90 protein-coding genes (2 of these 90 only partly in view) are annotated in these 115343 nt (G+C 62.7%); 49 read left to right on the top strand and 41 right to left on the bottom strand.

What is annotated here, in order from left to right; translation table 11 throughout:
* The 5 genes in view from KIO74_RS23335 to hutC are tightly spaced (at most 24 nt apart) and all read right to left on the bottom strand, a layout consistent with a single transcriptional unit that may run on beyond the window.
* Nucleotides 1-997, bottom strand: the 5' portion of a protein-coding gene (locus KIO74_RS23335; RefSeq protein ID WP_213337229.1) for an NAD(P)/FAD-dependent oxidoreductase. Its footprint begins 119 nt before the window's first position; the window shows 997 of its 1116 coding nt (coding positions 1-997); its start codon is at nucleotides 995-997; its stop codon lies beyond the left edge, outside the window.
* Nucleotides 997-1743 (bottom strand): aspartate/glutamate racemase family protein, encoded by a 747-nt coding sequence (locus tag KIO74_RS23330; RefSeq protein ID WP_213337227.1) that lies wholly within the window; start codon nucleotides 1741-1743, stop codon nucleotides 997-999. The genes KIO74_RS23335 and KIO74_RS23330 overlap by 1 nt, the downstream gene beginning before the upstream one ends.
* A gap of 24 nt (nucleotides 1744-1767) precedes the next feature.
* A complete protein-coding gene (locus KIO74_RS23325; RefSeq protein ID WP_213337225.1) occupies nucleotides 1768-2376 on the bottom strand; it encodes a UbiX family flavin prenyltransferase in 609 nt (202 codons plus the stop codon).
* 11 nt (nucleotides 2377-2387) lie between these two features.
* Complete coding sequence (locus KIO74_RS23320; RefSeq protein WP_213337223.1) at nucleotides 2388-3713, bottom strand: UbiD family decarboxylase; 1326 nt, start codon at nucleotides 3711-3713, stop codon at nucleotides 2388-2390.
* Complete coding sequence (gene hutC, locus KIO74_RS23315) at nucleotides 3710-4498, bottom strand: histidine utilization transcriptional repressor HutC (RefSeq protein ID WP_213337221.1); 789 nt, start codon at nucleotides 4496-4498, stop codon at nucleotides 3710-3712. Before hutC ends, KIO74_RS23320 begins: the two co-directional genes overlap by 4 nt.
* A 251-nt stretch (nucleotides 4499-4749) precedes the next feature.
* Here hutC and KIO74_RS23310 point away from each other — a divergent pair, with 251 nt between their 5' ends.
* The 7 genes from KIO74_RS23310 to KIO74_RS23280 all read left to right on the top strand — a co-directional run bounded on the left by KIO74_RS23310 (nucleotide 4750) and on the right by KIO74_RS23280 (nucleotide 13538).
* Entirely contained in the window at nucleotides 4750-6246 is a 1497-nt protein-coding gene (locus tag KIO74_RS23310) for an aldehyde dehydrogenase (protein WP_249731451.1), read from the top strand.
* 52 nt (nucleotides 6247-6298) lie between these two features.
* The gene (locus KIO74_RS23305) at nucleotides 6299-8011 is read left to right on the top strand and encodes a thiamine pyrophosphate-binding protein (RefSeq protein WP_291978674.1); all 1713 of its coding nucleotides are present in this window, start codon (nucleotides 6299-6301) and stop codon (nucleotides 8009-8011) included.
* 130 nt (nucleotides 8012-8141) lie between these two features.
* Entirely contained in the window at nucleotides 8142-9167 is a 1026-nt protein-coding gene (locus KIO74_RS23300) for an ABC transporter substrate-binding protein (protein ID WP_249731450.1), read from the top strand.
* 153 nt (nucleotides 9168-9320) lie between these two features.
* Nucleotides 9321-10421 carry an ABC transporter ATP-binding protein gene (locus KIO74_RS23295; RefSeq protein ID WP_213337219.1) on the top strand — a complete coding sequence of 367 codons (1101 nt, stop codon included), beginning with the start codon at nucleotides 9321-9323 and terminating at the stop codon, nucleotides 10419-10421.
* On the top strand, nucleotides 10418-11281 hold the full coding sequence (locus KIO74_RS23290) for an ABC transporter permease (protein WP_213326585.1): 864 nt from the start codon (nucleotides 10418-10420) through the stop codon (nucleotides 11279-11281). The genes KIO74_RS23295 and KIO74_RS23290 overlap by 4 nt, the downstream gene beginning before the upstream one ends.
* A gap of 11 nt (nucleotides 11282-11292) precedes the next feature.
* Complete coding sequence (locus tag KIO74_RS23285; protein WP_213337218.1) at nucleotides 11293-12087, top strand: ABC transporter permease; 795 nt, start codon at nucleotides 11293-11295, stop codon at nucleotides 12085-12087.
* A gap of 332 nt (nucleotides 12088-12419) precedes the next feature.
* Nucleotides 12420-13538, top strand: a complete 1119-nt coding sequence (locus KIO74_RS23280) for an RHE_PE00001 family protein (RefSeq protein WP_249731449.1) — start codon at nucleotides 12420-12422, stop codon at nucleotides 13536-13538.
* Here KIO74_RS23280 and KIO74_RS23275 read toward each other — a convergent pair.
* From KIO74_RS23275 to KIO74_RS23265, 3 genes are read right to left on the bottom strand one after another with little or no spacing between them, the layout of a single operon-like run.
* The gene (locus KIO74_RS23275; RefSeq protein WP_213337215.1) at nucleotides 13514-15652 is read right to left on the bottom strand and encodes a SpoIIE family protein phosphatase; all 2139 of its coding nucleotides are present in this window, start codon (nucleotides 15650-15652) and stop codon (nucleotides 13514-13516) included. The two genes, KIO74_RS23280 and KIO74_RS23275, sit on opposite strands and share 25 nt — an antisense overlap.
* A gap of 10 nt (nucleotides 15653-15662) precedes the next feature.
* A complete protein-coding gene (locus tag KIO74_RS23270; RefSeq protein WP_213337213.1) occupies nucleotides 15663-17525 on the bottom strand; it encodes an MFS transporter in 1863 nt (620 codons plus the stop codon).
* Nucleotides 17512-18312 carry a hypothetical protein gene (locus KIO74_RS23265; RefSeq protein WP_213337211.1) on the bottom strand — a complete coding sequence of 267 codons (801 nt, stop codon included), beginning with the start codon at nucleotides 18310-18312 and terminating at the stop codon, nucleotides 17512-17514. The genes KIO74_RS23270 and KIO74_RS23265 overlap by 14 nt, the downstream gene beginning before the upstream one ends.
* A 196-nt stretch (nucleotides 18313-18508) precedes the next feature.
* Between KIO74_RS23265 and KIO74_RS23260 the strand changes: the two genes are divergently transcribed.
* The 5 genes from KIO74_RS23260 to KIO74_RS23240 are packed head-to-tail and all read left to right on the top strand — an operon-like array spanning nucleotide 18509 to nucleotide 24116.
* Nucleotides 18509-19168, top strand: coding sequence for a hypothetical protein (locus tag KIO74_RS23260; RefSeq protein WP_213337209.1), 660 nt, complete (start codon nucleotides 18509-18511; stop codon nucleotides 19166-19168).
* Complete coding sequence (locus KIO74_RS32535) at nucleotides 19165-21183, top strand: MFS transporter (protein ID WP_213337207.1); 2019 nt, start codon at nucleotides 19165-19167, stop codon at nucleotides 21181-21183. The genes KIO74_RS23260 and KIO74_RS32535 overlap by 4 nt, the downstream gene beginning before the upstream one ends.
* A gap of 22 nt (nucleotides 21184-21205) precedes the next feature.
* Complete coding sequence (locus KIO74_RS23250) at nucleotides 21206-22216, top strand: ABC transporter substrate-binding protein (RefSeq protein ID WP_213337205.1); 1011 nt, start codon at nucleotides 21206-21208, stop codon at nucleotides 22214-22216.
* A complete protein-coding gene (locus tag KIO74_RS23245) occupies nucleotides 22216-22953 on the top strand; it encodes a GNAT family N-acetyltransferase (RefSeq protein ID WP_213337203.1) in 738 nt (245 codons plus the stop codon). The genes KIO74_RS23250 and KIO74_RS23245 overlap by 1 nt, the downstream gene beginning before the upstream one ends.
* Nucleotides 22950-24116 (top strand): alanine racemase, encoded by a 1167-nt coding sequence (locus KIO74_RS23240; protein WP_213337200.1) that lies wholly within the window; start codon nucleotides 22950-22952, stop codon nucleotides 24114-24116. Before KIO74_RS23245 ends, KIO74_RS23240 begins: the two co-directional genes overlap by 4 nt.
* Before the next feature lie 190 nt (nucleotides 24117-24306).
* Here the strand turns inward: KIO74_RS23240 and KIO74_RS23235 are convergent, their stop codons facing one another.
* From KIO74_RS23235 to KIO74_RS23215, 5 genes are read right to left on the bottom strand one after another with little or no spacing between them, the layout of a single operon-like run.
* The gene (locus KIO74_RS23235) at nucleotides 24307-24645 is read right to left on the bottom strand and encodes an STAS domain-containing protein (protein WP_249731448.1); all 339 of its coding nucleotides are present in this window, start codon (nucleotides 24643-24645) and stop codon (nucleotides 24307-24309) included.
* A 10-nt stretch (nucleotides 24646-24655) separates the two neighbouring features.
* Nucleotides 24656-26353 (bottom strand): ATP-binding protein, encoded by a 1698-nt coding sequence (locus tag KIO74_RS23230; RefSeq protein ID WP_213337195.1) that lies wholly within the window; start codon nucleotides 26351-26353, stop codon nucleotides 24656-24658.
* A 22-nt stretch (nucleotides 26354-26375) separates the two neighbouring features.
* A complete protein-coding gene (locus KIO74_RS23225; RefSeq protein WP_213337192.1) occupies nucleotides 26376-27929 on the bottom strand; it encodes a SpoVR family protein in 1554 nt (517 codons plus the stop codon).
* Nucleotides 27926-29236 (bottom strand): YeaH/YhbH family protein, encoded by a 1311-nt coding sequence (locus tag KIO74_RS23220; RefSeq protein WP_213337189.1) that lies wholly within the window; start codon nucleotides 29234-29236, stop codon nucleotides 27926-27928. The genes KIO74_RS23225 and KIO74_RS23220 overlap by 4 nt, the downstream gene beginning before the upstream one ends.
* Before the next feature lie 20 nt (nucleotides 29237-29256).
* On the bottom strand, nucleotides 29257-31200 hold the full coding sequence (locus KIO74_RS23215) for a PrkA family serine protein kinase (RefSeq protein WP_213337187.1): 1944 nt from the start codon (nucleotides 31198-31200) through the stop codon (nucleotides 29257-29259).
* A gap of 751 nt (nucleotides 31201-31951) precedes the next feature.
* On the opposite strand from KIO74_RS23215, the gene KIO74_RS23210 reads away from it, so the two are divergent.
* From KIO74_RS23210 to KIO74_RS23200, 3 genes are read left to right on the top strand one after another with little or no spacing between them, the layout of a single operon-like run.
* Nucleotides 31952-33463: an ABC transporter substrate-binding protein gene (locus tag KIO74_RS23210; protein ID WP_213339174.1), complete on the top strand. Its 1512-nt coding sequence runs from the start codon at nucleotides 31952-31954 to the stop codon at nucleotides 33461-33463.
* A 10-nt stretch (nucleotides 33464-33473) separates the two neighbouring features.
* The gene (locus KIO74_RS23205) at nucleotides 33474-34421 is read left to right on the top strand and encodes an ABC transporter permease (RefSeq protein ID WP_213337185.1); all 948 of its coding nucleotides are present in this window, start codon (nucleotides 33474-33476) and stop codon (nucleotides 34419-34421) included.
* Nucleotides 34421-35251: an ABC transporter permease gene (locus tag KIO74_RS23200; protein WP_213337183.1), complete on the top strand. Its 831-nt coding sequence runs from the start codon at nucleotides 34421-34423 to the stop codon at nucleotides 35249-35251. The genes KIO74_RS23205 and KIO74_RS23200 overlap by 1 nt, the downstream gene beginning before the upstream one ends.
* 6 nt (nucleotides 35252-35257) lie before the next feature.
* On the opposite strand, the gene KIO74_RS23195 is transcribed toward KIO74_RS23200, so the two are convergent.
* Entirely contained in the window at nucleotides 35258-36367 is a 1110-nt protein-coding gene (locus KIO74_RS23195) for an NAD(P)/FAD-dependent oxidoreductase (protein WP_213337181.1), read from the bottom strand.
* Between the two features lie 327 nt (nucleotides 36368-36694).
* On the opposite strand from KIO74_RS23195, the gene KIO74_RS23190 reads away from it, so the two are divergent.
* On the top strand, nucleotides 36695-38197 hold the full coding sequence (locus KIO74_RS23190) for a sensor domain-containing diguanylate cyclase (protein ID WP_213337179.1): 1503 nt from the start codon (nucleotides 36695-36697) through the stop codon (nucleotides 38195-38197).
* A gap of 47 nt (nucleotides 38198-38244) precedes the next feature.
* On the opposite strand, the gene KIO74_RS23185 is transcribed toward KIO74_RS23190, so the two are convergent.
* The 6 genes from KIO74_RS23185 to KIO74_RS23160 form a co-directional block, all read right to left on the bottom strand.
* On the bottom strand, nucleotides 38245-39006 hold the full coding sequence (locus KIO74_RS23185; protein ID WP_213337176.1) for an ABC transporter permease: 762 nt from the start codon (nucleotides 39004-39006) through the stop codon (nucleotides 38245-38247).
* Nucleotides 39003-39929: an ABC transporter ATP-binding protein gene (locus tag KIO74_RS23180; RefSeq protein ID WP_213337173.1), complete on the bottom strand. Its 927-nt coding sequence runs from the start codon at nucleotides 39927-39929 to the stop codon at nucleotides 39003-39005. Before KIO74_RS23180 ends, KIO74_RS23185 begins: the two co-directional genes overlap by 4 nt.
* 301 nt (nucleotides 39930-40230) lie before the next feature.
* The gene (gene lon, locus KIO74_RS23175) at nucleotides 40231-42654 is read right to left on the bottom strand and encodes an endopeptidase La (RefSeq protein WP_249731446.1); all 2424 of its coding nucleotides are present in this window, start codon (nucleotides 42652-42654) and stop codon (nucleotides 40231-40233) included.
* A 12-nt stretch (nucleotides 42655-42666) separates the two neighbouring features.
* Entirely contained in the window at nucleotides 42667-43080 is a 414-nt protein-coding gene (locus KIO74_RS23170; RefSeq protein ID WP_213337169.1) for an Hsp20/alpha crystallin family protein, read from the bottom strand.
* Between the two features lie 330 nt (nucleotides 43081-43410).
* Nucleotides 43411-44298, bottom strand: coding sequence for an aldose 1-epimerase family protein (locus KIO74_RS23165; RefSeq protein WP_213337166.1), 888 nt, complete (start codon nucleotides 44296-44298; stop codon nucleotides 43411-43413).
* Nucleotides 44299-44432: 134 nt separating this feature from the next.
* Nucleotides 44433-45470, bottom strand: a complete 1038-nt coding sequence (locus KIO74_RS23160) for a LacI family DNA-binding transcriptional regulator (protein ID WP_249731553.1) — start codon at nucleotides 45468-45470, stop codon at nucleotides 44433-44435.
* A gap of 237 nt (nucleotides 45471-45707) precedes the next feature.
* On the opposite strand from KIO74_RS23160, the gene KIO74_RS23155 reads away from it, so the two are divergent.
* From KIO74_RS23155 to KIO74_RS23140, 4 genes are read left to right on the top strand one after another with little or no spacing between them, the layout of a single operon-like run.
* A complete protein-coding gene (locus KIO74_RS23155) occupies nucleotides 45708-46841 on the top strand; it encodes a mandelate racemase/muconate lactonizing enzyme family protein (RefSeq protein ID WP_213337160.1) in 1134 nt (377 codons plus the stop codon).
* Nucleotides 46842-46868: 27 nt separating this feature from the next.
* Nucleotides 46869-48152 (top strand): ABC transporter substrate-binding protein, encoded by a 1284-nt coding sequence (locus KIO74_RS23150; protein WP_213337157.1) that lies wholly within the window; start codon nucleotides 46869-46871, stop codon nucleotides 48150-48152.
* Nucleotides 48149-49099, top strand: coding sequence for a carbohydrate ABC transporter permease (locus tag KIO74_RS23145; protein WP_213337154.1), 951 nt, complete (start codon nucleotides 48149-48151; stop codon nucleotides 49097-49099). Before KIO74_RS23150 ends, KIO74_RS23145 begins: the two co-directional genes overlap by 4 nt.
* A complete protein-coding gene (locus KIO74_RS23140; protein ID WP_213337151.1) occupies nucleotides 49096-49932 on the top strand; it encodes a carbohydrate ABC transporter permease in 837 nt (278 codons plus the stop codon). Before KIO74_RS23145 ends, KIO74_RS23140 begins: the two co-directional genes overlap by 4 nt.
* Before the next feature lie 24 nt (nucleotides 49933-49956).
* On the opposite strand, the gene KIO74_RS23135 is transcribed toward KIO74_RS23140, so the two are convergent.
* Nucleotides 49957-50823: a GntR family transcriptional regulator gene (locus KIO74_RS23135; RefSeq protein WP_213337148.1), complete on the bottom strand. Its 867-nt coding sequence runs from the start codon at nucleotides 50821-50823 to the stop codon at nucleotides 49957-49959.
* Nucleotides 50824-51017: 194 nt separating this feature from the next.
* Here KIO74_RS23135 and KIO74_RS23130 point away from each other — a divergent pair, with 194 nt between their 5' ends.
* From KIO74_RS23130 to KIO74_RS23105, 6 genes are all read left to right on the top strand, one after another.
* Nucleotides 51018-52574: an ABC transporter substrate-binding protein gene (locus KIO74_RS23130; protein WP_213337146.1), complete on the top strand. Its 1557-nt coding sequence runs from the start codon at nucleotides 51018-51020 to the stop codon at nucleotides 52572-52574.
* Nucleotides 52571-53488, top strand: coding sequence for an ABC transporter permease (locus KIO74_RS23125; protein ID WP_213337143.1), 918 nt, complete (start codon nucleotides 52571-52573; stop codon nucleotides 53486-53488). The genes KIO74_RS23130 and KIO74_RS23125 overlap by 4 nt, the downstream gene beginning before the upstream one ends.
* Nucleotides 53481-54386, top strand: a complete 906-nt coding sequence (locus tag KIO74_RS23120; protein WP_213337140.1) for an ABC transporter permease — start codon at nucleotides 53481-53483, stop codon at nucleotides 54384-54386. The genes KIO74_RS23125 and KIO74_RS23120 overlap by 8 nt, the downstream gene beginning before the upstream one ends.
* 9 nt (nucleotides 54387-54395) lie before the next feature.
* Complete coding sequence (locus tag KIO74_RS23115) at nucleotides 54396-56240, top strand: hydantoinase B/oxoprolinase family protein (RefSeq protein ID WP_213337137.1); 1845 nt, start codon at nucleotides 54396-54398, stop codon at nucleotides 56238-56240.
* On the top strand, nucleotides 56240-57046 hold the full coding sequence (locus tag KIO74_RS23110) for an alpha/beta fold hydrolase (RefSeq protein ID WP_213337135.1): 807 nt from the start codon (nucleotides 56240-56242) through the stop codon (nucleotides 57044-57046). Before KIO74_RS23115 ends, KIO74_RS23110 begins: the two co-directional genes overlap by 1 nt.
* A 361-nt stretch (nucleotides 57047-57407) precedes the next feature.
* Nucleotides 57408-59486 carry a hydantoinase/oxoprolinase family protein gene (locus KIO74_RS23105; protein WP_213337133.1) on the top strand — a complete coding sequence of 693 codons (2079 nt, stop codon included), beginning with the start codon at nucleotides 57408-57410 and terminating at the stop codon, nucleotides 59484-59486.
* A gap of 52 nt (nucleotides 59487-59538) precedes the next feature.
* Here KIO74_RS23105 and KIO74_RS23100 read toward each other — a convergent pair whose 3' ends face one another.
* The 4 genes from KIO74_RS23100 to KIO74_RS23085 form a co-directional block, all read right to left on the bottom strand.
* The gene (locus KIO74_RS23100; RefSeq protein WP_213337131.1) at nucleotides 59539-62880 is read right to left on the bottom strand and encodes a glycosyl hydrolase; all 3342 of its coding nucleotides are present in this window, start codon (nucleotides 62878-62880) and stop codon (nucleotides 59539-59541) included.
* A gap of 303 nt (nucleotides 62881-63183) precedes the next feature.
* Nucleotides 63184-64014 (bottom strand): carbohydrate ABC transporter permease, encoded by an 831-nt coding sequence (locus tag KIO74_RS23095; protein WP_213337129.1) that lies wholly within the window; start codon nucleotides 64012-64014, stop codon nucleotides 63184-63186.
* Nucleotides 64007-64954, bottom strand: a complete 948-nt coding sequence (locus tag KIO74_RS23090) for a carbohydrate ABC transporter permease (protein WP_213337127.1) — start codon at nucleotides 64952-64954, stop codon at nucleotides 64007-64009. Before KIO74_RS23090 ends, KIO74_RS23095 begins: the two co-directional genes overlap by 8 nt.
* A gap of 70 nt (nucleotides 64955-65024) precedes the next feature.
* Nucleotides 65025-66296 (bottom strand): ABC transporter substrate-binding protein, encoded by a 1272-nt coding sequence (locus tag KIO74_RS23085; protein WP_213337125.1) that lies wholly within the window; start codon nucleotides 66294-66296, stop codon nucleotides 65025-65027.
* A 333-nt stretch (nucleotides 66297-66629) separates the two neighbouring features.
* Here KIO74_RS23085 and KIO74_RS23080 point away from each other — a divergent pair, with 333 nt between their 5' ends.
* Nucleotides 66630-69278, top strand: coding sequence for a glycosyl hydrolase (locus KIO74_RS23080; protein WP_213337123.1), 2649 nt, complete (start codon nucleotides 66630-66632; stop codon nucleotides 69276-69278).
* 103 nt (nucleotides 69279-69381) lie between these two features.
* Here the strand turns inward: KIO74_RS23080 and KIO74_RS23075 are convergent, their stop codons facing one another.
* Together KIO74_RS23075 and KIO74_RS23070 are read right to left on the bottom strand one after the other, a co-directional pair.
* Nucleotides 69382-70833, bottom strand: a complete 1452-nt coding sequence (locus KIO74_RS23075; RefSeq protein ID WP_291978689.1) for an FGGY-family carbohydrate kinase — start codon at nucleotides 70831-70833, stop codon at nucleotides 69382-69384.
* Between the two features lie 123 nt (nucleotides 70834-70956).
* Nucleotides 70957-71775 (bottom strand): DeoR/GlpR family DNA-binding transcription regulator, encoded by an 819-nt coding sequence (locus KIO74_RS23070; RefSeq protein WP_213337119.1) that lies wholly within the window; start codon nucleotides 71773-71775, stop codon nucleotides 70957-70959.
* Between the two features lie 206 nt (nucleotides 71776-71981).
* On the opposite strand from KIO74_RS23070, the gene KIO74_RS23065 reads away from it, so the two are divergent.
* On the top strand, nucleotides 71982-74108 hold the full coding sequence (locus KIO74_RS23065; RefSeq protein WP_213337116.1) for a bifunctional rhamnulose-1-phosphate aldolase/short-chain dehydrogenase: 2127 nt from the start codon (nucleotides 71982-71984) through the stop codon (nucleotides 74106-74108).
* A 94-nt stretch (nucleotides 74109-74202) separates the two neighbouring features.
* Nucleotides 74203-75504: an L-rhamnose catabolism isomerase gene (rhaI, locus tag KIO74_RS23060; RefSeq protein ID WP_213337113.1), complete on the top strand. Its 1302-nt coding sequence runs from the start codon at nucleotides 74203-74205 to the stop codon at nucleotides 75502-75504.
* 27 nt (nucleotides 75505-75531) lie between these two features.
* Here the strand turns inward: rhaI and KIO74_RS23055 are convergent, their stop codons facing one another.
* Entirely contained in the window at nucleotides 75532-76212 is a 681-nt protein-coding gene (locus KIO74_RS23055; RefSeq protein ID WP_213337110.1) for a response regulator transcription factor, read from the bottom strand.
* 471 nt (nucleotides 76213-76683) lie between these two features.
* On the opposite strand from KIO74_RS23055, the gene KIO74_RS23050 reads away from it, so the two are divergent.
* A complete protein-coding gene (locus tag KIO74_RS23050) occupies nucleotides 76684-79830 on the top strand; it encodes an ATP-binding protein (protein WP_213337107.1) in 3147 nt (1048 codons plus the stop codon).
* Between the two features lie 14 nt (nucleotides 79831-79844).
* Nucleotides 79845-80564 carry a response regulator gene (locus KIO74_RS23045; protein ID WP_213337104.1) on the top strand — a complete coding sequence of 240 codons (720 nt, stop codon included), beginning with the start codon at nucleotides 79845-79847 and terminating at the stop codon, nucleotides 80562-80564.
* A gap of 53 nt (nucleotides 80565-80617) precedes the next feature.
* On the opposite strand, the gene KIO74_RS23040 is transcribed toward KIO74_RS23045, so the two are convergent.
* The 5 genes from KIO74_RS23040 to KIO74_RS23015 form a co-directional block, all read right to left on the bottom strand.
* A complete protein-coding gene (locus tag KIO74_RS23040; RefSeq protein ID WP_213337102.1) occupies nucleotides 80618-81127 on the bottom strand; it encodes a MarR family winged helix-turn-helix transcriptional regulator in 510 nt (169 codons plus the stop codon).
* Nucleotides 81128-81342: 215 nt separating this feature from the next.
* Nucleotides 81343-82134, bottom strand: coding sequence for a cyclase family protein (locus tag KIO74_RS23035; RefSeq protein ID WP_213337099.1), 792 nt, complete (start codon nucleotides 82132-82134; stop codon nucleotides 81343-81345).
* Nucleotides 82135-82676: 542 nt separating this feature from the next.
* Entirely contained in the window at nucleotides 82677-82883 is a 207-nt protein-coding gene (locus KIO74_RS23025; protein ID WP_213337096.1) for a hypothetical protein, read from the bottom strand.
* Complete coding sequence (locus KIO74_RS23020) at nucleotides 82856-83236, bottom strand: RidA family protein (protein WP_213337093.1); 381 nt, start codon at nucleotides 83234-83236, stop codon at nucleotides 82856-82858. Before KIO74_RS23020 ends, KIO74_RS23025 begins: the two co-directional genes overlap by 28 nt.
* Nucleotides 83233-84732 (bottom strand): M81 family metallopeptidase, encoded by a 1500-nt coding sequence (locus tag KIO74_RS23015; protein ID WP_213337090.1) that lies wholly within the window; start codon nucleotides 84730-84732, stop codon nucleotides 83233-83235. The genes KIO74_RS23020 and KIO74_RS23015 overlap by 4 nt, the downstream gene beginning before the upstream one ends.
* Nucleotides 84733-85068: 336 nt before the next feature.
* On the opposite strand from KIO74_RS23015, the gene KIO74_RS23010 reads away from it, so the two are divergent.
* The 15 genes from KIO74_RS23010 (at nucleotide 85069) to KIO74_RS22940 (ending at nucleotide 102812) form a co-directional block, all read left to right on the top strand.
* Entirely contained in the window at nucleotides 85069-86532 is a 1464-nt protein-coding gene (locus tag KIO74_RS23010) for a M81 family metallopeptidase (protein ID WP_213337088.1), read from the top strand.
* A 32-nt stretch (nucleotides 86533-86564) separates the two neighbouring features.
* Nucleotides 86565-87881 carry a type III PLP-dependent enzyme domain-containing protein gene (locus KIO74_RS23005; protein WP_249731445.1) on the top strand — a complete coding sequence of 439 codons (1317 nt, stop codon included), beginning with the start codon at nucleotides 86565-86567 and terminating at the stop codon, nucleotides 87879-87881.
* A gap of 455 nt (nucleotides 87882-88336) precedes the next feature.
* Nucleotides 88337-89824, top strand: a complete 1488-nt coding sequence (locus KIO74_RS32530) for a M81 family metallopeptidase (RefSeq protein WP_213337086.1) — start codon at nucleotides 88337-88339, stop codon at nucleotides 89822-89824.
* A gap of 55 nt (nucleotides 89825-89879) precedes the next feature.
* Entirely contained in the window at nucleotides 89880-91439 is a 1560-nt protein-coding gene (locus tag KIO74_RS22995; protein ID WP_213337084.1) for an ABC transporter substrate-binding protein, read from the top strand.
* Nucleotides 91440-91599: 160 nt separating this feature from the next.
* Nucleotides 91600-92481, top strand: coding sequence for an ABC transporter permease (locus KIO74_RS22990; RefSeq protein WP_213337082.1), 882 nt, complete (start codon nucleotides 91600-91602; stop codon nucleotides 92479-92481).
* Nucleotides 92478-93425: an ABC transporter permease gene (locus KIO74_RS22985; RefSeq protein WP_213337080.1), complete on the top strand. Its 948-nt coding sequence runs from the start codon at nucleotides 92478-92480 to the stop codon at nucleotides 93423-93425. Before KIO74_RS22990 ends, KIO74_RS22985 begins: the two co-directional genes overlap by 4 nt.
* Nucleotides 93426-93537: 112 nt before the next feature.
* The gene (locus tag KIO74_RS22980) at nucleotides 93538-94626 is read left to right on the top strand and encodes an ABC transporter ATP-binding protein (RefSeq protein ID WP_249731444.1); all 1089 of its coding nucleotides are present in this window, start codon (nucleotides 93538-93540) and stop codon (nucleotides 94624-94626) included.
* The gene (locus tag KIO74_RS22975; protein ID WP_213337078.1) at nucleotides 94623-95609 is read left to right on the top strand and encodes an ABC transporter ATP-binding protein; all 987 of its coding nucleotides are present in this window, start codon (nucleotides 94623-94625) and stop codon (nucleotides 95607-95609) included. Before KIO74_RS22980 ends, KIO74_RS22975 begins: the two co-directional genes overlap by 4 nt.
* Before the next feature lie 50 nt (nucleotides 95610-95659).
* The gene (locus KIO74_RS22970; protein ID WP_213337076.1) at nucleotides 95660-97132 is read left to right on the top strand and encodes an alkaline phosphatase family protein; all 1473 of its coding nucleotides are present in this window, start codon (nucleotides 95660-95662) and stop codon (nucleotides 97130-97132) included.
* Between the two features lie 108 nt (nucleotides 97133-97240).
* Complete coding sequence (locus KIO74_RS22965) at nucleotides 97241-97684, top strand: VirK family protein (protein ID WP_213337075.1); 444 nt, start codon at nucleotides 97241-97243, stop codon at nucleotides 97682-97684.
* A gap of 544 nt (nucleotides 97685-98228) precedes the next feature.
* Nucleotides 98229-99461 carry an ABC transporter substrate-binding protein gene (locus KIO74_RS22960; protein ID WP_213337073.1) on the top strand — a complete coding sequence of 411 codons (1233 nt, stop codon included), beginning with the start codon at nucleotides 98229-98231 and terminating at the stop codon, nucleotides 99459-99461.
* 79 nt (nucleotides 99462-99540) lie between these two features.
* Nucleotides 99541-100296, top strand: coding sequence for an ABC transporter ATP-binding protein (locus tag KIO74_RS22955; protein WP_213337071.1), 756 nt, complete (start codon nucleotides 99541-99543; stop codon nucleotides 100294-100296).
* A gap of 1 nt (nucleotide 100297) precedes the next feature.
* A complete protein-coding gene (locus tag KIO74_RS22950) occupies nucleotides 100298-101002 on the top strand; it encodes an ABC transporter ATP-binding protein (protein ID WP_213337069.1) in 705 nt (234 codons plus the stop codon).
* Between the two features lie 3 nt (nucleotides 101003-101005).
* Nucleotides 101006-101878 carry a branched-chain amino acid ABC transporter permease gene (locus tag KIO74_RS22945; protein WP_291957827.1) on the top strand — a complete coding sequence of 291 codons (873 nt, stop codon included), beginning with the start codon at nucleotides 101006-101008 and terminating at the stop codon, nucleotides 101876-101878.
* Between the two features lie 4 nt (nucleotides 101879-101882).
* On the top strand, nucleotides 101883-102812 hold the full coding sequence (locus tag KIO74_RS22940) for a branched-chain amino acid ABC transporter permease (RefSeq protein ID WP_213337067.1): 930 nt from the start codon (nucleotides 101883-101885) through the stop codon (nucleotides 102810-102812).
* 83 nt (nucleotides 102813-102895) lie between these two features.
* Here the strand turns inward: KIO74_RS22940 and KIO74_RS22935 are convergent, their stop codons facing one another.
* The 8 genes from KIO74_RS22935 to KIO74_RS22900 all read right to left on the bottom strand — a co-directional run bounded on the left by KIO74_RS22935 (nucleotide 102896) and on the right by KIO74_RS22900 (nucleotide 111628).
* The gene (locus KIO74_RS22935) at nucleotides 102896-104458 is read right to left on the bottom strand and encodes an ABC transporter substrate-binding protein (RefSeq protein ID WP_213337065.1); all 1563 of its coding nucleotides are present in this window, start codon (nucleotides 104456-104458) and stop codon (nucleotides 102896-102898) included.
* 89 nt (nucleotides 104459-104547) lie between these two features.
* The gene (locus tag KIO74_RS22930; protein WP_213337062.1) at nucleotides 104548-105297 is read right to left on the bottom strand and encodes a glycerophosphodiester phosphodiesterase; all 750 of its coding nucleotides are present in this window, start codon (nucleotides 105295-105297) and stop codon (nucleotides 104548-104550) included.
* A 6-nt stretch (nucleotides 105298-105303) separates the two neighbouring features.
* Nucleotides 105304-106179, bottom strand: coding sequence for an ABC transporter permease (locus KIO74_RS22925; RefSeq protein WP_213337060.1), 876 nt, complete (start codon nucleotides 106177-106179; stop codon nucleotides 105304-105306).
* Entirely contained in the window at nucleotides 106179-107120 is a 942-nt protein-coding gene (locus KIO74_RS22920; RefSeq protein WP_213337058.1) for an ABC transporter permease, read from the bottom strand. The genes KIO74_RS22925 and KIO74_RS22920 overlap by 1 nt, the downstream gene beginning before the upstream one ends.
* A gap of 196 nt (nucleotides 107121-107316) precedes the next feature.
* Nucleotides 107317-108618, bottom strand: coding sequence for an ABC transporter permease (locus KIO74_RS22915; protein WP_213337056.1), 1302 nt, complete (start codon nucleotides 108616-108618; stop codon nucleotides 107317-107319).
* Between the two features lie 13 nt (nucleotides 108619-108631).
* Nucleotides 108632-109315 (bottom strand): ABC transporter ATP-binding protein, encoded by a 684-nt coding sequence (locus KIO74_RS22910; RefSeq protein WP_213337054.1) that lies wholly within the window; start codon nucleotides 109313-109315, stop codon nucleotides 108632-108634.
* Entirely contained in the window at nucleotides 109315-109785 is a 471-nt protein-coding gene (locus KIO74_RS22905; RefSeq protein WP_213337051.1) for a hypothetical protein, read from the bottom strand. Before KIO74_RS22905 ends, KIO74_RS22910 begins: the two co-directional genes overlap by 1 nt.
* Nucleotides 109786-109870: 85 nt before the next feature.
* Nucleotides 109871-111628, bottom strand: coding sequence for an alkaline phosphatase (locus tag KIO74_RS22900; protein WP_213337048.1), 1758 nt, complete (start codon nucleotides 111626-111628; stop codon nucleotides 109871-109873).
* A 428-nt stretch (nucleotides 111629-112056) separates the two neighbouring features.
* On the opposite strand from KIO74_RS22900, the gene KIO74_RS22895 reads away from it, so the two are divergent.
* The 3 genes in view from KIO74_RS22895 to KIO74_RS22885 are tightly spaced (at most 19 nt apart) and all read left to right on the top strand, a layout consistent with a single transcriptional unit that may run on beyond the window.
* Nucleotides 112057-113856: a PHA/PHB synthase family protein gene (locus tag KIO74_RS22895; RefSeq protein ID WP_283772198.1), complete on the top strand. Its 1800-nt coding sequence runs from the start codon at nucleotides 112057-112059 to the stop codon at nucleotides 113854-113856.
* A 19-nt stretch (nucleotides 113857-113875) separates the two neighbouring features.
* Entirely contained in the window at nucleotides 113876-115270 is a 1395-nt protein-coding gene (locus tag KIO74_RS22890) for a bifunctional enoyl-CoA hydratase/phosphate acetyltransferase (protein WP_213337046.1), read from the top strand.
* Nucleotides 115267-115343, top strand: partial view of an acetate/propionate family kinase gene (locus KIO74_RS22885; protein ID WP_213337043.1) — the start only. The gene runs 1114 nt beyond the window's last position; the window shows 77 of its 1191 coding nt (coding positions 1-77); the start codon lies at nucleotides 115267-115269; the stop codon falls past the right edge of the window. The genes KIO74_RS22890 and KIO74_RS22885 overlap by 4 nt, the downstream gene beginning before the upstream one ends.

Raw genomic sequence — 115343 nt, 5'->3', positions numbered from 1 at the left:
TGTGGCAGGTGGCGCTGTATGCCCCCGGGCAGCGCTCTGATTCTTCATAGATCGGCATGCCGTCGGGCGTCATCACCCTGAGCGACCCCCAAGTGCGCACCACGCCAACCTCCGCGAGCTGGGGAAAAGCGCGGATGGCGGACGCGCAGAGCGACGCTGCCGTGCTGACGTCCGTCCCCTCGCTGAAGCCGGCCTCCTCGTGGCTGCTGCCGATGAGGAAGGAGCCTTCCACGGTTTGCCGCACGCCGGAGCCGACATAGGAAAAGAATGGCTTCACCCGTTCGGTCACGACGATCTGCCCCCGCTCGGGGCGCACCGGCATGGACAGGCCGACCTGGGGCGCGAGCACGGTCGCGCCAAGCCCCGCCGCGATGACGATGCGCTTGCCCGTGACCTGTCCACGGGGTGTATCGACCCTGAAAGCGCCCTGGTCGTGGCGGATCGCGGTGGCTGCGGCCGCCGACCAGTAGTGGCCACCGCGGGAAAGCAAGCCCTGTTGCAGGGCGCGCAGCAGATAGAGTGGGCTCACATGCGAGTCGAGCGTCGAATAGGAGCCGCCGACGACATCCGGGCCTATGGCAGGAACGAGCGCTTTGACGGCGGCACGGTCCAGCACCGTGATGGTGATATCGCCACCGTCCGCCCTCGTCTGGGCTTCCACGCGGCGGCATTTCTCGAGATCGGCCTCGGAGAAGCAGAATTGCAGGCCGCCCGGCTGGCTCCAGCCGATATCGATCCCCGTTTCCTCAACGAGCAGGCTCGCGAATTCACGCCAGAGATGGCCCGCCTGGAGTGACCAGCGCATATAGGGCGGCTTGCCTACCCCCTTGCCCTGCAACCAGACCAGGCCGAAATTGCCCCGCGCCGCACGGAAGGCGACGTCGCCCTCATCTAGAAGGATGACATCCGCCCCGGATCGGCTGGCGCCCCAGGCAATGGCGGAGCCGATCAGCCCGCCCCCGACGACGACGAGGTCGTGGGTTGACGTCGCTGGCATCAGCGGGCTCGCGCGGCATCGTCGAAGTGGCGCGGCCTGAGGCCGGCATACATCCATTCGACCAGCGAGACGATGTCATAAACCGGCAGGCCGAAGATGCGCCGAATGGCGGCGGAAAACGGGGGCAGGTTGGCGCATTCGGAAACGATCGCGCCGATCGTCGGCGTTTCCGTCAGCATCCGGTCCACGACCTCCAGCACCTCGCGCTCCTGGGCGGTGTGGTCGGCGCGCGGCGCGTTGTTGCGCATGTGAGACCGGATCGGGCCATCGAAGGGCAACTCGCCCATCGGGAGGCCGAGCGGCGCGCCGATATTGAGAAAATGCGCATCCTTGAGCGCGGCCTTGTCCGACACGATGACGCCGATGGTCTGCCCCTCGGGCAGGAGGCTCAAGGCGAGCGGGATCTGCATCAGGCTCGATGTGGCGATCGGCACCGGGCTGTGCCGGCGCAGCTCCGGATGCACGGCAGCCAGGAAACCGCAACTCGTCGTGATGCCGTCCACGCCCGTGGCGACGAGGTCATCGATCGCCTCGTAAAAACGGGCCAACGCGTCGGCCGGGTTCCCCTCGATGACGTCTTGCGGACGCACACCCCGGACGACACGAAACTGGACGGGAAACGGCCAAGTCTCGGCGTTCGCTATGTCACCGGGCAGGCGGTGGAAGCGTGTATCCAGCACCATGATGCCGACCGTCGTGCCGTGCACGGGCCGTGGACGCGGAATGCGGGTGGATGGCGAGGTCATGACGCGGGTTCTCCACACAAGCTTTCAAGGCGAGCCGGAATCGCCCCTGCGGGCGGCCGCCATGCCCGCCCAGCGCCGGACCGATCCCGTCTCGATGTCGAAGAGATCAAGGGCACGCCCGACAGAATGGTCAACCATGTCCATCAAGGATGCGGGCAGGGCGTAGAAGGCCGGCACCGGCGGCACGATAATCGCGCCCATCTCGCTGAGCGCCGTCATGGTGCGCAGATGCCCGAGATGGAGCGGCGTCTCGCGTACCATCAGCACGAGTTTGCGCCGCTCCTTCAAGACAACGTCCGCGGCACGGCTCATGAGGCTCGACGTGACACCTGTCGCGATCTCGGACATTGTGCGCACCGAACAGGGCGCTATCAGCATCCCGAGGGTGCGGAAAGAACCGCTGGAAATCGACGCGCCGACATCGGCCACGTTGTGCACGACTGTCGCCTTCTCGGCGAGCGCGGCTTGCGTCAAACCGAGCTCCTGCGACAGTGTGAGATGAGCCGAGCGCGTGACGACAAGATGCGTTTCCACCCCGGCCGCCCTCAACAGGTCAAGGGCGCGGACGCCATAGATGGCCCCGGACGCGCCGCTGATCCCGACGATGATGCGTTGTGGTTTTGCCCCTGTCATCTCATGTCCCATCAGGCGTTCGGGAACCAGTCCGCCAGATCGACCGCGTCGGCAAGTCTTATCTTCTTGCGCTCGAATTCCTCACGCCGGTGGAAGGGCTTGGTGGCGTCGATCAGGAGGCGGCCCCAATGGTCTTTGGCTTCATCCCGATAGAAGGACGGTGTCTCCGGGATGATGATCATGTCCTTGTCCGGGCGACAGCGGGTGAGGATCGCCCACATGACGTCGTCCATGTCGTAGATGTTCACGTCCTCATCGACGACAGTGATCACCTTGGCCCAGATCGGCTCGGCGCCGATGGTCGCCAACATGACCTGACGGGCATGTCCCTCGAACTGCGGATCGATCTTGATAATGGCATGCGTCACGAAGGGCTGGCAGGTGACATCGAGGATCCCGGGCAACGCGGCACTCAGGCGCTGGTAGATATTCGCCGAGACTGACAGTTCGAGCGTCAGCACCTCCTCCGCGGATCCGCACAGGATGCTGTGGAAAACGGCATCGCGGCGTACGGTGACGCCGAGCACTTCGAAGACGGCGTTGGGGCCTTCGGGCACGTAATAGCCCATGAACTCGCCGAAAGGGCCCTCGGCGCGGCGCTCGTTCGGCAGGAAGCGGCCTTCGATGACGATCTCGGTATCCGCGGGGACCTCGAGATCGATGTGCTTGCACTTGCGCATGGGGATCGGCGCGCCCTTGAGGCGCGCTGCGACCTCGAGCTCGTCGACGTCATAGGGCAGGGGGGCGGCGGCCGTCAGGAAGGACGTCGCCGGCGCGCCGATGAGCATCGCCGCTTCCAGCGGCTTGCCCATCTTCTCCGCCTTCTCGTGATAGATGGTGAGGTGATGGCGCGGAGCGAGGCGGCAGCGCAGCTCGTTGTCGCTGACATACATCGAGCGGTGGTAGGAGAGATTGCCGACGCCGGTCTCGGGATCCTTGGCGATGAACATCGCCGAGGTGAAATAGGGCGCCGCGTCCCTGTCCGAATAGGTGATCAGGGGAAGATCGGAGAGCTTGCATTCGATGAGGTCGTTGTCTTCAACGGCAACGAATGGCTCGGCGCCGTTGGTGCCTTTGCCGAGATTTGCCAGATTGCTCCACTGGCGGCAAAAGTCCTTGGCATCGATGCCGATGACCTCGGCGAGCCGCTCGCGCGAGCCGTAGATGTTCGTGACGACGGGAAAGCGTGTTCCCTTGACCTTGTTGAACAGGATAGGCTTGCCCCAGCGCTTCTGCGCCGCATGCGTCACGGCCGCGAGCTCGTGAAACGGGTCGATTTCCTTGTCGACGACAAGTAATTCGCCGCGCTCGCGCAGACGCGCTATGTAATCCCTCATCGAATTCTCCGGGGCGATAGATTTGATGTTGTGGACGATGTGGCTTGGGGCCGCGCGCTGCTTGAGGTTGCCTCGTGGGCGCTGCGCAGGCGGTAGCGATCTCCGGGATAGAGAAAGCGGCTGCGTGTGACGGGGATGTCGCCGCGCCAGGTGCGACGATCGAGAAGCAGGCAGGGCTGGCTTCCCTCGATATGCAACGCGATGCGGCTTTCCTCGTCCGGACGGATGGCGCGGATCGTGTTGTCCACGTAGGTGACCTCGGTCTCGCGCAGAAGATAGGCGTGCGGCGTGATACGCGTGAAATCCTGGTCGAGATATCCAGGGGCTTCCTCCGCGTTGACGAAGCGATCCTCCAACTGGATCGGCGTTCCGTCCTCCTTGTGCAGGATGCGGGAATGGAACACGACGCCGTCGTGCGGCAGGGCGAGGAGATTGGCGAGCGCGCTGTCAGGTGGGAGAGCGCATAATGATATCACTTCGCTTTGATGGATCCCGCCGCCATCCTCGATCTCTTCCGAGACGTCGGGGAGTTCGAAGATCGCGCATTGCATATGCGGTCCGATGACGAACGTCCCACGGCCCTGCACGCGAACCAGCAAGCCCTCCATCTGCAACTCACGCAAGGCCCGGCGGACGGTCAGCCGCGACGCTCCGAACTCTTCGGCAAGATCCTCCTCACGCGGAACCTGAAAATCCGCGGGCCACTCGGCCGCACGGATGCGCCTGGCGATCGCGGTTTTGATCTGGCCGTAGAGAGGCTGCGTAAGGGGAGGCTGCTCGCTCATGCGCCCTCCAGCGCGCTTGAAATGTATATCATTATTTGCACGATAAACCGCTGAATCACAAAATGTCCACCCTGATCCGGGCCATACTTGCGTGAAAATCGGGTTGACAGGGTGTTTCTAATGATATCACTATTCTCGAAATAGATATCAAAATGATCTCAAAAAGCGAATTTTGGCGCGCCTGCGGTGTTTTGGCGAGCGAACAACGGCGGCTGTGTCGCCTGCTGTAGAGGGTAATGGGAGACTTCAGGATGACATCGCAGACCGGTGAGCTGCCGAAGTTGAAGATGTATATTGGCGGCGAATGGGTGGAGCCGGCGTCGGGAGAGTATTTTGAGACAGTGGATCCCTTCACGGCGCGCCCGTGGGCGATGGTCGCCCGTGGTGGCGCGGCCGATGCCGACAGGGCCATCCAGGCCGCCCACCAGGCTTTCAAGAAAGGCCCCTGGGGGCGGATGCATCCATCCGAGCGCGGGAAACTGATCTATCGTCTCGGCCAACTCATCGAGGAGCACGCGGATGCACTCGCGGAAATCGAGGTGCGCGACAACGGCCGTCTGCTCGCCGAGATGCAGCATCAGATACGCTACATTCCGAAGTGGTTTTACTATTACGCGGGCCTCGCCGATAAAATCGAAGGCGTGGTCCATCCCTGCGACAAGCCGGCGCTGAGCTTTTCTCGCCCCGAGCCGCTCGGCGTCTGTGTCGGCATCGTCCCCTGGAACGCGCCGCTGCTTCTGCTTTCGCTCAAGGCCGCACCAGCTTTGGCGGCGGGCAACACCATTGTCATGAAGCCCGCCGAATACACCTCTGCCACGGCGCTCAAGCTGATGGAGCTCGTGGAGATGGCGGGCTTCCCGCCGGGTGTCATCAATGTGGTGACAGGTTATGGCAAGGAAGCCGGCGAGCCGCTCGTCACGCATCCGCTGACACGGCATCTGGGCTTCACAGGATCGACGGCGACGGGGGCCTATCTCTATTCGCTGGCGGCGAAGGATGTGAAGCGCGCAAGCCTCGAGCTCGGCGGCAAGTCGCCCAACATCGTTTTCAACGACGCCGACATCGACAACGCTGTGCGCGGCGTGGTCGGCGGCATTTTCGGCGCCGTCGGCCAGACCTGCATCGCGGGCTCCAGGCTCCTCATCCAGCGCGCCATCCACGATCAGTTCGTGGACAAGCTCGCCGCGTTCTCGAAGTCCGCCCGCATCGGCAATCCGCGCGATATCGCCACGCAGATCGGGCCGATCGCCAATCGCATGCAGTATGACAAGGTGCTCGGCTATATCGATATCGCCCGGCAGGAAGGCGCTGAACTGGTACTGGGCGGCAAGCGCCCGGACGTTGCCGAATGCGCCGAAGGCTTCTTCATCGAGCCGACGATCTTTACGGGCGTCAACAACCAGATGCGCATCGCGCGTGAGGAGGTTTTCGGCCCCGTTCTCTCCACAATCATTTTCGATGAGATGGAAGAGGCCGTCGACATTGCCAATGACAGCGAGTTCGGCCTCGCCGCTGGCGTCTGGACGGCGAACATGCGCCAGGCTCTGCGCATGTCCGAGATGCTTGAAGCGGGAAGCGTGTGGGTGAACACCTATCGCGACATCTCCTACACCACCCCCTTCGGTGGCTATAAGAAGAGCGGCATCGGCCGAGAGAATGGCATCGAAGGCATCAAGGAATATCTGCAAACCAAGGCGGTTTGGCTATCAACCGCCGAGGAAATCGAGAACCCCTTTGTCATCGGCTGATGAAATAACCCGGTGAGCGCCCTTAGCGCTCACCTCTTTCCCGAGAAGTCAGGTGCAGGGACGCGTAGTGATGGTCGAGAAGCGCAAAGGCAGTGAAATCCTCGCCGATGAGCTCAAGTTGAACGGGGCGGATCTCGTCTACCACGTCCCGGGCGAGAGCTTCCTCTGCGCGCTCGATGCGCTCGGCGTCCGTCACCCCGACATCCGGGCCATCAGTTGTCGTCATGAAAACGGCGCGGCGCAGATGGCGGAAGCCTATGGCAAGCTGACTGGCCGGCCCGGGATCGCCTTCGTCACGCGCAGTCCCGGCGCGACCAATGCGGTGAATGCCGTCCACACGGCTTACCAGGATTCCTCCCCGATGATCCTCATCGTGGGGCAGGTCAAGCGCGGGCTGATGGAGCGCGAGGCGTTCATGGCCTACGATTTCCGCACGATGTTTGCGCCCATGACCAAATGGGTTGCCCAGATCGACGATGCCGCGCGTATCCCCGAGTTCATCCAGCGCGCCTACCAGACCGCGATGACGGGCCGGATGGGGCCGGTGGTCTTGGTCATTCCCGAGGACGTCCTGGAGGATGAGGCGTCGGTGCCGCCCGGCAAGCCGAGCGTGCCCGCATCCGCCGGGAACCCATCACCGGAACGGCTTGAGAGCATTTTCGGCATGCTGGCCGAGGCAGAGCGGCCCTTGCTCATTGTCGGCGGTTCGGGCTGGACCGAGGCCGCGCGCGATAATGTTCAGGCCTTCGCGACCGCGAACAATGTGCCGGTCGTCACGACATTCCGCCGCCGCGATATCATCGACCACCGTCTGCCGTGCTACGTCGGCGAAATCGGCATCGGCTCCAATCCGGCATTGCTGGCGCATATCAGGAGCGCCGACTTCGTGATCATGTGCAACGACTCGCTGAGTGACGTGAACACGATTGGCGCCGGTTATATGGAGGGATTTACGCTCTTCAATATTCCGGTTCCGAAGCAGAAGGTCGTGCATGTGACGAGCAGCTTCGCGGAGCTGAACCGCGTGTTCCAGGTCGATCTTGCGCTGCTCGCCGACAACGACGGCTTCACGGCTGCGCTCGCCGCGCATGCCCCTGTAGCCCACGAAGTCTGGGCCGGATGGACGGCCGCGCTCCGCGAGACCTTTGAAATCGAAACGCGGCCGGGACCATGCCCCGGCGCCATCGATTTGCCGCAGATCATGAAGTGGCTGCGCCAGCGACTGCCAGAAGACGCCATCGTCACCAATGGCGTGGGCGCCTATGCAACCTGGAGCCAGCGCTATTTCGCCCATTACCGGCTCCATACCCAGCTAGGCCCCATCAGCGGCTCCATGGGCTACAGTCTGCCCGCGGCGATCTCGGCCAAGCTCCTATATCCCGGGCGCGTTGTCGTCGATTTCGTCGGCGACGGCTGTTACCAGATGAGCTCGGAAGAACTGGCGACCGCCGTGCAGTATGGCGCCAACGTCATCGTCGTTCTGTTCAATAATAACATGTACGGCACTATCCGTATTCACGAGGAAAACCGCCTCGAAGGGCGGGTCAACGGTACGCAGCTCGTCAATCCGGATTTCTACGCGCTCGCGAAAGCCTATGGTGCGCACGCGGAACGCGTGACAGTGACTGATGATTTCGCGCCGGCGTTCGAGCGTTGCCTGGACGCTGGCAAGCCGGCCCTGATCGAAATGTGTGTCGACCAGGAGGCGATCCACTCACGCTATTCCCTGACCGATCTCAGGAATCGCCGAAAGGCGAAACACTGATCGCACCGTCACGACACGTGAACGGTGTCCCTCGGCAGATTACCCGTTGGTTATTCAACCTCTCCGCCAGAAGAGAGGCATAGGTAACAGGGACCGAAACGGCCCATCGCAATCCAAAGGGGATTTGGACATGAAGAAATCAATGTCAGCGTTGCTCCTTGCGGGAGCTCTTGGTGTATTCGCATCGCCGGCCTTCGCTCAGGATTGCACCCTGCGCGTCACGACCTGGGGCGGCAGCTATCAGAAGACCTATGAATCTGTTGCCAAGGCCTTCGAGGAAGCCGAGAAGTGCAAGATCGAATGGGTGGTGGGCGCAAGCCCCGACCATCTCGTCAAGTCGCGCCTTGGTCAGGTCGATGTCGCGACAAACACGCTGTTGAACTCGATTGCCGGTGAGAAGGAAGGCCTGTGGATGGAGCTCGATAAGAGCAAGATCCCGAACATGGCCAATCTATACAGCAACGCAATATATTCGCCCTATACCGTTTTCGCAAATGTCGGCGACTACGTGCTCGCCTACAACACGGACAAGGTGAAGGCGGCGCCGACATCCTGGGACGAGCTCTGGAAGCCAGACTACAAGAACCATGTTGTCATCTATGGCTTTGAGCACATTCCGACGCTCAGCCTGACAGTGCTGCAGGCCCAGAAGAACGGCGGCAGCATCGACAATATCCAGCCTGGGCTCGACAAGATGGCCGCACTTGTGAAGAGCGGAAATCTGATCGGTTCGCTCGATGTGGAAAGCCAGATGGTCTCGCTTTTCCAGACCGAAGACGCGTGGCTCGGCATGCTGGCGACAGGGCGCATGAAGGAGCTTCTTGAAAAGGGTGCCAAGAACGTCAAGTTCGCCCGGCCGGAAGAGGGAACGTTTCCGCTGATCACCAGCGTGAATATCACCAAAGCGGCAAAGAACCCGGAGAAGGCGCAGGCGTTCGTCAACTATATCCTGAGCCCTGAGGTGCAGCTCGCCTTCGCGACGCGTAATCTCTATGCGCCGACGGTGCAGAACGTCACGATCCCAGCCGATTTCGTCTACAAGGATCTGCTGGTTCAGAACGAGCAGTTCAAGCGTCTCTTCCTCCCGGATCAGGAGAAGATCACGGCCAACAAGGCGAAGTGGCAGAACGAACTCAACAAGATGACGAGCAAGTGAGATTCTGACGCGGAAAGCCGGGGGGAATGGGGGCTTCCCGGCTATGCCGCTTTATCCCTATGCTTGAGATATCCGTGCAGCACGGCGGCTTTGCCGCCGTCTGTGGCCGTAGCGCATGATCTATGCCAGATGTATCCTGGAGAGCGTTTCAAAATGAAGAGTGTCGCCGACAAAGCCATCCAGGTTGAGAGCGTCTACAAGCGCTATGGTCAGGTCGCGGCCGTGAACAACGTGTCGTTCGACGTTCATCACGGCGAGTTTGTCTCGCTGCTGGGGCCGAGCGGCTGCGGCAAGACAACGACCTTGCGCATGATCGCGGGTTTCATCATGGCATCCGATGGCGCAATTCGCGTCAACGGTCGCGAGGTCACGCATCTGCCGCCGGAGAAGCGCCAGGTCGGCTTCGTCTTTCAGAATTACGCGCTTTGGCCTCATATGACGGTCGCGGAAAATGTCGCTTTCGGCTTGAAACTGCGCAAGCATGACAAAGCCTTCATCAAGCGCAAGATCGAGGAATCGCTGGCGGTCACCGGCCTGTCCGGCTACGAGGACCGTCTGCCGCGCCAACTCTCGGGCGGCCAGCAGCAGAGAGTGGCGCTGGCGCGCGCGCTGGCGCTGGAACCGCAGTTGCTTCTCATGGATGAGCCGCTCAGCAACCTCGACAGGGCATTGCGTGTCGCCATGCGACGTGAGCTCAAGCAGCTCCAGAAGCGCCTGAATATGACGACACTCTATGTGACCCATGACCAGGAAGAGGCGCTGTCCATGTCCGACCGCGTCGTCATCATGAGCGGCGGCGAAATCGCTCGCATAGCGCGCCCATTTGAGGTCTATGAGGACCCGCAATCAGAATTTGTCGCCGACTTCGTCGGCACCACGAATTTCTTCGACGGGAGGGTCGCGGAGATCGCTGACGGGATTGCGGCGGTCCGCGTCGGTCCCTCTCTGGTGCTCCACGTCGGGCGTGACATCCAGTTGGCGAAAGGTGCTGAGGTGCGCGTTCTGCTGCGCCCGGAGCGGGTTCGCATCCTGGCAGGGCCGCAGGAGGGCGCCAACGTATTAAAGGCACGGATCGATTTCGTGGAGTATTTCGGACCGACGATTCGCTATACGGCTCAGCTCGAAACCGGCGAGAGCTTGTATATCGAAACCCACAACGTCAATCGCGCTGCCGAGATTGGAGAAAACGTTTGGCTGAGCATTGAGCCGCATCATTTTCGTCTGATTGACGCACAGGCTCGGCGGGCGTCATGAAATCCCGCGGCGCCGTCACTCTTCTTGCTCCCGCGGTCATCGCGCTCACCATCTTCGTGGTGTTGCCGTTGCTCTGGGTCGTCCGCACCAGCTTCAACCAGACGGTCGACGGCGCCTACATGGTGTCGGCGTTCACCTTTGAAAACTATACGCGCTTTCTCGGGTCCAGCTGGTATCTCATCAATACCTTATGGTTCTCGATCCGTATCGCCGTGATCACGACTTTGATTTCTGTGTTGCTAGGCTATCCGGTCGCTCTTTATATCGCCCAGACGCGGGGGCTTCAGCGCAGCGTGCTCGTGACGATGGTGCTTTCGCCGCTGTTGATAGGCCTCGTCACGCTCGTCTATGGCTGGATCGTGATCTTTCGTGGCGGCGGCCTCCTGAATTCCCTGATGATCGCCCTGCGGGTCTATGACGAACCCGTGCGGTACATGTGGGATTTGAAGGGCGTCATCATCCTGCTCGTCTATATCGGGATGCCCTATATCGTGCTGTCGCTGCTCGATTCCATCGAGCGCCTTAATCCGTCATTCGTCGAGGCGGCCCGCAACGTCGGGGCCAACCGGTGGAAAGCATTCTGGAGCATCACGTTTCCGTTGACGCTGCCTGGCCTCTATGCCGGCCTCGTCATTGTCTTCACCTTGAATTTCTCCGCTTTCGCGGTGCCGTTGATGGTCGGCGCCAACGATACGCAGATGATCGGTCTGGTGATTTATCGCGAGGCGCTGCTCAATAACGATCTGCCCTTTGCGTCCAGCCTCTCGGTGATCATGATCGCGGCCAATGCCACCATTCTCACGGGCATGGCCTTTGTATTCGGCAAGCTCATTCTCAACCGATTGGAGGTCAAACGATGAGGACCTCGTCGATGCGTATGCCAGACATGGGAACACTCGCCCTTCGCGTCTTCACTTATATCGCGATGGCCTTCCTGTTCTTCCCCATCCTGATTACTTTGCTCGTCTCGGTGAATCCACGAGAGTTCATTCTGCCACCGTCGGGCTTCACGCTGGAGTGGTTCAAGGCCGCCTGGACTTCGGATACCTTCGTGCGCGCCATGGGCGTCAGTCTTTCACTCGGCCTCGTCGCCTCCATCATAGCAAATACATTGGCCTTTCTGGCCGTGCTTGCGATGGTACGCTACGATTTCAAGGGCAAAGCATTCATCAATCTTCTCATCATGTCGCCCCTGTTGATCCCGACGACGATTTTCAGCCTGGCGCTTTACGTCTTCTTCGCGCGGCTCGGTTTTGGCGCGGGCATTCCGGCACTTATCATTGGACATTCCATTCACGTGCTGCCTTTCGCGGTTCGCATCCTCACGGCGAGCATGCAGAACTTTGACACGTCGCTCGAAGAGGCAGCGCGCAATGTCGGTGCCGGGCCGCTGCGCACGATGATGTCGATCACGCTGCCCGTCATCAAGACCGGCCTTATCTCGAGCTTCGTGCTGTGCTTCGTGCTGTCCTGGAACGACTTTCCGATTTCGGTCTTCCTGGCTCCGCCCGGCTGGACGCCGCTTCCGGTGGAGTTGTTTTCCTATATCAAGTTTCAGTATGACGCCGTCGGCGCGGCGCTCGCCAGTTCGCTCATCATCATCTCCGGCGTGGCCATGGTCGTCATCGACCGTATGGCGGGCTTGCGGCGGGTCATGCAACGCTGACCTGCGCAATCAATCGGTTCCATGCACAGAGGCATCGGTTAAAGGCCGATGCCTCTTCCACATAGCGGCGCACCGCGTTTTCCGGCCGGGGCCTTCTCGCTTGATCAGTACGACAAAGTACGGGCCCGCAGCGCGTCAGAAGATGCGTGTAATGAGGATTCTTGTGTCGCTGTGAGCGGGGAAGATAGACACAATCCGGCCTCACTCCTGTCGATCTAAAGTCTTCCCCCATGTGCGAAGACTGATTCGATCGAGGAGCATTTCCAATACTAGCGCGTTGGTCGCCGTTGCCATGCTGACGTCATGGCGCTGATCGTGCAAGATGTTGTGAAATGAGTATGATTCGCAAGCGTAGTGTGGCGGCTCTGTCGGAGAGCCTTGTTGGTCCGCTTCTCCTGGCGGAGGATGCGGTGGCGCGTCTCGACGAGCGCTTGCGGGCAAGTCCTGTCCGTGAAGCCTGGGTCAGCCGCAGCCACTTCCATGAAGCCTGCGCGGCCCGTTGGATCGCCGGCGATCTCGTTCATCTCGAGGATCTCGTGCTGAACGACGCGGCCATGGACATTCGCACGCCGACCCATGAGCTGACCCGCGCTTCCGCGGTGTTGCGGGCCCATCGCGGCATCGCCAGCCATGCGCCGGGCTGGGCCTTGAGCGCGACGGGCCTCAACGCCCTGAGCGGCCGCAACGCGTCGTGGCTTGATGATGACGCCGCCCAGTCCTCGCAACGGGTGGAGGAACTTGTTGGCGCCGAAGCTGAGGCCGAAGCCGAGCAAGCATTCGCCGATATCGATGCGCTTTTAGCCCGTTCCAACAGGGCCATCGCCGATGCGCGTTCGCCCGCGCCGGGGCGGCTTTCGGGTCTGGCGGACTTAGGGCTCTATGATTCCGAGCGGAACGACGAGGAGTTGCTCGCGCGCTGGCGGGAGCGGATCGATCTGGAGCGACCACCGGTTCTTGCGGCGCTTGATGCCTGGGAGGCCTGGGTCGATCTGGCGCCGCTGCAGACCATGTCCTGGCTCGGGCCTCTTCTGGTCGCGGCCGTCTTGCGGGCGGGAGGCAAGACGCAGCACCATCTCGCCTGTGTCAGTCTTGGCCTTCGCGAAGCGCGTCGGGCCAAGGGCGGCTCCACGTTACACGGTTATGCGATGGCGCCGCCGAAGGTGGCCATGCTCAACGCGATCAAGGCCGCCGCCGAAGCGGGCCTGCAGGAGCACGACCGGCTGATGCTCGCGCGCACGCAGCTGGAGCGGTTTCTGACCAATCGGCGCTCTCATTCGCGCTTGCCCGGCCTTGTCGATCTGGTCCTCGCGAAGCCCCTCGTCACGCCGCAACTCGTCGCCAAGGAACTCAAGGTGACGGCGAGAGGCGCGCTCGATCTGATCGGCGCTTTAAGCCCGACGTTGAAGGAGGTGACGGGCCGGGGACGCTACAGGGCGTGGGCTGTTCGCTGAGGCAGCGCCGCCAGGGCTGGTTCGCCCTTGTATCGTAGCACGACCAGAGTGATGTCGTCAGAGCGGTCGCAGCCGGCCTCGAAGGTCGCCACATCCAGGGCAACCGCCGACGAGAGTGCGCTGGCCTCGGCGTCAGCGGGCACCTCGTCGAGGATATCCAAAAGGCGCTGTTCGCCATACTGCTCACCGGCCGCGTTGAAGGCCTCGGTCACGCCATCCGTGTAGAGAACGAGCGTGTCGCCCGGTGAGAGGTCTATCGAGCGCGTGGTGAACGGAACGGACTCCATGATGGCGACAGCCATGTCGTCTGTAATGGGCAACATGGAGATCTCACCGTTTGCGCGGATGCGCACCGGCGGCCCGTGTCCGGCATTCACATAGTCCAGATGGCCAGTCTCAGGGTCGAGGACGCCGAAGAACAAAGTGACAAACATCATCTGGTCATTGTCGGCAGCGAGGAGTTCGTTGAGCTGCCGGACACAGACGCCCGGATCGTTTTCAAACAGCGCGATGGCCTTCAGCAAGGTCCGTGAGATCGCCATGAAGAAGGCGGCGGGTATGCCTTTGCCCGACACGTCGGCGATAACGAAGACGAGCTTGCCGTCGGCGCGCTCGAAGAAGTCGTAGAAGTCGCCACCGACTTCGCGGGCCGATTCCATGAAGCCGGAAATTGAAAAGTGCGGTCGGTCGGGGAAGTCGTCGGGGATGACCGATTGTTGCAGGTCATGCGCGATCGCGAGTTCCTGCTGCAAAGTCGCGAGCTGGGTCTCGCGCACCAGGGCTTCGCGGAGACGAGCAACGAGCTCGGAGAGTCGCCGATGCTGTTCGACGACGCGCCCCGACATCTGCTGCAGCACCGCTGCCAGGGGCCCGAGCTGGTCGTCATGGCGGATGAGCTGCGCGATGGGGTCTGTGGACTGGCCGGCATTGTTGCCCGTGGTCGATGTCGCGGCGACAATCCGGCCGAGATCACCAAGAACCTCCTCGCGTGCGCCGGGCTCCAGCGTGCCCGCCAGCTCTTCCATCTGCCGGCGGACGAAACGCTCCTGCCTGCGGCGCTGAAGCTCACGCTGCCGACGGGTCTGGTCGAGCGTGACAAGGCTGCGGCGCAGCTCCGCCACCGCCCGGGCGATACGCCCGATCTCGTCATTTCCGCCACCGCTCAACCTGACCGAGGTGTCACCGCGGCCAAGCGCGTCAAGCACATCGACAGCCTGTTCGAGAGGGGCGAAGCTGCGGCGCAGGTAGAGGTAGAATCCGCCAAGGGTGAGCAGGAGCACGCAAGCCGCCATGACCAGGCCAAGGCGTGTCAGCATGCGCACGGCGCTGAGGCTCGCCGTTGCATCCTGGACAACCACGAGCAACCCGGCAAAGCCGGCCGAGAGGTCCGTGAGCGGCACGGCGGTGACTGCGAACAGACGGTCGTTGAGTTCCGCCTGGGTGACGGTCGCCGTGCGCTGTGGCAGTTCAAGGGCGAGGCGGCGCCAGAGATCGTTATCGGTGCCGTCGATCAGCCGCCCTCGCGTCGACAGCATGAAGGCCTCGCCGCCCATGGCTGTCGAAAAGCGCGTCAACGGGCGCGTGGTGGGGGCGGCTGCGATGATGACCCAGCGATCACCCGACGGCACGGTCAGAACCGATGTGGCGAGCACGCGGAACTGATCCGATCCCACCTGGCGAATACCTGCCGGCCTTTGTCCATCAAGAACCGCCTCGACCGTGCTGATGTCAAGCAGCCGAGGCGGCTCCGGCACGAGGGAGCTCGTCGCCACCACCCGGCCTTGACGATCTATGATCTGCAGCTCGGTCTGGTCCTCGGAGGTCGGATCGAGGCTTGCGAAATTGAAAAGGAGCGAGCGCACGCGCGGCAGGTCGCCGCCAAGCAACGCGGCCCGGAGACGCTCGTCGCCGGCTATCGTGCTCACCGTCCCGTTGAGCTCGGCCGTCTGCGACGCGAGGATCTCGCGCCACAATGCGTCCTGCCCGGTGATAGCAATCGTTGTATAGGGCCGGGCCGCGAGGTTTTCGCGCTGCAGGCCGAGCACGACCACCGCGCCGATCGCAATGACGAGAACAATTGAGACGAGAAGCGCGACGCGGGTTCTCAGAAACATCGGCGCCCCCTCATCGCGCGGAGCCCGTTTCGCGCACGAACAACCCGGCGGCCATGGTGACGGCCACGACAAGCAGACCGACGGGCAGCATAAGGCTCATCGCGGCGAAGCCCATGATGACCGCGAGAGCAGCGGCCATGACGCCGAGCAAGAGCCCGGCGACGACGAGCGCGACATGTCTGAGCACGGCAGAAGCATGCGCTTTCATGAGGCTGCCAGAACCAAGCCCGACCAGCAGGCTGCTCGCGGGCCACAGCCAGGCTTCGGGAATTTCCATGCCGAACGTGGGTAGCAGCCACAGCGATCCCGCGATGGCGACCAGCAGGCCGCCAAACGCGGTCCGCATCGACGGCGCCAGGGTCACGGCAAGGCCAGCGGCTGCGATCAGCCCCCCGCCTTCAGCATAATTGTCGAATCCCGGTCCCGCCGGGATGATCACGAGCGCCAGCGCGCTGGGTGGCGCGAGCACGAGGGGTATGAGAATACGCGTCGCCAGGCCGGAGGCTTTCAACCGTCGCGCCGCATCCGGCGCCACGATCGCGGGCATCGCCGTCGTGATTGGCGCATTGGCCAGCAAAGCGATGCCGAGCAGAAGAAAAGCGCCCCTTCGGCCGATTGCTTCCGCCACCAGTCCACCGAACAGCGGGCCTATCACCAGGCATGCAATGCCGATGAGCGCGACCAGAGCGCGTGGATGTGCGCCGAGGCGCGGGTCGCGTAGCAGCGGGGTGACAGCGAGACCGAGACCAAAGCCGGCACAGATCCTCAACACGACAAAGAGTTCATAGGATCGGCACCAGAAGACGGCGGCGAAGGCGAGACCGGTCAGCACCGTGCCCAGGGCCGCGACCATACGGGCTACCGGCGCCGGCACGTGATGGGAGATCATCGCGGCGAAGAGCGCGGCAAGAGTTTCAGCGAAGAGGGGCGGGATGGGCCATAACGGCGCGGGTATCACGTCCGAGCCGCGATCGATCGCGAAATTGGCGACCACCGGCCAGGCTGCAGCGTAGAGTGACATGAGAAGGAGTGCCCGGCTGCAGACGGCGGCCAGGCTGTGCGCGGTCGAGCGCGGCGTGTCGCCGGGGTCGATATCGGCGAGACCGCGGGTGTCGGCGACTGGTGCGAGCAGCGGCTCGAGCCTTTTACTGAGGCTGCCATCGAAGTCGATGGCTCGCACGGTCGCCACACTGTCCGCCAAGCGTCGCGCTGCCGCATGCACAGGCTCGATCCGTTGGGCGAGGGCCCGGAAAGCAGCGCTCGTCCGCCCGCGACCGGTGGTCGGGATCGTGATCGCGAAATCACCCCGCGCTGCCCGGGCGAGCGCCAAGGCGAGTCGGCCTCGCGCCGGCGCGAGATGCATCTCGAGAAAGAGGCTGGCGATGAGGAAAGCGATTATGCCGCCAAGGAGGGCGGCGGCGCCAAGAAGGAGCTCCAGCCGAACCGTAGCGGCGCTCAGAAAGGGCGATTCCATGGATAGAACGAGCGTCGCGCGTTGTCCGCCGCCGTTGACGGGGAAGGTGAGGCCCGTCACGCCCTCACGCGTCGCGAAGACAGGTCGGCCTGCATCGTCGAGAAGCGCGACGGCGTCGACCTGAGGGGCCGAAGCGACCACGGTCTTCAGGTAGTCTTCCACACGCACCAGCTTGTCGAGCGGGATGCCAAGGGATAGCGCGTGTTCGATCTGGCCGCTCAGCGCCCGCCCGACGGCGGCAGCCCCAAGCCGCGTTGCCTCGTCGAGCGCCGGCGCGCTTTCCGTCCAAGCCGCATCGAGCACGCGCCAGCCACCTGCCGCGATGGCGGCCGCGACCGCGAGCGCGATGATGATCGCCGCCAATCGGTCGCGCAGGGATCGCGCCTCAGGCCGCGGCATCGCGCAAGCTATCCTTCATGCTGTCGTCGTCGAGTTTCAACACGGTCGCCGTGGTCTGATCGAGTTCATTCACCGCGGTATCGACGGCAGCGCCGACCTGATCGGCGAGGCTCACGAGATCCTTGTCCACAGGGGGCGTTGCTGCGGGCGTTGGCGCCTGCATGACCAGCCGGGCGGTCACGTCCATGATCTCTCGCGAACGCCATCGCAGCATTGACCAGACGACGATGCCCACACCGAGAAGGCACAGCGGCAGGACAATGGCAAGACGCCAGCCGCTGGCGACGATGATGGAGGCAACCGGAGACTGTTCCATCGGGCCGGCAACCGTGACCGCGACATAGCCCACTGGTTCGCCGAAATCATTGCGGATGGCCTGACCAACGATCAGATTGCCAAACTCTTCCACGCGCCAGCGATCAGCGTTACCTGCGTGGCGTACACCCTCTCGCCAGGTTGACGTTATCTCTTCGCCAATACTCCCGCGATCCGTGTTGAACAGGGAAATCCCGGCGGGCGAAAAAACCTCCACGGCGAGGAGGCTCGGATTTCCGATTCGCGACCGCTCCAGGAGATCCTGCACGACACGCAGATCCTGCAGCGGAAGACCCAGGCTGACATTGGCTTCGATGGAATCGCGCAACTGCGTCAGGACGAAGTCGATGTTGGCTTCGACGACCCGGAGCCGCAACCTGTCCAGGCCGCCGAATATCAGGGCGCTCGCCAGAAGAATTCCGGCGCCGGTGAGGCCGAGGAGGGCCAGAATCGTTCGGACAGCGGGAGACATGCGCAAGGCGACACAATCGGGGGATCAGGCGAGATGCAGATGAAGCAGAAGGTATCGGAACTGTGAGCCACTGTCACCGCGCGCGCTATATTTGCCGTTGATTTCTTGCGGTTATGCTATGTCTTTCAGAAGGGCGGTTCGACGCTGGTGCGCCGTTGCCGGTTTGGCGTGGATGAGGGGTGCCGGGGGGCACGAGATGATCAGGCTGTCACTTCGGACCTTGCCGCTGTTTGCGATCATCATCGGCCTCGCGATGGCGCTGGCGGCTTTCATGACAATCTCCGGCGTCAGCACCGCCTACCGCGACCTTATCCGCTCGCGCATGGCGATGGTGGCGCAGGATATCGCGAACGATATCAACAGTGCGCTCGCCTTGGGCCTGCGCCTGCCCGAACAGATGACCCTGCCGGCACTGCTCTCCCGCCAGGCCACGGCCGATCCCCTCACGATGTCCATTGATGTCAGCGATGTCGACGGGGTGGTGCTGTTCAGCAGCAACCCCACCCGTGCCGGGCATCCGGACGGGCGGACCGATGATCTCAAGGCCTTCCGGTTCGACCAGCCCCTGGTCAACGATTTTGGTGCGCCTGTCGGCAATGTGGCCATCCGATTTGATGGTGCCGCCGTGGCACGCGGGCTGGCGACGATTCGCGCCGCGGCGGTGCAGGATGCGTTGCCGATCGGCCTCGCGGCCGTTCTGGCTGGCAGCTTCGGCTGTTTTCTCGTGCTGCGGCATCTTCTCGCGCGAGCCCGCGCCGTCGTGGAAATCCGCAACGAAGGTAATCCCTTTGCCCGTGCCGACGCTGCTCTGGAGCAACTCCATCAGGATAACACCGCTATGGAGCATCTCCGGTGAAGAGCGTCCGGATACAGCTATCGGCCGTACTGGTTCTCGTGCTTGTCCTTGGCTTGGCTGCCTTCAGCTGGCGTACGGCGGGCCGTGCGGAAAAGGTGTTGCTGCCGGAACTTGAGGCAAAGGCCGCGACAGTTGCCGATTCGGTCGCGAGCCTGATGGGCCGCGCGCTTGAGCTCGGCATTCCGCTCGACAGCCTGGAGGGCGTCCGCCCCTATCTGGAGCGGACCGTCACGAGCAATCCGGACATCGCCTATGTCCTGCTCCGCATTCCAGGCGGGAAGGTCTTGCACGCGGCGGGAGACATACCCGCCGAGGTGCCCCCACCGGCTCTAGGCCTTAATCGCGCGCAATCGGCGCTGTCTGTCGCGGTCCGCAGCGGTTCCGCGAGCCCGGCGGTGCTGACGGTTGGGCTTGATCCGGCCTTCGCGCGCAAGGTGGTGTCGGAACTCTGGATCGATCTTGCCATCATCATGATCGTCACAGCGCTGGTCGCGCTCGAACTAATGCATATCGCCTTCGGCGCCGGGCTCTATGGCGCCATCGAAGGCGTGGAGACGCGGCTCGACACGATCGCCCGTGATGATCTGCGTCTGCATGCGGCAGTCGACGGCGGCAGTGAATTCGGCCGCCTCGCCGCGCGGATAGACCGGCGTCTCGCCGATCTGCACGGTCGCTACGCGGTCCTCGTCGCTCGCCTCGCCGCGCAGGGCGAGGCTCTGCGTCAAGCCATCGTCGAAGGGCTGCGCAAGGAGTTCAAGCTCGGCGAAGGCTCAAGCGAGGCACCGGTTTCGGTCATCGCAGTTCGCGCGCCGCTCTTCATCTTCATGCTGGCCGAAGAGCTCACACGACCTTTCCTGCCGATCTATATCAAGGATCTCGCCGCGCCGATCCCCGGGCTTTCGCCGGATATGGTCGCCAGTCTGCCGATGGTAGCTTTCCTCGCCGTCGTCGCATTGTCCCAGCCCATCCTTGGCGGTGTGACGGACCGGCTCGGCCGGCGCACAAGCCTTATCATAGGCGCGGCCCTCGGCCTTGTCGGCTACATCGGGTCCGCGATGGCAACCGACCTTGTCATGCTGACCCTCGCGCGCGTGGTATCTGGGCTTGGCTTCGCCGCCGTGTTCGTCAGCGCCCAGGGCTTCGTCATCGACCATACGGATCTGCGCCAGCGCGCCAGCGGCATGGCGATGTTCATCGGCGCGATCCTCGTCGCGGGCCTCTGCGGTCCGCCGATCGGCGGCATGTTGGCTGATCGTCTTGGGATACGCGCGACCTTCGTGATCGCCGGCCTGGTGGCTGGAGCGAGCCTCATTCTCGCGCTCATCGCCATGCCGGGCGGCCGCGGCGATGAGCGCCGCTCCGCGCCCAAAGGGCCGACCATCCGCTGGCGCGACTTTGGCCCTATCCTCGCCTCGCCACCGCTGGCCTGCCTGTTTTTTCTATGCGCGCTGCCCGCCAAGATCATCCTGGTGGCCTACTGCTTCTTCCTCGTGCCGTTGCACATGCAGGCGCTGGGGGCAGGGCAGGCGGCAACCGGACGGCTCCTGATGGTCTATCCGATCGCCATGGTCCTCCTGGTGCCGGCTTTCGCCGCGCTTGCGAGCCGGCTCAATCAGCGTGCTCCCTTCGTGGCGCTTGGAGGCATCGTGGCCGGGCTCTCCGGCCTCAGTGTGCTTATCAGCGCGGAGGAGCCGCTTGTTCTCGCGTTGATGCTCGGGCTGTTTGGAATCGGGCAGGCCATCAGCATCGCACCGCAATCGGCGCTGGTCGGCGAGTTTGGTCGTGGGCTCTCGGGCGATATCAGTGAGAGCTCACTTTATGGTATATTCCGTCTCGTCGAGCGCACGGGCAATGCGCTTGGACCCGCATTTGCGGGCTTTCTCTTGGGGCGGTATGGATTTACCTCAGCCGTGGTGACCATCGGACTTGGCATGGCCTTCGCTTCGGCTGTGTTTGTCGCCGTATTTGCCTACTGGCGATCGTCGCGTCATACGACGGTCGTGCAGGCTGAATAAGAGGCGGGGTGGAGGGGGTGTGATGCGTCGTCGTTCGTTTCTGCAGTTCGCCGCCGGCGGTACCGCCGCGCTCGCGGCAGGCGGCGCCTTTGCCCAGGCGCGTAACGGGCCGTTCAAGATCTATCGCATTACCTATCGTGGCCGCACCGAGGTCGAGGACGGTTTTGACGATTATCTCGCGGCCAATCGCGTCGAAGCAACCTTCATCGAGCGGGACGCGGACCGTGGCCGGGCCAAGCTCAGCGATTTCGTCGAGGAAATCCGGCAGCTGAAGCCGGATCTCGTCTACACCTGGGGCACGCCGGTGACGCTCGGCGTGGCCGGGCGCTATGACGCGGCTGACAAGGCGGCCTTCATCACCAACACGCCGATCGTGTTTACCCTCGTCGCGGCTCCCGTGAATGCCGGCATCGTGCCGAGCCTTGCCGAGCCCGGCCGCAATGTGACCGGCGCTGTGCATGTGGTGCCAACGGCGATCCAGCTGAGGGCCATGAGCTCCTACCGTCCGATCGTGAAGCTCGGTGTGCTCTATACGGAGACGGAGCAGAACTCGGTCGCGATCGTCGAGGAGGTGAAGGCTCTCCAGCAGTCGATGAAATTCGAGCTCATCCCACGCCAGTTCCGCGTCGATTCCGCTGGCCGGCCGATCGCTGACGGCATCGAGGAATTGATCGCGGAGATCAAAGCGGCCGGTGCGAACTGGCTCTACCTCCTGCCGGATACCTTTCTCGGAACCCAGTACAAACGTGTGGTGCCGGCTGCCCTCAAGGAGAAGCTTCCGACATTCGGTGCGGCCGAGCTCGCCATCCGCGAGGGTGGAGCGCTGGTGGGGCTCGTGACCCGCTACTATTCCGTCGGGCAGCTTGCGGCCTCGAAAGCCGTCAAGATCCTGCGCCAGGGCTTGTCACCGGCGCAAATACCAATCGAGAGTCTCAAGCGATTTTCGTTGATCATCAATATGCCGGTGGCGAAGGAGCTCGATCTCTATCCGCCGATCGAGATGCTGAACTATGCGGAAGTCCTGACGGGGTGATGGAAACGATGGGGGCGATCGTCAGTGATTTCATGGATGACCGTGGCGCGGATGGCCCGCCGGAAGCGGTCCCTGCGTCCCGTCTCCTGTCCTGGCGGCTGTTAGCCACAGATGATCTCGATGCGATCTATGCGCTGCATCTTCAGGCGATTGACGCCATGGGCGACGCTGCATTGGTCAAGCCTGAAACGCGCGCTTTTTTCGCGGGCATTCTGGCAGGCGGCGGTCGAATTGTCGGTGCCTTCGATGATAAGGGACTGGCTGCCTACGGTGTGTTGCAGCTCGACTTGCCGCCATCGGAGGATGCTCGGCCCGTGATCGGTCTAGCGCCATCGGTCAAGCTCGCCAAATTCGCGGGCGCCTCGGTACGTCCTTCTGACTGGGGAAGGCGCCTCCACGGTGCGCTCATAGACCAGCGGCTGGAGGCCGCGCGGGGCGCGGGCGTCGCGCATGTCTACGCCACGGCGGCTCCCGGCAACGCGCGCAGCTGGACCAATCTCCTCGACGCGGGCTTCCACATTCGCGCGCTCAAGCGCAAGTACGGCGGCCATTGGCGTTATCTGGTCTTCCGTGCCGTTGACAAGAAGCCTCAGGCGTCTGGCGCTGAGCACGACCTCTGGAGCGCGGCCACAGATACCGGAAAAGCCCACAGGCTGCTCGCAGAGGGATACGCGGGAACAGCCTGGCGCAGACGCGACGACGGCGGTTACGACATCCTTTTTGCGAGGCAGGCATGACGCCGCGCAGCAGTCAGGTGGTCGCCCTTGCGCATGAGACGCTGACCGATAGCGCCTTCCGTTCTCCCCCGAAAGCCACCGGGCTCGCTGAGGCATGCCTCCATGTCGATCTCGCGGCCATACGCGCCAATTTCGCGCAGATGCAGCGCCGTTTCACCGGCGGTGCGGTCACGGCCGTCGTCAAGTCCAATGCTTACGGCCTTGGGCTGGAGCCTGTGGTCGCCAGCCTATCGGCCGCCGGCTGCGACACCTTCTGGGTTGATGATCTCGAGGAGGCGCTTCGCGTACGCGCGATGGCGCCGTCCGCAACCGTATACACGCTTCTCGGCTTGGCTGGACGCGAGCCCGTCGCTTTCCTCAAGGCCGATGTCGTTCCAGTCCTCGTGAGCGTTGCCGAGATGCGCGCGGTTGCGGCTTTCGCGGCCGCTTCCGGCGTGCCCATGCCGGTCGCGGTTCAGATCGACACTGGGCTGGGGCGTCTTGGGCTCACCGGCGAGGACTTTCTCGACGGGACGGTGCTTGGCGATTTGTGGCGCCATCTCGATGTCAGGGCGTGGGTCTCGCATCTTGCCGCTTTCGACCGCCCGGACGACGCCAGCAACGACGACCAGTACAACCGGCTGCTGCGGTGGCTGGCGGAACTCCCGCAAGCTCCTGTCAGTCTGGCTTCGTCTTCGGGCGTCTACTGGCCGCCGTCATGGCATTTCGATATCGCGCGTGTCGGCAGCGCGCTCTACGGTGTGCAAACCTCACGTCTATGGCAGGAGGGGCTGCTCCCCTGCTACCGCCTGTCCGGGCATATCCTGCGTGTGGCGGACTATGCCGCAGGCAGCCGGGTTGGCTATGCCGGCACCGAGCTCACGCGCACATCACGTATTGCGACGGTCGCGATCGGCTATGCCAATGGTTTACCGCAGCGTTTCGGGCAGAGACTGCAGGCGCGTGTCGGGGATGTCCTCGTTGAAACGGTTGGCGGGATCGCCATGAACCTGACGATGGTCGACGTCACCGATATCAGCACGCGCGAACTCGCTGGATGTTCCGAGGTCGTTTTCCTCGACGCCGGGCTGCCGCTCGAGCCCCTGGCGAAAGCCTGCAACTATGCCCCGAACGCGCTTCTTACCGCGATCGGCGCCGGTACGCGCAAGATTTATAGGGAGTAGTGCCGCGGTAGGGGGCGTATTACCATTACGCGCCGTCGCAAGTTTCCTGAGTCAAGCCGGCTTTGATAAACGATCGGCGAATACACCTGGATCACAATTGATCTCTCCTCCAGCAGCTCTCCTCCTGGTTGTCTCTCCCGAGGAGAGACATTGTGGGGAGCATCGAGCCGGCGGTCGAGAACACGCCAGACTAGCTTTTCGCCAATGCCGCCACGGCCTGCGCACGGTTGTCGTGAATTGCGAAAAGCTTCGCGAAGCCGGAAATCTGGAACACCTCGCGCACCGGCTGCGACAAGCCGGAGAGGGCGAGAGGGACGTTCTTGGCCTTGGATAACTTGGCGGCGATGAGGACCACGCGCAGCCCGGCACTCGATATATAGGTGAGGCGTTCGAAATCCACGGCGATGGCCTTCGCTTCGTCGAAGAGTGGCACCAGCACCGTCTCAAGCTCCCGGGCGGTATTGCTGTCGACGCGTCCCACCGGAGCCGCCACGCTGACGCCGTCGATTTCAAGCCGTTCGATATCCAACGAAACTCTCCTACCTTGCCGTATCGCGTGCGGGAGCGGCGACATTCTTTTTCAACGTGAGTTCGTTATGCCCATCGTGTCGGCGATAGTCGACATCGTCCATCACCGTATGGACAAAATGCATGCCGAGTCCGCCGATATCGCGGTCCTCAAGCGCCGCGTCGATGTCGGGGTTCGGCGGAACGGAAGGGTCGAACGCCACGCCGTCGTCCACGATCGTAATAACGAGAACGTTTGTCTCGAATGAGAGGGTGACGTCTATGGTGTGGGCGGCCTGATCCTTGAAACCGTAGCTGATCGTATTGGTCAGCAGCTCGTCGAGCGCGAGATTGACCGCATAGGCGGTATCCTCGCCAAGACCGGCCACGTTGCAGAAGATATCGATCTCCTCCGCCAGTCGGCTGATTTCGCTGAGATCATTCTTGACCGTGAGGTCGAGGCGAGGGGCGGGAGGGCGCTTCATGGTGGACTGGGGCTCATCAGACGCAACAGCGGCTGCGTTGAGATCAACGAGGCGGTAGACTGCTTCTTTGCCGAAATGCTTGGGCAGGTCGATCTGGCCGATGTAGTCGGCCCGATAGCGCGGCGCGTAGGTCGCGCCCGCCTCCCGCGCCGTGTAGTTGCGCGCGTCCATCTCGGCCCGCAGCAGCGCCACGAAATATCGCGAGGCATATATCTGACCGGGGAGCGCCACCGGCTCAATCCGCGCGGCACGGTTGACGTGGTGGCCATAGATCATGCCATGGCCGGTCAAGGGATGAAGGCCGACGAAGACGGGACCGGCGTGCAATGCGATACGGAAGCGCGGCCGCGCCGACAGTCCGTAGGCTGCGGGGTCGACCTCAAGCACACTCGCGGCGAGCGCGGCCGCGTAGTCGGCCAGGTCATGGGCGGTTTCGGCGGCCGCGTGTATGCCGTCTCCCCAGGCATTGATGAGGATCGGCGCCTTGGCGCTGCTCTCGATCGTCTGTTGCGCCTCGGCCAGGAAGTCCCAGAGCAGCGGCAGCTGGTCATCCTGGAACGTCTTCGTAAAAGTGGCGATATCGGCGAACATGATGGCGCGGATAGCACGTGGACTGGTGCCGAAGATCATGTCCACGTCAATATCGGTGGCTTTTCCCGCCTCGTGATCTGTGGCCACGCCGGATGCGCTGGCAAGTGCGTCCAGATCGATGACGGTAAGGCGCTCGTCATCCGGCCAGTTGACCATGAAATCGGTCGGACTGCCCGGCTCGGCCGGAGTGCGGAGATTGCAGACAATGACGAGGTGGGTCTCAGCCTTCACCCGGTCCGCCTCAAGCCGCGCCAGTCCCTGCAGGATCTGGTTGTTGAAGCGCACCAGGGTTTCATCCCCAAGGAGCCGTTCCTCGCAGCTGATCTCGATGCGGGAAGCGCGCGCGCGCAGGGCGTCGAAGCGTGCCACCCAGGCCTCGCCGGCCGGCGCGACATACTGAGCGATGAAATCGCCGATCTCGCAGGGAAGGACGATGTTGAGCTGGCCACCAAGGGCCAGAACCTCCTCGCCGAACACGATGTCCGCGCCGGCTGTGGCCGAGCAGTAGCCGGTGAAGTGGGGAAAGGCCGATAACCAGCTGCGCAAGGCAGCACGAACGGCGGGAACGAGGTCCTCGGGGAACGCGCCACGAAGCCCGCCCGTATCGACTGGCTGCCCGGCGCAGATGACAATATTGGCAGGGGCAGCAGTCATCGTCGCGAGATCCCGAACGCCTCTACGCCGCGATGGCAGGCGTTGCCCTCGCGACATGTTCCTTTAGCACCTTTCCGGTCGCTGGATCGACCTCGCGCAGAATAACATTGTAACCCCACAAGCTGGCAAGATTCTGCAGCACCTGGGTGGTGTCGCCCTCGGTCAGGAGGATGCCGTTGATCACCTCATGCTGCAGGATGAGATGACGGTCGCCCGCCAGATCCACGTCAACGACCTGGATATCGGCCTGCTGCCACGCGATGTCATACTGGCGCGCCAGCGCCCGGCGGATACGGCGGTATCCGCGTTCGTCATGGATGGCCGCAATCTCGAGGGCATTCTTGCTGGCGTCGTCGGCCACATGGAAAATGCGCCATTCGCGGATCAGACGCGGGCTCAGGAACTGCGCGATGAAGCTCTCGTCGCGGTAATTCGCCCAGATATGCTTGAGGACATTGTCGGCATCGCCCTTTCCCGCGATATCCGGAAACCATTCCCTGTCCTCGTCGCTTGGATCGTTACAGATCCGCGCGATGTCCTCCATCATGGCAAATCCCAGCGCATAGGGGTTGATGCCGTTGTAGTAGGGCGTGTCGAATGTCGGCTGCGCCACCACATTGGTGTGCGACTGCAGGAACTCGAGGAAGGCCCCGTCGTTGATCGAGCCTTGTTTATGAAGGCGCGTCATGATGCGGTAGTGACAATAGGTTGCGCAGCCCTCGTTCATCACCTTCGTCTGCGACTGCGGATAGAAATACTGGGCAACATGCCTGACGATGCGCAGGATCTCACGCTGCCACGGCGCGAGTTTGGGCGCTGTCTTCTCCAGGAAATAAAGAATATTCTCTTCCGGCAGTTCCAGCAGCGCGCGGCGCCTGTCCTCGCTCTGGCGCGAGGCTTGTTGCGTCCCTGTCGGCACGGTGCGCCACAGATCGTTGTAGAGGCGCTCCTGATAGGCGTGGCGCTCCGCTTCCCGCTGCTCCTCGGCCTTCAGGTCCAGGCGCTGTCGCCGGGGATAGCGATGGACCCCTTGGTTCATCAGCGAATGGGCCGCATCGATGAGTTGTTCGACCGCCGCCTGGCCATAGCGCTCCTCGCAAGCCGCGACATAACCCTTGGCAAATTCGAGATAGTCGCGAATGCCTTCGGCGTCCGTCCATTGCCGGAACAGATAGTTATTCTTGAAAAAGTGGTTATGGCCAAATGCGGCATGGGCGATGACGAGGGTCTGCATCATCGCCGTATTTTCCTCCATCACATAGCTGATGCAGGGATTGGAGTTGATGACGAGCTCATAGGCGAGCCCCCGCATGCCCTTGCGATAGACGAGTTCGTGATGGGCGAACTGCTTCCCGAAGGACCAGTGCTTGTAGAGCTGCGGCATGCCCGTGGAGGAATAGGCATCCAGCATCTGCTCCGTCGTGATGACTTCGATCTGGTTGGGATAGGTATCGAGCCCGAGCTCGTCGCGCGCCGCCTGCTCCACCGTTTCATAGATGCGGCGAATCGTGTCGAAATCCCAATCCGCGCCGGAAAACAGCAGGGGATGCGTGTGGCTCGGCCGGTCAGACTTCATGCTGCACCGCCGCGGACATTGGTACCCCTCCGCCTGAACAGCTCACGGAATACGGGGTAGATCTCCCGTCGATGCCAGACCTTGCGCATCACGAAATGCCCCTCCGGCATCGCGATCGTCTCATAAGTCCGCCAGAGATCGCTTGGTCGGGGAGCCGTGCCCGTTGGCATCGGGTCCTCCTCGCGTCCGACCTCGAGATAGGCGAAATACTGACAGGCCGGCAGGATCTGGTCGTGCAGCAGGCCCGCGGCCTTGGCGCTGTCGCTGCCCATATTGTCACCATCCGAGGCCTGGGCGACGTAGATGTTCCAGTCTGCCGGATTGTAGCGCTGACGCATGATGATCAGCATCTCTTCCAGCGCCGTTGAAACGATCGTGCCGCCGGTCTCGGTGGAATAGAAGAAGGTCTGCTCGTCGACCTCTTCCGCCCGGTCGGTATGGCGGATGAAGACGATATCGACATGGTTGTAGCAGCGCGTGAGGAAGAGATGCAGCAGCGCGAAGAACCGCTTTGCCAGATCTTTCATATGTTCGCTCATGGAGCCCGAGACGTCCATCAGACAAAACATGACAGCTTGCGCGACTGGTTTCGGATTGGCCTCATACCGACGGTAGCGCAGATCGATCGGGTCGATATAGGAGATCCGGCGATTGCGCCGCATCAGACGCTCACGCTCCTCCCGCAGAACGACGAGCTCGGTTTCAGACGCACCTTCGCGCTCAAGCCGCTCGATCTCACTGTCAAGCTTGAGGATTTCCGCGGCGCTTGGACGGCGCAACGCCAGACGGCGCGCCAGCGACAATCGCATGGTGCGTGCTATGGCAAGGCTGGCGGGAGAGCCTGTCGTCGAGTAACCGGCGCGCTGGATCTCTTTGGCCTCGGTGTCCATGAGGCGCCGCTTGGCGAGATCAGGCAATTCGAGATCATCAAGGAAGAGATCGAGATATTCCTCTTTCGTCAGGACGAAACGGAACTCATCCTCCCCATCCCCTCCCTGGCCAGGCTGGGAGCCCGACCCACCGCCCCCGCCATTGGGACGCGGGATGGTGTCGCCCTCGAGATATTCCTTGTTGCCCGGGAGCACATGGTCTCTTTGGCCACCGCTTGAAGCACGCCGCAGGGTGGGCTCATGCACACCCTGCCGCATGATTCCTATCTCACCGCCCTGATCCAGGTCCTTGATGCTGCGGCTCTTGAAATTATCGCGCACGGCACGCTGAACCAGCGCTTTCGCGCGTCGCAAAAAACGCTGGCGATTGGCAAAGCTCTTGCCACCGGGATTGAGGCGTCGATCAATGATATACACAGATGAGTCATCCGAACTGGTCAGCCCGCCTGCTTAACTCTCATATACCACTCCACCAACCGCCGGACCTGTCGTTCGGTGTAGCCCCGTGACTTCATGCGTTCGACGAATTCGCCGTGCTTCTTCTCCGCCTCGCTGTCCTTCTTGGTGCCGAAACTGATCACCGGCAAGAGATCCTCGACCTGGCTGAACATGCGCCGCTCGATAACCTCGCGGATTTTCTCGTAGCTCGTCCAGGACGGGTTGTGCCCACCATGGCTTGCCCGCATGCGTAAGGCAAACTTAACGACCTCGTTCCGGAAGTCCTTCGGATTGGCAATTCCTGCCGGCTTCTCAATCTTGGTCAGTTCCTGATTGACAAGCTCGCGATTGAGCAGTTGCCCGGTGTCGGGATCCTTGAAGTCCTGATCTTCGATCCAGGCATCCGCATAGGCTACATAGCGATCGAACAGATTTTGACCGTAGTCATGGTAGGATTCAAGATAAGCCTTTTGAATCTCATGACCAATGAATTCGGCGTAACGTGGCGCCAGCTCGGCCTTCAGGAATTCGAGATATCGCTTCTCGATCTCGCCGGGAAGCTGCTCCTGACGCACCATCTGTTCGAGGACATACATCAGATGGACGGGATCAGCAGAAATCTCCGTTGTATCGTGGTTAAATGCGGCGGCGAGCGCCTTGAACGCGAAGCGCGTCGAAACGCCGTCCATGCCTTCGTCCACACCGGCCGCATCCTTGTATTCCTGCAGACTGCGGGCACGGGGATCGACCTCGCGCAGGCTCTCGCCGTCATAGACACGCATCTTGGAGAACAGGTTGGAATTCTCATGTTCCCTGAGGCGTGACAGGACCGAAAACCGCGCGAGAAGCTCCAGCGTTCCAGGCGCGCAGGCCGCGGCCGTCAGCTCGGAGCTGCGGACAAGCTTCTCGTAGATCTGCCGTTCCTCGTTGACGCGAAGGCAATAAGGAACCTTGATCACGTAAATACGGTCGATAAAGGCCTCATTATTTTTGTTGTTCTTGAAATTCTGCCATTCTGACTCGTTGGAATGCGCCATGATGACCCCGTTGAAGGGGATCGCGCCAATATTCTCCGTGCCGACGTAGTTACCCTCCTGGGTCGCCGTCAGCAGGGGATGAAGCATCTTGATGGGTGCCTTGAACATCTCGACGAATTCGAGAAGCCCCTGATTGGCGCGGTTCAGGCCTCCGGAATAGCTGTAGGCATCCGGATCGTTCTGCGACAGGGTCTCCAGCTTGCGGATGTCGACCTTGCCGACGAGCGAGGATATGTCCTGGTTATTCTCGTCACCCGGTTCGGTCTTGGCGATACCTTCCTGCCTCAGGCGCGAGGGCATGATGCGCACCACGCGGAAGCGTGAGATATCACCCCCGAACTCATCCAGGCGCTTGCGGCACCACGGGCTGACCAGGCCCGTCAGGCGGCGGCGTGGAATCCCATATTCGTCCTCGAGCACTGGACCCATTTCGGCGCCAAACAAGCCAAGCGGGCTCTCGAAAACAGGACTGATCTCGTCGCCTGCCTTGAGGACGTAGATCGGGTGCACTTCCATGAGTGCCTTCAGCCGCTCCGCCAGGGACGACTTGCCGCCACCGACCGGACCGAGCAGATAGAGAATTTGCTTGCGCTCCTCGAGCCCCTGCGCGGCGTGCCGGAAGAAGGATACGATCCGCTCGATCGTCTCCTCCATGCCGTAGAACTCCGCGAAGCTCTTATAGGCCCGGATCGTGCGGTTCATGAAGATGCGGCCTAATCGCGGATCCTTCGAGGTATCCACGATTTCGGGCTCTCCGATCGCCGCAAGCAAACGCTCCGGTGCGCTTGCGTAAAGCATGGGATCGCTGCGACATCCCTTAAGATAGTCCGCCAAGGACATCTCAGTCTGCCGCCGGGCCTCGAAGGCCCTCGTGTAGCTTGTGAAGAGGTCGTCGCTCGGGAGCATTGTGTACCTTTGCCCTAACGAAGCATTATAACCCTAAAGCGTGCCGTTGCAGAGAGTTTACGTGCTCGACTTAATAAACGCTGTTACGGACGCTCACTTAACAGCAGGATCGCCTACATCGCGCAAATGTGCCAGCCTGTATTCGATCACAATGCTGCATGCGCACACATCGTATCGGAAACTTCCGCTTATAGAACTGGTGTTTTCGATGCCACACTACAAGCGATGACGAGCGAATTGTTGCCTGGGCGCGTCAGCGTGTAGCACCCAGTGCGGGCTTTAGCGTCAACATCCGCATTTTTCGCGGACGCCAAATGCGAATCGTTTAGCGCTATTCACACTATAATTCTCAATGGCTTCTTTCGCCAGCAGCCCCTCGCAAAAGGCTATTAGCCGATAGGTTAGCCTTCCGATGCGCATCATCGATGCACTTGCCTCTTCCGTTGGCATGCGCCGGTCGCGAGCGATGGCCCTGCTTTAGCCGAAGGTTCGGGGCGCCCAAGATCATTGTTGTCGCGCGTTGCCTGTGCCATGCACTATCGTGCGGCGGCTGTTCGCGATTGCAGCAACCGTGGCCGCATATGTCATCACGAAGCCTGGGTGCTGTTTTTAGGCACGGACAGTGGAGATAGGCATGGGGTTTGCGAGGGGAGGGGGGCACGCGACAGCTCGCGGGCTGGTGTGGATCTCCGGATGCGTTGGCAGTACTGGCCTTCGTGTAGGTGGCCTTTTTCGCGCGCGCGCAATCGGCATGGGCCGGGTGTTCGTCTGCGGTCGTCTGGTGTCGCTGGCGGCCTTGGCGCTCGCCTGGTGTTTCGTCCTCGGCCCCGCGGCCTTTGCGGCGCGTAGCGACGTGGTGGTGGGCATGGCGATCGAGCCTCAGGGCCTTGACCCCACGGCAGCGGCGCCGGTGGCGATCGGCCAGGTGACCTGGCAGAATATCTACCAGGGCCTCGTGCGAATCGACCGCGACGGCAAGGTCCAACCTCAACTCGCCGAACGTTGGACTGTGTCGGACGATGGCCGGACCTACACCTTTGCGCTGCGTGAGGGTGTCAAGTTCCATAACGGCGAGGCTTTCGATGCCTCGACCGCGAAATTCGCGCTGGACCGCGCGCGCGGGGCTAACTCCACGAACCCGCAGAAGCAGTTTTTCAGTGTGATCGACACCGTCACGGCGCAAGATCCCGCGACACTCGTCGTCACGCTCAAGGAGCCGGCGGGCAACCTGCTCTATTGGTTGGGCTGGCCAGCATCCGTGATGGTCGAGCCGAAGTCGGCACAGGTCAACCGAACCGAGCCAGTCGGTACCGGGCCCTTCAAGTTTGCACGTTGGGCCAAGGGTGACAGGATCGTACTGGAACGCAACCCCAACTACTGGAACACCGCCCAGCCGGTGCGGATCCAGCGAGCCACTTTTCGGTTCATCGGTGATCCCCAAGCCCAGGCCGCCGCGTTGCGGGCAGGGGATGTCGACGCTTTTCCCGAGTTTGGCGCCCCCGAACTCTACGGCAATTTTCAGAAGGATGCGCGCTTCACCACCCTCGTCGGCAACACCGAGCTCAAGGTGGTGGCCGGCATGAACAATCAGCGCAAGCCGTTCGACGACAAGAGGGTGCGCCAGGCCCTGATGCTCGCCATCGATCGTCCTTTGCTGATCGAGGGGGCTTGGTCGGGGCTGGGACAGGCGATCGGCAGCCACTATACGCCTAACGATCCTGGCTTCATCGACCTCACTGGCGTCTATCCCGCGGACAAGGCCAAGGCCCGCCGCCTCTTGAGCGAGGCCGGCTATCCCAACGGCTTCAGCTTCACCATCAAAGTGCCGCAGATGAGCTACGCGACACGCTCGGCTGAGGTGCTTCAGGCGATGTTGGCGGAAATCGGTGTAACGATGACCATCGTGCCGACCGAATTTCCGGCAAAATGGGTCAGCGAGGTGATGACCGGGCACGACTTCGACATGACCATCGTGGCGCATGCCGAACCCATGGATATCAGTATCTACGCGCGGCCGGACTACTATTTCGGGTATCGTAACGCGGCCTTCAACGACACCATCCGCCGCGCCGAGCAGACGACGGATCAGGAAGGCCGCCTCAAGCTTTATGGCGAGGCGCAGACGATGCTCGCCGAGGACGTGCCGGCCCTGTTCCTCTTCGTCATGCCCAAGCTTGGCATCTGGGACAGGAAACTGAAGGGCCTTTGGGCCAACGAGCCGATCCCGTCGAACGACCTCACCGAGGTGGTTTGGGAGGATTGATGGTGGCGCGATGATCGCTCTCATCGCCCGACGCGCGGCGGGGCTGGTGCTGACGCTGGCGCTCGTCTCACTGTTGGTTTTCGTGGTGACGGATGTGCTGCCGGGAGATCCCGCGGCCATCATGCTCGGCACATCCGCCCGACCGGATACCCTGGCGGCGCTGCGCCTGGAGCTTGGTCTCGACCAGCCGGCAACTGTCCGCTACCTCGCCTGGATTGGCGGCGTACTGACCGGTAGCTTCGGCACATCGATCACCTATGGTGTGCCGGTCGCGGGCCTGGTCGCCGAGCGTCTGGCCGTGACCTTGCCGCTTGCTGTTCTCTCCATCGTTATCGCCATGGTGCTGGCCTTGCCGCTGGGCATCCTGGCCGGGGCGCGACGCGACGAGCCGCTCGACTACGGCGCCATGGCCTTCGCGCAGACGGCGATGACATTGCCGAATTTCTGGATCGGGCTCATCCTGATCCTGGTTTTCTCCACGTGGCTCGGCTGGTTTCCGGCCGGCGGCTTTCCAGGATGGAGTGTGGGCGTCGCCGCCGCTCTCAAGGCGCTGCTGCTCCCCGCCTTCGCGCTCGCCTTGCCGCAGGCGGGCATCCTCACACGGGTTGCCCGCACCGCGATCGTGGAACTCAGCGGGGACGACTTCGTCCGCGCGGCCCGCGCCAAGGGATTGTCGCAGCGCGTGATCCTCTGGCGGCACATGGTGCCCAACGCGCTCGTGCCCATCGTCACGATTCTCGGTCTGCAATTCACCTTTCTCATCGCCGGCGCCGTGCTGGTGGAGAACGTCTTCAGCCTGCCCGGCCTCGGGCGCCTGGCCTTTCAGGCGGTGGCGCAGCGCGACCTCGTCGTCCTGCAGTCGGTCATCCTCCTGTTCGCCGCGTTCGTCATCATCGTAAATTTCCTCGTCGACCTCTGCTATCTCCTGCTCGATCCCCGCCTTCGGGACGCGCGCTGATGGGCAGACAACGGGCGCGGCTGCGACACGTGAAGTTCGCTCTCGGCGCGCTGATCACAACGCTTTTTGCCGCGGTGGCCATCCTCTCCCTGGCCTGGACGCCCGCACCGCCCGCGCGCATGAACATTCTGTCGAAGCTCAAGCCGCCGCTCACATCGGGTTTGCTGGGCACGGATCACTTCGGGCGGGACGTCGCTTCCCTCCTTATGGCAGGCGCGTGGAACTCGCTGTCGATCGCCATGGTGGCCGTCGCGTTCGGGGCAAGCGCGGGTGTCCTGACGGGCCTGGTGGCAGCCCGGCAACGCGGCCTGGCCGGTTCCGTGCTGATGCGCGCCTGCGATGTCATTTTCGCCTTTCCGCCGGTGCTCTCCGCGATGGTGCTCGGAGTGCTTATGGGCGCCGGCGCCACCAGCGCCATCGTCGCCATCGCGGTGTTCATGGTGCCGGTCTTCGCGCGGCTCACGCGCGGCGTGGCCATGCAGGTCGGGGCGCTTGACTATGTGCTGGTGGCCCGGAGCATCGGCCGCGACGAGGCCGGGATCATGGCCGCGCACGTCCTGCCCAACATCGCCGGGCAGATCGTGGTGCAGGTCATGATTCAGCTCGGGTTCGCCATCCTCACGGAGGCGGGCCTCAGCTTCCTCGGTCTCGGCCTCGCGCCTCCGGCGCCCACCTGGGGACGCATGCTGGCGGAGGCGCAGACCTATCTGGAGGTCGCGCCCTGGCTGGCACTCGTCCCCGGGCTCGCCATCGCGACGGCTGTGCTGGGGTTCAGTCTGCTCGGCGATGGCCTGCGCGACATCCTCGACCCCCGCGACAAGACGTCATAGGGGCCGTCAGGCGTAGTGTCCGACAAGACCCGCGACATGGTCCGCGATCGCGAGTGAGGAGGTCAGGCCCGGCGACTCGATGCCGAATAGATTCACGAGGCCGGCAACCCCGTGGGTCTCGGGACCCTCGATGCGAAAATCCTGGGTGCCAGCGCTTGCTGGCGCGATCTTCGGTCGGATACCGGAATAATCGGGCTGGAGCACGCCATCGGGGAGCTCAGGCCAATAGCGTCGGATTGCGCCGTAGAACGAGGCCGCGCGTGCGGGATCCACGGCGTAGTCCACCTGGTCGATCCATTCCACGTCCGGTCCAAAACGGGCACGGCCCGCGAGATCCAACGTGAGATGCGTGCCGAGCCCGCCCGCAACCGGAACGGGATAGATCAGATGCGAGAACGGCGCGCGGGTGCTGAGGCCGAAGTAGTTACCCTTGGCGAAGTAGGCTTGTGGCACCCTGTCCCCGGGCACGCCGGCGATGGCACGTGCGACGGCGGGGGCATGGAGCCCGGCTGCGTTGATTACGGTGCGGGCGCGTAGCGACGTGTCGCTCCCGTCGTCGATCGTCAGGTCAACGCCGCCGTCGATCACGCGTCCGGCCCTCACGCGGCAATGAAAGGCGAAGTTCGCGCCGGCGTTTTCCGCGTCCCCTTGCAGCGACAGCATATAGGCGTGGCTGTCGATGATGCCAGTAGTCGGCGAGAGAAGCGCCGCCGTGCAGTGAAGCGCTGGTTCGAGCGCGCGGGCGTCTGTGGCCGGAAGGAAACGCAGGCCCTCCACGCCGTTGCCCTCGGCATGGGCGGCGATGCCGGCCAGCCGCTCGCGTTCAGCCTCGTCTGTCGCGACGATCAGCTTGCCGCAGGCCTTGTGCGGAACGCTCCGCTCGCCGCAATAGGCGTAGAGGGCCCGTCGTCCCTCCACGCAGAGCCGCGCCATCAGGCTGCCATGGGGGTAATAGATGCCGGCGTGGATGACCTCGCTGTTGCGGGCGGAGGTTTCCGTGCCGATGGATCCCGCAGCCTCCAGAACAAGAACCTCCCTCCCCGCGAGCGCCAGCCGGCGCGAGATGGCAAGCCCGACCACACCGGCGCCAATAACGGCGACATCAACCTCTTCCACGCGCTAGCCTTCCTGCTTCTGCGATCGCGCCGCGACTCTGCACAGATTTCTAGTGGCACAAACAGCCCCGACGGCGCGATCGGGTTTAACGCTCCACCCATCGCCATCGCATAATCTCCTCCGAACCTTGAGGGATTTTTGCCAAAATCAGTGCGTTCGCGTCCAGTTTCGCCGATCCATACGATCTGGCGGCCGCCGTGGACGAGAAAAATTATGGTTAACGAAGGCTTGCCGAGGGATGGAGCTTGCTGGCAAAAGAGACCAATCTTATCAGTATTTGCGTGGGTAGCCTTGTAGGAGGCTGCCGTTACCAGGGTATGGTATCCGATGCACCAACCTGAGGCCCTGTGTTCCGGCGCTCCAGGCGCGGGAAATGACGACAGCCAGATGTTCGAGCTTGCGCCCGTCTCGCTGTGGCTCGAGGACTATAGTGGGCTCCGGCGCATTTTTGATACATGGCGGGAGGCGGGTGTCACGGATCTCCGCTCCTATCTTCTGGCCGATCCCGACCGGGTGAAGCAGTGTTCCGGCTCGTTTCGCATCGTCAAGGTCAATCATAAGACACTGTCTCTTTTCGAGGCGCGTGATGTGGGGCATCTCGTCGAGAACCTCGGCCTGGTCTTCCGCGACGACATGTTGACGACTCATGTCGACGAACTGGTCACGATGTGGGAGGGGAAAACACGCTTTTCGAGCAACACGGTGAACTACACGCTGTCCGGCAAGCGGCTCGATATCCAGCTCAACGGGGTCATCCTGCCGGGTTACGAGAACAGCTGGGAGCGTGTCCTTGTTTCCATTGAGGATGTTTCTGAACGCGAACAGGCGCGGCGTCGCATTCTCGTTGCCGAGGAATATGCCCGGGGCTTGTTCGAGCATTCGCCGGTCTCGTTGTGGGTTGAGGATTTTTCCAGCATCAAGCATCTGATTGATGAGGTCCGGGACCGCGGCATCATCGATTTTCGTGTCTTCATCGATGTCCATCCGGAGTTCATTTCGCGGTGCATGAGCGAAATTCGCGTCCTGGACGTCAACCAGCATACGCTTGAGCTGTTCCGTGCACCGGACAAGGCGACGCTGTTGCTGCGATTGGCCGATGTCTTCCGCGACGGGATGGAGCATCATTTCAAGGAACAACTGATCGACCTTTGGAACGACCAGCTTTTCCAGCAGCGCGAAGTCGTGAACTACGATCTGGATGGCCGTGAGCTGACCCTGCTGATGCAATTCTCCGTCTTGCCGGGGCACGAGAAGGATTGGTCGCTCGTTCAGATAGCCCTTACCGATATCAGCGCCCGCAAGAAGGCGGAGGCCTATCTCGAATATCTTGGCAAGCACGACGTGCTGACCAAGCTCTACAACCGGTCCTTCTTTGTGGAGGAGTTGAACAGGCTCGAACGGCGCGGCCCGCGGCCGGTGACGATCCTCATGGCCGATCTCAATGGCTTGAAGCGGGTGAACGACCAGCTCGGCCACGCGGCGGGCGATGGGCTGTTGCGCCGCGCGGGTGAGGTGCTCGGCAAGCTCGTTGAAAAGCCGCACCATGTCGCTCGCATCGGCGGCGACGAGTTCGCCGTGCTCATGCCGGGAGTCGAGCAGGAGGAAGGTGAGGCCGTGATGCTGGAGCTTGAGAAGCTGGTCGATCTCAACAACCAGTTCTATTCCGGCCTGCCGCTCACGCTCTCGATCGGCGTCGCCACCAGCCAGGCGGAGGAGAGGCTGGAGGCTGTCGTCAGCCGCGCGGACATGCTCATGCTCAAGGCCAAGCGTGCCTATTATGCCAACGCGCAGAACGATCGTCGTCGCGGCCGTTCCGGCATGGGACGCTGAGCAGGTCCGTTGCGGACGGAGTTGTTTTCTCCGGCGTGATGGCCCGGTCAGCTCTTCAAGCGGTACCCGGTCTTGAAGATCCAGGTGACGACGCCGAGGCACAGCAGGAGAAAGACGACGATCATGCCGAGGCTGATCCCCACGCCGACATCCGACACGCCGAAGAAGCTCCAGCGGAAGCCGCTGACGAGATAGACGACCGGGTTGAACAGCGCCACCGTTTGCCAGAAGGGCGGCAGCATGTTGATGGAATAGAAGCTGCCGCCGAGAAAGGTGAGCGGAGTGACGACAAGAAGCGGCACGAGCTGCAGCTTCTCGAAACCGTCGGCCCAGATGCCGATGATGAAGCCGAGCAGGCTGAAGGTGATCGCGGTCAGGATGAGGAATAGCACCATCCAGACCGGATGTTCCACCCTGAGCGGCACGAAGAGATAAGCCGTCGCGAGAATGATCAATCCGAGGATGACGGATTTGGTCGCGGCCGCGCCGACATAGCTGACGACGATTTCCAGCGGCGAGACCGGCGCGGACAGAAGCTCGTAGATGGTGCCGGTGAATTTCGGGAAATAGATGGCGAAGGAAGCGTTTGAGACGCTCTGTGTCAGCAGCGACAGCATGATGAGGCCTGGCACGATGAAAGCGCCGTAGCTCACACCATCGATTTCCCGCATGTGGCTGCCGATGGCCGCGCCGAAGACGATGAAATAGAGCGATGTCGAAATGACTGGAGCGATGATGCTCTGCAGCAACGTCCGCCAGGCGCGAGCCATTTCAAACTTATAGATTGAGCCAATGGCATAGTAGTTCATGCGCCGTTCCTTACGAGACTGACGAAAATCTCTTCGAGAGAGCTTTGAGTCGTCTGCAAATCCTTGAAGGCGACATCCGCGCGGCTGAGCGCGCTCAGGAGATCGGTAATGCCGGTCCGTTCGCCTTGAGTGTCATAGGTATAGACAAGCTCGTGACCATCCGCCGCGAGCTCAAGTCCGTAGGCCTCCAGTCCTGGCGGAATATGATCCAGCTTTTTCTGAAGCAGGATGGTCAATCTTTTCTGTCCAAGTTTGCGCATCAACTCATGCTTGTCTTCCACGAGAATGATGCGCCCCTTGTCGATGACGCCGATGCGATCGGCCATCTCCTCCGCTTCCTCGATATAGTGCGTGGTGAGGATGATAGTGACGCCGTTGTCGCGGAGCGTCCGCACCACATCCCACATGTCGCGGCGAAGTTCGACATCGACACCGGCGGTCGGTTCGTCGAGGAAAAGGATCTGCGGCTCGTGCGACAGCGCCTTGGCGATCATCACACGGCGCTTCATGCCACCGGACAGCGTCCGGATGGGGCTGTTGCGCTTGTCCCACAGGGAGAGGTCGCGCAGGATCTTCTCGATATAGGGCGGATTGGCTGATTTGCCGAAGAGCCCGCGGCTGAAGCTCACGGTTGCCCACACCGTCTCGAAGGCGTCGGTGGTCAGTTCCTGAGGAACGAGGCCTATCTTGGAGCGGGCGGCCCGAAACTCCACCGTGATATCGTGGCCATCCGCCAGGATCGTGCCCTCACTCGGGCTGACGATGCCGCAGATGATACTGATCAGGGTGGTCTTGCCAGCGCCATTAGGGCCGAGCAGGGCAAAGATCTCGCCCTTGTTGATCACGAGATCGATGCCCTTCAGGGCTTGAAACCCCGAGCCATAGACCTTGGACAATTGGGAAATGGAAATGATGGGCTGCATCGTGGAGACTTTGGAGCTGGAAGGCCAGGACCTCGCCTGAGCAGGGCAGGACATAAACCCACAGCCCCACGGCGCTGATTCTAGCTCTGGAAAATCGGAGCCGGACCGTACTCGCCAAGTCTGGCCGACGCCAGCCGCCGGTTGGCAGATTTTACGTCTAATTTGGTAAAATAGGCCGATTTAGTGTCACGCTGTGCGCCACAGCACGTGCAATGATTGCCTCTGGCATTCGTTCAGAAAGGCGCCGATCGCCCGTCTGAACGCGGGCGATCGGTATATATGGCTCGTCGAAATGGCACCTTTATTGCGCGGGAGCGGCTTCCTTGCTCTCCGTCGCGGGTTCGAGGGCCTGGGCTATCGCGTCATCCACACGCTCCAGCCAGACGAACTCGAGGCGTTTGCGGGCATCCTCCGGAATGTCCTCGAAATCGCGGCGATTGCGGGCGGGCAGGAGTACCCGTGTGAGACCGGCGCGAGCCGCGGCCACCACCTTTTCCTTGATGCCACCGACGGGCAGAACGAGGCCGCGCAGACTGATCTCACCGGTCATGGCCGTGTCGCTGCGCACCGTTCGCCCGGTCAGCACCGAGACCAGCGCCGTGAACATCGCGACGCCGGCGCTCGGCCCATCCTTGGGTGTGGCGCCTGCCGGGACATGGATATGGATGTCATTGCGCTCGAACAGCGCTGGATCGACACCAAAGTCCCTGGCCTTGCTCTTCACCAGGCTGAGGGCTGCCTGGGCGCTCTCGCGCATCACTTCTCCCAGCTGGCCGGTGAGGATGAGCCGTCCGCCGCCGGGCGTGCGCGTCGCCTCGATGAACAGGATGTCACCGCCGACGGGGGTCCAGGCGAGGCCGGTCGCGACGCCGGGCACGCTGACGCGCATCGCGACTTCATCCTCGAAGCGCGGTGGTCCGAGGAGATCATCGAGTTGAGCCACGCCGATATGGGTGTGGCTGGCGCTGCCTTCGGCGATGCCGACGGCGATATGCCGGAGTGCTCTCCCGACCTCACGCTCGAGGTTTCGCACGCCAGCCTCGCGCGTATAGCTGCGGATGATCGCCATCAGTGCATCGTCCGCGATATCCACCTGATCGGCTTTGAGGCCGTTGGCTTCCAATTGCCGACGCACGAGATAGCGTTTGGCGATCTCCAGCTTCTCGCTGTCGGTGTAGCCGGACAGGGTGATGATCTCCATGCGGTCGCGGAGCGGCCCGGGGATCGTGTCGAGCATATTGGCGGTCGCAATGAACACGACGCGCGACAGATCGAAAGGCACGCCGAGATAGTTGTCACGGAACGTGCCGTTCTGCTCGGGATCCAGCACCTCCAGCATGGCCGCGAAGGGGTCGCCATGCACGCCCGAGCCCATCTTGTCGATTTCGTCGAGCATCAGCACGCAATCGCGCGAGCCCGCCTTGCGGATAGCCTGGATGATGTTGCCGGGCAGGGCGCCGACATAGGTGCGGCGATGGCCGCGGATCTCCGCCTCGTCATGGACGCCGCCAAGGCTGACGCGTCCGAACTGGCGTCCCATCGCCCGGGCGATGGACTGGCCGAGAGAGGTCTTGCCGACGCCGGGCGGGCCCGCGAAGCAGAGGATGGGTGCCTTGCCTTGCGGCGCGAGCTTGCGCACCGCGAGGTATTCGACAATGCGCGTCTTGATTTTGTCGAGGCCGAAGTGATCCTCGTCGAGGATCCGCCGCGCCTGGGCAATGTCGATCGGCTTTTCCTCGGGCAGGGCCCAGGGCAGTTCGATCAGCCAATCGAGATAAGTCCGTATCATGCCGTATTCGGCGGAGGCATCGGGCATGCGCTCCAGCCTGCGCAATTCCTTGCGCGCGGCCTGGTCGACGTCCGGCGGCATCTTGGCTTTTGTGATAGCCTCCGTGAGTTCGGCGACCTCCTGCGCCTTGCCATCGCCTTCGCCGAGTTCGCGCTGGATGGCCGCCATCTGCTCGCGCAGCAGCACTTCCCGCTGGCGCTCGTCGAGGGAGGCCTTGGTTTGCCGACCGATCTCCTGGGAGAGCCGCAGCACCTCGATCCGCTTGGCGAGGACTTTCGCGACCTTGTCCATGCGGGCGTGGAGGTCCACGGTCTCAAGGATATCCTGCTTGTCGCTCGGAGAGATATCGATATAGGCCGCGATCAGATCCGTGAGCGCGGACGCCGATGTGGCGCCCTGCACGGCAGCAAGCAGTTCCTGGGGCGCCTGCGGCAGGAGCTGAAGGGCTTCCGTTGCCTGCCCCTGCAGATGCAGGAAGCGCGCCTCGATGTCGGAGCTGTTGCCTTCCGGCTCCTCGATGCGACGAACGCGGGCCGCGAGATACGGCGTTTCCTTGATGAACTCTTCCACGTAGAAGCGGCCATCACCCTGGCAGATCAGGTGATGCGAGCCATCGGGGGCTGTCACGAAGCGCAGAATGTTGGCGATCACACCCATGCGATGAAGGCCGAGCGGTGACGGTTCGGCTTCGGGATCGCGCTGCATCAGCACGCCGATCTGGCGGCCTTCACGCACCGCTTGCTGGGCCGCTGCGACAGACGTCGGCCGGCCCACGACGATGGGCATGACGACGCCGGGGAACAGAACAAAGTTGCGCACGGGCACGATCAGCAGCGCGTCCTGCGGAAGTTCGCTCGGTCGCGGGGCTGTGGCGGTATCGGCGCTCTGGGCTCCGCCGGCATCGGCGGCAAAAAGGGGCAGGTTCTTGAACATCATGGCGGGCCCTGATCAGACAAGCTTACGCAGCACGACGAGGAGGCAGCCGTTGATCACGGACGGTCTGCCGACCTCATAACGGCCCGTTGGTAGCTGGAGTTGTCGTTCGAACCGGCCCTGCGGCAGTTCGAGGCGATGAATGGTCGCTGTTCTCAGCTCCGGGGGCAGGATACGCCCTCCCGCTATGATGAGAACTCCGTTCGCGATGGAAACCTGGATATGGTCGGGGTCGACGCCGGGCAGCGCCGCCAGCACCCGCAGCTCTTGGTCCGTCTCGAAGACATCGACGGGGGGTTCCCACTGGGGAGTTGCCGCGCGGCCGGAGCCGGCGGCGGGGCGAAACAGATCCCGATGCATGCGCTCGGCCCGTGCCAGCATTTCAACGGCATCGGACCACATCCAGGCCTTCAGGTCCCGGTTCTTCATCACTCGGTCTCCGCAACACGTGTTCGCCACGACGATAGATAAGATGCGATCATGCTTTCTGCCAATTGCCAATGACGACCATTGGTTGTCTTGGATGGCGATTTGGTCGACGAGTTGGCCGACGACTTGGGCAGGCTTGCCATGATGCACGCTGTGTATAGTGTTGTGCTATCGGGTTTGCCGCGTCCGTACCACGGCGGGGCAAAGCTGAAAGAGGAGAGGGGAGCGCGACCTTGCACCCGCAGGACACAGACGTGCTCCCGCACCCCGGCCCGCTCGTCCCCGTCCTCTCCGCGGCGGTTTTGCCCGCGCGATTACGCCCATCCGGCTCTAGCCATCCGCGCGGACGGTCATAGCGACGACGATGGATTCGCCAGGGGGAATGTTCGCGAGGCCGGGTTTCCGGCTGAAGTCGTCCTTGAAGCCAGCCGGGTCCGGCCTGCCATGCCAAGGCTCGATGCAGAGGAATTCCGCGCCCGGCTTCATCCATACCATGACGTCGGGGCAATTCTCGTAGGCGACCGTGAGCGCAAGCTTGCCGTCAGGCGATCCGAAGCGAACCTCAGAGCTCCTTGGCGCGACGAGAAAGAGGCCGCCGCCCACGAAGAGGTCATCATTGAGGGCGAGATGGCCGTTCGGCAGGTCGACGACCGTGCTCTCATCGGTGAAGAAGCCCTGCGCGGGCCGCTTGGTCGTGATGCGGCGATCGTCAGCGAAGGCGATGGTGTAGGACGATTTCGGCACCCCGGGCTCCAGCGGCCAGCGGAAACCGGGATGGAAGCCAAAGCTCGCGGGCAGCGTCTGGCTGCCGGGGTTGGAAATCGTCGCGGCCATGCGCAGCCCGGCAGCGTCCAGGCTGTAGTCCAGCCTCAGGCCGAAGGCGAAGGGATAGTGCTCGCGGGTCGATGATGTCGCTTCGAGGGTCAGGCTGCAGCGGTCCGGCCCTCTTTGTGTCACCGTAAAGAGCGAGCGCTTGGCGAACCCGTGCGGGGGCATCGGATAGGCGCGTCCGCCTACCCGGATCTCGCCGCCGGTGACGAGGCCGATCGTCGGAAACAGGACAGGCGCGCGTTCGGCCCAGCTGTTGGTGTCTCCAGGCCAGAGGAGTGGCCGGCCGTCATGATCAAGGCTCATCAGTTCCGCGCCGGCGGGATTGACGCTGGCGCTATAGCCATGGCTTGCGATGTGAACGAGCGACGGTGATTGGGCTGCGGGCATGGTCCACCATGTGGGTACGGGGTCCGGTCTCGCCGGGCGGGGAATTTAGATCCCAAAGCGCCAAGCGTCGAGGCTCAAAGCGTCGAGGCTCGAAGCGTTGAGGCTTGGCGCGTTCGTTCTCCCTCGCGGCATCCTCACGACCGGGTCTGGACGCGCGGCGCGCCAACGGAGCTTCGGAGTTCGAGCGTCGCCGGAAGCTGCACGTGCCGCCGTGGCTTGGGAGGGGCATGCGGCTGACGGCTGTCTTCCAGCCGCTCCATCAGAAGGTTCCAGGTGGTCTCCGCTATAGCGATGCTGGGATGGCGGATAATCGCAAGCGGCGGCGTCATGACATCGGCCCAGACCGGCTCGTCGAAGGCGACCAGCGAGACATCGTCCGGGCATATGATTCCCGCCTCCCTGAACGCACGCAGGACCCAGAGGGTGATGATGCTGTTGCTGGCGATGACGGCGGTAGGCGCATCAGGCCCCCGCAGGGCGGCGACGAGCCGAGGCCCGAAGGCGACCTCGTCCTCACCACTGACGAGGACGGTCGTCCGCGTCGCCTCGACCGCGGCTCGCCCGGCCGCCTCGAAGGCGGCGATGCGCTGCTGGGTGGTGACAAGGTCCGGATAGCGCGCGGTGTAGAGGATGTGGCGATGCCCCCGGGCGATGAGGCCGGCAACCGTCGCCATCATCGCCTCGCTGTTGTTCATCGTGACATAGTCAAAGCGGTCATCGGGCCAGAGGCGGTCAACCATGACGGCCGGGACACGCGAGCGCTCGATCAGATCGAACGTCCGCCGCGGCGACTGGCTGGGAACGATGATAAGGCCCGCTATGCGATGGGAGAGCAGCGTCTCGACGCGGCGGTATTCCATGTCCGGGTCGTGCCGGCTCAAGATCTGAACCATCTCGTAACCGCAGGTGAAGGCGATGTCCTCCAGGGCGTCGATCAGGCTCGTGAAATAGGCACTCGCGGCATGCGGCACACACAGCCCGATGACGCGCGAGCTCTGACTCTTCAGGCTCTGCGCCAGGCTGTTACGGAGGTAGCCGAGCTGCGCGATGGCTTCGAGCACCCGTTCACGCTTGTCGGCGCTGACGACCTGCGGATCGTTCAGGACATTGGACACGGTGCCCGTCGACACGCCCGCGTGGCGGGCGACATCATGCATGGTCGGTTTACGCATCACGTTCAAGAAAGGCCCTCGGTTGATCAGGCGCACCAGGCAGGCGGCGTCCCGCCGTTCATCGATTGTCCGCCGCAAGCGCGACGAGCAAACACGATTGTGGCGTGCATTGTCACTCTGCCGGTGTCCACACGTTTGATGCTGGATGACGAATTTCGCTTGAAGACCATCTCGATTTCAATTTATCTTTGGAACGTTCCAATCACAAGCCGCACGAACCGGGAAGACCATCGCCAAATGAAAGTAACGGGAGTTGAAACGTTCAAATTCTGGGTCGACTGGTGCAATTGGCTGTTCGTCCGCATCACGACCGATGAGGGGCTGACGGGCTGGGGCGAGGCTTCGCTGCATGGGCCGATCGAATCTGTGGAAACGGCCATACGGGAGATGGCGCCGCATCTCATCGGCCAGGATCCGGCGGGGCCGGAGCAGCATTGGCATCGCTTGTACAATGCCTGGCGTTGGCGCGGCGGGGCCACGTTGACGAGCGCTTTGAGCGGCATCGACATCGCCCTGTGGGACCTTGAAGGCAAGCGGCTCGGCGTGCCGGTGCACCGACTTCTCGGCGGCGCTCACCGCAAGCGCCTGCGTGTCTATGCGAGCCACTGGCTGTCGGGCGTACGCACGCCGGAAGCCGCCTTCGAGGGCGCGCGCGAGGCGGTGCGCCGTGGCTTCACCGGTTTCAAATGCTGCCTCATCAGCTACGACGGCTTGCGCGCCAACGAAGCGAGGGAGCTGCGCCTCGCCCGCGAGATGATGGCGGCGGCGCGCGAGGGCGCGGGACCGGATGTCGACATCTTCCACGAATGCAGCGAGTTCCTGTCACCACGCACGGCGGTGATGCTGGACGAGGCCTTGTCGCCCTACAGGCCCGGCTGGTTCGAGGAGCCCATCCCCTTCGAGAACGCCAAGGTCATGGCGCGCCTCCAGCGCGATATCAGGACGCCGATCGCGACGGGCGAGCGTCTGCTGTCACGCTATGAATTCCGGGAGTTGCTGGAGGAGGGCGGTTGTAAGATCGTTCAGCCGGACATCATGCACGGCGGCGGGTTCACGGAGTTGCGGCGCATAGCGGCGATGGCGGATACCTACTATGTGCCGGTCGCCCCGCATAATCCGGGCGGGCCGATCTGCACCGTTGCCTCCATGCATCTCGCGGCCAGCATTCCGAACTTTTACATCCTTGAGCAGATGGAGCCGCAACGCGCCATTCGCGACGCGGTCAGCCGCCCGGCCATCCAGTTCGAGGATGGTCATTTCATCCTGCCCGAGGGGCCGGGGCTCGGCCTCGAGCCGGATATCGAGGCGCTCAAGGACCACGCCTTCAGGCCCCAGCCGCTCGGCGAGCGCCCGGGTTCGTTGTTTCGCTAATAATCGAGAATTGAGGGAGGACATCTGATGTTGAAATCGACGCGCCGTAAACTTCTGTCCGGCATCGCGGGCGGGCTTGCATGGCTCGGCGCCACCGGTGCCATCGCGCAGACGGCGGACAAGCCGATCGTGCTGCAATGGCAGACCGCCAATCTGACGGAGAAGCAGTTCGAGCCGGTCTGGAAGGAGATGGTCGCCGCCTTCGAGGCAGCCAATCCCGGCATCAAGATCGACCCCGTTCTCGTCGCGCGCAAGGATCACTGGACGAAGTTCGTGACGGCCTCGCAGGCGCGTCGCGCGCCATGCCTCGTCTCGGTCGATCTGACCACCGCCGCCTACAACGGCTATCTGATGCCGCTCGACAAGTTCTGGGACGCCGAGCCGGAGGCCTGGCGCAAGGCCTGGAGCGACGAGGTGATGAAGGCCGCGCGCTGGCAAGGCAAGCTCTACGGCGTGCCGATCTGGGGTGGCATCTATGCCGAAATCTACAATGAGGATCTCGTCAAGGCCGCCGGTCTCGATCCCGCGAAGCCCCCGGTGAGTTGGGCCGATTATAGGACCTGGGCGAAGGCCCTGACCAAGGATGGTCAATGGGCGACCGCCATCCTCGGCGGCAAGACTGACACGACGACGCGGGTGCTGCTGAGCTGGATCTATTCTAACGGCGGCGAAGTCTTCAACGCCGACATGACCGAGGCGACCTTCGCCAAGAACCCGAAGAGCCTGGAGGCGATCAAGGCTTATCTCGGGCTTGCGCGCGACGGTTTCGCCGCGCCGGCGCCGACCACGACGAACTATCTCGAACAGACGGTCATGTTCGCGCAGAACAAGATCGCCACGATGCGCAACGCCAACTGGGCGATTGCCAAAGCCGAGGAAGATAACCCCGCGCTCAAGGGCAAGCTGATCGTCGCGCCCGCGCCGCATCAGATCCCGAATGCGCCGACACTCAAGACGGTGACATCCACGAGCATCGCGGCGGATTGCGCGAGCCCGGAAGCCGCTTGGAAGTTCATCAAGTTCGAGGCCGATGCGAAATGGTCGATCAAGCGCGCCAAGGTCGCGAACTGGATGCCCATTCGCAGCGATCTCGCCAATGAACCGGAGATCAAGAGCGATCCGATGCTCCTGACCTTCCTCAAGATCGGCGAGAATGCGAAGCCCTATCCGCTGCCGCTGCCCATTTGGGCGGATATCGCGGCCGGCGACATCGTTGACGCCGTCCAGAAGGCCCTGCTCGCGCCGGACACGCTCGAGACGGTTTTCAAGGACCTTGATGCCAAGATCAACCGTAAGCTGAAAGACCAATGACGGCGGTATCAGACAGCCTCTCCCGGCCGGCGCTCCCCCAGCGCCGCCGGGGCCACACGGCCCGGCCCGGCCTCGAAAGCGAGCGTTGGCACGGGTACCTCTTCATCGCGCCTGCTTTCATCTTCCTGTGCGCGGTGATCGTCCTCCCGCTCATCAAGGCGTTCTGGACCAGCCTGGAGCGCACGCGCGGGCTGAACACGATGTTTGTCGGCTTCGACAACTACGTGCGCGTGCTCGAAAGCGAGGCGTTCTGGAATTCGCTGTGGGTTTCGCTGTCCTTCACCGCCCTCTGCGTGGCGATGCACATGGCGATCGGGCTGGGGCTCGCGATGCTGCTCAATCGCGTCGCCCATGCGCGCGCGGTGCTGCGCGTTGCCTTCCTCACGCCCTGGATGGTCGCACCGGCGATCGGCTCGACGATCTGGCTCTGGCTGCTGGAGCCGCAATTCGGTGTCGTGAATTATCTGTTCTCCGCCGTGGGGCTGATCGACAGCTACAAGGCCTGGCTCGGCGAGCCAAGCCTTGCTTTCGGCTCCATCGTGGCGGTCGATGTCTGGCGCGGCGTGCCTTTCGTGATGCTCCTCCTTCTGGCCGGTTTGCAGACCATCCCGGTGGAACAATATGAGGCGGCCAGCATCGACGGTGCATCTCCCCTGCAACAGTTCCGCTATATAACCTTGCCGAACCTGAAGTATTTCATCGTGGTCGCATCGACGCTCGACATCATCAATACCATCCGCATGTTCGATATCATCGCGGTGATGACGGGCGGTGGCCCTGTCGGCGCCACAGAGGTCCTGCCGGCGTTGCTCTACAACACCGCCTTCCGTGCCAATCACTTCGGCGAGGCGGCGGCGATCGGCGTGCTTTTGCTCATCCTCGTGCTGGCCTTCTCCGTGCTCTATGTCGGGCTCACACGCACCCATGCGCAGGAGGGTTCACGATGAATCGTGTTGTGCTGACACCTGCCGATCTCCTGCGCTGGGTGCTCATTCTGGCAGCGCTGGCGGTGACGCTCTTTCCGTTCTATTGGATGGTCAATACCTCGCTGAAGCCTGGACCCGAAGTCTTCCAGTCGCCGCCGACCTTCTTCTCGTCGAACTGGTCGTTCGAGGCGTATCGCGTGGTCTTCGAGACAAGGCCCATTGGCCGCTATCTTCTCAACAGCCTGGTTGTGTCGGTCGGCGCGACGGCATTGTCCGTCGTGCTCTCGGCGCTGGCTGCCTATGGCTTCACGCGCTTCTTCGTGCGCGGGGCCGCCGCATTCGTGCTCTTCCTGCTGTTCACGAAGATGCTGCCGGAGACGCTCTTGATCATCCCCTATTTCCAGATCATGGCGTCACTTGGCCTTGTCGATACCTATCTTGCGCTGATCCTGGCCTATTCATCGTTTGCCTTGCCGTTCTCGGTATGGATGCTGATAGGGTTCTTCCGGACAATCCCGCGCGACATCGACGAGGCGGCGATCATCGATGGCGCCTCACGTCTGCAGACCTTCTTCAAGGTCATCCTGCCGCTGGCGCGTCCCGGCCTCGTTGCCGTCGCGCTGTTCACCTTCATCATCGCCTGGAATTCCTACGTCTGGGCGCTGGTGCTGACGACGGACGCCAATATGTTCGTGGTGTCGGTGGGCATCGCCAATCTTGTCGGCGAATACCGCGTGCAATGGAACGAGCTGATGGCCGCTTCGGTCATCGCGGCGCTGCCGGTAATGGTCCTCTACGGTTTCCTCAACCGGCATCTCGTCAGCGCGATCACGGCGGGCGCGGTCAAGGCTTGAGCCCATTGCGCCGCTCGGTTTCCGTCAATCGGCGGATCCCCCGCGCTTGCCCGAGGGATCCATTTCGATTTCAAAGGGCACGCTCCTCTTGGGCATGCTGTCGCTCTCCGCGCCGCTGGCAAGGCGCCACACCGCCTTTTGTGCGGGTCCGTCTATTTCGAGATCGAGCTCGATTTCGTAGCGATCCGGCCGGAAAAGTGCCTGGAGATAGGAGATGGGCTGGCCCGACGCATCGCGCGACACGCGCATCATGCAGAGCAAAGGCGCGCCCATCTCGACGCCGAGATGCTTGGCGGAAAATGGATCGGCCGATCGCGCGTTGATACGCTGACGCGCTGTGGCCGAGGGATAACCCGCCTGCGAAAACAGGGTGATCAGCGGTGCGCTGAGAAAGCTCTCGCGCGTGAAGTCCCGCGCTACCCGCTCATGGATATACGTGGTCAAAAGCCCGACGGGCCGGCGCTTGTAAGTCCGGAAGCGAATTGCCTTGTGCACGGTGGCGCCTGGCTCAACCTCGAGCAGGCTGGCGACGTTCGGCGGAGCATTGACGAACTCGAATTCGAGCAGTGTGGTCGTGGTCTCCCGCCACATCTCGGATAGATTCATTGTGAAGCTGCGAGGCTGGCTCCCGGGCGGTAGCTTTGCCTTGGTGAACGTGCCGACGCCCTGGCGCGTCTTGATATAGCCCTCGCTCTTGAGGAGCTCCAACGCCTTGCGGACCGTGATCCTGGATGTCGCGAAGCGCTCTGCCAGCGCACTCTCGCTCGGCATCAGCTCCTTGTGTGGATAGAGGCCCTCGCAAATCTCCTCGCGCAGCACCTGGTAGACCCGCCAGTAGATGGGAAGCGGGGACGTCGCTGCGTCCGATGAATCAATCCACAGGTCTCTCAAAAGGGTGGCCCCTACTTCCATTGCTTCTAACGCGGCGAACCGGCGCCTGGCCTCCAGCCAACACCGATGTCGCTCTTTCTCTATAGCACGGCGAAAAGCGTAAGCCTACGAGATGTATACTTGTTGACTTGTCTATATGACATAACTAGTGTCTGGGTGCTGAACAAAAAAATCCAACCGAGGGGATGGAGCTTATGAGAGCGTTTCTCACGCAGACCCGTCTTGTCGCCAAAGCTCTTGTACATGCCGCGCCGGTTGCCGCGGCCGTCGCAATTTTCACCGCCGCGCCCGTCTGGGCCGCTCCGCTTGGCGATGTGACGATCGCCACGCATCTCGATCTGACGACGCTGGATGGCTCGCAGAATGTGACCGGCTGGCACCGTTGGGTCTTCCGCAACCTTTATGACCCGCTGATCACGCTCGACAAGTCGGGCAAGCTTGCTCCGGCCCTTGCGGAAAAATGGGAGCGGATCGACGAGGAAACCTGGCGCTTCCACCTGCGCAAGGGCGTCAAGTTCCACAACGGCGAGCCGTTCACCGCCGACGCTGTCCGCTTCTGGCTGGAGCAGGCCAAGCGACCGGAGTCGCAGGCGAGAGGCTCCCTGACCCTGATCAAGGAAGCGGGGGTCGTCGACGATTTCACGGTCGATTTCATCACAGACGGTCCAGTCTCCTATCTTCTGGAGACGATCGCTGACCGTGTGTCCGCGATACCGCCCAAGTATTATGAGGAAGTCGGCCCGCAAGCCTTCGCCTTGAAACCCGTCGGGACGGGCGCCTACAAATTCGTGAGCTGGCGCCGCGGAGACCGTGTTGTTCTGGAAGGGAACGCCGATTACTGGGGTGGCGCCCCCAAGGCGGACAAGCTGACCTTCTGGGTGGTGCCAGATGCGTCCGCGCGTGCGGCTGCGGCCCTCAATGGCGAGGCTTCGATCGCGGCGAATATCGCCCCACTGGAGACGCCGCGTTTCAAGGGCTCAACCGTCGCGCGCATTGAGGCGACAGAATCGGGCAATCGTCCCATCTGGGGTGGCCTTGTCTATGATCGCCCGATCTTCCGCGACAAGCGCGTGCGGGAGGCGGTCAATCTCGCCGTGAACAGGCAGGCGATCGTCAATCGTCTTCTGCGCGGCTTCGGCAAGCCGATGGGGCAGCTCTGCGCCTCGTCGATGGGCTGCTTCGACAGCAAGATCGAGGCGATGCCCTATGATCCGGAGCGTGCCAAGAAGCTTTTGGACGAGGCCAACCTGCAGGACAAGTCGATCATCCTGCATGCTCCGCAGGGACCGGTGCCGCTCTCGTCCGAACTCACGCAAGTCATTGCCTCCGATCTTCAGAAGGTCGGATTTACGGTCAAGATCCAGATCGACGAGGCTTCGCAATATTCGGCGAAACTCTACGATTTCAAGGGAAACCAGAAGGATGTCGGCGACATCTTCATCTATTTCTACCAGGGTGGACCGGGATCGGAGACGACAATTCGTTCGCTGACACATTCGAAGGGCAACTGGAACTGGTCACATTACGTCAGCCCGGAAGTCGACGGCTGGTATGAATCCTCGCGCCGCGAATTCGATCCCGAGAAGCGTGACGCGGAGCTGCAAAAGATATCCGCGCAGGTTCGGGCGGATATTCCGTGGCTGTTCCTGTATGAGCCTCTGTCGATCTGGGCGGTGAACAACAAGATTGCCTGGAAGGCGCGTTCCGACGACCAGATCATCGTTCAAGACATGGAACCGGCTTCGAAATGACCTGGTTTATTCTGCGGCGCGTGGCCAGCGCGCTCGTGGTGATCGTCGGGGTGGTGACGGTGATCTTCATCCTGTCCCGCCTGGTCGGTGACCCCGTAGCGCTGATGATCCAGCCCGGCATGACCGATGCAGACGTCGCACAGTTGCGGGCGGTATGGCATCTCGACGATCCCATCATCGCGCAATACTGGCGGTTCCTGAGTTCGGCGCTGGAGGGAGACTTCGGGCTGTCGATCTGGCAATCGCAGCCAGCTTTGGGGCTTGTCCTGGAGGCGTTGCCGGCCACCCTGCTGTTGACCGCGAGCGCGCTTGGTTTCGCGCTCGTACTCGGGGGCATCTTCGGGGCACTGAGCGCCATCTACAAGGGGAGCCTTCTGGATCGCGGCATCATGGGGCTCACTCTTTTCGGCCAGTCCATGCCCAATTTCTGGCTCGCCCTGATGCTGATTCTCGTCGTCTCGACGCATTGGAAGTTGTTGCCGCCAGCCGGCTTCGGCGAGCCCCGCTATCTCGTCCTGCCCATGATCGCGCTCGGTCTTTTCCCGCTGGCGCGGCTGACGCGGCTGATCCGCTCCGAACTGCTTGACGTGCTCGGCCAGGACTATATCCGCACGGCTCGCAGCAAAGGCGTCCCGACGGGACAGATCCTCCTGCGTCATTGCCTGGGTAATATCGCGATCTCATTGATCACGGTGCTCGCGGTCGATTTTGCCCTGTTGATGGGCGGCGCTGTCGTCACGGAAACGATTTTCGCCTGGCCCGGTATGGGGAGGTTGATGATCCAGGCGATCGAGCGTCGAGATTTTCCTGTCATGCAGGCCGGCGCCTTCGTTGTCGCGATGGTCGTGGTGCTGACGAGCCTCGCGGCGGACCTCGCCTATGCGGCGGTCAATCCGAAGGTGCGCTATGCCTGAATTGGCCGATAGCCTGCCCGTGAAGATCGAGGCGGCGCCTGTCCGCAGCCGGCGGCGCCTGTTCCGCCGCATCAGGCCGGCTGCGATCCTCAGCGCCGTGTTCCTTGCCCTCATTGCTTTCTGCGCCCTGACGGCGCCCCTCATCGCCCCGTTCGACCCGATGAGCGCTGACATCATGGCCAACCTCATGCCGCCATCGCTGACCGGTGAGGACGGACTTCCGCCGCACGTATTCGGGACTGACGTGCTGGGCCGCGATATTCTCAGCGGCGTGATCTATGGCACGCGGGTCTCGCTCATCGTGGCCATCTCGTCGGTGCTCGGCGCGGGAGTTCTTGGGACGCTGATTGGTTTGATAGCCGGCTATGCGCGCGGCTGGACCGATGAAGTGATCATGCGCCTCGTTGATGTTCAACTGGCGTTTCCCTTCATCCTGCTTGCGATCATGATCATGTACATCCTCGGCCCGGGCCTCTGGAACGTCGTGATCGTGCTGATCATTGCCAAATGGCCGATCTATGCGCGCGTTGCCCGGGCGGAAGCGATGCGGCACGCCGAAAGCGAGTTCGTGCTCGCGGCGCGTTGTATTGGCGCCGGGCGACTTCGCATTCTGTTACGGCACATCTTGCCGAATGCTTTGACACCTTTGATCGTCGTCGCGGCTTTCGCGGTGCCGCAGATGATCATCTATGAGGCTGCGCTGAGCTTTCTGGGGCTCGGTCTGCCGCCTGATCAAATATCCTGGGGATCGATGCTCTCGGCCGGTCGCAGCGTGCTGGACCAGGCCTGGTGGGGCGCGACCTTCCCGGGGCTCGCCATCATGTTCACCGTGCTCAGCATCAACATCCTCGGCGAGACGCTGCGGGAATGGGCCGGGCCGGATTTGAGCCGGGATTGAGAGGACATCATGCATCATCCGGGCACCGCCCTATCGTCGGCTGGGAAGCCGGCATTGGACCCGATCACCGTGGAGATCGTACGCGGCGCGCTGCGCTCCGCGCAACTTGAGATGGGCTCGCTGCTGGAACGCACCGCGATGTCGCCTGTCATCCGTGAGAAGCAGGACTACTTCACAGGCCTTGTTGATCGAGACCTCAATCTTCTCATCGGCACCAAGATGCCGTCCGGCGGCCGCATCGTTCCGCCGGTGTTGAAGCAGTATCCGATCTCCGCGATGCGGCCGGGCGATATTTTTCTCTACAACGATTGCTACGGCACCAATGGCGCCGTGTCGCATTCGCCGGACATGGTCTTCGTCACGCCGGTTTTCATCGATGATGTGGTCGAAGGCTTCGTCTTCGCCTGGGCGCATTTCATCGATATCGGCGGGTCTCACTCCAGCTCGACGACGCCGGACACGGAGAACATCTTCCAGGAAGGGGTGATCGTCCCCATCGTCCGGCTCTGTCAGGATGGTATCATCAATGACGACATCTTCCGCATGTTCGTCAGCAACTCACGCTTCCCGGAGATCGTGCGGGGCGACGTCCGCTCGATGATCGCGGCGGTACAGCTCGGCGAGCGGCGCCTGCGCGAGGTTCTCGAGCGGTTCGGTGTGGAGCGGGCTTATGGGGCGTTCGACAGCTTGATCGCCAGCACCAAGAGGACGGTTCATCAGCGCATGCACGCGGCTTTTCCGCCCGGGCGCTATCGCTTTGCCGACGTGGTCGACGACGACGGCATGGGTTCGGGTCCGCTCGCCGTGCGCATGACGATGGAGTCCGACGGCGAGCGTCTGGTCCTCGACGCGACCGCCAGCGACGACCAGACGCGTGGGCCGGTCAATTTCCTGATGAGCAGCGTCATTCCGAGCATGGTCTTCGGTCTGTTCATGACAGCGGAAAGCCCGGATCTTCTGCCTAACGAAGGCCTGTTGCGCAATATTGATGAACTGAAGCTGCGGCCGGGCAGTATTCTGCAGCCCAAATATCCCGCCCCGCTTGGCCAGCGCGCGACGACGTCGCGCCGGGTGCACACCACCTGCTACGGCCTCGTCGGCGTCGCCGATCCCGCGAGGGGGCATGCGTCGAGCTCGGCCTATTCGCTCGGCAAGATTTCCGGCATCCGCGAGGGCTCGGGCAAGAGCTATCTCAAGACGATGGGTTTCGGCGTCGGGCAGGGCGCGCGGCCCTACGCCGATGGTATCGATGCCGTTTATTACATCGCGCAGCGGAACTTTCCCGTCGAGTTCGCCGAGATGAACTATCCCGTGCGCATTCGCCGCTATGGGATACACCTTGACTCCGGCGGTCCGGGGCGGTGGCGCGGTGGCTGCGGCATCGTGCGCGAGGTGGAACTCCTCGGCGACAGTGCGACGCTTATGCTCCGCCTGACAAATTGCATTCATCCGCCCTTCGGGATCAACGGCGGCATGTCCGGCCGCGCTGGGCGCTTCACCATGAACCCCGGCACGCCGCGCGAGCGCGAGCTTCCCTATCTCGCGGAGGGGGTGCCCATGGAGCGCGGAGATATCCTGCGTATCGAGACGCCCGGTGGCGGCGGGGTCGGCCATCCCTTCGACAGGCCGGTCGATCTCGTTCTGCGCGATGTGCTGGGTGAGTTTGTCAGCATCGAGAGCGCCCGTGACGATTATGGGGTCATTGTCGACCTCGACGCTGAAGCCGTCGATCTCGCGGCCACGGAGGCACTGCGTCGGGAACGACGCTGGCCCACGAAGCTCGTCCACCGCAATGGCTATTACGACGAGGACGGCTGGTATGAAGCCTCCTTTAAACTCAAGGAAACCGCCTGATGCCGAAGGCCAAAGTATCCGACATCGAGATGTACTATGAGATTGCCGGCGAGGGCCCGCCGTTGCTGATGAGCAGCGGATGGTCGCTAGCCGGGCGCAATTTCGGAAGCAGTCATCCGATCCTCTCGCAGAAATACATGTGCATTCGCCATGACCACCGTTGCATGGGACGCACCGATGCGCCGGACGGGCCGCTGACTCTGGAGCAGATGGCCGACGATCTGGCGGGACTGCTCGACCATTTGAAGATCGAGCGCACGCGCATGATCGGTGGCGGGGGCATGGGCGCCCGCGTCGCCATGGCGCTTGCCATCCGTCATCCCGATCGCATCTCCGCGCTGGAACTGGGCTCCGCGGTGCTTAAATCCGACAATTTCAGCGCCTCGCTCGCACGGGTCTGGAAGCGTATGCGCGCGCTCGATCCGGAACTATGGGCGGAGGAAGTCACGCTCTGGTCTTACACGCCCAACACTTACAATACGCGGCCTGACATCCCGGAGAAGGCCTTCCGCGGCCGCGCCGGGGAGAATACCTTCCCCGCGCCGCAAGCCTACGACCGTATCGTCGATGCGATGCTCGCCTTCGATGTGCGCGATACGGCCTGCCAGATCAAATGCCCGACGCTTATCACGTCAGGCGGTATCGAGGATCTATTTTCAGGTCCGCGTTATGCACGCGCGGTGCATGCGGCTATTCCAAACTCCGTTCTCAAGATATTCGAGGGGGCGGCGCATGGTTATACCGGCGAGTGTCATAATGAATACATCAAGCTTGTGCTCGATTGGTTTGAGAAGCACGGCGATTAGGGCGATTTCCGAGTTCATTGAAGCGCTCGAACTTCGCCGTTATGGCCGGGTTCATCCCTGAAGTCGGGCTTGCCCGACTTCAGCTTGTCCACTGCGGAACTCGGCAACAGCCGAGTTCCTTGGCCATCCCGATCAGTAAGGGGCCGCGCATTTCCGACCGGGATCCCCGGCACGAGGCCGGGGATGACGTCGGTGGATCAGGCGTTTCACATTGATCGGAAACCGCTTTAACCCCCTCCGTGGGTGGACGATCCCACGGGCCGGAACGCCATCGTATTGCGCCAGCAGGCCCAGGGAAGCGGTTCGGTCCGCTTCTCAGGACGAACATGATTTGTCATAGGTCATCCCCATAGGTCATCCGATGTCCCTCCATCAAGAACGAACCCGCCGGACACTTTCGCTCGGCATCGATACCGGCGGCACTTTCACCGATGTTTCCCTGGTGGATCGCGCCGATGGCAGGGAGTGGAAGGCCAAGGTGCCCTCGACGCCCGATGATCCATCGCGCGGCTTCATCGATGGCGTGAAGAAGGTGCTCGCCCTGGCCGGCGCGCCAGCTAGCGAGGTGAGCCACGTCTTCCACGGCACGACGGTTGCGACGAATGCCATCCTTGAGATGCGCGGCGCCGATTGCGCGCTCATCACGACGCGTGGCTTCAAACATGTGCTGGAGATTGGGCGGCACGACATTCCGCGTTCCGCCAACATGTTCTCGTGGGTGAAGCCGACTCGGCCCATCCCGCCGCAGCGGATCTTCGAAGTCGCTGGCCGCATCGATTTCAACGGCGCGGAGATCGAGCCGCTCGCCGAGGATGAGATCCGGGCTGCGGCGAGGAAGATCCACGCGAAAGGCATCCGCTCCATCGCGGTGTGCTACCTGCACGCCTATGCCAGCGGCGCGCATGAAGAGCGCACGCGGGATATCCTCGTCGCGGAAATTCCGGACGCGCAGATCTCGCTCTCAAGCGAAGTGCTGCCGACTTTCCGGGAGTTCGAACGCAGCATGACGACCGCGCTCAACGCCTATGTGATGCCGCTGATATCCGACTACGTCGGGCGTCTGGAGGCGAGGCTCCGCGACGAAGGCATAGACACGGCGCGCCTTCTGCTCGTGAAGTCGAACGGCGGCGTCACCGGCGTCGATACCATTCGGCACGAGCCGATCCAGACGGCGCTGTCCGGCCCGGCGGCCGGCGTCATCGGCGCCCAGCATATCGGTAATCTCGCCGGCGAGAGCAAGCTCATCACGCTCGATATCGGCGGCACATCGGCGGATATCTGTCTCATCGAGGGCGAGCGGCCCGCCATTACGTCAGAGGGCACCGTCGGCCAGTGGCCGGTACATCTGCCGATGATCGCCATTCACACCATCGGCGCGGGCGGCGGTTCCATCGCGCGGGTGTCGGATGGCGGGCTCGCCGTTGGCCCCGCCAGCGCTGGCGCGCAACCCGGCCCCGCCTGTTATGGACGCGGCGGCACCGAACCGACCGTGACGGATGCCCATCTTGTCCTCGGGCATCTGCCGGAGCGGCTTCTGCACGGCGCGATGTCGCTCGACATCGATGCCGCTTCGCGCGCGGTCGAAAGGGTCGCGCGTGCGCTCGGCACGAGCCTCCATGACACGGCACGCGGCATCATCGACGTGGCGAACAACAACATGATTGGCGCGATCCGTGTTGTGTCGGTGGAGCGCGGTCATGATCCCAAGGATTTCGCGCTGGTGCCATTTGGCGGAGCCGGCCCGCTGCATGGCGGCTTCATCGCGCGCCTGCTAGGCATGAAATCCACCATCGTCGGGCTTGGTTGCGGCGTGCTGTCGAGCAAGGGCCTGCTGATCGCCGATCTCAAGAGCGACTTCAGCCGCACGCTGCTGCTGCGGCCTCCCTATGGCGATCTCTCGCGTCTCGACCAGTTGTTCCGGGAACTGGGGCAGCGCGCACGCGACTGGCTCGACGCGGAGGGGATCGCACCCGAAGGGCAGGAGATCAGCCGTTTCGTGAGTTTTCGTTATGAGAACCAGGGCTATGAGCTCGACGTGCCATGGCAGGGGGAAGCCGTCTCGCAGGATGCGCTCGCCAGGGCGATCGACGCCTTCCACGCGCTGCACAGGCGTCTCTACACCTTCGACCAGAAGGATGCCCCAGTCGAACTCACGGGGGTGCGTGTCAACGCGACCGGCCGGCTGGCAAAGCCGCAGGCCGCGCCGATCGAGGCCGGCGCAAGCGTGGACGACGCGCGTTCCGGCAGCCAGAAAGTCTACCATTCCGGCGAATGGCTGGCCTGCGACGTCTACGACCGCAGCCGACTGCCGATAGGCGGCGTCATCGCCGGGCCTGCCATCGTCGAGCAGATGGACGCGACCACCTTCCTCTTGCCCGGGCAAGTCTGCCGCATGGATTCCCATGGCAACCTGATCATCACGGAACGCAGCGCCGGATGACGCCTGGCCGGCAGCCCGCGGAGATCCTCCGCGGGCGCTGCCGTCGTTGCTGTCAGCGGGAAGACAGGACTTTTATGCGCACCGGGCCGAGGAGGCCCGAGGGCAGGAGCGGCGAATCCTTCCGATACACGGGGAAGACCGTGAAGCTGATGGTTTCGCCCGTCTCCTTAGCGATTTCGTCGCCGATCATCCGGTTGACCCAGAGATTGGTGACATCGACCTCGAGATCATTGTCGCCGTCGCGGACATGGTCGGTGATATCGACCTCGTAGGGTTCGGCCCAGCGCAGGCCGACCGGCTTGCCATTGAGACGGACGGCGGCGATCTCGCGAACGCTGCCGAGATCGAGGATCAGCCGCTCGCCGTGCTGCCGGGCGCCTTGCGGCAAGGCGAAGCGTTTTGCATAGGTAGCGGTGCCGGAGAAGTGGCGGATGCCGGCATCCGTGCTTTCATTCCAGGCTTCGAGATGCGCGAACGTCGCCTCGGCGGGCGCGCCGCGCTTCGGCTGGAAGCGCAGGTTCCATTCGCCCGCGAGCTCGAACAGCGTCCGCAGCGTCGGCGCGGAGGCCGGGGCCGTACGGGCGCGGCCATTGCTCAGCACCACGAAGACGGTCTCCCTTGGCCGCAAGGTGAGCGGAACGACCGTGCGGTCGCCTTCAGTGTGGGCGTGGACCGGTGTGATGCGTCCGGTTTCGGGATGCCAGATTTCGGCTGAGCCACGACTGACCCTGAGACTGAGGTCGAAGGTCGCATCGGTCGCGACGCGGCTATTGACGAAATAGATGTCGAGATCGGGCGTTTGCCGGTGCACGAACAGGAGCTTGTGCGCCGGATCGGCGCGCGTGTAGTCGAAGTCCGGGTGAAGGCCGAGCGCGGCCAGGGCTTGCGGCAATCTGCGGCCCTGATAGAGGCGTCCCCGGCCGATACCGCGCAGGCCGCGTGTCTCGTGATCGCCCCATAGCTCGCTGACCAGCGCGGCGAAGGCCTCGCGATCGTCGGCCTGGCTTGGCGTGAAGCGCGGACGCTCGCCGATGACGGTGGCGCCGGCGGTGATAAGCGTCTTCAGCTTCTTGAGCACCGGCAGGGTCAGCGCCAAGCTGTTGCCACCGAGATAAAGCACGCGATAGCGCATGCCGCTCGGCGTCGTGAGCCTGCCGTCCTCGACGGAGAAGAGATCGAGCAGGGCGTTGTCGTTCACGAAGTCAAAGGCGTAGCCCTCGGGCATATCCGTGAACTTGTCGTGGGCGTAAAGGCCGGTGATGGGCGCCTCCTGCCCATAGAAATAGGCAATGTCGGCGGCGAAGCAGCCCGCCTGAAGGAGGTGTGAGCAACGCGCGAGATAGCTGACCCAGGCCTGCCCCGCAGGCTCCGCCCAGGTGTCATTGCGGTTAAAGTGCTGGCCGTAGGGGCCGAGCGTGAGGCCGGGCGCCGCATCCGCCAGCGGCTGGTGCACGGAGGTATGGATGACGAAGCGGTTGACGCCGAGCGCCATCATCTCGTCGGCGACAGGCTTCAGCGAGCGGGGGCTGTCGCTCCAGCCGCTGAGATCGCCGTTGGTGGTCATCGCCTCGGCCGCGACGAGGTTCTGGCCGTAGAGATGCGCGACCGAGGCCGTCTCCTGCAGGTCGACGCCGTAGTTCGGGATGTCCTCGCCGTGCTCGCGCCGCACCCAAAAGGCGCCCATCGGCACGTCGGAGCGCTCCTTGAAGGCCATGCCGTCGCCGATGGTCGGGCGTTCCCGCTCCATGGATTCGCAATAATGCAGCATGCCGTGGGCATGGAGGGTGTCGGCGATCTCGCCGTAATGGTTCTTGACCACGAGGTCGCCGATGGCCCGGCGGAAGTCCCAGAGGAACCCCTCCGATTCCGCCACGCCGTCGACCACATAGCCGAACAGGGCCGGCATGAACGGCAGCAGCGGATAGCCGCACTCCGCCGCGAAGAGGGCCGGCATGTCCTCCGTCCAGTTCTGGGTGCCAGCCTCCCAGCTGTCGGTGATCATGGCGGCAATGCCGTGCTTGCCCAAAGGCGCGCCGGAGGCATCGGCATATTGCGCGAGATACGTGTCGAGATAGGCCTTCACATGGGTCCGGTTGAGCTTGTCCACTTCAAGGCCCGTCGCCTCCGGTGAGGCCGGATGGTTCTTGGTGCCGACCAGCGAATAGCCGACGCGCAGCACGACCCATTGACCGTCCGGCGCGGTCCAGTCGAGCGCGGCCGTCTCAGGCGTGAAACGATCCGTCAGGTCAATGACATCGGCTGCGTTGACGATCGCGTCCGGCGAGGCGGGATGGCTGGGAAAGGCATAGAAGTCGTTCAGGGTGCCGAAGCCCGCTTTCTCCTCGAAGCGGTTGATGCGTGCCCCGCCGCGCAACACCAGCTGGCTGACGCGGTGGGCATTGGGCCGCTCATTGAAACGGAAAGGCGAGGCTCGGAAATCGAGCGCCTCCGGCGGATTGGTGAAGTTCACCCGGAAGAAGCGCGCCGTCGTCGGCGCAATCGAGAGTGTGTGCTGCGGTGCGGAACTGCGCCCGAGCTCGTAGCCGGGAACCTCGGCGACGGGATGGAACGTGACGCCGTCGTCGCTTGCCTCGAGAGTGCCGAGAGGCGGCGCCTGCCGCCGCACCTTGGGCTTGGCCCAGTTGTCCGGCGCCACCGCGACGCTGAGGGAGCGGATGGTCTGGGCTGAGCCGAAGTCGAACTGGATAGTGGCATGAGGCTCGCCGGGCACGATCGGCAGATCGACAGCGCTGACATAGTCGTTGTCGGAGAGAATAGCGGGATCGACGGCACCGGCGCTCGATGTCACCGCTGGAGTAGGCAATGCGTCGTGCTCACAGGCGGGGAGAGGAAAGGCAACGACGCGGACGTCGCGATAGAACGGGTCGAGCGGCTTTGGTCCCTGGGTGCCGAGGGAGCCGACATGGCCGGCATTGGGAAAGTTCTGGAAGGTGCCGGCCACGTCATGGGGAGGGGGCAGAGCGGGCGCTGCGTCGCCACCCCTGACGATGGTCTCGCTCCAGACCAGCTTTTTCATGGCCTGGTCTGGGCTGACCCAGGGGCCGCCTGTCTCACTCCAGCCCGGCGAGCCGGCGATCGCCATCTCGAAGCCGAATTCACGGCCGAGATCGACCGCATATTTCAGCGCGTCCTTCCATGGCGCGGTCATGTAGGTCAGGCGCTCGGGCACTACCTGCGGTGTGTTCCAGCCGGCATCGAACATCTGGAAGCCGCCGATACCGACACGGTTCATCCATTCAAGATCGAGCTTAATGCCCTCTTTCGCGATGTTGCCGTTCATCCAGTGCCACCACACGCGCGGCCTGGCGGCGTTGGGCGGCGTGATAAAGCCAGCTTCCAGTTCGCTGCGTGTTGCGCGAGCGGTTTCCGACATATCCGTTTCCTTCCCTGATCGTCCGTGACGGCGCGCGTCATCGTGCCGCGATCGTGCGGAGCGCATGCCGTTCCGGAATTCCGACGTTGCAATCGAACTCTTGTGAACTCTTGCGAAATATTGGCGCGGATCCGCGCGGTCCGGGTGTTCTAGGACCAATCGACATTCAGCGCTGTCAGCTGTCATGGCCGGGCTTGTCCCGGCCATCTCGATGAATGGAAGCGCCTTTCCGGTCGGGATCACCGGGACAAGCCCGGTGATGACAATGGTATCTCTTGGGCCATCCCTGAATGTCGATCGATCCTAACCTTTGATGCCGCTGGCGAAGCCCTTGATCATGTTCCTCTGCAGGAAGAGGAAGGCCAGCATAACCGGAGCGATGCCGATGAGAAGCGCGGCGAAGACGATGCCCCATTGCGTCACGTATTGGTCGACGAAGGCATAGATCGCGACCGGCACCGTCGCCCAGCTCGAACCGCTGAGATAGAGGAGCGGCGTCATGAAGTCGTTCCAGATGAAGACGCCGTTGAGGATCAGCACCGTGCCGGTGATCGGCCGCAACATCGGCAGGATGATGTGGATGAAGGCGACGAGATCGCTCGCGCCATCGATCCGGGCGGCCTCCTCATAGGTCCTTGGAATGGTCCTGATGAACCCGGCATAGAGGAAGATGGTGAAGGGCAGCTGCAGCCCGGAATAGAACAGGATGAGCGACAGCGGTGAACCCAGCAGACCCATGTCGCGCATCAGCTGATAGAGCGGAATGAGCGCAAGCTGGAAAGGCAGGATCAAGCCGGTCAGGAAGAAGAGATAAAGCCCATAGCCGAGCCGCGGCTTGCATCGCGCCACGAAATAGGCGGCAAGCGATCCGACCGCGACAAGGACGACGAGGCTGCCGGCGACGACCGTGACGCTCGATATGAGCGCGTCGGCGAGATAGGCGTCGTGCCAGGCGGTCTGGAAGTTCCCGAGATAGGGATCGCTTGGCGGAGACAGCGGCGCCTCGCGCCACTCCGCCTGCGATTTGAATGCGAGGACCACAAGAATGTAGATCGGAAAGGCGAAGACTGCCGCGAGGGCGATCATCGCCACTTCGAGCGCGAAGGTCCCGAATGTATAGCGGCGGTCATCCACTGGGGATCTCCCTGCGTCTCAGAATATGCGTGGCAGCGAAGACGATGGCGGCGACGAGAAGGGCGAAAACAAGAGCAGTCGCTGACCCATAGCCGTATTCGCCAAACTGGAAGCTTGTCTTGTAGATGATGGTGGATAGGGTTTCCGTTGCATAGCCCGGACCACCGCCAGTCAATACATAGATCTGGTCGAAGAATTTGAGGCCCTGGACAAGGCCGATGACCACATTGACTGTCATGGCCGGCGCGAGCAGCGGCAGGATGATGTAGCGCAGCCGCGCCGAACTTGAGGCGCCGTCGATCTTCGCGGCCTCGATCAACTCCTTCGGCACGCCCTGCAGGCCAGCGAGGAAGATGACCATGGCGAGGCCCACCGAGCCCCAACCGGTGACGAAGATGACAGAAAACAGGGCGAGCGTCGGTTCACCGAGCCATTGCTGGGCCCAGCTTGGCGGCCCGATCAGTTTGATGATCTGATTAAGTGCCCCTGTCGTGGAGAAAATATATTTCCACGAAAAGGACATGATCACGGGCGTGAGAACGACCGGCATGAAGAAGATCATGCGCAGGAAGTTCCTGCTCTTTATTTCGCTGTCGAGCGCGAGTGCGAGAAGAAGCCCGACGATGATTTTGCCCGCGACCAAGGCGAAGGCCATGATCAGCGTGGTGCTGATAGCGGACATCGCCTGTGGGTCGCCGAACATGCGCTGGAAATTGGCGAAACCGACATAACTATAGTCGGGTGTGAGACCATTCCAGTTGGTGAACGCATATCCTGTGCCGGACAGCATCGGATAGACGATGATCAGGCAATAGAGCATCAGAGCGGGGATAACGAACCACCAGCTCAATCCGGCATTGAACAGACCACCGAAATTCCACGTTTTTCGCATGCTTGGCGTCTTCGTTGGGAAATCAGCGGTGTCGGCGATGCTGCTCATGGGAATAGCCGCCTTTCATGAGACAGGTCAGGCGTCACGACGCCTCATTGCGGAGGAGGGATCATGACCCTCAGCCTGACTGGTAAGCCTGGTCCATGCGCTTCAGGACGTCGGCGATGGTGGCCGAGCCCGCAAAGAGCTCCTGGATGCCGCTGAAATGGGTTTGCTGCACACGCGCGTTCGGCCACTTATTGTCCATGAACATCGCGATCTTGCCGCTGTTCACCATCTGCATGACGTCTGTGAAGATCGGATCGTACGTCACGTCCTTGCCGAGAACGGGCAGGTCGAGCTCGCTCCCCATCAGGCTCAGCATCTCAGGTGAGCCCATGAACTTGAGAAAGGCGAGGGCCGCCTCGGGGTTCCGCGTCTTGGCATTGATGCCGAGACTGTTGCCGAGGCTCGACGGCACCCGGGTCTCCTGCGGATTATCAGTCGCAGGTGTCGGCCAGATGATGAAGTCGCGGTGTCCCGCGAAATTCAGGATGCCCTTGGTGCTGGGGGACGTCAGGATCGACATGGCGGCCTCGCCGCTGCCGACCATTTGCAACGCCTCGTCATAGGAGGTGCCGTTCGGATTGGGGTTGAAGAAACCGCGCTTGTTCAACTCCATGTATTTTTCAAGCGCCTCCCGCCAGCCATCCGAATTGGCGAAGGTGAGCTTGCCAGCGCGCATGTCTTCGGCGAGCGTGGGATTACGGGCGAAGCCCGTGGTGGCGACGAGAGCATAGGTGACGAGCTGGGTAACCCAGGGCGAGCCATTGCCCAGCGCGAGCGGAATCTTGCCCGCGTCCTTCACCTTCTGGCAGAAGGCGAGAAATTCGCTCCATGTCGTGGGCTGCTCTAGGCCGAGCTCCTTGACGACCTTGAGGTTGGCATAGGTCCCGATGAGGCTGACCGTCGTTGGCAGGAAATAGGACTTACCGTTGACGAAGAAGCTCTCCTGAAGCAGCTCCGGCACGGCCGCGCCGAAGTTCTGGCTCGTGAGGTCCATAAGATAGCCGGCAGGCGCGATCTGGCCGACGGAGAGGGGGTTACCGCTGCCGGGCCACACGGTGATAACGTCCGGTGCCGTTCCCGCGCCAAGCTGCACGCGCGTCGTGGTCTGGATCTGGTCGGTATTGGCGAACTCGGTCCGCACGTTGACGCCGGAATTTTTGGCAACGAAGGCCTTTGCGACGGCTTGCACGCCGGCACGCAGCGAGCTGTTGGCATAGACGCGCAGCTGTCCGTCCAGCGCGAACGCCTTTTGGACCGCGAGAGGGCTGAGGCTCAGGGCAGCCGCCAGCTTCAAGATGGTACGGCGAGAATGGATATGCCCTTCGTCGTTCTTCCTAGGCATCGGAACCTCCCTGGCTCCCCTTGAGGGAGCCTATCTTATTGCATTCCGGGGTTCGGCTGATCGTCCCGCGGTTTGCCGCCATTAAGGCGCATGACGGAGGATCAGCGGTGCCCGCGATCAAGAGAGGATCATAACTTGCTAAGGTCCGTCAAGAGCGAGCAAGTTCGATCAAAAGCGATTGACAGATTGGCATCATCCGCAGAAAGCTTCCCTGGTAAGGCGCTGGCGCAGCGTTGACGGCTGCGCGATTGAACGAAAATGAGCGATTTCGAGCGAAATTCATCGGCGCGATAGGCGCCATATCGTCTCGCCGATCGCTTTGACGCAATGGCAATGGCCGGCGAAAAGCCGGACGGGAAGGAAACGCTGGGTAGCATCATGCAAGGCACCGACGTGAATACGATCGCCAATCTGGAGGCCGGTTTCGCCACGCCGCCGGAGGACAGCCGCATCATGATGCGCTGGTGGTGGTTTGGGCCCGTCATCGAGGAGGAGCAACTCGATCGTGAAATGCTGGCCATGAAGGATGCGGGTATCGGCGGCTTTGAGCTCGCCTTCCTGTATCCGATGCATGTCGACGACGAACCCCAGGGCTTCAGGACGCATCGTTTTCTGTCTGACAGCTTCTTGAAGCGCGTGAACTTCGTTTCGCGCCGCGCGCTGGAGCTGGGGCTGCGCATGGACGTGACCATTGGCAGCGGTTGGTCCTACGGCGGGCCCACCATCACGGAGGATCTCGCGGCGCAGCGACTACGCACCGAGGTCCGGGAAGTGGCACCCGGCCGCGATCGTATGGTCCGGCCTGTTCCCTACACGCACGAAAAGCTCGTCGCGGTCCTCGTGGGCAAGGGGTCGAAACAGGAGATGCCCCGCAGTTATGAGGTCGTCGACATCAGCGGCGAAGGAGAGTTGCGGCTGCCGGCCTCCGAGGGGCCGCGCGTGGTGGTCTTCTGTTTTTCCGCGCCAACCGGGCAGGTGGTGAAGCGCGCGACCATCGGGGCCGAGGGCTATGTGCTCGACCATATGAAGCGCGACTCGATCGAGCGCCACTTGGCCGACGTCGGTGACAAGCTCATGGCGGCGGTGGAGCCAGGGAGTGTCCATTCCATCTTCTGTGACAGCCTGGAAGTCTATGGCGGGAACTGGACAGATGACCTTCTCGAAGAGTTCAGGCGCCGCCGCAGCTACGACCTGACACCCTATCTGCCCTTCATCGAGCACCAAATCGGCGAGACCTCGCCTGAAATCCGCCGGGATTTCGGCCGGACGCTGGCGGAGCTCTATGAGGAGAACTTCCTTGTGCCGATGCGGGCCTGGGCTGACCGGCACGGCGTGCATTTCCGTATCCAGAACTATGGCATGCCGCCGGCCTCCATTACGAGCCACCGCCATGCAGGCCTGATCGAGGGCGAAGGCTTCGGCTGGGCCGGCATTCCGCAGACCAAATGGGCGTCGTCAGCCGGGCACCTGTTCGGCAAGCCCGTAATCTCCTCGGAGACATGGACCTGGATCCACTCGCCGTCGTTCCGTGCCACGCCAGTTGATATGAAGGGTGAGGCCGACCAGCATTTTCTTTTGGGAATCAATCAGTTGATCGGCCACGGCTGGCCCTATTCGCCGCCGGAGGCGGGCAAGCCCGGATGGATGCTCTATGCCGCTGGGGCGCTGTCCAACACCAACCCCTGGTGGCCGGTGATGCCGGATCTGGCACGCTATCTCCACCGCGCCAGCTTCCTGCTGCGGCAGGGCGAGCCGGTGGCCTCCGTGGGGCTCTATGCGCCGACCCATGACGCTCTCGGTGATTTTGAGGTCGGCACCAAGGAGTATCTCAACCTTTGGAAACAGACTGAGATCCGCATCGGCAAGGTCATCCCGCGCGCCATTCGCAACGCGGGCTTCGATTTCGACCTGTTTGACGATGGTACGCTGGCGGAGGCTGAGGCGCGGCCGTTCGCCTGCATCGTGCTGCCCAACGTGAGGTTTTTGCCTGAGGACACAAGCCGATGGCTCCAGGCTTTCGCGGCGCGGGGCGGCCAGGTGGTGGCCGTGGGCCGGCGCCCCGAAGGCGCGTGGCCTGGCCTCACTCTCATCGCGGAAGAGGAACTTGCTGCGTGGCTCCCGGGCCATGTCACGCCCGACATGCGGCTCGCCGAGCCGTCGCCGGATGTCGGCTTCGTGCGGCGGCGCCTTAGTGATGGCGACGTCTATTTCGTAGCCAATACAGGCGCGAAGCCCGCCCAGGTCTCGGCGCGCTTTGCTTCCGAGGGGGCGCATATCGAGCTGTGGGATGCCTTGCACGACCGGCGCTTATCCGTCGCGGGGCCGGACGTGGCGCTTGATTTGCCCGCCTATGGCTCGGTCTTCGTCATTCTGCGCGCCTCCGCCGGCGCCCATGTCCCCCCGGCTCCACGCGCCCTGGCGGTGCGGGACAGCAAGCCCTTGCAGGACGGCTGGAGCTTCGCGGCCGATGACGGGGCCGCTCACCCCGTGACACTGCCCCATGATTGGTCGAAAACGCCTGAGCTCGCCCATTTCTCCGGGCGGGGGCGCTATGTCACGCGCCTCAGTCTCGATCGGCCGCTCGATTCCGCAGCGAGAGTCGTGCTCGATTTTGGCGAGGCCGGACCTTATCGCCAGGAACTCAACGAACACGGCACCATTCGCGGCAATTCCTACGCCGCATCGCTGACGCCGCCGCTGCGTGAAGTTGCCGTCGTGCGCGTCAACGGCCGCGAGGTCGGTTCGGTCTTCGCGCCGCCCTATGCAATCGACCTGACGTCAGCATGGCAGGAGGGCGAGAACGAGATCACGATTGATGTCTATAATACGGCCATCAATCTCCTCGCCGAAGGGGGGCGCCTTCCGGACATGGAGCGCCTCGTCGCGCACTATGGGCAGAGGGCACGGCTGCAGGATCTCGATGATCTCAAGCCCTTGCCGTCCGGCCTCGTGACCGTGCCGACGCTCCGGATCCTGGGCTAGCGCTTTCCGACTCTATCCCGAACCGCCATGTTCATGGGTTCCGGGCTCCTCGCTGAGGCGAGGCCCCGGAATGACAAGATGATTCTATCCAAACATAATATCCCTAAGGCCTGGAGGCGACGTGCCCGGCGACGGCCTCGTGCCATTGCCGGGCATAGGCCCGGTAGAGCTCGGCGCGGAGAGGGGGCGCCCCCGCCTGATCAGCAGTCTGGTGCGATGGAGGCTTGATTGCGTGGTCTCGCAGTCGGGTCTCGCCAAGGGCAAGGAGAGCCGCGCCCGCGCTCGTGCCGGTCGCACTTTCCAAGAGGATGACGGGACGTCCGCTGACCGCCGCGAGGCAATCCCGATAGACGGTATTCGTCGCGAAAGGGCCCTCGACGATGATGGGGCCTTCGGCGCCTATCAATAGGAGATCAGTCAGCGAGAGAAGCGCGGCATAGAGGCTCGCGACGGCCGTGCGTTCTCCTGCGGAAAGAGCCGCGGGATCCCGTGTCCAGACGCCGGCGCCGGTTGGAAAGGGGCCAGTTCCAGGGGCGAAGCTGGGCAGCACCATGAGACCCGCCGCGAGAACCCGCGCCAGTTCGGCTTCGGTGGGCGGCCGCGATGTCCCTTCCGTGAGGACCTCGAATTCACGGCCGCCCATGAAGCGCCCGGAGGGCGTGGCGCGACCAAGCGCATCGACATTGGAAAGCGTGTCGCGGGCGGGATCGAGCGCCACCGGCTTGCCTCCAACCGCGAAGGAAATCACCCAGGTGCCCGTCGAAATGACGGAAAATGGCGCGGGGCGCTGCAGTAGATAGGGCAGGAGCGACGCGTTGGAATCGTGGATGCCGGCATGGACGGGCACCGGCGAATCTCCCAATCCCACGCGCGCGGCGATCTCTGGCCGGAGCGTGCCCAGCACGGCGAAAGAGGAGCGGACCGGCGCGAACAGGTGCTGCCAGCCGCGCATCTCCACGAGGCTCGAAAAGGTGCCCGCGTGAGGCTGCCAGAGGTCCGTATGGCAGCCGAGGCTTGAGGCGTCGCAGGCGGTCTCGCCCGTGAGCCGAAAGGCCCAGTACTGCGGATAGGTGACGATGCAGCGGGTGCGGGCGAAATCCTCCGGGAAGGCCTGCTCCAGCCAGAATAACTGACGTCCCAGGTTGAGCCCGTTGGGGAGCGCCGGCGAGGCGGTTTCCTCGAAATCCGGCCGCAGGCGATCATAGGCGATGCTCAGCGCGGCCGGTGGGGTCGCCTCATAGTCGAGGATGGGCAGGCTTAGTCCGGGATCCTCGGGGTTCGCGCCAGGGCCTATCGCGGACAGCAAGGCGGCGCAGGCGCCATGCGTGGTCATCGAGATGGCGTCGATGCGGTGTTCGGCGGCGACACGGCTGAGCGCGTCGCAGATGAACCCCCACAAGCGCTCCACATCTACATGGGGGTAGGGCGGGCCGGGCAGCGAGGCGTTGGTGGTGCGGTGGACGACCACGTCGGTCGTCGTGGCCATGTCGTGTAGGACGAGCTTGGCGTTTGTCTTGCCGATATCGATGACGGCAACGTAGCGCGGATCGCTCACGTCTCCTCCCGTTTTTGCGCGTTCTGTCTGCCGGCCAGGTTATTGTGATGCGTGGCTGCCGCGCGAGACGGAAAAATATTCTATTTCAATGTGTTAGATGAGCGCGGGTGGCTATCATGGCATTCAGGCGCTGGAAAGCCCGACGTCGTTGTCGCGGTCTGCGTCGCGATCTTCCTGCGCCACGATCAGTCGTATCCCGGCATTTCCAATCATCTTGGCGGCCGCGTCGCTGAGACGATCGTCCGTGATGATGGTGCTGACGCGTTCGAGCGGCGCGACGATCATGGCTGAGCGGCCAAGGAATTTCGAGGAGTCCACCATGAGGACGATCTCTTCCGCCTGGCGCATAAGTCGCTGTTCGGATTGTATGATCAGGGGATCGGCTTCGGCAATACCCATCGAGGACACGCCTTGCGCGCCCATGAACATGCGCCGGCCGCGAAAATGGGCGATGCCGTCGTTCTCGAATGGGCTGAGAATGAGGTTCTGCTCGCGATAGATGGCGCCTGCCGGCACGAGCACGGTGCATTTCGAATGCTTGAGGAGGTGCTCGGCGATCGAGAACGAATTGGTGAGCACATGCAGACGCAGGCTGGTGAGATGGTGAACCATCTGGAAGGTCGTGGTGCCACCATTGATGATGACCGCGTCACCTTCCTCGCAGAGATCCACGGCCGCACGCGCGATGGCGCGCTTCTGCGCGGTGTTCATGACCTCCGCGACGTGGAACGGGCGTCCTGAGATGGAGCCATAGGGCGAAGGGTTCAGGGCCTCGGCGCCGCCACGGACCTTGCGCAGCTTCTTCTGCAGGGCGAGCGCGCTGATATCGCGGCGGATCGTTGCCTCGGACGCGCCGGTCAACTCCATGATTTCCTGCACGGACGCGACCGGACGCCCCTGAATGGCGCTGAGAATGATGCGGTGACGCTCGCGTTCGTGCATGAAATCTCTCCCTCCCCAATCCTTCAGGCATCGGCCCATTCAAGTCAATCATTGAGGGTCACAATCGACCACTCTTGATCGGATAATGACATATTATGAGCGATATTGTTGACATGTGATTGCGCCCGCGTCATTGCTGGGTGATCATGACGGTGACGGGACACACCCGGAAAAACGCCGCACCTCACGATGAGCGAGGAAACTCCATGTCCGACGTGCTAGACCGCAAGCAGAGCGACCGTCCGTTGCCGCATCTTCTCGATAACCGCTGGGACGAGGCCTATGCACGTGGCCTGGATGAGCCGGGCCTGCTTCTCTACCGCTCCAATCTTCTGGGCAGTGACAAGCGCATCACGAATTATGGCGGCGGCAATACCTCCGCGAAGGTGGTCCAGCCCGATCCGCTCACCGGCAAGGATGTGAATGTCCTATGGGTCAAGGGCTCCGGCGGCGACATCGGAACCATGGCGCTGGACGGCTTCGCCACGCTTTACATGGACAAGCTCGAGGCATTGAGGGGCCTCTATCGCGGCGTCGCCCACGAGGACGAGATGGTGGGCTTCCTGCCCCACTGCACCTTCAATCTTAACCCGCGCGCCTCCTCCATCGACACGCCGCTGCACGCCTATCTGCCGTATCGTCATGTCGATCACATCCATCCGGATGCCGTCATCGCGATTGCCGCGACGCGCAACAGCCGGGCGCTCACCAAAGCCATCTACGGCGACGAGATCGGATGGCTGCCCTGGCGTCGCCCCGGTTTTCAGCTCGGGCTCGATCTCGCGCAATTCGCCGCGGACCATCCGCATGCGAAGGGTGTCGTCCTCGAAAGCCACGGCCTCTTCACCTGGGGCGATAGCGCGCAGGCCTGCTATGAGACGACGCTCAGGATCGTCAACAAGGCGATTGCCTGGTTCGATGGTGAGATGGCCGGCGCGAAGATCTTTGGCGGCGAGCGCCACAAGGCGCTGGCGGCGGCCGAACGCCATGCCTTCGCGGCCCGCTTGATGCCCGCGATCCGGGCCTTCATTGGCCAAGACGAAAAGAAGGTCGGCCATTTCGACGATCAAGCGGTCGTGCTGGAATTCACGGGCGCCCAGGCGCTTGAAGCCTTGGCCGCGCAGGGCACGTCCTGCCCGGACCATTTCCTGCGCACCAAGATCAGGCCGCTCGTGCTGCCGTTTGATCCCGCGCGCGGCAATATCGATGAGGTGATAGCCGGCCTCGAGGGTTCGATCGGCGCCTATCGCAAGGACTACGCCGCTTATTATGAGCGCTGCCGCCATGACAATTCACCGGCGATGCGCGATCCCAACCCCGTGATCTACCTCGTGCCCGGTGTCGGCCTCATCTCTTTCGCGCGCGACAAGGCGACAGCGCGTATCGCGGCGGAGTTTTATGTCAATGCCATCAACGTGATGCGCGGTGCAGCGGCCGTCGATACCTATCAGGGGCTGCCCGAGCAGGAGGCCTTCGACATCGAATACTGGCTTCTCGAGGAGGCCAAGCTGCAGCGCATGCCGAAGCCGAAGTCGCTGGCGGGACGCATCGCGGCGGTGACAGGCGGTGCCGGTGGCATCGGCCGCGCGATTGCCGCGCGGCTTCTGGCGGAGGGGGCCTGCGTCGTCCTCGCCGATATCGACGCGGCGGCGCTGGAAAGCGCGGAAAGTGATTTCGCCAGGCGCTTCGGCGCCGACCAGGTGCGGTCGAAGGTCATCGACGTGACGGATGAGCAGGCGGTCCTGCGCGGTTTTCAGGATATCTGCAGCGCCTTTGGCGGCCTTGATATTCTGGTGTCCAACGCCGGCATCGCCTCCTCGGCGCCCATCGAGGACACGGAGCTGTCGATGTGGAACCGCAACATCGATATCCTCGCGACCGGCTATTTCCTGGTTTCGCGGGAGGCCTTCCGCCTGTTCCGCGCCCAGAAGCTCGGCGGCTCGGTGGTTTTCATCGCCTCGAAGAATGGCCTGGCGGCCTCGCAAAACGCGGCCGCCTATTGCACGGCCAAGGCTGCGGAGATCCATCTCGCGCGTTGTCTGGCGCTTGAGGGCGCCGGCGCTGGCATTCGGGTCAATGTCGTCAATCCCGATGCCGTGCTGCGCGGCTCGAAGATCTGGACTGGCGAATGGCGCGAGCAGCGCGCGGCCGCGTCCAATCTCGCCGTCGACGATCTGGAGGAATATTACCGCAAGCGCTCGCTCCTTGGACGCCCGGTCCTGCCCGAGGATGTCGCGGAGGCGGTCTATTTCTTCTCCTCGGACGCGTCTTCGAAATCGACCGGAAATATCGTCAATGTTGACGCGGGTAACGCGCAGTCCTTCACACGTTAGGTGAGGACGGCTACTGCCTCGGGATAGATAGACCCAATACGCCCGGCCCCCTCTGCGGCGCCCGGGCCTGGAAAAAAGATTGCGGGAGGATGGAATGGCCAATCTGCCGGTCGCCGGCGACATCATCGAGGCATCGAACGACAGGCGTCGTCGTGATCTCGACACAGACTATGCGGCGCTCGGCGAGCGTCTTGCGCGCCGGGGCGTCGCTATCGACGCGGTGACAGCGAAGCTCGCAGCATTCACCGTTGCCGTCCCGTCCTGGGGCGTCGGCACGGGTGGGACGCGCTTCGCCCGTTTTCCGGGCGTTGGCGAGCCCCGCGGTATTTTCGAGAAACTGGACGACTGCGCCGTCATCCACCAGCTCGGCCGCGCCACACCCCATGTCTCGCTGCATATTCCCTGGGACAAGGCCGATCCGCGTGAACTTCGCGCCAAGGCGGAAAGCCTCGGCCTCGGCTTCGACGCCATGAACTCCAACACCTTCCAGGATCATCCGGGCGACCCCAACCAGCCGCTCTCCTACAAGTTCGGATCGCTGACCCACACCGACGCAGCGGTGCGGCGTCAGGCTGTGGCTCACAATATCGAAACCATCGAGATCGGCCGGGCGATCGGCTCCAGGGCTTTGACGGTGTGGATCGGCGACGGGGCGAATTTCGCGGGCCAGAGCGACCTCACACGCGCCTTCGAGCGCTATCTCGATTCCATGCGGTCGATCTATGCGGCTCTGCCGGAGGACTGGCGCCTTTTCTCCGAGCACAAGATGTACGAGCCGGCTTTCTATTCGACCGTCATATCGGACTGGGGATCGAGTTATATGGCCGCCCAGGCGCTCGGTCCCAAGGCGTTTTGCCTCGTCGACCTCGGACATCACGCGCCGAACGTCAATATCGAACAGATCGTGGCGCGGCTCGTCCATGCGGGCAAGCTCGGCGGTTTCCACTTCAACGATTCCCGCTACGGTGACGATGATCTCGACGCAGGCTCGATCGATCCCTTCCGCCTCTTCCTCATCTTCAATGAACTGGTCGGCAATGCCGCGGCGGTCGATGCGCTTGATCCCGCGCATATGATCGACCAGTCCCACAATGTGACCGATCCGATCGAGAGCCTGATCCGCTCGGCGAATGAGATCCGTCGGGCCTATGCGCAGGCCCTGCTCGTCGACCGCGCGGCGCTCGCCGGCTTCCAGGAGGAAAATGACGCCCTCCGGGCGTCCGAAACACTCAAGGCGGCCTTCAGGCTCGATGTCGAGCCCATCCTCGCCAGAGCGCGTCTGGAAGCGGGTGGGGCCATTGATCCGCTCGCCGCCTACCGCGACAGCGGCTATCGCCGGCGCGTCGCCGCCCAGCGGCCCGCATCCGTTGGTTCCGGCGGTGGAATCGTCTCCTGACCGGCGTAGGGGCGAAAGCGGCGCCTCTCAGGAAGGCCCGAGGTAGATATAGCCGTTCCCCCGCGAGGTCCTGACGAGGTCGCCGTCTAGCCCGTGACTTTCGAGTTTCCGCCTCAGCCGCGTGATGCGGGTGTCGATACTCCTGTCCAGCGGGTCCGTGCCATGCGCCGGCGCCAGCCGCAGGATCTCGTCTCGGCTCAGCATCTTGCCGGGATTGGTCGCGAAGGCGGCGATCAGGTCGATCTCCGTTGGAAATAGATTGACCTCCCGACCACTCGGCTCGAACAGCTTCCAGCTTTTCAGATCGAGCCAGAACGCGCCGAATGGCACCAGGGTGCTTTTGTCAGCACGCCTGCGCCGAAGGATCGCCTGGATCCGCGCGCCCAGCTCCAGCAGCGAGAAAGGCTTGGTGACATAGTCGTCAGCGCCGATTTCCAAGCCGACCACCTTCTCGGTCAGGTCAGCGGTCCCGGTTACCATCATGATGCCAAAGTCGTAGCCCCTGCGAAGACGGCGGGTGATGCTCAGGCCATCCTCGTCAGGAAGGCTGAGATCGAGCACCACGAGATCGGGCAGCCGTTCGTCCAGCATTGTGGAAAGGACGCGGGCATCAGTGGCGCAACGCACCATATGGCCTTCCAGCGTCAGGAAATCCTCGAGCATTCCGCAGAGCGCCCGATCATCGTCGACTATAATTAAATCCGCCATCGTGCGCTTTCCAAGCCCGCGGGGGACATTGCCCAAGCTGGCCAACCCTATGGTAGACGTAACATTATACCAAAAATTCCCTTGGACCGGGAAACCTAAGATTTCAGTCGCACTGGAATGCTCTGGTTCAAGGTTATTAATGTGACATGATGACGCGGGTTGCCTCTCCGCGTGCAGAGCGCACTGGTTTCGAGCTCGCCTTGCCGCGCATAAGCCCGGTAAGCGTTACTGTGCATGGCGTGTTATTTTTTTATACCTCGCGCATAAGTGGTCTTGCTCTTCGGGTCATGTGGGGCTCAGATCAGAAGTGGAGCTGGGTTTCGACATCACAATGAAACATCGGCTGTGAAGTATCAGGGCTGGTCCAGGAGAAGGCCCTCGACACTGACTGGCCGGCGCTTCGGGTTGCCCACGACGTGGGACTGATTGCGGGTAAGGGGTGTAATGGGGCTTTCAGGGGCTGGGAGAAGTGTGCTGTCTCGCATGTCCGGCATTGGTCCGTCGGCGCGCCTCTTGCTCGTCTGCTTACTTCCCCTGGCGGGTTTGATCATCGGCTTGGCTATCGAGCAGTTTGCTCCCCAGCGCCGCGCATTGTTGTCGGAACTCAATACCCTGACGGCGGAGCAACATTTCACCCTGCGCACGATGATGATGGGCGCAAGCCGTCAGGTCGAGCATATGCGGCTCACGGTTGAGCAGCACATCGCGATGGATGGCGAGGGCCTGAGTGAGGCTAACGCGCGCAAATTTCAGACCGTGGACGTGCATTTGGGAGGCGGCTCGTTCTCGGGGGTTGAATGGGGGGCGGCTGCGACGGTGGAGGAGGATGGTAATCTGTTGGGCATACCCGAGTTGCCCAACCTGCGCGGCGACGCGGCCGTCCCAGTCGATGCGGGACTGGAGCTTCTTTCCATGCTCAGGCTCGACAAGATCGTTGGCTCGAATGCACGTTGGAGCTACTTCATGCCGGCGAATGCTGCGTTCGTGGCGATCTATCCTGGCGCCAGTCTTGCTGATCTCGCCAAGGCCGCCGAGAGTCGATTCGCTTTCGCCGACATGCGACAATTGCTGACGCAATGGCAAAACTATCCAGTCTTCCAGCTAGGCCTGCCGCAGAATAATCCCGATCGGACCTCCTACTGGACGAAGGTTTATGACGATGCGGGGGACGCGGGGCCGATGGTCAGCCAGGCTGCTCCGGTCTATGTTCGCGGCCAGTTCCGCGGGGTTGTTGGCACCGATATTCTCCTGAGCGCCTTCGACGCTATTCTCACGCCAATGAAGCAACCGCTGGGACTGGCAGTTATTCTCAATGATCACAACGAGATTCTTGGTCTTAACGGTGCTGCGTTCGGCGGCGATCTCCAGAAGATGCGCGCTTATCTGTTCGCCGATGGGCTGCTCCAGAAGATACTTGCCCTGAAACCGGACGACGGCTTTTCATCGGTCGATGATAACTGGGTCATATCGCGAGTTGGGCCATACTCAGGCTATCGTCTGATCTACGTTCTGCCCGATAGCGATCTGAACGCTTATCTCTTTCCACGCTTCATTTCCTATGCGCTGATCCTTCTTGGACTGATCGCTATGCTCGCGATCATTCTCCGTTATCTGCACAAGTCTTATATTCTGCCAAGCTTCCGATTGGCAGACTATTTGGGCGCGAAGGCCGCCGGTATCGAAGTGGCTCCACCGCTCTTACCAAAAGGATGGCAGCCGAGCTTCGAGAGGATATCGGAGGCTTTCGCCAATAGCCGCAACTACCAGGAAAAGCTGGAGGAAAGCGAAGCGCGATTTCTCGCAGCCGCCTCAAGTCTGATCGACGGTTTCGCCATCGTCGGTTCCGACCGCCGTATTGTCTTCTACAACGAGGCCTTCGCCCAACTCCTCGGGCAGGAGGGGCGGGTGCGGATTGCCATTGGCAGCTACCTGCCTGAATTGCTGGATCCAGGCTGGCTCGACGCGCATGATCCCGAGCCCATGCTTCTCGATGGCCGCTGGTTGAGCTATCGGAAAAGCGCCATGCCGGACGGCGGAACGGTTATCCTTCTGCGCGACATCACTGAAGCGCGGCAGGCTGAGATGCAGTTGCGCGAAAGTGAGACGAGGCTTGCGGCCTTGCTCGCCTACGCGCCCGTCGTGATCATGCTGATGGACGCCGAGGGGCGCCTCATCATGGCCAATCCAGAAGCCGAGCGCATGCTGAATCGAGAGCTCGGCATGATCACTGGCAAGCGTGTGTCCGATTTCATCAATTCGGAGGCCATGATCGCGCTCGACGTGAGCATTAAACATGTGCTGACAACGGGTGAGGTGCAGGTCAGTGAAGAGCACTACCCCGGACGTGACCACTACCGTGACGCGCTCGCCATTCTCTTTCCGCTTCACAACACGGACGGCGCCATAGATGGCGTTGGCATCTTTGGCGTTGATCTGACGCTGCAAAAGGTCACCGAAGAAGAGCTGCGCCGGCAGCGCGATGCGCTCTATCAGAACGAGAAGCTCGCCGCGCTGGGATCCTTGCTCGCCGGCGTTGCCCATGAACTCAACAACCCTCTCTCCATTGTTGTCGGATACGCCGGCATGCTCCAGGAGCTCGCATCAGACGAGCCGACCCGTCGCCGTGCGCGGGAGGTGCATGTGGCGGCGGAGAGATGCGCGCGGATCGTCAAACGTTTCCTCGCCATGGCACGCGCGAAGCCCGTTGAGAAAAAATGGGTGAATGTCGAATCCGTTATCGATGATGTCATGGAACTCGCGGCCTATGGTCTGCGGGTGAACGGTGTCGAAGTGATCCGTGATCGCGTCCGGGATCTGCCGGCGATACTGGCGGATGCCGATCAGCTCCACCAGGTCTTCATGAATCTCGTGTTGAACGCCATGCAGGCCATGACCGGGATCGAGGGGCGGCGAAGGCTCATCATCAAAACGGCAGTTCGCGACCAGGCGATCGTTATCGATCTGCTTGATACAGGGCACGGCGTTAACGATACGGTGAAGCAACGGGCCTTTGAGCCCTTTTTTACGACAAAGCCTCTCGGGGTGGGAACGGGTATCGGCCTGTCCTTGTGTAGCGGCATCGTGGAGGCGCACGGCGGAATCATCACTCTCGATTCCGGCCCTGAGGGAGGCGCACTCTGCCGCGTCGTCCTGCCAATCTCTGAGGCGCCGCCCCTACAGGGCACGCCCGTGCGGACAATTCAACGGCAGCCCCTGTCCGGCCGCGTTCTCATCGTTGATGACGAAGCCAGCATTGCGAGCTTCATCGCTGAAGCATTGGAGCGTGATGGGGCTGATGTTACGACGGTGACCAGCGGCTATGACGCGCAGACGGTGCTCGCTGAACAGCCGTTTGATGTCGTACTCACGGATCTGCGTATGCCAGGCGTAGGCGGAGAACGCCTCTTGGCGTTCATCGCGGAGGAACGTCCGGATCTCGATGGCCGGGTCATCGTCATGACGGGTGACGCATTGACATCGGGAACGGCGCTGCGCTGTGAAGGGTTGATCATGATCGAGAAGCCTATCGATATCGAAGGCTTGAGAGCGGTACTCCAACCACTTCTCAACGTCCCACGTACATCCGGGAGCAATGAGCCAGTTGTTGCAGTTGGATAACCCGCGGATACGTGATGAACGCACAAGCTGAAATTTTTGTCGTTGACGACGAGCCGGGCCTGCGCGGGATGATCGAGGACTATCTCGGTATGCAAGGCTTCAAGGTGAGCGGAGCCGGAAATGGCGCCGAGCTCGATCGTCTGATGACCTCGAAGACCCCCGACCTTATTCTGCTCGATATCAATATGCCGGGAGAGAGCGGGTTCTCCATCGTGCGCCGGTTGCGGAGCGCGGCCGAGAGGATGGGGATCATCATGCTGACGGCCAATGCTGACGAACGGAGCAAACTGCTGGCGTTCGGCCATGGTGCCGACGACTACCTGATCAAGCCTTTCGAGGTGCGCGAGCTCCTCGCCCGTGTCCGCAGCGTTCTCCGACGCATGCCCACGCTTCCGCTGGACGCGCAGCGTCCGCGGCGGTCCCTGTCACTGGGGCGCTTCCGTCTTGATCTCGACGGCAAGCGGCTTCTCGATGCCGCCGGCGACGATGTCGAGATCAGCAGCATGGAGTACGAGCTGCTGGAGGCCTTCGCGCGCCATCCACATCAGGTCCTGACGCGCGAGCGACTGTGTGAACTCGCCCATGGCCGGCCGCTCGGAGAGGCCGACCGCAGTGTGGATATCCGTATCGCTCGACTGCGCAAGAAGCTCGAGGCTGACCCATCCAGACCCGAGTTGTTCAAGACCGTCCGTGGCGAGGGCTACCTGTTCGAGCCGTCCCACGGCTGCAACTAGAAGGCGATTTCCGTATTTCCGCGCCAATGCATGCCGGGCGGAAACACTACAGGTTAGAGATTTTCCTGATCGAGGTTGCGCAGAAGCTTATGTAACGTCGCGATAAAGGCGCGGAACTCGCCCTCATCGACGCCATGGAACATCTCGTTGTACATCGCGTAAAAGCTCGGCCAGAATTGCGTGAAGATCTGGCGACCTTCCTCAGTGATATGAATCTCACGAACACGCATGTCATCGGGGCGGGCGCGGCGACGGATCAGGCCCTGTTCCTCGAGCGCGTCGAGGGTCCGGCTCATCGTCGACTGCTCGGTCACGGCATAGGTGGCGAGCTCGTTGATCGTAAGCCCGGAGGACACGCATAGCGTCGCCAACACGCGCATTTTTGTCGTCGTCAGGTTGAAGTCCTTCAGCGCCTCCTGAACCTGCAGGTTCCATCGCGCCGAAAGCCTGTTGAGCAGATACGGTGCGAACTGATTGAGGCCAATTTCTCCAATCGACGGAATACCACCGTCAGGTGCGGGTTTGCCGTGGAGAAGGCCACTGGGGAAGCGTCCGGCTTTCAATGTTTCCGCCCTTTCTCAACCTGAGCGCAGGTCGCTCCGGCGGTTCCAGAAGCCATGCTCACTCCCGGGTAAAACTGGCAGCTGTCTTTGAAGCCCAGACTGCAACGCCAAAGAATGTCAGATGCCGCCAAGTTCGATGCCCAAGCCAAATCACACAAACCGGCATCTCGGCGCCGGTTTGTGATGCTTTTCACGAGCCTTAGTCTTTGGTCAAGTCAGGATTTCGGCACGAGCGCGAGCGCGCGCACCGGGCTTCCCGTTCCGTTCAGGATCTTGAGCGGTGCAACGACCACCATCGCGCCCTTCGGGGGAAGCTTGTCCAGATTGACAAGACTTGCGAGACCATAGCCGCCCTGACCCAGAATGAGCGCGTGAGCGGGGAAAGGAGGGTCGAAGGTGGCGGCGCTGCCCGCATCGGTGCCAACACATTCGTTGCCGAAGCCAATGACGCCTTTGGTCAAAAGATACTGCACGCAGTCGACGCTTGGCCCCGGCGTATGGGGACCATTCTCATAGGAATTCAGGAAGGCCTCCGTGCTCGTGTTGCGGTGATACCAGTCGGAGCGCATCAATACCCAGGAGCCGGGCTCGATCGCGCCGTGCTCGGCCTCCCAGGCGCGGACATGATCGGCCGTCAGAAGGTAGTCCGGATTGGCGGCCACCTCCTGGCTGACATCAATGACGTTTGCGGGAGCAACGAAAGTCTGCGCCGAGATGGTATCCGTCGTATTGTTCGGCTGATCCTTGCCCGAGATCCAGTGTGAAGGCGCGTCGAAATGCGTGCCCGTATGTTCGCCGAGCTCCATCCAGCCCCAGGCCCACCAAGGGCCGTTGGCATCATAGTTGGAAATCTCATGCATCTTGAAGCTTGGCGTGTTCTTGCCGAACTGCGGTGGCAGATAGAGAACGGGCGTGTCGGGCCCAAGCGTCGCCGTGAGGTCGACGACAGTGATATCGCCCGCCGCGAGGGCGGACGCAAAATTGGCGAGAAGTGCTTGAGCCTGCATGTCATGTCCCTCGGAAAGACAATCGGTTGTCGTGTGTCGGCTGGTTAGGTCCGTCAGCTTCGTCAGGAGTATCGTAGATATGGTCTATGAAACTTCAAGCATGAAATAACAGGGCAGAGGCATTCTCTGCGCCTCGCGGATTTGAAGAGCATGCAGATGCATGAAATTCTGCTGCCCAACAATCATGACCGGGCCCCATGCATCCCATGCGCGCGATGTTGGCTTGTCCCGAAGAGTTCCGACAGAGATGAGATGGTGAGAATCTGGCCAGGGTCGAACCAGCCTGTCATCAAGGCATGGCTGAGGCGCTGATAGACTTCCTCCTGGATCGTCCGGCGCGAAGCCACAGGGCCTAGCCCTGGATGATCCAGGGGTCCTTGTCCGGTCTCACGCGCTCTGTCCTTCTCCTTCGCCCTGTCGCGAAGGCCAATTCGCGTAATCTGTCTCCGCCGCGTGTTAGGCGACGCGAGTTCCCATGGCCGAATAATCGCGGGAAATCGCCTTCCGCGCGGCAGGAGCCGCCTCAGTCCGCGTTACCTGTGTCATCGCGGGTTTGTCGAGAAGATTACGCGTGAGGCTTGGAAAGAGAACGACCACCGTTCTGCCGAGAGGAGGTCACCATAGCCGATGGGGATGAGCGTGCCGAGCGAGGTCTGGGTCAGGAGCAGGCCGAAGCCCAGGAAGGACGGCGCGGCTTCAATCAGGTCGGCACTGACGCGCGTCAGGTTTCCTTGACGACGGCGATGCACTCGATCTCGTAGCGGAGCGCTTCCGTCAGGCAATTGGTGATGGTGGTCCGGGCCGGATAGGGCTCGCGAAAGTATTCCGTGTAGAGCGCGTTGAACTCCGCGAGATCGCTCGCATCTCGTACATAATTCCGAGTCTGCACGACATGGGCCAAGTCGCTCCCGGCCGTCTCGAGGATTTTGCGCATGTTCTCGATCGAGCGGCGCATTTCCCCCGCGAAGCTGTCGGATATGATCTTGCCAGTTGCGTCGACAGAGGCCTGACCGGAGACGAATACCAGGTTGCCCACGCGCGTGCAGGGGCTGAATGGCAGATGGGATCGCGGGGTGTCGGGGGCCGTGGGATAGTCGATCATTCCGGCTTCCAATCAGCATGGATGGGGAAAACGCCCGGCCGTAGCCTGCGGAAGGGCAGGGACGTGATCTGGCTCGTGCAGGGACCTGCCGTTTCCACCGTGAAACTGCCGGCGGCGATGGGGTCATAGGCGCGACGGTGGGCGACAGCCGCCTTGACGCCGATCGCCTTGAGGTCTTCCGGGATGATGCCCTGTGAGCGGAACTGCGCGAGGTCGAACGGCGGTGTCTTGCGGCTGGTGAGCAACACCTTGATGCCCTTGCCGACGATGACCACCGCCGAGGGGCCCATGGCGAAATGCACACCTTGGGAAGCGGCCAGGTGGCTGTTGCGATCCTCGAGGGTGAAATTCCCGTCGCTGCGACTAACGAAGCGGACATCGATCTCGATCGGCGGATCCGCGATGGCGCTTCCCTTGCCGCCGAGGGAGAGGCGACGTGTCTCGCCGGGGAGGGCGTCCGCCAACGCGGCAACGGCGGCGGGATCGGCAATGGCCACTGCCGCGTTGTCGAGGTCATGGCTGAGAAACGCCCGCAGTACGGCCGTGCCATCGCCCGGCGCGCCCCCGCCGATATTGTCCGAGGGCTCGACCATGATATAGGGGCCGCCGGCCAGCGTCTTGATCCGGGCGACCGCCTCGTCGAGGTTCCATTCTTCCGGCAGGCCGTGCGCGCGCAGGTCGATCGCAAGGGCGCACAAGCGCTGCAACACCGATCGTGCGACAGCGTCATCGGCGGTGGTGATCACGGCGAACGACACGCCCGTATCGGGAGTGTCGGAGAACGAATAGCCGGCGACGATGTTGATCCCCCAGATCGCGGGTGTCTCAGCCTCGATCGCGCGGGCCAGCGCTTCGAGATCACGCATCGGCCGGTCCGCTGTGCCCGTCCCGGTCGGCGGCCACATCAGCGGCGCTGTAAGGGTGACCATATGCGGAAGGATACCTTCGTCCAGTGCGCGCGCCAGCAGCCGCGCCGAACGGATGGCCGAATCCCTTGCATCGACGTGGGGGTTCTCGCGGTAGGCAACCAGGCCATTGGCGTGATCGGCCATGGCCGGTGTGAAATTCGCATGCAGGTCGAACACGCCGAACAGCGGCAGGTGCGCCGCGCCGGGAACCGCGCGGACGCGGCTCAGCAATTCGCCTTCCGGGTCGACACTTTCCGTGGTCACCATCGCGCCATGCAACGCGAGCCAGATCCCGTCGAGCCCACCGTCCGCCAGCGCGGAGGTCAGCGCGCTGTGAAGTTTCTCCCAGAACAGCTCAAAGACGGCGTGGTCGGTCGTTCCGGAGGGCAAGGCGGTGAAGTCGGCCGATGGCACGACCTCCCAGTTCTGCTCATCCGCAACCTCAAGGAAACCGTCGACCGTGGACCCGTCGCCGCGACGGTCCAGGACATCGCGGATCGTGTAGTCGTCGAGCCCCGTGATTTCCTCGACGAAGCTGTGGGTCTCGTGGAACAGGGCGGCCAGCAGGATACGGCGGCGTTTCGTCATCTGGCACTCTCTTCAGGCTCTCTCTGGAGCCATTCCACAGGGGGGACGGGACATCTGGCTGACGCGGCGAATTCTATGCGGCGACGCCAGGCAGGAGATACGCCCAGCGGCCCAAGAAAACTGTCGCAAGGTCTGACATGTAAAGACGATTACCTTGCGCGCATCTTTGAACGCCGTTCATCGCGGCGCAAGTGGCGATTATTCCATGGGGCGAAACGATGTCTATTTGACAGCCGTTTCCTCTTGTTCGTTACTGCGTCCACGCCCGTCTCGGGCCAATGAACGGGAACAGCCGGACTGACGCTGTGCGGTCCGGGGATCAGCGGGGACTATCGGATGCGTGTCTTTGCGGCGTCTTTGGCCACGGAAACCAATACTTTCGCCCCGCTGTTCGTCGATCGCAGCGCCTTTGAGGGCGCGTTCTACTGCCCGCCCGGAACGCATCCGGCCACGCCCACCCTGTGCTCCGGCCCCATGATCGCGGCGCGCGAGCTCGCGCAGCGCGAGGGATTGACCCTGATCGAAGGCACGGCGACCTGGGCGGAGCCCGCCGGGCTTGTTTCGCGTGAAGCCTACGAGAGCTTGCGGGACGAAATCATCGGACAGCTCAAGGCGGCGCTGCCGGTGGATATCGCGCTGTTCGGGCTGCATGGCGCCATGGTCGCCCATGGCTACGACGACTGCGAAGGCGATCTCCTGGCCCACGCCCGGGCCGTCGCGGGTCCGACCTGCATCATCGGCGCTGAACTCGACATGCATTGTCATCTGACCGATCAGATGGTCGAGGCGGCCGACGTCATCAACGCCTTCAAGGAGTTTCCCCATACCGACTTTCTGGAACGTGCGCGGGACCTCGCGACACTCTGCCTGAGGGCCGCGCGTCGGGAGGTGCGCCCCGTGACCGCCGTCTTCGATTGCCGCGCCATATCGGGCTTCATGACGAGCCAGGAGCCGGGGCGAGGCTTCGTGGACCGCATGCTGGCGATGGAAGGGCGCGACAGCATCCTCAGCATTTCGGTGGCTCACGGCTTCCAGGCCGGCGATGTCTACGACGTCGGCACCAAGGTCCTGGTGATCGCTGACGGAGATCTCGGCAAGGCGGCGGCGCTGGCCGAGACGCTCGGGCGCGAGATTCTGGGCTGGGGACCGGGCGGCGGCGTGCCGCGACACTACAAGCCCGAGGAGGCGATCGCCGAGGCGGTGCGGCTCGCGGAGCCCGGCCGGCCGGTGGTGCTGGCGGATCGCTGGGACAACCCTGGCGGCGGTGTCGCCGGGGATTCCTCGGTCATGGTTGACGCGCTTCTGAAGCATCCGGACATCCCGGCGGCGATTGGCGCGATGTGGGATCCGGTTGCCGTCGGCTTCTGCCGCGCGGCGGGCGTGGGAGCCGAGTTCCGCCTGCGTTTCTGCGGCAAAGCGGCACCGACATCCGGCCATCCGATCGATGCCGATGTCCGGGTGCGGGGCATCACCGACGATTTGCTCATTCCCTTCGAGCAGAGCTGGGTGTCGCTGGGACCGGCGGCGGCGATCTCCATCGGCAATCTCGACGTCATCTTGTCCTCGACACGCGCGCAGACCTTCAGCCCGCCGGTCTTTACCAATCTCGGCGTCGATCTCGCCGCAAAGACCCTCGTGGTGGTGAAGTCCTCCAACCACTTCTACGCCGCCTTTGCGCCGATCGCGGCGAAAGTGCTCTATCTCGACACCGGCGGGCCCTACCCATCGGATACGCGCAAGATCCCCTACAAGAAGGCTAGGCGTCCGCTGGCGCCGCTTGATCCGAATCCGCTACTGTGATGATCCCCCGCCACCTCCAAGGTCCCGACGCGATGGCATCGACATCTATCTCTCCTCTGCCGCGCCTTGCGCTGGAGCCTTTGCGCGCAGCCGTGCTTGATCGGTCGACCAAAGGATTGCCGCCCGGCACCGAAGGGCTCACGCTTGCCGCCGTCGGCGAGCAGGGTTGGCATGTTTTGGCGGGTGACCTGCCCTTGCCGCTGGCGGTCATACGCAAGTCTGTTCTTGAGGCGAACAGCCGCTGGATGAAGGCCTTCACGGCCCTGAATGGCCTGGAAATCTCTCCCCATGGCAAGACGACCATGGCCCCGCAGCTGTTCGACCTGCAAGTGGCCGATGGCGCCTGGGCGATCACCGTCGCGACGGTGCAGCAACTTGACGTCTGTCGCCGTTTCGGCGTCAGGCGCGTGATCCTCGCCAACCAGCCGATTGGTCGCCAGGCCGTCGATGCCTGTTTCTCAGCCATCCGCGAGAACGGCATCGAACTCTATTGTCTGGCTGACAGTCTCACGGGCGTTAGCCTACTGGCCGAAGGCGCCGCCCGGCTTCCGCCTTCGTCCACTCATCCGCTCCATATCCTCGTCGAGATCGGCTTCGAGGGAGGGCGGACCGGCACGCGGACCCGCGAGGAAGCGCTATCCGTGGCCCGGGCTGTCGGCCAGGTGCCCGGATTGCAGCTCGCGGGCTTCGAGTGCTTCGAGGGGCTGCAGCCGACGCCGGCGGGCGCGGACCGGCTCATTGACGAAGTGATCGCCGTCGCGCAGGAGGCGGACGACGAGGGCCTGTTCGCGGCTGGCCGCGCAATGGTGCTCAGCGCCGGCGGATCGTCTCTCTTCGATCGGGTCGGGGAGCGTCTGAATGCGGCCGCATTCGCGCGGCCCGTCGTGAAGGTGCTGCGGTCCGGCTGCTATCTCACCCACGATTCCCTCAGCTATGCTGCGGCCTTCAGGCGGATACTCCACGATACCTCGCTTGCGCTGCCCGAGGGAGGGCTGGAGCCGGCGCTGGAGGTCTGGGCCTTTGTGCAGTCCCGGCCGGAGGAGGGTCGGACCATGCTGACCGTCGGCAAGCGCGACATCAGTTATGATTCCGGAATGCCCGTGCCGCTGCGCTGGTACCGACCGGATGGCAGCATGGCGGTGCCTCAACCCATGCCGGCAGGGCATACCGTATTAGCCTTGAACGACCAGCATTGCCATCTCGGCACGCCACTCGACAGCCCGATCGCCATTGGCGACATGGTGGCCTTCGGTATCGGCCATCCCTGCACGACCTTTGACAAATGGGCGTTCCTGGCGCTGGTCGATGACGACTATCGGGTCATCGACGGTATCCGCACTTTTTTCTGATACGACCGTCCCTCTTCGGTCGTCCGTGTGCAGCTAAAGCAAGCGATCTCCGAGATTCGAGCCGTTCCAAGCCGCCATTGACGACGCCTCTTTTTCCGAGAGCCGGGGGCGATAGGCTGGTTGATGGTCGGGGTCTGCGGGCTTGGAAACATAGGGAGGCTGGCTCGGTGGCCGCATCGATGTTTGGCGCGCTCTGCAACGTTTCTTCTGACGAAACGAGGGGTTCTTGACGCGAATTCTGCCCGTTACTACGCTTCGATCATAGGGGAGCGGAGCGCGCGAGGCCGGGGATCGCACAACACGGCCTGGAAAGTCCAGGAAGTGGAGGGTCCGGGAATAAGCAACGTCTCAATGACGTTGAGTATTAATTGAATTGAAATAGCACCTGACGCAGTCATGGGCCTGTGAGGTGCTTGTTGTCTATAGTATTAACTCTGTAACGCGGGGGTGGTCAGGTGCGGCTAGCGCTCATTCATATTGGCCAGGAAACGAATGACTTCAACCCAGTGTTGACCGAGTTGTCCGACTATGTCGCCTTCGGAATTCTTGAAGGCGACGCGATCACGGCGGAGCTCAACCAGCTTGGGCAGGTCGGGGGACACTATGCGGCCGTGGCGGAATCCGGCCTCGCCGTCGAGACCATACCGATCATTCGCGCATGGAGCGGCGCGGGCGGCCGCATTTCCCGCGAGGCCTTCGATTTCTTTCAGGCGAAAATCCGCGAGGGGCTCGCGGCGGCCATTCCGATTGACGGGCTCGTTCTGCAATTGCACGGGGCCTGCGCCGCCGAAGGCATCGACGATGTCGAGGGCGAGCAGATTGCTCTCTGCCGCAGCATTCTCGGAGCTGACGTTCCGATAATGCTCGGGCTCGACCATCACGCCAATATCACGCAGAAGATAATCGACAACGCCACCATTATCGTCGGACACCGCACGCAGCCTCACGACACGTTCGATACCGGCAAGGTGGGCACGGAAGTCCTCCTGAAAGTTTTGAAGGACAAGCTCAAGCCTGTCATTGCATGGCGGAAGATCCCGTTGCTCTCACATCAGGAACAGTTCCTGACGGCGAAGGGCCCCATGAAGGTCTGGTTCGATCGCGCGCGCGCTCTCGAGGCCGACCCTCGGGTTCTGCAGGCCTCCAACTATCCCATGCAGCCGTGGCTGGACGTGGCCGAGGGCGGTTGGGCGGCCGTGGTGGTGACGGATGACGACCCGGCGCTCGCGGAGCGTCTCGCCGACGAACTCGCCGATCTCGCCTGGGCGATGCGCGACGATTTCCAGATCAAGGAAGCGGTTTCCGTCGACGAGGCGGTGATGATGGCGGACCGCGCCGCTGAGGGCGTCGTGGTCATCAGCGATACGGGGGACACGGTTTTCGGCGGCTCGGCGGGTGACAGCAACCTCATCCTCGAGGCGATCCTTCGCCTCGGCATCAAGAGCCGCGCGCTCATTCCGCTGATTTCGCCGCAGACGGTCGCGCGGCTCGCGGAGGCAGGCGAGGGCGCGACAGTGACGCTGCCGCTCGGGGGGGATGCGGCAACGGCGTTCTTCTCGCCGCTTGAAGTGACGGGGACCGTGCGCAAGGTCGCCGACGGCAAGATTCCCGTCGCGTTCAATCACCAGACGCATATCGACATGGGGCGTGTCGTCGTTTTTGACGTGGGCCCGTGCACGCTCCTGATTTCCGAGTTGCGTGGCGTCGCAGGCAATATTCCCGCCGCTTACGAGGCGTTCGGGATCAATCCGAGCGAATACAAGATCGCGGTCCTGAAGACAGCATCCAACTTCCAGTACTTCGCGCCGATATCATCCGTGGTCATTCGTGCGGATACACGTGGCCCTGGACAGTCTGATGTATTCACATTGCCATGGAGGAATATTCCGCGGCCAGTATATCCGCTGGAGCGTTTCGAAGACTGGCGTAATCCACAACAATGAAGAGCGGGAACGGGACCTTGCAACAAGGCCCGATATGACAGAGCGGGAGAGCGGCATGACTTACAGGACATTGGGGCAGCGCCTGCGGATGCTCGGCATCGCGGCTTGTGCCGCGGCAGGCCTTGCGATCACGGGTTTGGCCGCGCCGGACACGGCCTCGGCACAGACTTTGAAGGGGGGCACGCTCCGCATCGGCGTTCTTGACGAGATCGCCAACTACGATCCGCAGCAGCTGTCGACGGTGAATTTCTACGTCATCAAGAACCTCTACGACAGCCTCATCGAATACACGGCCGATGGCAAGCCGGTGCCGAGCCTCGCGACCGAATGGAAGATCGCGCCCGACAACAAGTCCGTCACGGTGACGCTGCGTGACGGCGTGACATTCCACAGCGGCGCGCCGTTCAAGGCGGATGGCGTCGTCGCGGCCCTCACCAAGGGCGCCGATCCCGCGCGCGGCAAGAATGTCTATTCGACCATGGCGGTCGTGAAAGACTGGGCGACGCCCGATGACCGTACCGTCACGATCAACTTCAAGGATCCGGTACCGGACCGCCAGATCCTCGACCTCCTGCAATTCCTCATCCCGATTGATCCGAAGGGCGTCGAGACGGTGGAAACGGTGCCGGCGGGCACGGGTCCCTACCTGCTCGAAAGCCGGTCCGTCGGCCAGGGCATGAAGCTCAAGGCCAACCCGAATTATTGGCGCAAGGGCGAGCCGGTGTCGAAGGAGATCGTGTTCACGATCTTCAGCGAGGATGCCGCGGCGACGGCAGCGCTCGAATCCGGTGCCATCGACATGGTGTATAACGGCTCCTCGCGCAGCGCCGCGCGCTTGAAGAATGCCGGCTATCAAGTGTTCGATGGCCCGGGCAAGCTCGTGCAGGTCTTCCGCATCAACTCGACGCGCGGGCCCTTCCGTAACAAGAAGTTCCGGCAGGCCTTCAACTATCTGATGGATCGCGATGGCATCCTGCGTGTGGGCTATGCCGGCATGGGTCAGGTCGTCGCCCTGCCATGGGCGCCGGCGAGCCCGGCTTTCGACGCCTCCTATGCCAAGACCTATGCCTATGATCTCGAGAAGGCGAAGGCGCTCCTGAAGGAATCAGGCCTGTCGCCGGCCGAGATGCAGGACTGGAAACTGCTGGTCAACGGCAGCGACGAGCCCTCCGTCCGGATCAGCCAGGTCGTACAGGCCACGCTCGCGCAGGTTGGTATCAAGATCGACCTCGACATTCGCCAGGGCGCTGAATTCGTCGATGCCCTGCTCAAGGGCAATTTCGACGCGGTCTTCGGCGGCGTGGGCAACGTGCAGAAGTTTCCCTCGCGTGTCGCGACGAACTCCATCTACCGCACCACGAAGAACCCGATCCTGAAGGATCCGCACCCGCATCCGGAGTATGTGGCGGCCATCGGCAAGGTCGACACCACCTTTGGCTCGGGCGCCGACGTGAAGTCTGCCTATGACAACCTCAACAAGGTGTTGGTGGAAGAGGCCTTCGGCATCCCGACCAATTCCTATGAAGTCGGTCTGATCGCGGCCTCCGACAAGATCGGCGGGATTACGCCGGACATGGACAACCTGCTTGTCGCCCGGACCATCGGGTTCAAGTAATGGGTGAAATGGGTCTGGTTTGTCTATCGGGAGATCTGCGCAGCAAGACCGCTGCCATCTGCATCGGATCGCGGTCACAGAACATCGACGATAGCCGCATGCGCGGTGTCGCGGGAAACCGCCGCGCAGCCTGTCGCCCGCTGGCGGGCAGGGGCTGTCGATGACGATCGAGCACGGCACGTCCGCCGGGCGGAGGTGGCGGTCGCTGCCACCTCTCGGCCTGGCTCTCAGCATCGGCTTCCTCGCCGTCGTCGTCTTCGGCGCGGTCTTCGCCGATGTTCTGCCCATCAATCCTCTCGCCCAGAACGTCGTTGACTCGTTGCAGCCGCCATCGAGTCGTCATTGGTTCGGCACTGACGAACTCGGTCGCGATATCATGGCGCGGGTGGTCTTTGGCGCTCGCACATCATTGATTACCGCCGCAGGCGCAGTTGTGATCGCAGCGCTTATCGGGGTGCCGATCGGCCTCATCGCCGGTTATTTCGGCGGATGGCGCGACACGGTCCTGATGCGCCTGATTGACGTGTTGATGGCCCTGCCGAACATCCTGTTCGCCATGGCGCTGATCGCCGTGCTCGGCCGCAGCCAGACCGCCGCGCTGGTCGCCGTGGGCGTCGCGGGCATTCCGAGCTTCGCGCGCATCGCCCGCGCGCAAGTGCTGACCCTGCGCCAGCTCGATTTCGTCTCGGCGGTGCGTGGTTTCGGCTGCTCATCCAGCTACATCATGTTCCGCACGATCCTGCCGAATGCTTTGAGCCCGCTGATGGTGCAAGTGATCGTTCTGTCGTCGGTCGCCATTCTGCTGGAAGCAGCGCTTGCCTTCCTCGGGGTAGGTGTGCCCCCTCCAACGCCAAGCTGGGGCGAGATGTTGCGTACGGGCAAGTCCTATCTCTATGAAGCGCCTTATTACGCTGTTCTCCCGGGCCTCGTTCTCACGCTCACCATCCTCTCCTTCGACACGATAGGGAAAGAGCTGTCGATGGTCCTCGATCCCCGTTCGAGCGCTGGGACGCCCGCAGAGCTCGAGCGAGCCAAGCCATGACGGGCTTTATCCTGCGTCGGCTGGCGCAACTCATCCCGGTGCTTCTGATCGCGTCCTTCGCGATCTGGGCCATGATCTTCGCAGTGCCCGGCGGCCCCATCGGCATGATGGTGGGCGAGAACGCGACAGCGGAGGAAATCGCCGCCGCGACCCGGAAGCTTGGCCTCGATCGACCCATTCCCGTCCAGTATTTCAACTGGCTGGTGAATGCGCTGCGCGGAGATTTCGGCCAGTCCATCCACAGCCACGACCCGGTGACCAAGCTGATCGGCGAACGATTGCCGGCGACGCTGCAATTGGCATTGGTCGCCATTCTCGTGGCCCTTGTCATCGGTATTCCGGTGGCCATCGCCGGGGCGGTGAAGGAAGGCTCCTGGATCGACCGCCTGTTGAATAGCTGGAATGCGCTCGCGCTCGGGGTGCCGACCTTCTGGCTCGGCATCCTGCTCATCCTTCTGTTCTCAGTGGAGTTGCGCTGGCTGCCGTCGGCGTCGCGCTACATCCCTCTCTGGGAGGATCCCGTTCAGGCGCTCCGCAGCCTGATCCTGCCGGGCCTCACGCTGGGCCTGTATGTCTCCGGCATTCTGGCGCGGTTCCTCAAGGCATCGCTCGTCAGCGAGGCCCGGGCCGACTATGTCCGCACGGCGCGCGCCAAGGGCGTCTCGGAGCGTCACATCGTCGGATATCACATCATGCAGAACGCGCTGCTGCCCTTCATCACGATCGTCGGCCTGATGGTGGCGAATTTCATTGGCGGCGCCGTCGTTACCGAGGCCGTGTTCACCTATCCGGGTCTCGGCCGGCTCCTGATCCAAGCCATCAGCACGCGTGACTACCCGCTGATCCAGGGGTGCATCGTCGTGATTCTGGTGATCTATATGGCGATCAGTCTGATCGTCGATATCCTCTACGCGGTCATTGATCCCCGTATCGAATACCGCTGAGGCCACAGGCGGGGATCAAAACTATTGTCATGTGGCCGTCATCATCACGCGGGCAAATGCGGGAATGATGATCGCTGCTTCCCAACACCCTCCCTCCGGGAGGTTCTTGCCGTTGGTGCATCCGCCTGCCGGGTCTGCTGCCGCTGCGCCGTTGCTTTCACTTGAGGACTTCACGGTCTCCTTCCTCCATGATGGAGGTCGTACCCACGTGGTGCATGGCATAGACCTGACGCTCCAGCGCGGTGAGGCGCTCGGTATTGTCGGAGAATCGGGCTGCGGAAAGAGCGTGACCTGGCTCGCGGCGCTTCGCCTTCTCGGCAAGCGCGCGGTGACGTCTGGTCGTGTGCTCCTCAATGGCCGGGACATGTGCGCGTTCAGCGAGCGCGACATGGCGGATGTCAGGGGCGGCCGTATCGGCGTGATATTCCAGGACCCGACAAGCTGCCTCAACCCTGTGCTCAGCATAGGCGCGCAGATCGGCGAGGCGCTGCGCCTGCATCGCGGGCTGACCGGCAAGGCGGCCCAACGTGAGGCGCTCCGCCTGCTCGACCGGGTCGGCATCGCCGATGCGCCGCGCCGCCTGCGCCAATACGCGCATGAGTTGTCAGGCGGCATGAACCAGCGTGTCATGATTGCGATCGCGTTGGCCGGGGAGCCGGATGTGCTCGTTGCCGACGAGCCGACCACGGCGCTCGATGCGACCATCCAGGCGCAGATTCTCGACCTCATCCGCGATATCCGGCGCGACACCGGCATGGGGCTGGTGCTGATTTCCCACGACCTTGGTGTCATCGCCGATCTCTGCGACCGCGTGGCCGTGATGTATGCGGGGCGTGTGGTCGAGACGGCGGCGACCGATGATCTGCTCGGCTCGCCGCGTCACCCCTATACGCGAGGACTGATGGCCGCGCTGCCCTCCCTGGAGGGGCCGCGTGTGCGGCTGACACCGGTGGGGGGCACGGTGCCCTCGCCGGATGCGATGCCGCCAGGCTGCGCCTTCGCGCCGCGATGCGGCCACGCGCAGACGGAATGCAATGGCCAGGTGCCCTCGCTGCGGCCAGCCGGCCAGCGCCATCTGTCGGCCTGCCTGAGGCTTGATGCCCTGGGTCGGGAATGGGAGCGTAAGGCAAGGCGGCCCGATCCCGTCCTGCAGGATCTCGGACAGCTGGACGGCCATGAGCGCAGGGAATTATCCGCGTGAGCGCCCTCCTGAACGTGCGCGATCTGGCGCGACAGTACCAGGTCACCGGTGATCGCGGCGAGAAGCGCTGGCTGCACGCGGTTGATGGCGTCAACTTCACGCTTGATGCGGGGCGGACGCTCGGTGTGGTCGGCGAGTCCGGCTGTGGCAAGTCGACGACGGCAAAGCTCGTACTTGGCCTTCTGCCGGCGACGCGCGGCCGCATCACATTCGCGGGTGAGACTGTCTCGGCGACGCGCGACGCTCAGTGGCGCGCCTTGCGGCGGCGGATGCAGATGGTTCACCAGGACCCGCTGGCGGCGCTCGACCGGCGTCTCACCGTGGGCGAGCAGGTGGTGGAGCCGCTGGTCATCCATGATCTGGTAGGAGGCACGCAGGCGCGGCGGGAGAAGGCGCTCGCGCTGTTTGACGCAGTCGGCCTGCGGGCGGCGATGTTCGAGCGCTATCCTCATGAACTGTCGGGTGGCCAGCGGCAGCGTGTCGTCCTGGCACGGGCCCTGGTGCTCAATCCCCAGCTGGTCGTCTGTGATGAGCCGATCTCGGCACTCGATGTGTCCGTCGCGGCGCAGGTCATCAATCTGCTGCAGGATCTTCAGCAGCATTTCGGCATGGGGTATCTCTTCATCAGCCATGACCTCAAGGTCGTGCGGCAGATCGCCGACGAGGTGGCGGTGATGTATCTCGGCCGGATCGTCGAGCAGGGAGCGCCTGACGATCTTTTCCATACCCCTGCGCACCCCTATACCGAGGCGCTCGTCTCGGCCGTGCCGACCGTGGGACGGCGCGATCGCCAGCGCATCGTCCTGAAGGGTGATCCGCCCAATCCTGTCGATCGCCCGGCGGGCTGCGCTTTTCATCCACGTTGCCCGCGCGCGACCGCCGTCTGCCGGAGTGAAACGCCGCCGCTTCGGCGTGTCGCCGATGGACGGCTGGCCGCCTGCCATCTCGTGCCGGCTGTTTCATCCCAGTCCGTTGCTGCATAAAGAAGCCGCGATCGCGGCGGTGAAAACTCATCCTTCGAGGGACAATTGCTATGGCGCATGACGGCAAGCCGATGGTCGACCGCGTGATCGTGACAGTATTCGACGGCCTGCGTCCGGATCTGGTTTCCCCCGGGCTCACGCCGAACATCCTGCGTGTCGCAGCCCGAGGCACATGGTTCCGCGAGGCACGCAGCGTCTTTCCGTCGGTGACGCGCGTGGCGACGACCTCCATCGCGACTGGCGCGCCTCCAACGGTGCACGGCATCGTCGGCAACGCCTTCTATCATCCCGAAGTGCTGCCGGACGATATTTTTCTGACCGGCGACATCGACCACATCCGCCGCGCCGAGAGCCATCACGGCGGACGCATGGTGAATGTGGATACGCTGGGCGATGTGCTGGCGAGGGCTGGCCGTCGTCTCGCCGTCGTGCATACCGGGTCGGCGGGCGCGGCGCATTTCATCAACCCACGCGCCAGGGCCAATGGCCATTGGACCTTCTCGATGCACGGACCGGAGAGCACGCAGACACCCGAAGCGGTCCATGAGGCGATGGCGTCTGTCGGCCCACTTCCGAAACGCGAGCTGCCGCGGCTCGGCGAGATGCGCTACGCGGCGACGCTTATGGTGGACCATGTCCTCCCGAAGCTGCAGCCCGATGTTGCCATCGTGTGGTTCAACGAGCCCGATACGACCTTTCATTACAAGGGGTTGGGATCGCCGGAAGCCAGGGCGGGCCTCGCGGAAGCCGACCGGGCACTGGGTGAGATCCTCGATTGGGTCGAGAGCCAGCCGGACCGCGACCGCGTCGCCGTCATCGTGGCGTCGGACCACGGCCAGATTTCGACGGGCGCCATTCAGCCGCTCTTCGCCGATGCGATCGGGGCCGGCTTCAAGGTCAATATGGCGCATGACATCAGCGAGGCCATGCTGACCGTGACCGGCGGCATCAGCGGCGAGATCCGGCTGCGCGGTAAAGATGAGGCGATGGTCGGCCGCATGGCGCGCTGGCTCATGGAACAACCGCTTGTCGGCCATGTCTTCTCGCGCGCGCACAACGATGTCGAGGGTGAGATAGCGGGCACCCTGTCGCTCGACCTCATAGGCAACGGACATCTACGTCAGCCCGACCTCATGTTCATCCTGCGTTCCGATATGTCGGAGGATCAGTTCGGGCTGCCCGGGCTCGGTACGATGACGCCCGGCGATGTGCCGCTCGGCGGCGGCATGCATGGCGGCATCAACCCCCATGAGCTGAATACCGTGCTGATCGTCGGCGCCGAGACCGGAGAAGGCCGCGGCGTGCAGACGGCCACGCCGGCGGGGATCATCGACATCACGCCGACGGTTCTCGGGCTCATCGGTATAGCACCCGCCTCGACCATGCGCGGTCGCGACCTGACGCGCGCGGTAACGGGGGAACCACAAATCACACGGTTTTCGGCCGGCGATGGTGGCTTCGTCCAGCATGTCGACATGGTGGAGCACGCTGGCCGGCGCTTCATCCTGGGCGGGGGGCACTAAGAAGGAAGCGATCCGGCGCTGATTGCCAGCCAGAGTTATCAGATTTCCGCGCGTTCATTGTGCTGTCCATAAGACTGTCCCCCGTCAATTGATCGATGGGGAGCCGTAATGCGACTGTTGCGCTTGTTTGTTCTGGTGAATGCTCCTTTGGTTCTGGGGATTGTACCCGTAAAACCGGCATGTGCCAAGGAGATGAGGTACGAGCAGTTTCGCAAGGCGCTCACGCGGGGAGCAATCCCGGCCGTTGTTATCGATTTTGCCAAGTGCCAGGATGCGAAAGGCGGTGGCGGTCCCTCATTCGTGGGGGTGCTCCGCTTTCGCGCTTACAATTTAACGGGCGCGTACATCGCAAGTTCGGATACGCATCTCTTTGAGGCGGCGGACGGCTCCATGAAACTCGAATACATCCGGGCACGCTTCAAACCTGACGACAGCGTTGAGCTGACCCTTAAACGCATGAATCCCGCGACCTACAACGCCGAATCCTTGACTTCACGCTACCGCTGCAACCTCCGAGATGGTTCGGTGTTGTTGAGGGTTGAGGGGAGTTGAGCGCCATGATCCGAATTCCCTCGGCTGCCGTAATTGCTTTCGCGATTTTGCGCCCGCCTTGATCGAAAGTTGAAGCTAAAACCCGCGCGATTGCCGTTCCGCTTCTTGGCGCGAGCGCCTATGATGAGATACTGGCCTGAAGCGATCCGTGCGCGCAGATCGCTGCCGGTCTCGCTTATGTTGGTGACATAGACTTGCAGGAGATCACTTTTCGCTGGCATCGGTGCGTCTGGATATGGCCCCAGGCGCCGAGAAGGGTGCTGTTGGCGCGTTTGCGGGGCAAGCTGCTTGCAGGCAGGTGAACTATGAACCGAAAACACTGCCGCTGCCGGTGTAATATCCGGCCTCGTTGGCGTGCTATGTGAACGAATTCGAATGGGCCCGGATTCAGAATAGAATTTGAAGCTTTCTGCGACTCCGGAAGGTATTCGATACTTCTATTAAAAATCATTCCGGGGGAGGGCGCATTTCACGCCGGTCCGAGCATGCGCCGGTCGAAAGAGACAGATCAACTGCCATAAGACGGTTTAACGGGAGGTATTTCATGGGGCGTTTGGCCGAGAAGCTCTTCACCAAGAGGCTCTCTACGTGGAATCTCATGGCGGCATGCGCGGTGGCCGCGTTGTCGCCGGCGGCGTGGGCGCAGGCCCCCACAAGCGTCAAGATCGGGGTTTTGAACGACCAATCCGGTGTCTATGCGGACTTCGGCGGCAAGGGATCTGTCGAAGCGGCCAGGATGGCTGTCGAGGATATGAAGCCCGAGCTCGGCGACCTCAAGGTCGAGATCGTCTCCGCCGACCACCAGAACAAGCCGGATATCGCATCGAATATTGCGCGGCAGTGGTATGATGTCGATGGTGTCGACATGATCACGGAGCTGACGACGTCGTCGGTCGCGCTCGCGGTCCAGGACATCACCCGCGAGAAGAAGAAGATCAACATGGTGGTCGGGGCCGCGACCGCCGCGCTCACCGGTGCGATGTGCTCGCCCTATGGCTTTCACTGGGCCTATGACACGCGTTCCCTGGCGGTGGGCACGGGCGGCGAGGTGGTGAAAGGGGGCGGCGACAGCTGGTTCTTCCTGACGGCTGACTATGCCTTCGGTCATCAGCTGGAAAAGGACACCAGCGACATCGTCAAGCAGTCGGGCGGCAAGGTTCTCGGCGCGGTGCGCCACCCTCTCAATACCTCCGATTTCTCGTCCTTCCTGCTGCAGGCGCAGGCCTCCGGCGCCAAGATCGTCGGCCTCGCCAATGCCGGTCTCGATACGACGAATTCCATCAAGCAGGCGGCGGAGTTCGGCCTGGTCGCCGGTGGCCAGCGTCTGGCCGGCATGCTTTTCACGCTGGCAGAGGTTCATGGCCTCGGACTGCAGGCCGCGCAGGGTCTGGTGCTGACGGAAGGCTTCTACTGGGACAAGGATGACAAAAGTCGCGCCTTCGCGAAGCGTTATCTCGAGCGCACGGGCCATATGCCGAACATGATCCATGCCGGCACTTATTCGACCGTCGTCAACTACCTCAAAGCCGTCAAGGCGGCGGGAACGAAGGATGCGGACGCGGTTGCCCGCAAGATCCGCGAGACCCCGGTGGACGACAATTTTGCGAAGGGCAAAGTGCTCGCCAACGGCCGCTTCATCCACGACATGTATCTTTTCCAGGTCAAGGCGCCGAACGAGTCGAAGGGGCCGTGGGATTACTACAAGTTGCTAGGCACGATCCCCGGTGAGAAAGCCTTCTTCACGGTTGAAGAGTCGGGCTGCAAGCTCGGCGGTTAACACTCGCCCTCTGTCGTGTCGGGCGGCGTCTGCCGCCCGATTTTCACGGCTATCGGATTGGTCCCTGGTCGGAGTGTCCATGAGCGCGGATTTCGTTCTGGAAGCCTTTAGTCTGCGTCGAGAATTCAAGGGTTTCGTTGCCGTCCGGGACGTGAATCTCAAGGTACGACGCGGATCGGTCCATGCTCTCATCGGTCCGAACGGTGCCGGCAAGACCACGGTCTTCAACCTCATCACGAAGTTTCTGAAGCCGACATCCGGCCGTATCGTCTACGACGGCACGGACATCACGGCGGAGAAACCGGCGCAGATCGCCCGACGCGGCCTTGTGCGCTCGTTTCAGATCTCGGCTACCTTCCCGCATCTCACGGTTCTCCAGAACGTGCGGGTGGCCCTGCAGCGCAAGGCAGGACTTGCCACGCAGCTCTGGCTTTCGGAGCGTGCGCTCACGCGGCTCGATGGCCGTGCCCGCGAGCTGATCGAAGCAGTGAACCTGCAGGACTATCTCCACACCGAGGCGGCCGAGTTGTCCTACGGGCGCAAGCGGGCGCTTGAATTCGCGACGACGCTCGCCCTTGACCCAACGGTTCTCCTTCTTGACGAGCCGATGGCGGGCATGGGGCATGAGGACATCGACCGCATCGCCGAGCTTGTGCAGCAGGCCGCGGTTGGCCGAACCATCCTGATGGTCGAACACAATCTCTCGGTTGTCTCGCGGCTCTGCGATACCATAAGCGTGCTCCAGCGCGGCGAGATCCTGGCTGAGGGCGATTATGCGACCGTCTCCGCGGACCCCCGTGTGCGTGAGGCTTACCTCGGCACGGAGGTGGCGTGACATGACGGACGCATTGCTCTCTATCGGCGGCCTCGAGGCCTGGTATGGCGAGGCCCATGTGCTGCATGGCGTCACGCTGGATGTGCGCGAGGGCGAGACGGTGACATTGCTCGGCCGCAACGGGGCGGGCAAGACGAGCACGCTGCGGGCCATCATGGGGATGATCGGGCGGCGCACGGGTTCCATTCGTCACCGAGGCGCCGAGACCGTCCATATGCCCTCGCATCACATCGCGCGCCGCGGCCTCGGTTATGTCCCTGAGGAACGCGGCATTTTCGCGAGCCTTACGGTCGCCGAGAACCTTGTCCTGCCGCCTGTGGTGGCGTCGGGCGGCATGTCGATCGAGGCCATCTACACCCTTTTCCCCAATCTGGAGGAGCGCAAGGGAAGCCAGGGAACAAAGCTGTCGGGTGGCGAGCAGCAGATGCTGGCCATCGCCCGCATCCTCCGCACCGGCGCGCGCTTCATCCTGCTCGACGAGCCGACAGAGGGGCTCGCGCCGGTCATCGTGCAGCGCATCGGTGAGGTCATTCGCACGCTGAAGGGCCAAGGCTATACCATCCTGCTCGTGGAGCAGAACTTCCGCTTCGCGCAGGGCGTGGCCGACCGCCACTATGTCATGGACGAAGGTCGCGTCGTCGCCCATCTCACCAGCGCCGAACTTCCGTCCAGGATGGATGTCCTGCACACCTATCTTGGAGTGTAGCCGGTGATTTCCACGCAGCTCCTCTTCGGACAACTCCTGCTCGGGCTGATCAACGGATCGTTCTACGCGTTGATGTCGCTCGGCCTCGCCGTCATTTTCGGCATGATCAATGTCGTCAATTTCGCGCATGGCGCCCAATATATGCTGGGCGCCTTCGCCGCCTGGCTGCTGTTGCGGTTTGCGGGCATCGGCTTCTGGCCGGCGCTCATCCTTGTGCCGCTGATCATTGGCTTGATCGGAGTGGTGATCGAGCGCTCGATGCTGTCGCGCCTCTACAAGGTGGATCACCTCTATGGTCTGCTTCTCACCTTCGGGCTTGCCCTGATCATCGAGGGCGGCTTCACCCATATCTACGGGTCATCAGGCCAGCAATATGCCGTGCCGGCGGCGCTGACGGGCGGCTGGAACCTCGGCTTCATGTTCCTGCCGATCTACCGGGCCTTCGTCGTGCTCGCCTCGCTCGTCCTGTGCATCGGGACCTGGCTCATCATCGAGAAGACGCGGATCGGCGCCTATCTCAGAGCGGCCACGGAAAATCCGGCGCTGGTGCAGGCTTTCGGCGTCAATGTGCCTTTGCTGATGATGCTGACCTACGCGGGCGGTGTCGCTTTGGCGGGGCTCGCCGGTGTCCTGGCGGCGCCGGTTTATCAGGTCAGCCCCTTGATGGGCAGCAACCTGATTATCATCGTCTTCGCGGTGGTGGTGATCGGCGGCCTCGGCTCGATCATGGGCGCCATCGTCTCGGGCTATGTGCTCGGCATCTGTGAGGGCCTGACCAAGGTCTTCTATCCCGAGGCGTCGAACATCGTCGTTTTCGTCATCATGGCGATCGTGCTGCTGCTTCGGCCCTCCGGGCTGTTCGGCAAGGGGGACTGAGACGATGGACAACAAGGCTCGCCTCGCCCTCGGCGCCGTGCTCCTGGTGCTCGCGCTGGCTGCACCCTTCGTGCTCTACCCCACCTTCGCGATGAAGCTGCTGTGTTTCGCGCTCTTTGCGGTGGCCTTCAACCTGCTGATCGGGTTCACCGGCCTGCTGTCCTTCGGCCATGCCGCGTTTTTCGGCACGGGAGGCTACATCGCGGCCCATGCCGCCAAGGTCTGGGGGCTGACGCCGGAACTCGCCATCCTGACGGGCATGGCCGCGAGCGCGGTCTTCGGCGTGATCATCGGCTTCCTCGCCATCCGCCGCAAGGGCATCTACTTCGCGATGATCACGCTGGCGATGTCGCAGATGATCTTCTTCCTCTATCTGCAGGCGCGTTTCACGGGCGGGGAGGATGGTCTGCAGCGGGTGCCGCGCGGCCATCTCTTCGGATTGATCGATCTCAGCCAGCCACTTGCGATGTATTACACCGTGCTCGCGATCTTCTTGATCGGCTTCTTCATCGTCTGGCGTGTGGTGCATTCGCCCTATGGACAGGTCCTGAAGGCGATCCGTGAGCACGAACCGCGCGCGATCTCGCTCGGCTATGACGTGGATCGCTACAAGCTGGTCGTCTTCGTCCTTTCCGCGACGATCGCCGGCATGGCTGGCGGGACCAAGGCGATCGTTTTCCAGCTGGCGTCGTTGACGGATGTCACTTGGCAGGCATCGGGACAGGTGGTGCTGATGACGCTGCTCGGCGGCATCGGGACCATGCTGGGTCCGGTCGTCGGCGCCTTCCTCGTGGTCTCGCTCGAGAACTACCTTGCCGCCTATTCCTTGCCCGTGCCGGTCGTCATCGGCGCGGTCTTCGTGGCGAGCGTGCTCCTGTTCCGCCGCGGCATCGTCGGCGAGATCGAGCATCGCTTGGCGCGCAACAAGGATTGACGCGGCGGCTCACGAAGCAGAAATCGCCGGAATGCGAAGGGTGGCCGAAGCCGCCCCCCGCGTTTGCTATCGAGCTCGAGCCTTCAGGCCTTGCCGAAGGACAGATTGTCCGGGCGCAGATCCATGAAATAGAAGGTCGTCGGGCGCCAGGCGATCGACTTCTTGATCGCGTAGGCCTCGCTCGGCTGATAGAGGATGGTGGCCTGCGCCTCGTCCTCCCAGGCGTCCAGCATCTGCGTGAAGAACGCCTTGCGCTTGGCGGGGTCGGTCTCTGCCTCCAGTGCGCGGCCAGCCTTGTTGAAGGCATCGGCGGATTGCCAGAAGCCCTGCTTCTGGATCTCGCCATCAGCACCCCAGGCCACCCAGATGGCGCCCAGCGGATCGGGCAGGCGGGTGGAGTTCGACCAGTTGAAGATCTGGGCGCCGGGACCGCGTTGCTGGGTGGAGTTCTCGATAACCTGCAGCGAGGCGTTGATGCCGACGGCCTTCCACTGCTCGATCAGGATTTGGCCGGCCTCAAGCGCGTTCGTGTAGTAGTTTGCCTGCGTGCGATAGACGATCGGCTCGCCGTTGTATCCGGCTTCCTTCAAGAGCGCCCGGGCCTTGGCTTGGTCGAAGGGCAGCTTCCGGCCCTCGACGAACATCTGTCCGTATTCGGGGAAGTTGTGGCTCTGGGGGACGAGCGCCGTGCCCTGCCACAGGCTGTCGACGAGCGCCTGGCGATCGATGGAGGCGACCAGCGCCTGGCGGATGCGCTTGTCCGACAGCACCTTGTCCTTCTCGTTGAAGGCGAGGACGTGGACATTGGCGAGGACGACCGAGCGGACGTCGATGTCCTTGTAGTCGCCCACCACGCTCATCTGGTCGGGTGGAATGTTGGTGATGAGATCGTAGTCGCCGGCGACGAGACCCGCGACGCGCGCCGCGAGTTCCGGGACGCGCTTGAAGGTGACGCGCTTGGCCGTCGGGCGTCCCATGAAGTAGTCATCGAAGGCGTCGAGCGCGGTGGCTTCCGACGCGCTGTGGCTGACGACCTTGTAGGGTCCGGTCGCGACGGGCTTCTTGGAATAGGCTTCGAAGCCCATTTCCTCGTAGGCGCGCTTGTTGACGATCCAGGCGCACCAGGAGGCGAGGCGCTGCTCGAGCAGCACGTCCGGCGCCTTCGTGCGGAACCGGACAGTGTAGCGATCGATCGGCTCCACGCTCGCGAGAACCCCGAAATAGGGCTTGCCGCCGGGGATCTGGGCCTTGTCGCCCCACAGGCGGCCGTCGCGGAAGGTGTAGGCGACGTCTTCCGAGGTGAGTTCGTCACCATTGTGGAACTTCACGCCTTCGCGAAGCGTCACGATGAGTTCTGACGGCGACACACGCTCCCATTTGGTGGCGAGATGCGGCTTCAGGTCCGAGCCGCCGCCGTCGGGCGAGCCAAGGAAGTCGCGCCGGATCAGCGTGTCGAAGATTGAATAGGTCACGCGCGTGCCGACATTGGAGAGTTCGCGCGCGGGCTCGAGCGTCGCGGGCAGATCGGCGACGGCGATCGTGAAGTTCGGGCGATCACTGGCGGCGGCGAAGCCGCGTGTCGCGCTCACGATGAAGGGAGCCGCGACGGCTCCCTCCAGCAGGCGGCGGCGTGTAAACGAAACCATGGTCAACTCCTTTGTGGTGTGCGGGATGGACTGCGCCGACGGGTGGCGTACTCATTGATCGCAGAGGCGGGCGGTGCCCCCGCGTGGGGCTATGAGTGGGTGGAGGCGATGAGCCGGGGGTCATCGAGAAGGATCGCGTCGGGCTTGAGTGCCGCGAGCCCCTCAAGCCCCTCGTGATCGATATGCCCGACGGGAAAGGGCGGATACTCGCCCGGCAGTGGCTCGCTCCGCGGCTGGCCGACCATGACGGCGAGGCGCAGGCCTTCCGCGCGGGCAGTCGCCGCGCGCAGCGCTGTCGCGGCGCCTTCCCACAGGCGGAACCAGTCGGCGCCCGCCCGCCGCGCCTGCGGCGCTGAATCGGGATCCTCGAGGAATACGAGGATATTGACGGCGTCCGAGCGCATACGGGCGGCGTCGATCAGCGCGAGGTCGCGCAATCCGAGCATGGTGCGCTCGATAGCCTCGCCCTCGGCCAGGAGCGCCATGATGGGGGCGAGGATCGCGCTGTCCGTCATCTTGACGTCGAGAAGCACGCCCAGCCCCTTGGAGACCGCGAGCGCTTCGTCGAGGGTCATTACGGCCGGGAGGCAGCACCTCAATTCCTGAAGGCTGAGCTCATCCACGCGGCGCGGGTCCCCCGCCAGGCGCGCGAGATCCGCGTCGTGCACGCAGACGAGCGCGCCGTCAGCCGTTCGACGGACGTCCGTCTCGACGGCATGCGCGCCGGCGCTCCGAGCCGCGATGAAGGCGGCCGGGGTGTTCTCCGACGCAAGCAGGGCGCCCCCGCGATGAGCAATGACGAGCGGATGCGCCGCGGGTTCCATCCAGGCAAAAGCCATGTCGGGTTATCCTCGGTCGACGGTCGGGTCGAGACGATCGCGCAGCCAGTCGCCGAACAGGCTCATGGCAAGGGTCGTCAGGAAGATCGCGCATCCCGGAAACACCGCGATCCACCAGGCGTTGAGCAGATGGCGCCTGCCTTCTCCCAGCATCAGGCCGAGCGAGGTGCCCGGCGGCTGCACGCCAAGACCAAGAAAGGACAGCGAGGTTTCCAGAAGAATTGTGCCGGGAAAGTTCAGCGTGGCCTGAACAACAAGCGCCGCGACGATGTTCGGCAGGAGATGCTTGAAGATGACGCGGCCTGAACGTGCCCCCAAGGCCTCGACGGCATTGATGTAGTCGCTCGTTTGCTCCGAGACGACCAGGCCCCGGGCGAGCCGCGTGTATTTCTCCCATCCATCGAGACTGACGAGGATGATGAAGAGGACGACATTGTTGCCGAAGAAGGCCAGCATCGTCAGGGCCAGCAGCAGCGCCGGGATCGCCGCCTGCGTATCGACCAGCATCATGATCGCCTGATCCGGCAGCCCCCGGAGCCGTGCTGCCACGAAGCCGAGCAACGTGCCGACCACGGCGCCGAGCAGGGTGCCGAGCACGGCGATCAGGATGGACGTGCGGATTGCATAGATGAGCCGGCTCAGAATATCGCGGCCGAGTTGGTCCGTGCCGAGATAATAGGTGAAGTCGCCCTGCACCGTCAGAGGTGGGCGCAGCCGCGCCGCCAGGTTCTGTGTCGTGTAATGGATCGGCGCAAGCCATTCGGCGAAGATGGCGACGAAGACCATGAAGACGAGGAAGGCCGCTGAGATGACCACGATCGGCGACATGCCGAGCGACAGGGAGCGGCGAGTGGCGGGTGCGGATGTATCGAGCGTCGCCATCAGGCCTGCGCTCCCGAGGCCTTCCGGAACCCGCCAAGGCGCGGATCGATCATGATGTGGACGATGTCGACGAGCAGGTTGGCTGACACCATGATCAGCGTGATCGTGATGATGACTGCCTGGACCACGGGCAGGTCGCGGGTCGCGACGGAGTCGACGAGCAGCCGGCCGATGCCGGGCCAGGCGAAAATGGTCTCGACCACGGCGCTGCCGGCGAGAATGTTGCCGATCTCGATACCAAGGAACATCAGCAGCGGCACGGAAGCATTGGGAAGCGCGTGGCGGACGATGACGCCGACCGGCATGACACCCCGGCCACGCGCCGCGCGGATGAATGGCTTGCCGAGCACCTCCAGCGTTGATGTACGGGCGAAACGCGCGAGGCGCCCCGCCAGCGGCAGGCCGAGCGTCACGACCGGGAGGATGAGGTGCGTGAGACTGTCGGAGCCCGCGGATGGCAGAACCCTGAGCTTCAGCGCGAAAAGCAGGATCAGCAGGATGCCCAGGAAGAAGACGGGCACGGCATAACCGAAGACGGCCGACGCCATGGCGAGCCTGTCGATGGCGCTGTTGTGCTTGAGGGCAGCCAGGATGCCGAGCGGCAGGCCGACAATGAGTGCGAGAAGGAGAGATGCTGAGCCGAGCAGGGCCGTGTTCGGCAGGGCTTCGATCACGGCATCGAAAGCCGGCCGTTCGTCCGCGAAAGACAACCCGAAATCACCGCGCAGCGCGCTGGTGAAATAGCGGATGTATTGATCATATATCGGCTGATCGAGGCCCCATAATTCGCTGTAATAAGCGCGTACCTCAGGTTGTGTATCAACAGATAACATGATTTCGGCCGGATCACCCGCGAGCCGCAATGTAATGAATACGGCTGAAACACAGATGAATAGCGTGAGAACGGCGCGAGCCGTACGCACAGCCAGAAAGCGTAGCATGATGAAACCAATCAGATTCGAGTGTGCAGCTTAAAGGACTTATGTGCTCTCAGTTACGCGACAGCCATGTGACAGCAGCCATTTGACGGCAGCCGGGGGTGGGCGACGTCAGTTGTAATCGTTCGTGCATTCGCGCCGGCAGGAGAAGCCGACTATCAATCAGGTCATGTCTTCCGATAAAGAACTTCACGACCGATCAGGCGCGCAACGCCGCCGCCGGTGATTGCCTGTAAGCGAGGACCGCCGGGATCAGCGCCAGAAGTGCCGCGAAGATGACAAGGAGGAACGCTGACCAGAAGTCGCCGCGGGCAAACTCCACGGGCAGCCGGACCCCGCTGCCCTGGGTCACGACCTTGGCTATTGTGAGCGCCGCGCTATAGCCGAGTACGAAGCCGAACGCTATCCCCACGAGGATAAGCAGGAAGGGTTCGAGCCAGACGATAAGCGAGACCGAGAGCCGTGGCGCCCCGAGCGCCCGTAACGCGCCAATCTGGCGACGTCGTTGGGAGAGATGCAGGATCGTCACGAGTACAAGTGAGGCAGCAACAAGAGCCTGCGCGCCAATGGCGACAGCGGTGAGAACGATCTTTGCATCGCCCAGCGTCGCATAGAGCCGGGTCAATACTTCACCTGGAAAGACCGCCAACGATGTCTCGCCGCGATAATCCTGGCGCAGACGATAGGCGTCGGCGATGGACTTGGGCTTGATAAGAACGGCTGGAATACCTGGGGTTCGGTTGTCGAAGTTTTCGTTCAAGCCGGCTGTCGTTGCCGGCGTCCCACCTTCTTCGCGATCATGTCCATCATTGTCGTGCGCATGATCGTCATGACCGTCCTTGTCATCGCCGCCTTGGCCCTGTGCGTCATGATCATGCCCGGCATGGTCCCGCGCTTTTCTCATACCGTGGATGTGCCAGACGGCGCTGATCGGGACAAAGATCGCGCGATCCCAGGGCGTGCCTGTGGGAGCGAGCTTGCCGACAACTGTATAAGCCAGCTCCGTATGGGCATGGCCGCCGGTGTCGGCCGTCCCGTGCATAGGCTTGATGATCGTTTCAGTTGGCAGATCGACAGCGGATCCGATGACAGCTTCCGTCTCCGATGTGAAGAGGCGACCATCAGATAGGCCTGATGATGTATTCTGGACAAGCGTCGACGTCGTTCCGATGATCGGATATCCGGAAAAGCTGTCACCGAAGCCGACAGGGGCCGCCCATACGACTCGCGGATCCTTTGTCAGATCAGCCAGGACACTGCCACGGAGCAACGGCAAGGCCGCCGGCTGCAGAAAGACCGTGGACAGAAGAAGCTGCGTTTCGCTGCCGGGCGCGCCGACGATGACGTCAAACTTGTCGGCCGCGCGCGCGCTGCCAAGGCGCAGCGCACGTTCCTGCAGGGTGACCGTGACGCCGAGCGCCGTCGCGAGGGCGACCAGGGCTATGATCACGATGGAGCCGGCCCAGAGGCGTCTCAAATCCGCGAGAATGAAGTGTAGCACGGCAGTCCCTTCGCTAGCCCCGGGCCGTATCGGCAGCGATGCGCCCGTTCGCGAATTCGATCCGCCGTTCGAAGCGCGCAATCAGGCGCTGGTCGTGCGATACGGTGATCAGCGTGCTTTTCTCGGCTGCCGCGAGTTCGAAGATGAGATCGCCGACAGCCTTCCCATTGTCCTCATCGAGGCTGGCGGTGGGCTCATCCGCGACAATGATGGAGGGCTTGCGCAGGAGCGCGCGCGCCACGGCGACACGCTGCATCTCGCCCCGCGACATCGTCTCGATGCGTTGCTGCGGCTGCTTGAGCCCGGCGCGCTCAAGGAGATCGCGGGCACGTTGCGTGTGCTTCGGCGTCAACGCGAAAGCGAGCCGCGCGGGGAGCAGCACGTTGTCCAATGCCGATAGGCCGGGAAACAGGTGGAAGTCCTGCATGACGAGCCCTATGGTCTCACCACGCCAACGGTCGCGTTCACTGTGCGAGAGAGCGCCGAGATCCGTAGAGTTCCACGAGATGCGCCCTTTGCTGGCGCGCTCGAGGCCGGTGACCAGATTGACAAAGGTGCTCTTTCCGGAGCCGGAGGCACCGGCAATGGCGACGCGCGTTCCAGCCTCGATCCTGAGGCTCGCGATGCTGAGCACAGGCGCCGCAAGTCCTGGGAAAGACATCTCAACGCCATTGAGGCACAGATCGTGGATGGCCATCAGACGACACTATATTGAGCGTCGCGGATACGTAGCAGGCTGACGAAACCTGTCTCTGGATCGGTCCAGGATCCGGCTTCAAGCTTTCCATGCACCTCTATCGTGGTACTCGGCTGGACGAAGGTCTGCTTTTTGCCGAGATAGACGACGACGATATCGTCCGGCCAATCGGCGTCGGACGAGCAAAACGGGCAGAGCGCCATCGGGATCTTTGTGAGAACGAAGAAATTCGCTTCGGCCTTCAAGGGCGGGGCCATGAATCCGCGCATCGCCACAGCCCGGCCCTCCAGCGCGTTGACCTTCGCCGAGAACTCCAGACCGAGCACGCTCACCTTGCCGTAGAGCTCCTCGAAGGTGAGGCTAGGGGTCGCGGCCCAAGCGCCGGTGGAACCGGCCGCTGCTGCCGTTGCTGCAAGGCCCCCCAGGATCTGGCGACGATTCGGGGCTATGATGGTCTTCATCTTGGACATCGGTGTCACCAATGTTTGCCGGGTACTGCGAAATGCAAACACACCCGGATCCGGGATCCGGGTGTGCTGATACTGATCTTGATGATTACTGCGTCTGCTTCACGCCAAGAGCCATGACATCGGCGAGCAGCCGATAGACGTCGCTCTGTTCCATGTAGCCCTTGAAGCCTTCGGAGCCGGGCCCCGACGACTGCAGCACCACGTCATCAACCGCATGCACGCCGGAGTCTCCGTCGCGCGGAATGTTGCCGGCGACAAAGACGGCGCCGGGCACATCCTTGTAGGCCTCGTTGGCAACATATTCCTTCTTCTCGTTCTGAATAGCCGGAACGAAGGGGCCGTCGAGCTTCGGACGATAGGTCTCGTAGTGATCCGGGCCGTTGTTGGCGTTCAGGAACAGCCGGCGCGACACGTCAACGCTGTCGGGGTAGCCGTCGCCATTGCTGTCGACATAGTTCGGGAAGCCGGCAGAGGCATAGGTGCCGACCTTCTCGCGCATCTCGGGGCCGGCTTTGCTGTCGTCAACCGTGCCGATGATGGAGACGCCGTGGGTGTGGTCACCCGTGACGACGATCAGCGTGTCGGGGTTCTTGGCCGCGAAGTCGCGCGCGAGGCCGATGGCCTTGTCGAACTCGATCGTGTCGATGACAGCGCGGTCCCAGTCGAGCGGATGAGACATCTTGTCGATATTGGCGGCCTCAACCATCAGGAAGAAGCCGTCGGGGTTCTTCGACAGCTGGTTGAGCGCGGCCTGCGTCATCTCGACAAGACCGGGCTGGTTCGGGAACTTGTCGACCGTGCCCTTCTTCAGGAACTCGCGGTCGAGCGTGGAGTCGAGATTGCCGGTGTGGAAGAGACCAAGCACCTTGCCTGTGTTGGTGCCAGCGGCGTTGACGAGCTCGGCCTTGTCGGTCGCGAGCGTATAGCCGGCGTCACGGAAGGATTTCACGAAATCCTTCTCGTCCTTGCGCTTGGAGCCGGGTGTGGACTTCGGCAGGAAATATGCGGAGCCGCCGCCGAGCACGACGTCCGGCTTCACCTCCAACATCATCTCGGTGATCTCGGCCTTGTCGGCGCGTTTGCGGGTATGGGCGACGACTGCGGCCGGCGTCGCGTCCTGCAACTCGGAGTTAGTCACGATGCCGACGGACTTCTTGGTCTGGCGACGCAGCGCCTCGGCCAGCGTTTCGACCTTGGGGTCGTCGAAGCTGTCGGGCGTGCGATCGGCGTAGACGCCGAGGGCGTTCACGGCCGTCTTGTGGCCGGTCATATAGGCGGACATCGTGTTGGCGCTGTCGGTGGCCACGGCCTCGGTGGAGGACGTGCCGATGAAGGCCATACGGTCGAGGTCGTCCATGTTCAGGCGGCCATTCGCCTTGCCCTCGCTCATGCCCTTGGACATGATGCGGGCTGCGGTGCGATGGGCCACGGACAGGCCGTCGCCGATCAGGAAGATCACGTTCTTGGCCTTCGGCTTGTCGGCGGTGCCGTAGACGTCCCAGGTGACGCTCTTCGTCTGGGGACCGGCCGAGACCTCGACCTTGTAGGCGCCGGGCGTGGCGAGCGCCAGGCCGCGCAGGACGAGCGCCGACCCGAGCACCTTGTCCTTGGCGCCCTTTTCCTCGGCCACGAACTGGGCTTCCTTGCCGAAGACCGTCTTATAGTCCTGGCCGTTGACCGTGACCTTGATGTCCTCGGGCTTCACCACACCATCGAACTCAACCTTGAAGTCGAAGGGCGAGGAGGTGAGGATGGTCGCGCGATCCAGCGGATAGACCGTGGCTGCTTCTGCGGCGCCGGCCAGCGCCGTGGTCGCGAGCAGCGCGACAAGAAACTTGTTCATGGGTGCCTCGTAGAGCATCGGATGATCGATGTCCGGCGTATAGCCCCTTCACATGACACTTCTATTGCGGCCCGAAAAGCTTATCCGGCAAGGTATCGATAGCCGCGGAGCCACAAATCGCCTGCCCGCGCCTTGGCTTTTGTGAAGCTGGCCCGGAGGGCGGGTTGACAGCGCTGCCTTCCACCCGAATGCTTCGCTATCCAAAGCAATTCCCGTTGCCGGATTGATCAAGATCAAGCCTGTGAGAAGCTGACGCGCTACGGTTCGTCATCAAAAGAACCTCGTTTTTGCGAATTGTTTTCCTGTGATTGGTAGGTAATGCCGTGGAAAAAGATGGTACCTTGAGAAGCGAGCCCCGCGCGCGCGCCGTTGAGGCGCCGGTGAAGGACATCAGCCAGGTCATGCCTTTTCCGGCGCAGCCCTCCTCGATGCGGGCAAAGACGCAAGCCGTGCCTCCGGCTTCCACCGCCGTCCCCCGCGCGCTCAATCAACCCGATGGAGGTGGGGACGAGGCCTTCAAGGCCTTCGACCGCATGCGCGAGGCGCTGACGGCGCAGATGACCGGGGGCCTGTCGCCGGCGGCGATGGCGCTGGCCCTGTTCGATTGGTCTATCCATCTGGCTCATGCGCCGGGCAAGCAAGCCGAGCTTTTGACGAAGGCTGTCCGGAAGGCCACCCGCTTCGCGGGTTATGTGTCCATTGCGAGCCATGATACCGAGACACCGCCTTGCATCGAGCCTCTGCCCGGCGACAACCGTTTCGCGGGCGAGGCTTGGCAGAAGCCTCCCTTCAACTTCCTGGTCCAGGCCTTCCTGCTCAATCAACAGTGGTGGCACAACGTCACGCGCGACGTGCCCGGCGTCACTCCGCACCATGAGGATGTCGTCTCATTCACGGCGCGGCAGCTCCTCGATGTGGCGTCTCCTTCGAACAATATTTTCACCAATCCGGAGGTCATCGCCAAATCCTGGCAGACTGCGGGCCTGAATTTCGTGGAGGGTTGCAGGAACTGGCTGGACGATGTCAGCCGCCTCGCCACCGGCCGGCCCGCCGCCGGCACAGAGAATTTCGTCGTTGGGCGGGATGTCGCCGTGACGCCGGGCGAAGTTGTCTTCCGCAACCATCTCATCGAGCTCATCCAGTACAAGCCGACGGCAGAGGATGTTTTTGCTGAACCTGTGCTGATCGTGCCTGCCTGGATCATGAAATACTACATTCTTGATCTTTCGCCACATAACTCGCTTATCAGTTATCTGGTGGGGCGTGGTCATACGGTGTTCTGCGTGTCCTGGCGCAACCCGGATGCGGGCGATCGTCATCTGGGGCTTGACGATTATCGCCGTCAGGGTGTGATGGCGGCGCTTGACGCGGTGAATGCCATCGTTCCGAGCGTGAAGATGCACGCGACCGGATATTGCCTTGGCGGCACGCTGCTGTCGATCGCGGCGGCGGCTATGGCGCGCGCGGGCGACGATCGGCTCGCGTCCGTCACGCTTCTCGCGGCGCAGACCGATTTCAGCGAACCGGGGGAACTCGCGCTGTTCATCGACCACAGCCAGATGCATTTCCTGGACAGCATGATGTGGAATCGCGGCTATCTCGCCGCGGACCAGATGGCGGGGGCATTCCAGCTGCTGCGCTCCAATGATCTCATCTGGTCGCGTCTGGTGCATGACTACCTCATGGGCGAGCGCCCCCCTATGATCGACCTGATGGCCTGGAACGCGGATTCCACGCGCATGCCTTACCGCATGCATGCGGAGTATCTGCAGAAGCTCTATCTCGACAATGAGCTTGCGGCTGGACGCTTCATGGTGGATGGCCGGCCGGCGGCCCTTCAGAATATCCGCGCACCGATCTTCGCGGTGGGGACAGAGCGGGACCATGTCGCCCCTTGGCGCTCCGTCTATAAGATCCACTATCTCACAGATACCGATGTGACATTCGTTTTGACCAGTGGTGGTCACAACGCCGGTATCGTGAGCGAGCCTGGCCGTCCGCGCCGCCGTTTTCGCGCGGGGGAGAAGAAGGCGACGGATGTCTGCCTGAGCGCCGACGAATGGGCCGAGGCGGCTTCGCCCCAGGAAGGGTCGTGGTGGCTGGCCTGGGGAGATTGGCTAGCGCGGCATTCCACATCGACGCGTGTCGCTCCACCATCCATGGGCGCTGAGAACAAGGGTTACAGGCCCCTCGCCGCCGCGCCCGGCTCCTATGTCCAACAGAGGTGATGCTGACGTGGACGACACCATGCTCAAGAACCGAACGTTCGATGAACTCACGGTGGGTGAGAGCGCCTCGCTGACGCGCGTCGTCGGCCGCGATGACATCGATCTGTTCGCCACCGTGTCAGGTGATGTCAATCCGGCCCATCTCGACACCGCTTTCGCGGCGTCGGATCGGTTCGGTCATATCGTCGTACACGGCATGTGGACGGGAGCCCTGGTCTCGGCCTTGCTCGGTACCAAATTGCCGGGTCCGGGAACGATTTATCTCGGACAGGACCTCAAGTTCTGTCATCCCGTGGTTCCGGGCGACGCCATCACCGTCACGGCCACGGTGCAGGAAAAACACGCAGATAAACACATCGTACGCCTCGACACCCGCTGCACGAACCAGAAGGGCGAAGAGGTGCTGACAGGCACGGCGACCGTGATCGCGCCGCAGGTCTCGGTCAGCTGGCCGCGAACAAAGCTGCCGGACGTCACGTTGCGCCGCCATGATCGCTATGAGGCCTTCGTGCAGGCGGCACGCGATCTGCCGCCGTTGCGGACCGCGATCGTGCATCCCTGCTCGGCGGAAGCGCTCAATGCCGCCATTGAGGCTCGTGATGAGGGCCTGCTCGATCCGATCCTGGTCGGGCCTGAGGGCAAGATCCGTGCTGTCGCGGCGGCGGCCAACATATCGCTCGCTGAACTGGCTATAGAGCCGGTTGCGCATAGCCACGCGGCGGCCGCCCGGGCTGTAGAACTCGCGGTTGCCGGCAAGGTGGCCGCCTTGATGAAGGGCAGCCTGCATACGGACGAACTGCTCGGCGCCGTTGTCCACCCAAACTCCGGCTTACGGACGGAGCGGCGTATCAGCCATGTCTATGCCATGGACGTGCCAGCCTATGGAAAGCCGCTGATCGTCACCGATGCGGCGATCAATATCCAGCCGACGCTCGAGCACAAGCGTGACATCTGCCAGAACGCGGTGGACCTTCTGCGAACCCTTGGCATCGCCGAACCGAAGGTCGCGGTGCTCGCGGCCGTTGAAACCGTCAACGCGGCCATGCCCTCGACGCTCGACGCTGCTGCCCTCACGGTCATGGCGGCGCGTGGTCAGATCGTTGGCGCTTGCGTGGATGGTCCACTCGCCTTCGACAACGCGATCAATCCGGAAGCGGCCCGAACGAAGGGGATCGTCTCGCCGGTGGCGGGGCAGGCGGATATCCTCCTGGTACCGGATCTCGAGGCCGGCAATATGCTCGCCAAGCAACTCATCTATTTCGGAGGCGCGGACGCTGCGGGCCTCGTGCTCGGGGCGCGTGTGCCGATCATTCTGACAAGCCGTTCAGATTCACTCAAGGTACGCATCGCTTCCGCCGCGCTGGCGAAGCTCGTTTCCGCAGGCCGTGCCATCGTGAAAGAGGGGCCGCGATGAGTGATCCGCTATTGCTCACGTTCAATGCCGGTTCGTCGACGGTCAAGATCGGGCTGTTCAGACGCATCGACGG

This window comes from Chelatococcus sp. HY11, assembly GCF_018398335.1.
Taxonomy (GTDB): Bacteria; Pseudomonadota; Alphaproteobacteria; order Rhizobiales; family Beijerinckiaceae; genus Chelatococcus.
Note: the sequence above shows the minus strand (reverse complement) of the source record. Positions and strands in the feature narration are given on the sequence as shown.

Coding starts and splice junctions, on each gene's coding strand:
- KIO74_RS23330 (WP_213337227.1), bottom strand. CDS start 1,743: ATGACCTCGCCATCCACCCGCATTCCGCGTCCACGGCCCGTGCACGGC.
- KIO74_RS23325 (WP_213337225.1), bottom strand. CDS start 2,376: ATGACAGGGGCAAAACCACAACGCATCATCGTCGGGATCAGCGGCGCG.
- KIO74_RS23320 (WP_213337223.1), bottom strand. CDS start 3,713: ATGAGGGATTACATAGCGCGTCTGCGCGAGCGCGGCGAATTACTTGTC.
- hutC (WP_213337221.1), bottom strand. CDS start 4,498: ATGAGCGAGCAGCCTCCCCTTACGCAGCCTCTCTACGGCCAGATCAAA.
- KIO74_RS23310 (WP_249731451.1), top strand. CDS start 4,750: ATGACATCGCAGACCGGTGAGCTGCCGAAGTTGAAGATGTATATTGGC.
- KIO74_RS23300 (WP_249731450.1), top strand. CDS start 8,142: ATGAAGAAATCAATGTCAGCGTTGCTCCTTGCGGGAGCTCTTGGTGTA.
- KIO74_RS23295 (WP_213337219.1), top strand. CDS start 9,321: ATGAAGAGTGTCGCCGACAAAGCCATCCAGGTTGAGAGCGTCTACAAG.
- KIO74_RS23290 (WP_213326585.1), top strand. CDS start 10,418: ATGAAATCCCGCGGCGCCGTCACTCTTCTTGCTCCCGCGGTCATCGCG.
- KIO74_RS23285 (WP_213337218.1), top strand. CDS start 11,293: ATGCGTATGCCAGACATGGGAACACTCGCCCTTCGCGTCTTCACTTAT.
- KIO74_RS23280 (WP_249731449.1), top strand. CDS start 12,420: ATGAGTATGATTCGCAAGCGTAGTGTGGCGGCTCTGTCGGAGAGCCTT.
- KIO74_RS23275 (WP_213337215.1), bottom strand. CDS start 15,652: ATGTTTCTGAGAACCCGCGTCGCGCTTCTCGTCTCAATTGTTCTCGTC.
- KIO74_RS23270 (WP_213337213.1), bottom strand. CDS start 17,525: ATGCCGCGGCCTGAGGCGCGATCCCTGCGCGACCGATTGGCGGCGATC.
- KIO74_RS23265 (WP_213337211.1), bottom strand. CDS start 18,312: ATGTCTCCCGCTGTCCGAACGATTCTGGCCCTCCTCGGCCTCACCGGC.
- KIO74_RS23260 (WP_213337209.1), top strand. CDS start 18,509: ATGATCAGGCTGTCACTTCGGACCTTGCCGCTGTTTGCGATCATCATC.
- KIO74_RS23250 (WP_213337205.1), top strand. CDS start 21,206: ATGCGTCGTCGTTCGTTTCTGCAGTTCGCCGCCGGCGGTACCGCCGCG.
- KIO74_RS23245 (WP_213337203.1), top strand. CDS start 22,216: ATGGAAACGATGGGGGCGATCGTCAGTGATTTCATGGATGACCGTGGC.
- KIO74_RS23240 (WP_213337200.1), top strand. CDS start 22,950: ATGACGCCGCGCAGCAGTCAGGTGGTCGCCCTTGCGCATGAGACGCTG.
- KIO74_RS23230 (WP_213337195.1), bottom strand. CDS start 26,353: ATGACTGCTGCCCCTGCCAATATTGTCATCTGCGCCGGGCAGCCAGTC.
- KIO74_RS23225 (WP_213337192.1), bottom strand. CDS start 27,929: ATGAAGTCTGACCGGCCGAGCCACACGCATCCCCTGCTGTTTTCCGGC.
- KIO74_RS23215 (WP_213337187.1), bottom strand. CDS start 31,200: ATGCTCCCGAGCGACGACCTCTTCACAAGCTACACGAGGGCCTTCGAG.
- KIO74_RS23210 (WP_213339174.1), top strand. CDS start 31,952: ATGGGCCGGGTGTTCGTCTGCGGTCGTCTGGTGTCGCTGGCGGCCTTG.
- KIO74_RS23205 (WP_213337185.1), top strand. CDS start 33,474: ATGATCGCTCTCATCGCCCGACGCGCGGCGGGGCTGGTGCTGACGCTG.
- KIO74_RS23200 (WP_213337183.1), top strand. CDS start 34,421: ATGGGCAGACAACGGGCGCGGCTGCGACACGTGAAGTTCGCTCTCGGC.
- KIO74_RS23190 (WP_213337179.1), top strand. CDS start 36,695: ATGCACCAACCTGAGGCCCTGTGTTCCGGCGCTCCAGGCGCGGGAAAT.
- KIO74_RS23185 (WP_213337176.1), bottom strand. CDS start 39,006: ATGAACTACTATGCCATTGGCTCAATCTATAAGTTTGAAATGGCTCGC.
- KIO74_RS23180 (WP_213337173.1), bottom strand. CDS start 39,929: ATGCAGCCCATCATTTCCATTTCCCAATTGTCCAAGGTCTATGGCTCG.
- lon (WP_249731446.1), bottom strand. CDS start 42,654: ATGATGTTCAAGAACCTGCCCCTTTTTGCCGCCGATGCCGGCGGAGCC.
- KIO74_RS23170 (WP_213337169.1), bottom strand. CDS start 43,080: ATGAAGAACCGGGACCTGAAGGCCTGGATGTGGTCCGATGCCGTTGAA.
- KIO74_RS23165 (WP_213337166.1), bottom strand. CDS start 44,298: ATGCCCGCAGCCCAATCACCGTCGCTCGTTCACATCGCAAGCCATGGC.
- KIO74_RS23160 (WP_249731553.1), bottom strand. CDS start 45,470: ATGCGTAAACCGACCATGCATGATGTCGCCCGCCACGCGGGCGTGTCG.
- KIO74_RS23155 (WP_213337160.1), top strand. CDS start 45,708: ATGAAAGTAACGGGAGTTGAAACGTTCAAATTCTGGGTCGACTGGTGC.
- KIO74_RS23150 (WP_213337157.1), top strand. CDS start 46,869: ATGTTGAAATCGACGCGCCGTAAACTTCTGTCCGGCATCGCGGGCGGG.
- KIO74_RS23145 (WP_213337154.1), top strand. CDS start 48,149: ATGACGGCGGTATCAGACAGCCTCTCCCGGCCGGCGCTCCCCCAGCGC.
- KIO74_RS23140 (WP_213337151.1), top strand. CDS start 49,096: ATGAATCGTGTTGTGCTGACACCTGCCGATCTCCTGCGCTGGGTGCTC.
- KIO74_RS23130 (WP_213337146.1), top strand. CDS start 51,018: ATGAGAGCGTTTCTCACGCAGACCCGTCTTGTCGCCAAAGCTCTTGTA.
- KIO74_RS23125 (WP_213337143.1), top strand. CDS start 52,571: ATGACCTGGTTTATTCTGCGGCGCGTGGCCAGCGCGCTCGTGGTGATC.
- KIO74_RS23120 (WP_213337140.1), top strand. CDS start 53,481: ATGCCTGAATTGGCCGATAGCCTGCCCGTGAAGATCGAGGCGGCGCCT.
- KIO74_RS23115 (WP_213337137.1), top strand. CDS start 54,396: ATGCATCATCCGGGCACCGCCCTATCGTCGGCTGGGAAGCCGGCATTG.
- KIO74_RS23110 (WP_213337135.1), top strand. CDS start 56,240: ATGCCGAAGGCCAAAGTATCCGACATCGAGATGTACTATGAGATTGCC.
- KIO74_RS23105 (WP_213337133.1), top strand. CDS start 57,408: ATGTCCCTCCATCAAGAACGAACCCGCCGGACACTTTCGCTCGGCATC.
- KIO74_RS23100 (WP_213337131.1), bottom strand. CDS start 62,880: ATGTCGGAAACCGCTCGCGCAACACGCAGCGAACTGGAAGCTGGCTTT.
- KIO74_RS23090 (WP_213337127.1), bottom strand. CDS start 64,954: ATGAGCAGCATCGCCGACACCGCTGATTTCCCAACGAAGACGCCAAGC.
- KIO74_RS23085 (WP_213337125.1), bottom strand. CDS start 66,296: ATGCCTAGGAAGAACGACGAAGGGCATATCCATTCTCGCCGTACCATC.
- KIO74_RS23080 (WP_213337123.1), top strand. CDS start 66,630: ATGGCCGGCGAAAAGCCGGACGGGAAGGAAACGCTGGGTAGCATCATG.
- KIO74_RS23070 (WP_213337119.1), bottom strand. CDS start 71,775: ATGCACGAACGCGAGCGTCACCGCATCATTCTCAGCGCCATTCAGGGG.
- KIO74_RS23065 (WP_213337116.1), top strand. CDS start 71,982: ATGTCCGACGTGCTAGACCGCAAGCAGAGCGACCGTCCGTTGCCGCAT.
- rhaI (WP_213337113.1), top strand. CDS start 74,203: ATGGCCAATCTGCCGGTCGCCGGCGACATCATCGAGGCATCGAACGAC.
- KIO74_RS23055 (WP_213337110.1), bottom strand. CDS start 76,212: ATGGCGGATTTAATTATAGTCGACGATGATCGGGCGCTCTGCGGAATG.
- KIO74_RS23045 (WP_213337104.1), top strand. CDS start 79,845: ATGAACGCACAAGCTGAAATTTTTGTCGTTGACGACGAGCCGGGCCTG.
- KIO74_RS23035 (WP_213337099.1), bottom strand. CDS start 82,134: ATGCAGGCTCAAGCACTTCTCGCCAATTTTGCGTCCGCCCTCGCGGCG.
- KIO74_RS23020 (WP_213337093.1), bottom strand. CDS start 83,236: ATGATCGACTATCCCACGGCCCCCGACACCCCGCGATCCCATCTGCCA.
- KIO74_RS23015 (WP_213337090.1), bottom strand. CDS start 84,732: ATGACGAAACGCCGCCGTATCCTGCTGGCCGCCCTGTTCCACGAGACC.
- KIO74_RS23010 (WP_213337088.1), top strand. CDS start 85,069: ATGCGTGTCTTTGCGGCGTCTTTGGCCACGGAAACCAATACTTTCGCC.
- KIO74_RS23005 (WP_249731445.1), top strand. CDS start 86,565: ATGGCATCGACATCTATCTCTCCTCTGCCGCGCCTTGCGCTGGAGCCT.
- KIO74_RS22995 (WP_213337084.1), top strand. CDS start 89,880: ATGACTTACAGGACATTGGGGCAGCGCCTGCGGATGCTCGGCATCGCG.
- KIO74_RS22990 (WP_213337082.1), top strand. CDS start 91,600: ATGACGATCGAGCACGGCACGTCCGCCGGGCGGAGGTGGCGGTCGCTG.
- KIO74_RS22985 (WP_213337080.1), top strand. CDS start 92,478: ATGACGGGCTTTATCCTGCGTCGGCTGGCGCAACTCATCCCGGTGCTT.
- KIO74_RS22970 (WP_213337076.1), top strand. CDS start 95,660: ATGGCGCATGACGGCAAGCCGATGGTCGACCGCGTGATCGTGACAGTA.
- KIO74_RS22965 (WP_213337075.1), top strand. CDS start 97,241: ATGCGACTGTTGCGCTTGTTTGTTCTGGTGAATGCTCCTTTGGTTCTG.
- KIO74_RS22960 (WP_213337073.1), top strand. CDS start 98,229: ATGGGGCGTTTGGCCGAGAAGCTCTTCACCAAGAGGCTCTCTACGTGG.
- KIO74_RS22955 (WP_213337071.1), top strand. CDS start 99,541: ATGAGCGCGGATTTCGTTCTGGAAGCCTTTAGTCTGCGTCGAGAATTC.
- KIO74_RS22950 (WP_213337069.1), top strand. CDS start 100,298: ATGACGGACGCATTGCTCTCTATCGGCGGCCTCGAGGCCTGGTATGGC.
- KIO74_RS22940 (WP_213337067.1), top strand. CDS start 101,883: ATGGACAACAAGGCTCGCCTCGCCCTCGGCGCCGTGCTCCTGGTGCTC.
- KIO74_RS22935 (WP_213337065.1), bottom strand. CDS start 104,458: ATGGTTTCGTTTACACGCCGCCGCCTGCTGGAGGGAGCCGTCGCGGCT.
- KIO74_RS22930 (WP_213337062.1), bottom strand. CDS start 105,297: ATGGCTTTTGCCTGGATGGAACCCGCGGCGCATCCGCTCGTCATTGCT.
- KIO74_RS22925 (WP_213337060.1), bottom strand. CDS start 106,179: ATGGCGACGCTCGATACATCCGCACCCGCCACTCGCCGCTCCCTGTCG.
- KIO74_RS22920 (WP_213337058.1), bottom strand. CDS start 107,120: ATGCTACGCTTTCTGGCTGTGCGTACGGCTCGCGCCGTTCTCACGCTA.
- KIO74_RS22910 (WP_213337054.1), bottom strand. CDS start 109,315: ATGGCCATCCACGATCTGTGCCTCAATGGCGTTGAGATGTCTTTCCCA.
- KIO74_RS22905 (WP_213337051.1), bottom strand. CDS start 109,785: ATGTCCAAGATGAAGACCATCATAGCCCCGAATCGTCGCCAGATCCTG.
- KIO74_RS22900 (WP_213337048.1), bottom strand. CDS start 111,628: ATGAACAAGTTTCTTGTCGCGCTGCTCGCGACCACGGCGCTGGCCGGC.
- KIO74_RS22895 (WP_283772198.1), top strand. CDS start 112,057: ATGCGGGCAAAGACGCAAGCCGTGCCTCCGGCTTCCACCGCCGTCCCC.
- KIO74_RS22890 (WP_213337046.1), top strand. CDS start 113,876: ATGCTCAAGAACCGAACGTTCGATGAACTCACGGTGGGTGAGAGCGCC.